The 84,306-nt window shown below is 55.8% G+C and carries 64 protein-coding genes, 3 tRNA genes and 1 pseudogene; 51 read left to right on the top strand and 17 right to left on the bottom strand.

The window, feature by feature from the left end:
- Positions 1–90: 90 nt before the first annotated feature.
- The 7 genes and pseudogenes from PSSD_RS05710 (at position 91) to PSSD_RS05680 (ending at position 5,301) form a co-directional block, all read left to right on the top strand.
- Positions 91–942 (top strand): MurR/RpiR family transcriptional regulator, encoded by an 852-nt coding sequence (locus PSSD_RS05710; RefSeq protein WP_039337245.1) that lies wholly within the window; start codon positions 91–93, stop codon positions 940–942.
- A 251-nt stretch (positions 943–1,193) separates the two neighbouring features.
- Positions 1,194–2,031 (top strand): annotated as a pseudogene (locus tag PSSD_RS28420) (transporter substrate-binding domain-containing protein).
- Between the two features lie 2 nt (positions 2,032–2,033).
- On the top strand, positions 2,034–2,666 hold the full coding sequence (locus PSSD_RS05700; protein WP_058969908.1) for a DUF1989 domain-containing protein: 633 nt from the start codon (positions 2,034–2,036) through the stop codon (positions 2,664–2,666).
- Positions 2,650–3,297 carry an urea carboxylase-associated family protein gene (locus PSSD_RS05695; RefSeq protein ID WP_058969907.1) on the top strand — a complete coding sequence of 216 codons (648 nt, stop codon included), beginning with the start codon at positions 2,650–2,652 and terminating at the stop codon, positions 3,295–3,297. The genes PSSD_RS05700 and PSSD_RS05695 overlap by 17 nt, the downstream gene beginning before the upstream one ends.
- A gap of 3 nt (positions 3,298–3,300) precedes the next feature.
- On the top strand, positions 3,301–3,951 hold the full coding sequence (locus PSSD_RS05690; protein ID WP_058969906.1) for an amino acid ABC transporter permease: 651 nt from the start codon (positions 3,301–3,303) through the stop codon (positions 3,949–3,951).
- Positions 3,951–4,616 (top strand): amino acid ABC transporter permease, encoded by a 666-nt coding sequence (locus PSSD_RS05685; RefSeq protein ID WP_039337235.1) that lies wholly within the window; start codon positions 3,951–3,953, stop codon positions 4,614–4,616. The genes PSSD_RS05690 and PSSD_RS05685 overlap by 1 nt, the downstream gene beginning before the upstream one ends.
- A gap of 13 nt (positions 4,617–4,629) precedes the next feature.
- On the top strand, positions 4,630–5,301 hold the full coding sequence (locus PSSD_RS05680) for a DUF1989 domain-containing protein (RefSeq protein ID WP_058969905.1): 672 nt from the start codon (positions 4,630–4,632) through the stop codon (positions 5,299–5,301).
- 584 nt (positions 5,302–5,885) lie between these two features.
- Here PSSD_RS05680 and PSSD_RS05675 read toward each other — a convergent pair.
- Positions 5,886–6,512 (bottom strand): hypothetical protein, encoded by a 627-nt coding sequence (locus PSSD_RS05675; RefSeq protein WP_058969904.1) that lies wholly within the window; start codon positions 6,510–6,512, stop codon positions 5,886–5,888.
- 364 nt (positions 6,513–6,876) lie between these two features.
- Here PSSD_RS05675 and PSSD_RS05670 point away from each other — a divergent pair, with 364 nt between their 5' ends.
- Entirely contained in the window at positions 6,877–8,040 is a 1,164-nt protein-coding gene (locus PSSD_RS05670) for an MFS transporter (RefSeq protein ID WP_058969903.1), read from the top strand.
- Here PSSD_RS05670 and PSSD_RS05665 read toward each other — a convergent pair.
- Positions 8,037–8,957 (bottom strand): LysR family transcriptional regulator, encoded by a 921-nt coding sequence (locus tag PSSD_RS05665; RefSeq protein ID WP_058969902.1) that lies wholly within the window; start codon positions 8,955–8,957, stop codon positions 8,037–8,039. The two genes, PSSD_RS05670 and PSSD_RS05665, sit on opposite strands and share 4 nt — an antisense overlap.
- Before the next feature lie 109 nt (positions 8,958–9,066).
- Between PSSD_RS05665 and lysA the strand changes: the two genes are divergently transcribed.
- Positions 9,067–10,320, top strand: a complete 1,254-nt coding sequence (gene lysA, locus PSSD_RS05660; RefSeq protein ID WP_058969901.1) for a diaminopimelate decarboxylase — start codon at positions 9,067–9,069, stop codon at positions 10,318–10,320.
- Positions 10,317–10,772: a GNAT family N-acetyltransferase gene (locus PSSD_RS05655; protein ID WP_058969900.1), complete on the top strand. Its 456-nt coding sequence runs from the start codon at positions 10,317–10,319 to the stop codon at positions 10,770–10,772. The genes lysA and PSSD_RS05655 overlap by 4 nt, the downstream gene beginning before the upstream one ends.
- Positions 10,773–10,873: 101 nt before the next feature.
- Here the strand turns inward: PSSD_RS05655 and galR are convergent, their stop codons facing one another.
- Positions 10,874–11,875 (bottom strand): HTH-type transcriptional regulator GalR, encoded by a 1,002-nt coding sequence (gene galR / locus PSSD_RS05650; protein ID WP_058969899.1) that lies wholly within the window; start codon positions 11,873–11,875, stop codon positions 10,874–10,876.
- Between the two features lie 195 nt (positions 11,876–12,070).
- On the opposite strand from galR, the gene PSSD_RS05645 reads away from it, so the two are divergent.
- The 12 genes from PSSD_RS05645 (at position 12,071) to lplT (ending at position 36,173) form a co-directional block, all read left to right on the top strand.
- A complete protein-coding gene (locus tag PSSD_RS05645) occupies positions 12,071–14,332 on the top strand; it encodes a molybdopterin-dependent oxidoreductase (RefSeq protein ID WP_058969898.1) in 2,262 nt (753 codons plus the stop codon).
- Positions 14,333–14,618: 286 nt separating this feature from the next.
- Entirely contained in the window at positions 14,619–16,349 is a 1,731-nt protein-coding gene (locus tag PSSD_RS05640; protein WP_058969897.1) for a penicillin-binding transpeptidase domain-containing protein, read from the top strand.
- 425 nt (positions 16,350–16,774) lie between these two features.
- Complete coding sequence (locus tag PSSD_RS05635) at positions 16,775–16,963, top strand: hypothetical protein (RefSeq protein WP_039329033.1); 189 nt, start codon at positions 16,775–16,777, stop codon at positions 16,961–16,963.
- Positions 16,964–17,240: 277 nt separating this feature from the next.
- Positions 17,241–18,377: an efflux RND transporter periplasmic adaptor subunit gene (locus PSSD_RS05630; RefSeq protein WP_039329035.1), complete on the top strand. Its 1,137-nt coding sequence runs from the start codon at positions 17,241–17,243 to the stop codon at positions 18,375–18,377.
- Positions 18,378–18,386: 9 nt separating this feature from the next.
- Entirely contained in the window at positions 18,387–21,521 is a 3,135-nt protein-coding gene (locus PSSD_RS05625) for an efflux RND transporter permease subunit (RefSeq protein ID WP_058969896.1), read from the top strand.
- Positions 21,511–22,917, top strand: coding sequence for an efflux transporter outer membrane subunit (locus tag PSSD_RS05620; protein ID WP_039329039.1), 1,407 nt, complete (start codon positions 21,511–21,513; stop codon positions 22,915–22,917). Before PSSD_RS05625 ends, PSSD_RS05620 begins: the two co-directional genes overlap by 11 nt.
- A 143-nt stretch (positions 22,918–23,060) precedes the next feature.
- Positions 23,061–24,320: an MdtA/MuxA family multidrug efflux RND transporter periplasmic adaptor subunit gene (locus PSSD_RS05615; RefSeq protein WP_058969895.1), complete on the top strand. Its 1,260-nt coding sequence runs from the start codon at positions 23,061–23,063 to the stop codon at positions 24,318–24,320.
- Positions 24,317–27,514 carry an efflux RND transporter permease subunit gene (locus PSSD_RS05610; protein ID WP_058969894.1) on the top strand — a complete coding sequence of 1,066 codons (3,198 nt, stop codon included), beginning with the start codon at positions 24,317–24,319 and terminating at the stop codon, positions 27,512–27,514. Before PSSD_RS05615 ends, PSSD_RS05610 begins: the two co-directional genes overlap by 4 nt.
- On the top strand, positions 27,511–30,612 hold the full coding sequence (locus PSSD_RS05605) for an efflux RND transporter permease subunit (protein ID WP_058969893.1): 3,102 nt from the start codon (positions 27,511–27,513) through the stop codon (positions 30,610–30,612). The genes PSSD_RS05610 and PSSD_RS05605 overlap by 4 nt, the downstream gene beginning before the upstream one ends.
- Positions 30,613–30,615: 3 nt before the next feature.
- A complete protein-coding gene (locus tag PSSD_RS05600; RefSeq protein WP_039329046.1) occupies positions 30,616–32,010 on the top strand; it encodes an efflux transporter outer membrane subunit in 1,395 nt (464 codons plus the stop codon).
- A gap of 825 nt (positions 32,011–32,835) precedes the next feature.
- Entirely contained in the window at positions 32,836–34,986 is a 2,151-nt protein-coding gene (gene aas, locus PSSD_RS05595) for a bifunctional acyl-ACP--phospholipid O-acyltransferase/long-chain-fatty-acid--ACP ligase (protein ID WP_058969892.1), read from the top strand.
- Positions 34,983–36,173, top strand: coding sequence for a lysophospholipid transporter LplT (gene lplT, locus PSSD_RS05590; RefSeq protein ID WP_058969891.1), 1,191 nt, complete (start codon positions 34,983–34,985; stop codon positions 36,171–36,173). Before aas ends, lplT begins: the two co-directional genes overlap by 4 nt.
- A 161-nt stretch (positions 36,174–36,334) precedes the next feature.
- On the opposite strand, the gene PSSD_RS05585 is transcribed toward lplT, so the two are convergent.
- From PSSD_RS05585 to mutH, 4 genes are all read right to left on the bottom strand, one after another.
- Positions 36,335–37,375 (bottom strand): NADP(H)-dependent aldo-keto reductase, encoded by a 1,041-nt coding sequence (locus PSSD_RS05585; protein WP_058969890.1) that lies wholly within the window; start codon positions 37,373–37,375, stop codon positions 36,335–36,337.
- 143 nt (positions 37,376–37,518) lie between these two features.
- On the bottom strand, positions 37,519–37,737 hold the full coding sequence (locus tag PSSD_RS05580; RefSeq protein ID WP_039333223.1) for a YgdI/YgdR family lipoprotein: 219 nt from the start codon (positions 37,735–37,737) through the stop codon (positions 37,519–37,521).
- 117 nt (positions 37,738–37,854) lie between these two features.
- Positions 37,855–38,565: a TerC family protein gene (locus PSSD_RS05575; RefSeq protein ID WP_039333225.1), complete on the bottom strand. Its 711-nt coding sequence runs from the start codon at positions 38,563–38,565 to the stop codon at positions 37,855–37,857.
- A 134-nt stretch (positions 38,566–38,699) separates the two neighbouring features.
- Complete coding sequence (gene mutH / locus PSSD_RS05570; protein ID WP_058969889.1) at positions 38,700–39,386, bottom strand: DNA mismatch repair endonuclease MutH; 687 nt, start codon at positions 39,384–39,386, stop codon at positions 38,700–38,702.
- 683 nt (positions 39,387–40,069) lie between these two features.
- Here mutH and rppH point away from each other — a divergent pair.
- From rppH to recD, 12 genes are all read left to right on the top strand, one after another.
- Positions 40,070–40,603 carry an RNA pyrophosphohydrolase gene (gene rppH, locus PSSD_RS05565; RefSeq protein WP_039333229.1) on the top strand — a complete coding sequence of 178 codons (534 nt, stop codon included), beginning with the start codon at positions 40,070–40,072 and terminating at the stop codon, positions 40,601–40,603.
- A gap of 12 nt (positions 40,604–40,615) precedes the next feature.
- On the top strand, positions 40,616–42,862 hold the full coding sequence (gene ptsP, locus PSSD_RS05560) for a phosphoenolpyruvate--protein phosphotransferase (protein WP_039333231.1): 2,247 nt from the start codon (positions 40,616–40,618) through the stop codon (positions 42,860–42,862).
- A gap of 116 nt (positions 42,863–42,978) precedes the next feature.
- Positions 42,979–43,860, top strand: coding sequence for a prolipoprotein diacylglyceryl transferase (lgt, locus tag PSSD_RS05555; RefSeq protein ID WP_039333234.1), 882 nt, complete (start codon positions 42,979–42,981; stop codon positions 43,858–43,860).
- Positions 43,857–44,651: a thymidylate synthase gene (gene thyA, locus PSSD_RS05550; RefSeq protein ID WP_058969888.1), complete on the top strand. Its 795-nt coding sequence runs from the start codon at positions 43,857–43,859 to the stop codon at positions 44,649–44,651. Before lgt ends, thyA begins: the two co-directional genes overlap by 4 nt.
- Positions 44,652–44,827: 176 nt before the next feature.
- The gene (locus tag PSSD_RS05545; protein WP_058969887.1) at positions 44,828–45,298 is read left to right on the top strand and encodes a prepilin-type N-terminal cleavage/methylation domain-containing protein; all 471 of its coding nucleotides are present in this window, start codon (positions 44,828–44,830) and stop codon (positions 45,296–45,298) included.
- Positions 45,289–45,822, top strand: a complete 534-nt coding sequence (locus PSSD_RS05540; protein ID WP_058969886.1) for a prepilin peptidase-dependent protein — start codon at positions 45,289–45,291, stop codon at positions 45,820–45,822. The genes PSSD_RS05545 and PSSD_RS05540 overlap by 10 nt, the downstream gene beginning before the upstream one ends.
- Complete coding sequence (locus tag PSSD_RS27940; protein WP_058969885.1) at positions 45,819–46,226, top strand: DUF2509 family protein; 408 nt, start codon at positions 45,819–45,821, stop codon at positions 46,224–46,226. The genes PSSD_RS05540 and PSSD_RS27940 overlap by 4 nt, the downstream gene beginning before the upstream one ends.
- Entirely contained in the window at positions 46,210–46,515 is a 306-nt protein-coding gene (locus PSSD_RS27935; protein ID WP_369404260.1) for a prepilin-type N-terminal cleavage/methylation domain-containing protein, read from the top strand. Before PSSD_RS27940 ends, PSSD_RS27935 begins: the two co-directional genes overlap by 17 nt.
- An 81-nt stretch (positions 46,516–46,596) precedes the next feature.
- Positions 46,597–49,977, top strand: coding sequence for an exodeoxyribonuclease V subunit gamma (recC, locus tag PSSD_RS05525; RefSeq protein ID WP_058969884.1), 3,381 nt, complete (start codon positions 46,597–46,599; stop codon positions 49,975–49,977).
- A gap of 107 nt (positions 49,978–50,084) precedes the next feature.
- Complete coding sequence (gene ptrA / locus PSSD_RS05520) at positions 50,085–52,982, top strand: pitrilysin (RefSeq protein WP_058969883.1); 2,898 nt, start codon at positions 50,085–50,087, stop codon at positions 52,980–52,982.
- Entirely contained in the window at positions 52,979–56,524 is a 3,546-nt protein-coding gene (recB, locus tag PSSD_RS05515) for an exodeoxyribonuclease V subunit beta (RefSeq protein WP_058969882.1), read from the top strand. The genes ptrA and recB overlap by 4 nt, the downstream gene beginning before the upstream one ends.
- Positions 56,521–58,359 carry an exodeoxyribonuclease V subunit alpha gene (gene recD / locus PSSD_RS05510; RefSeq protein ID WP_058969881.1) on the top strand — a complete coding sequence of 613 codons (1,839 nt, stop codon included), beginning with the start codon at positions 56,521–56,523 and terminating at the stop codon, positions 58,357–58,359. The genes recB and recD overlap by 4 nt, the downstream gene beginning before the upstream one ends.
- A gap of 93 nt (positions 58,360–58,452) precedes the next feature.
- Here recD and argA read toward each other — a convergent pair whose 3' ends face one another.
- Complete coding sequence (gene argA, locus PSSD_RS05505; protein ID WP_039333254.1) at positions 58,453–59,781, bottom strand: amino-acid N-acetyltransferase; 1,329 nt, start codon at positions 59,779–59,781, stop codon at positions 58,453–58,455.
- 232 nt (positions 59,782–60,013) lie between these two features.
- Here argA and amiC point away from each other — a divergent pair, with 232 nt between their 5' ends.
- Positions 60,014–61,249, top strand: a complete 1,236-nt coding sequence (gene amiC / locus PSSD_RS05500; RefSeq protein ID WP_058969880.1) for an N-acetylmuramoyl-L-alanine amidase AmiC — start codon at positions 60,014–60,016, stop codon at positions 61,247–61,249.
- Between the two features lie 229 nt (positions 61,250–61,478).
- On the opposite strand, the gene PSSD_RS05495 is transcribed toward amiC, so the two are convergent.
- The 3 genes from PSSD_RS05495 to PSSD_RS05485 all read right to left on the bottom strand — a co-directional run bounded on the left by PSSD_RS05495 (position 61,479) and on the right by PSSD_RS05485 (position 61,811).
- A tRNA-Met gene (locus tag PSSD_RS05495) sits at positions 61,479–61,555 on the bottom strand.
- Positions 61,556–61,605: 50 nt separating this feature from the next.
- Positions 61,606–61,682, bottom strand: a tRNA-Met gene (locus PSSD_RS05490).
- Between the two features lie 52 nt (positions 61,683–61,734).
- Positions 61,735–61,811: transfer RNA gene (locus PSSD_RS05485), tRNA-Met, on the bottom strand.
- A 204-nt stretch (positions 61,812–62,015) separates the two neighbouring features.
- Here PSSD_RS05485 and mltA point away from each other — a divergent pair.
- Both mltA and tcdA read left to right on the top strand, forming a co-directional pair.
- Complete coding sequence (gene mltA / locus PSSD_RS05480) at positions 62,016–63,164, top strand: murein transglycosylase A (RefSeq protein ID WP_058969879.1); 1,149 nt, start codon at positions 62,016–62,018, stop codon at positions 63,162–63,164.
- A gap of 175 nt (positions 63,165–63,339) precedes the next feature.
- Positions 63,340–64,146, top strand: a complete 807-nt coding sequence (gene tcdA, locus PSSD_RS05475) for a tRNA cyclic N6-threonylcarbamoyladenosine(37) synthase TcdA (protein ID WP_058969878.1) — start codon at positions 63,340–63,342, stop codon at positions 64,144–64,146.
- On the opposite strand, the gene csdE is transcribed toward tcdA, so the two are convergent.
- Together csdE and csdA are read right to left on the bottom strand one after the other, a co-directional pair.
- Entirely contained in the window at positions 64,134–64,583 is a 450-nt protein-coding gene (gene csdE / locus PSSD_RS05470; protein WP_058969877.1) for a cysteine desulfurase sulfur acceptor subunit CsdE, read from the bottom strand. The genes tcdA and csdE overlap by 13 nt on opposite strands.
- Positions 64,584–64,587: 4 nt before the next feature.
- A complete protein-coding gene (gene csdA, locus PSSD_RS05465; protein WP_058969876.1) occupies positions 64,588–65,793 on the bottom strand; it encodes a cysteine desulfurase CsdA in 1,206 nt (401 codons plus the stop codon).
- A gap of 204 nt (positions 65,794–65,997) precedes the next feature.
- On the opposite strand from csdA, the gene PSSD_RS05460 reads away from it, so the two are divergent.
- The 4 genes from PSSD_RS05460 to rlmM all read left to right on the top strand — a co-directional run bounded on the left by PSSD_RS05460 (position 65,998) and on the right by rlmM (position 69,014).
- Positions 65,998–66,222 carry a YgdI/YgdR family lipoprotein gene (locus PSSD_RS05460; protein ID WP_058969875.1) on the top strand — a complete coding sequence of 75 codons (225 nt, stop codon included), beginning with the start codon at positions 65,998–66,000 and terminating at the stop codon, positions 66,220–66,222.
- Between the two features lie 334 nt (positions 66,223–66,556).
- Positions 66,557–67,474, top strand: a complete 918-nt coding sequence (locus PSSD_RS05450) for a transcriptional regulator GcvA (RefSeq protein WP_058969873.1) — start codon at positions 66,557–66,559, stop codon at positions 67,472–67,474.
- 51 nt (positions 67,475–67,525) lie between these two features.
- Positions 67,526–67,921 carry a DUF423 domain-containing protein gene (locus PSSD_RS05445; protein ID WP_058969872.1) on the top strand — a complete coding sequence of 132 codons (396 nt, stop codon included), beginning with the start codon at positions 67,526–67,528 and terminating at the stop codon, positions 67,919–67,921.
- Positions 67,914–69,014 carry a 23S rRNA (cytidine(2498)-2'-O)-methyltransferase RlmM gene (gene rlmM / locus PSSD_RS05440; RefSeq protein ID WP_039330692.1) on the top strand — a complete coding sequence of 367 codons (1,101 nt, stop codon included), beginning with the start codon at positions 67,914–67,916 and terminating at the stop codon, positions 69,012–69,014. Before PSSD_RS05445 ends, rlmM begins: the two co-directional genes overlap by 8 nt.
- Before the next feature lie 214 nt (positions 69,015–69,228).
- On the opposite strand, the gene xni is transcribed toward rlmM, so the two are convergent.
- The 3 genes from xni to queF all read right to left on the bottom strand — a co-directional run bounded on the left by xni (position 69,229) and on the right by queF (position 72,410).
- Positions 69,229–69,984 carry a flap endonuclease Xni gene (gene xni, locus PSSD_RS05435; protein WP_058969871.1) on the bottom strand — a complete coding sequence of 252 codons (756 nt, stop codon included), beginning with the start codon at positions 69,982–69,984 and terminating at the stop codon, positions 69,229–69,231.
- Positions 69,985–70,022: 38 nt separating this feature from the next.
- Positions 70,023–71,378, bottom strand: coding sequence for a nucleotide 5'-monophosphate nucleosidase PpnN (gene ppnN, locus PSSD_RS05430; RefSeq protein WP_058969870.1), 1,356 nt, complete (start codon positions 71,376–71,378; stop codon positions 70,023–70,025).
- Positions 71,379–71,564: 186 nt separating this feature from the next.
- Complete coding sequence (gene queF, locus PSSD_RS05425; protein WP_058969909.1) at positions 71,565–72,410, bottom strand: NADPH-dependent 7-cyano-7-deazaguanine reductase QueF; 846 nt, start codon at positions 72,408–72,410, stop codon at positions 71,565–71,567.
- Between the two features lie 62 nt (positions 72,411–72,472).
- On the opposite strand from queF, the gene syd reads away from it, so the two are divergent.
- The 4 genes from syd to PSSD_RS05400 all read left to right on the top strand — a co-directional run bounded on the left by syd (position 72,473) and on the right by PSSD_RS05400 (position 75,174).
- Positions 72,473–73,021, top strand: a complete 549-nt coding sequence (gene syd, locus PSSD_RS05420) for a SecY-interacting protein (RefSeq protein ID WP_058969869.1) — start codon at positions 72,473–72,475, stop codon at positions 73,019–73,021.
- 588 nt (positions 73,022–73,609) lie between these two features.
- A complete protein-coding gene (locus PSSD_RS05410; protein WP_039330703.1) occupies positions 73,610–73,936 on the top strand; it encodes a YqcC family protein in 327 nt (108 codons plus the stop codon).
- Positions 73,936–74,715 (top strand): tRNA pseudouridine(65) synthase TruC, encoded by a 780-nt coding sequence (gene truC / locus PSSD_RS05405; RefSeq protein WP_058969868.1) that lies wholly within the window; start codon positions 73,936–73,938, stop codon positions 74,713–74,715. Before PSSD_RS05410 ends, truC begins: the two co-directional genes overlap by 1 nt.
- A 12-nt stretch (positions 74,716–74,727) precedes the next feature.
- A complete protein-coding gene (locus PSSD_RS05400; protein ID WP_058969867.1) occupies positions 74,728–75,174 on the top strand; it encodes a flavodoxin in 447 nt (148 codons plus the stop codon).
- A 62-nt stretch (positions 75,175–75,236) separates the two neighbouring features.
- On the opposite strand, the gene garD is transcribed toward PSSD_RS05400, so the two are convergent.
- Entirely contained in the window at positions 75,237–76,796 is a 1,560-nt protein-coding gene (gene garD / locus PSSD_RS05395; RefSeq protein WP_039330709.1) for a galactarate dehydratase, read from the bottom strand.
- Positions 76,797–77,303: 507 nt separating this feature from the next.
- Here garD and PSSD_RS05390 point away from each other — a divergent pair.
- The 6 genes from PSSD_RS05390 to PSSD_RS05365 all read left to right on the top strand — a co-directional run bounded on the left by PSSD_RS05390 (position 77,304) and on the right by PSSD_RS05365 (position 84,297).
- On the top strand, positions 77,304–78,650 hold the full coding sequence (locus PSSD_RS05390; RefSeq protein WP_039330711.1) for an MFS transporter: 1,347 nt from the start codon (positions 77,304–77,306) through the stop codon (positions 78,648–78,650).
- 9 nt (positions 78,651–78,659) lie between these two features.
- Positions 78,660–80,006 (top strand): enolase C-terminal domain-like protein, encoded by a 1,347-nt coding sequence (locus PSSD_RS05385; protein ID WP_039330713.1) that lies wholly within the window; start codon positions 78,660–78,662, stop codon positions 80,004–80,006.
- A 10-nt stretch (positions 80,007–80,016) separates the two neighbouring features.
- Positions 80,017–81,348 (top strand): glucarate dehydratase, encoded by a 1,332-nt coding sequence (gene gudD / locus PSSD_RS05380; RefSeq protein WP_039330715.1) that lies wholly within the window; start codon positions 80,017–80,019, stop codon positions 81,346–81,348.
- A gap of 52 nt (positions 81,349–81,400) precedes the next feature.
- On the top strand, positions 81,401–82,168 hold the full coding sequence (gene garL, locus PSSD_RS05375) for a 2-dehydro-3-deoxyglucarate aldolase (protein WP_058969866.1): 768 nt from the start codon (positions 81,401–81,403) through the stop codon (positions 82,166–82,168).
- Between the two features lie 19 nt (positions 82,169–82,187).
- Complete coding sequence (garR, locus tag PSSD_RS05370; protein ID WP_039330718.1) at positions 82,188–83,072, top strand: 2-hydroxy-3-oxopropionate reductase; 885 nt, start codon at positions 82,188–82,190, stop codon at positions 83,070–83,072.
- Between the two features lie 85 nt (positions 83,073–83,157).
- A complete protein-coding gene (locus PSSD_RS05365) occupies positions 83,158–84,297 on the top strand; it encodes a glycerate kinase (protein WP_039330720.1) in 1,140 nt (379 codons plus the stop codon).
- Positions 84,298–84,306: the final 9 nt, after the last annotated feature.

Below are 84,306 nucleotides of genomic sequence, written 5' to 3'. Positions count from 1 at the left end.
TACGCACCCTCCTCAACACCCCCAACAAAATTCCTGATGACAACCCGGCACGCTCTGTGCAGGATAGTTTTTTATTTTCAGGGAATCACCATGAGTGCAAAAGCGGCAACGTTAGAGGGCCGGATACAACAGCACTGGGATCAACTCTCCAGCCACGAGCAGCGACTGGCCGACGTGCTGCTGGCCGCACCGGGTCAGCTGGCGATGAACACCGCCACTGAACTGGCGCAGAGCGCGGGGGTCTCCAAGGCCACCACCACGCGTTTCTTCCGCCATCTGGGCTACGAAAGCTACGAAGCCGCACGCCGCCAGGCGCGTGAAATGCAGAGCAGCGGTTCGCCGCTTTATCTGCAAGCTGTACCCACCGCGTCACCGCTCGCCAGCATCATGCAGCAGCATCTGGAGCGAGAAATCGCCAATCTGGTCAACAGCTATCGCACGCTGGACAGCGAACAACTGCAACAGGCGGTGAGCGCGATTGCACAAGCACGCCGTGTGGTGGTGATGGGCTGGCGTCATAGCCAGACTATCGCACAGCTGATTTACCGCGATCTGGTGCATATCCATGCCGATGTGCGGCTGTTACCTCGACCCGGTGATTCGCTGGCTGAACACCTCGCCGCGCTCAACAAACAAGACGTGGTGATCTGTGTTGGCCTGCGCCGCCGCATGCCCGCGCTGGAAGCGGCGATGAATGCACTGGCTGAGCGTGACGTGCCGATGCTCTACATCGCGGATGTGCTCTCTGGCAAACCCGCGCGCCACGCGCAGTGGGTGGTACGCTGCCACACTGACAGCAGTTTAATCTTCGACAGCACCGCCGCGCTCTCTGGCGTGTGCAATCTACTCTGTTCACTGGTGGCCCGACAAATGGGCAAAACCAGCAATGATCACCTCGCACAAATCGAAGCGTTGCACCAATCCCTCGACGAACTCGAATAACGCCCCATTCTGGCGCACTTTGCGCCAGAGATTGCCCCAAAATCGTGCATGTACCCTGGCACTCGTTTCTCACATTCTCTCGCCAGTGAAACTGTAGAAACTAAAATTAAATACAAAGAAACATATGTTTCTCACTGATTTTATTCAATAAAGACTCAACTGGATTGAGTGCATTCCTGAATGGTGAAAAAACTGGCACAAAATATGCTCAGTAGAAAAAGACATTTCACCAACACCAGGGAAACACCATAATGAAAAAAACAGCACTGCTGATCGCCGCACTTCTCTCCGTTGGCACCATGGCACAGGCGCAAGCCGACACCCTGAGTGACATCAAAAGCAGCGGCAAAATCACCGTTGGGATCGATCCAACCTTTCCTCCATACGAATACACCGACGACAAAGGCGAGATCACCGGCTACAGCGTGGCGATCATGCAATCCTTCGCCAAAGATCTCGGTGTAAAAGTTGAGTTTCAAAAAACCGCTTTCAGCGGCATTTTGCCAGGCCTGATCTCCGGCTCGTTCAACGCGGAAGGCTCCTCTCTCAACCTGACGGCTGAACGCGCGAAGAAAGTGCTGTTCACCGTGCCTTACAGTAAAACGGTTAACGGCGTATTGATGCGTGACGATGCGGCGAAAGCGTTCAGCGGCAAAACCCTGACGCCAGAGAGCCTGTCGGGCCTGCGTGGTGCCGTGAAAACTTCCAGCGTGCCTGAGCAGTTGCTGAAAGGGTTCAATGAGCAGCTGAAGAAAGAGGGCAAAAAACCGATCACCATCATCAACGTGGATTCGCTGGACCAGACCGTCAGCACCCTGATGACCAAACGCGCTGACTTCGTCTATGACGATATCTCGGTGCTGGCGCCGGTAGCGAAAAAAATACAGCGGCAAAGTAGCACAGGTGGGCGAAGTCGGTCCTTCACAGTGGATGGGTTGGGCAACGCGCAAAGAAGATGGCAGCCTGAACAAAGCCATCAGCGACCATATTCTGGCGATGCAGAAAGACGGTGAGCTGACCAAACTGCAGCAGCAGTATCTCGGCACCACCTTTACCGTTCCCGCCAGCGATTTCATCCCTCAGGAGTAATTATGTGCCAGTGCAACCTGACGGTGCCTGCGGGCCATGGCAAAACCTTCCGCGTGCGTAAGGGCCAGTTTATTACCGTGATTGATAGTGAAGGGCAGCAGGCGGCCGATTTTGTCGCGGTGAACGCCGATGACCTGAACGAAAAGCTGTCGCCGGTGCATACCCGTCAGCATCTGCGTTCGCTGTTCTTCAAGCCGGGCGATGCGCTCTGGTCGAGTGAAAACCGTCCGATGCTGCGCATTCTGGCCGACAGCATCGGCATTCACGATGCCAACGTGCCTGCTTGCGATCGCACCCGTTTTAGCGTCGATTTCGGTGTCGAAGGGCACCGCAACTGCGTGGATAACCTGCTGGAAGGCATGAAAGAATTTGGCGTGACGTATTTCTCACTGCCAGAGCCGTTCAACCTGTTCCAGAACGGCCCGGTCACCGCCGATGGTCGTATGGAAGTGACCGATCCCAACAGCAAAGCCGGCGACAGTATTACTTTTGAAGCGCTGTGCGATCTGATCTGTTCTGTCTCGTCCTGCCCGCAGGACATTATTCCGGGCAACGGTTTGCAGGTTACGCCGATTGATATCGTGGTGAGTGACCATTTTCACGCTGAGGAGATGAATCATGCTGTTAATGCGTGAAAGTTTTGAAGAGACCGCCGAGCGTACGCTGGCACCGTCGGTCACGGTAAAGCCGGGAAGCGTCGGATCGATCAAGGTGCTGCGCGGCCAGCTGCTGCGTATCAGCGCACAGGGCGATGGCGCGGTGGCCTCACTGTTTGGTTTTAGTCTGGCCGATCCGGCGGTATGGCTGTCGGTACATCACACCCGCGTGTTCAGTAACAGCTATCTGTTGGGTTCTGGCATGCGTCTGGTCAACAACCGTCGCCGTCCGATGATGGTACTGGGTAAAGACAGCGTGAAACGTCATGACCTGCTGCTGCCAGCCTCAACCTCGGCGTTTCTTGCCGAGCGTGGCTATCAGGGCGAGGGTTGCCTCGACGCGGTCAGCGCGGAGCTGGCGCGACTGGGAATGGCGGTGCCGAAGCTACCGGACCCCATCAACCTGTTTATGCACGTCAAGCTGACGCGTGCGGGTGACCTGCTGCCTGAGCCGAACCTGACCAAAGCCGGTGACAGCATCACCTGCCGCGTGGTGATGGATACCCAGTTCATTGTCTCCGCCTGCAATACCGGCATTGAAGGCAACGATCGTCCGGCGCCGCTGCTGCTGTCGGTGGCGGAGAACCTGCACGACTTTAACGCGGAGTAACGCATGGGGCTGGATCAACAGGTAGTGGCCGCGCTGCCGGAACTCGGACACGGCCTGCTGATGACGCTGGTACTGACGGTACTGGCCTCATTAGTCAGCGTGGTGATGGGGCAGCTCGGCTGCTTCCTGCAACTGCGCCGAGCCTGGATCTGGCGTTTCATTGGTCGGTTATATGTCAGCCTGATGCGCGGGACACCAGCCATCGTGCAGCTGTTTGTGGTGTTTTTCACCTTGCCGCGTTTGGGCTTGGGCGGTCAGCCAATGCTGGCCGCGGTGATCGCCATCGGCCTCAACAGCGGTGCCTATGTGGCGGAGATTTTGCGTGTGAACCGCTCGTTAGTGACGCGAGGCCAGCTCGAAGCGGCGCGTACCTTGGGCTTAAGCCGCTTTATGACCTGGTGGTATGTTATCAATCCTCAGGTGATGCGGGCGAGTCTGCCGATGCTGGTCAATGAGTTCACTATTCTGCTGAAAACCACGCCGCTGGCCTCGGTGGTGGCACTCACTGAGTTGACCTATGCCGGGCAAATTGTCATTGCGCGCACCTATGAGGCTACGCAAGTGCTGTTGCTGGTGGCGGCAGGTTATTTGTTGATCGCCATGCCGTTGATAGCCGCTGCACGGCGTCTGGAAGTGAAACGGAGGAGTGCGTAATGGATTGGCAGGCAATTCTTTCATCACTTCCCTCGCTCGGCGATGGTCTGATCGCCACGCTGCAACTGTGTATCGTTGCAGCGCTCTGCTCACTGGCATGGGGCGGGCTGATGGCGCTGCTGCTGATGCGCGCTTCGCCGTTCTGGCTGCGTTTGCTCAATCTCTACAGTGGGTTAACGCTGGCGTTACCGCTGCTGGTGGTGATCTATCTGCTCTATTTTGTGCTGCCGGAATACGACATCACGCTGTCATCGCCGGTGGTGGGCGTGCTGGCGCTGACGCTCTATTACGCGCCTTATATCGCGCAGGTGATTCGTGCCGCGATTGAAGCCTTGCCGAAAGGGCAGTGGGAAGCGTGTCGGGTGCTGGGTTTGAGCCGCACGGAGCAGTTGCGCGATGTAGTGCTGCCGCAAACCCTGCCGCAGATGTTGTCGCCGCTGGTGGGGCTGATGATCGGGTTGATCAAAGACTCGGCGCTGCTCTCGATCGTCTCAGTGCAGGAGTTTATGTACGCCGCGAAGCAGGCGATTTCGGATACCTACGCACCGCTGGAGATCTATCTCACCGTGGCAGTGTGTTACTGGGTGCTCAACAGTCTGATCGACTGGCTGGCGCGCCGCCTTGAATCTCGCATGACGCGCTATCGTCGCGGCATGCAGCATTAATCAGGAGAATATTATGTCGGCTGAATTTCAGCATCGTGAAGTGATCACCATCCCCGCACGCTACGGTAAAGCGGTGCGTTTGAAAAAAGGCGAAGCGGTGCAGGTGATCAACACCCACGGCACCCAGGTGGTGGATTGCTGGGCTTACAACGCGCACGACGTCAGCGAATATATGTGTATGGAAGCCACGCGCGTGTGGAACCAACGGCTGAACCCCAAAGTCGGTGACAGCTTTATCACCAGCCAGCGCCACCCGATTCTGACCTTAGTGGCGGATACCTCACCCGGCGTGCACGACTCTTTTATGGCCGCATGCGATGCGCGTCGATATGAGCTGTTGGGCTGTACGGAGTATCACCGCAACTGCCACGATAACCTGTTCGAAGGCATGCGCGAATTGGGCGTGGATTTACCGCACGGCAATCTGGCGTCACTGAATATTTTCATGAATATTCAGGTGCAGCCGGATGGCATCACCCTGAAAACCTTGCCGGTGGTGACCAAGCCGGGCGACTACATCGTGCTGCGCGCCGAGATGGATTGCTTTGTGGCGTTTTCAGCCTGCCCGCAGGATATTGTGAGTATTCAGGGGCAGGGCGATAACACCCCGCGCGATGCCGAGTTGCGCATTCTGACCGCCGGTTTCCCACAGGTTCAGCTGCAAGGGGCGTGGGTGCCCGCGTAATGCTTGTCAGTTAATCGACTGACGATAACGCCGTCTGGGACCGCTCCGGGGCTGGCGGTCCTCGCGCCGCTACGCGGTACCTTCACTTCACTCGTCTGCCTTAACGGACCGGTGCCGATGGAACATCCATGTTCCAGCGCCACCTTTCGCCCGCGTCCTGCGGGCTCTCCTGGCATACTCGCTCAGCTCAGCGCTGCGGAATGCCAGCCCCGGAGCGGCCCCAGCCGGCTCATGAGCTTCAGTGCGTGTTGTCAAAAAGGGCACATTGCCTGAGGCGATGACGCCACTACTGCCCCCTCAGGGCTATCCGCAGCGCTGAGACTTTTACGTTGTGCCAGGAGCCCCACGCGGGGAGGCGTGGGGCAGTTCGCGGCCGACCATGGATGGTCATCCGCGAACGGTCCGTCCGGCACGACGTGGAAGTTGAAGGCACCGCGTTAGCGGCGCGAGGACGGCCCAGAGGGGGCAGTAGTGGCGGCAGAGCCCGCACAGAAAAGTCAGGCCACTTATCAATAAGCAGTCTAAGTTCTTAACTGACAATCATTACGCCATTTATGGCGACCTTGATAATGATCGCACCGAACTCAAGACTTCACCACCCCATCCAGCCACGCCTGAAAGCGCGCATAGGGCACATACAGCGCGACATCTTTGTACAACGTCTTACCCGTCTTATTGTCATCAATCTGGCTGCTGTAACCGACGATCACTCCCGCTAAGGTATCGTCGCTGGCGTTATATACCGCGCCGCCAGACATGCCTTTCACCACGCCCGCATTGGCGGCAACCACCACGCAACTTGGTTTATTCCAGTCATTCGCCAGTGTGGTATTAATCAAATTCTTGCCGCTGGAAGCTACCGGCATGGCAGAGATAAAGCTGTAACCGTAGAGATTCACGTTGTCGCCAATATGGCTGTTACGGAACGGCGGGGGCAGGTTAGTTTCGCTGTTTTTGTGGTACACCACGGCGATGTCACACTCCGGATGCCAGGCTTTCACCCGGTACATCGAGTATTTCGCCACATGAGCCGCCGTCAGGCTGTATTCGGGGGTCAGAGGGATGGTGGTGCCCAGCGCACCAATACCCAGCACGGTAGGAATGCCGGTCACGGTCATATCGACGCGTTTAGCCGCTTCCGAGCTGTATTCATAATGCCCAACCGAGCAGCCGCTTAAGCAACTTACTGTCAGTGCGATCAGCCATCGCATAGGTCTTTCCCCCTGCATTTTTGACACCACATTACCGGGCAATCCATTGGGGTATCGGCAATGCGCGCGCATCCTTTACTGATTGATTTCTCGCCAAAAGCTGAGCCGCTGTGACAGCGATCACATCTGTATCAAGCGTAGCGCGAAAAGTGCGATCTGTCTCAGTGGTCAGGTGAGGTCACTTTTTCACGCGGGGATTATTGCGTTGCAAGCAAAAATGCCTTGCAGCACACAGGCTGGTTGAGCCGCCAAGGCTGTGCTTTAATCGGAATGTGACGCAGTTCAAATATTATTAAGCGTCAGCTGTAACCGTCCTGCATTCGCAGTGCGGCCCGCCTGCATAATTATTTTAGGAGAGAGTGTTATGCCTGTTGCATTACTGGCGCTGGCGCTGAGTGCGTTTGCCATCGGCACCACGGAGTTCGTCATTATGGGATTGCTGCCAGAAGTGGCGGGCGATCTGCAGGTGTCGATTCCTTCAGCAGGATGGCTGATCAGCGGGTACGCGCTGGGTGTGGCCATCGGTGCACCGATCATGGCGCTGTTGACCGCCAAACTGCCGCGTAAACGCACGCTCATTCTGCTGATGATCATCTTCATCATCGGTAACGTACTCTGTGCGCTGGCTTACACCTACAACCTGTTAATGCTGGCGCGCGTGGTGACTGCACTCTGCCATGGAGCCTTCTTCGGTATCGGTTCGGTGGTGGCGGCGAGCCTGGTGGCACCCAGCCGTCAGGCCTCTGCGGTGGCGCTGATGTTCACCGGCTTAACCCTGGCAAACGTGCTGGGCGTGCCGCTTGGTACCTGGTTTGGTCAGCTGTTCGGCTGGCGCGCCACCTTCTGGGGCGTCGCGATTATCGGCATCCTCGCCTTTATCGCTTTAATCGTCAGTCTCCCGACCAATAAAGAAGAGAAACCGGTGCATCTGGCGAGTGAAGTGAGTGCCCTCGCTAACGGTAAACTGTGGCTTTCATTGCTGATGACGGTGTTCTTCGCGGCTGCGATGTTTGCCCTGTTCAGCTACATTGCGCCGCTGTTGTTGCAGGTGACGGGGATTACCGATCGTGGCGTGAGCTGGACGCTGTTCCTGATTGGTGCGGGCTTAACCGTAGGCAATATTCTGGGCGGTAAACTGGCCGACTGGAAAGTCTCCTTCAGCCTGATCCTGAGCTTTGTGCTGATTGCCGTCTTCTCGCTGCTGTTCAGCTGGACCAGCCATGCACTGTGGCTGGCCGAAATCACCCTGTTCCTGTGGGCGATGGCGACCTTTGCCACCGTGCCAGGCTTGCAGATTAACGTGGTACGCCACGGTAAAGAGGCACCGAACCTGGTCTCTACCCTGAACATCTCGGCGTTCAACGTCGGGAACGCGCTGGGTGCCTGGGTCGGTGGTGCGGTGATTGATAAAGGTTACGGCCTGACCGCCGTGCCAGTGGCGGCTGCGGCACTGGCGGTGGTTGGATTGGTCATCTGCCTGATCACCTTCCGCAAGTCGGGCGGGCAGAGCGAAGCGGTACGCGCTTAAACCAGACGATCGGCAATGCGTTGGGTAAAGGTGGCCACCTGCTGCTGCAGGTGGTCACAGAAGTGATCAACCAGTGCCGATGCGGGGCGATGTTGCGGCCGCACCAGGCTGACGGTGAACGGCACGGCAACGCTGAAACGACGCATCACTACTCCGCTGTCGGCGTAATCCAGCGCCGTCAGCGGGTTCACAATCGAAATTCCCACCCCCGCCCGCACCATGGCGCACACCGACGCGGCACTGTGCGTCTCCAGCACTAAACGTCGCTCAACCTCTTGCTCATGAAACAGCGAATCCAGTAGCTGACGATAGCTGTCACTGCGCGACAGGCTGACGTAATTTTCTCCGTGGAAATCCTGCGGCGTCAGGACGTCACGCTGGCACAACGGATGCTGCGGTGGCAACACGCACACTTCATCGCAGGTCAGCAGCGGCAGGCGCTCGGTGCCTGCGGGCGCGTGTTGGGTTTCGGTCAGGCCGAGATCGTAGCGCTGCGCCGACAGCCACTCTTCCAACAGCGGTGACTCCTGCGGAATGATGTTCAAACTCACCTGTGGATAGCGTTGCAGGAAAGGTTGCAGCAGCGGTGGCAGCAGTGACTGGGAAAACACCGGCAGACAGGCAATCGACAGTTCGCCCTGACGAAACTGGCGCAGCCCTTCTGCGGCATCCATGATGCGGTCCAGACCGTACCACGAACGCTGCACCTCTTCGTACAGCCGTAAGCCTTGTACTGTCGGTTGTAAACGCCCACGCACCCGTTCAAACAGCTGTAAGCCTAGCTGTTGTTCCAGCCTTGCAAGCTCGCGGCTGACTGTGGGCTGCGAGGTATGCAGCAGCGTAGCCGCCTGAGTCAGGTTGCCGCTGGTCATCACCGCATGGAAAATTTCGATATGTCGCCAGTTAATTTTTGCCATCAGTTCCTCCGCTCATCCATATCATATTTGTATAGATGTCACTAAAACAGATATTTTTATGAATCGATGTGCTGTGGCTAAATAGTCGCAAAGACACAGGAGAATTGAGATGCCACGTCCACTGAACAACACTGAAACGGCGCTGACTGCCGCCAACTTACTGCCGCTGGCCCAGCGTTACGCAGGTCCCTTCTGGGCTTACGATGCCGCGATTATCCAGCAGCGTATCGCGCAGCTCAGCGCTTTTGACGTGGTGCGTTTTGCGCAGAAAGCCTGCTCCAACATCCATATTCTGCGTTTGATGCGTGCTGCAGGTGTAAAGGTTGATTCAGTTTCGCTGGGTGAAATTGAGCGCGCGCTGGCCGCCGGCTTCCAGCCGGGTGGCGAGGATATCGTCTTCACCGCAGACGTACTGGATGAACCTACGCTGGCACGTATCGCCGAACTGAAAGTGCCGGTCAATGCCGGATCGGTGGATATGCTGCATCAGCTCGGTGCGGTGTCCGCAGGACACAAAGTGTGGCTGCGCATCAATCCGGGCTTCGGTCACGGTCACAGCCAGAAAACCAACACCGGCGGTGAGAACAGCAAGCACGGCATCTGGCACAGCGATCTGCCGCTGGCGCTGGCCGCGATTCAGCAGCACGGCTTGAAATTGGTTGGCCTGCATATGCATATCGGTTCCGGCGTGGATTATGGCCACTTGCAGCAGGTGTGTGACGCGATGGTCGATCAAGTAGTGGCCTTTGGTCAGGACCTGGAAGCAATTTCTGCCGGTGGTGGGTTATCGATTCCGTACCGTTTCGGCGAAGAAGCCATTGATACGCAGCACTATTTCGGTCTGTGGAACGGTGCGCGCGAACGTATTGCGGCGCATTTGGGCCATCCGGTGAAACTGGAAATCGAACCCGGCCGTTTCCTGGTCGCAGAGTCAGGTGTGCTGGTGTCACAGGTGCGTGCGGTGAAAGAGATGGGCAGCCGTCACTTTGTGCTGGTGGACGCGGGCTTCAGTGATTTGATGCGTCCGTCGATGTACGGCAGCTATCACCACATCTCCGTGCTGCCAACCGATGGCCGTGCGCTGAGCGATGCGACGGTAGATTCGGTAGTGGCGGGGCCGTTGTGTGAATCGGGTGATGTGTTTACCCAGTTGGAAGGCGGCAAAGTCGAGACACGCGCACTGCCTGCTACCCAGGTGGGAGATTACCTGGTGTTCCACGATACCGGCGCGTACGGTGCATCCATGTCATCCAACTACAACAGCCGCCCGTTGATCCCGGAAGTGCTGTTTGAGAATGGCGCACCGCGTGAAATCCGTCGTGCGCAGACCATTCAGGAGCTGCTGGCGCTGGAGCTGATGTGATCAAGATTGTCGCGCTCAGTGAGGTGCCACATCACGCCAGTCACATCACCGACTGGCTGTGGCAGGCGTTTGGCGAAGGGACCTCGCGCGAGTTTTATCACAGCATTGTGCTTAGTAGCCTGAACGGTGCCGACTATCCGGTGACCTTTGTGGCACTGGATGGTGATGTGCCTTTGGGCACGGTCGGGTTCTGGCGCTGCGATTTGATCAGCCGTCAGGATCTTTACCCTTGGGTTGCCGCACTGTATGTCGATGAACATGCGCGCGGTCAGGGATTGAGTGAAGCACTGCAACAGCATGTGATTGATTTTGCTCGCCAGCGCGGACATGAGAAGTTATGGCTGTGGTCAACTTTTGGCGGCTACTACGAACGCTTTGGCTGGGATTATCAGTGTGATGCGCTGGAGTTCCCGGACGTGCGGGTGAAGGTGTATTCGCAGGATTTGGCGTAGAGCGGTAGCGGCGCGATTTATCGCGCGTACTTGCGTTCATGCCGCTGCAGAAAGATGCGCAATAAATTGCGCCGCTACGGATCGTGCGGCGTTTTATCTCTTCAACCCGGCCCGCTCACCGAATGTCGTCTCACCAGCGTGGGGCTAAACATATTGGTCACTTCCGGCAATGCCGTGCCGTTGGCTAATGCCAGCGCCAGCTGCGCTGCCTGCTGCGCCATGGTGACAATCGGATAGCGCACCGTGGTCAAACGTGGGCGCACATAGCGTGATACCAGCACATCATCGAAACCAATCAACGACATCTCTTCCGGCACGCGCACGCCGTTGTCACTCAGTACCGCTAACGCGCCTGCCGCCATCGAATCGTTGTAGCAGGCCACGGCGGTAAATTGTTTACCGCGACCTAACAACTCGGTCATTGCCTGCTCACCGCCGACTTCATCCGGTTCTCCCCAGGCCACTAAACGATCGTTAGACGGCAAACCATGCTCTTTCAGTGCATCGTAATAGCCTTGCAGACGATCTTCAGAGTCCGAAATCGGGTGGGTGGAGCAGATAAAAGCGATCTGTGAGTGGCCTTGCTGAATCAGATGGCGTGTCGCCAGCCAGGCACCGTAACGGTCATCCAACGCGATACAGCGCGATTCAAAGCCTTTCAATAAACGGTTCAGCAGCACCATGCCCGGCACCTGCTTCATCAGCACTTCTAAATCTGCATCAGGGATTTTCTTGGCGTGCACCACTAAGGCATCACAGCGGTGACGCATCAGCTGCTCAATCGCCTGGCGCTCTTTTTGCTCGTTGTGGTAACCGTTACCAATCAGCAGGAAGTTGCCGGTGGCACCCGCCACTTCATCGACCGCTTTCACCATCGCGCCAAAAAAGGGATCGGAAACGTCACCCACCACTAACCCTAAGGTTTCGGTGGATTGCTGCGCCAGGGCGCGTGCGTTGGCGTTCGGGTGATACTGCAACTGCTCCATTGCCTGGGTCACGGCGAGGCGTGAACTCTCGCTGGCTTTGGGCGAATTATTGATGACGCGGGAAACGGTCGCGACCGACACCCCCGCCATGCGGGCAACATCCTTAATGGTAGCCATGCGGTTACTTGCATCCGGGAAAACGTTTACACATGCCACCAGTGTTACGGAAAACAGTACCTGTAGCAACCCGCGAGAATGCCAGCGCTGTCGCAAAAGCGCGGAAATTAAGGGGATTCAGCCAGGCTTTAGCCCGCAAGCACCCTCATGTTATGCTGCCACTATTATTCACACCTGCCTGCCGGACCCAAAACCATGAAATCACGCGTGCCGCACCTGGCGCACTGGGGCGCTTTTACTGCTGTCACCGAAAACGATCGCCTCATTGGCTGCGAACCTTTCTTTGCCGATGCCGATCCTTCGCCGATGCTCAATACCATCCCAGAGCTGGTCTATTCGGATAAACGTATTCGCCAGCCGATGGTGCGCCGTTCGTGGCTGAAATCGCGTGAAAACAGTGACCGTACCCTGCGCGGGCGGGAAGACTTTGTGGCGGTGGATTGGGACACCGCGCTGGATCTGGTGGCAGAAGAGAACCGTCGCGTGCGCGATCGCTATGGTGCATCCGGTATTTTCAACGGCTCTTACGGCTGGTCTTCCGCCGGGCGCGTTAACCACGCCCGTACCCTGATTCGTCGTTTCTATTTCCAGGGCGGCGGTGGGGTTGACCAGCAGGGCAACTACAGCTGGGGGGCCGCGCAGTTCTTCCTGCCCTATGTGATCGGCACATACATGCCGCTCACCGGCCGCGTGACAGACTGGCCTGACGTGGTGGAACATGCCGAGATCTTTATCGCCTTTGGTGGACTGGCGCTGAAAAATGCCCAGGTCGCGTCCGGCGGGGCAGGGCAACACAGCCTGAAACCGGCGCTGGAACAGCTGACCGCCAAGGGTACGCCGATTATCAACATCAGCCCGATGCGCGATGACTGCCCAGCCTTCGTTAATGCAGAGTGGATCCCGATTCGGCCTAACACCGACGTGGCGCTGATGCTGGCGCTCGGTTTCGAGATCACCCGTCGCCAGGCGGTGGATGAAAGCTTCCTTGCCAGCCACTGCACCGGTTGGCCACAGCTGCGTGCCTACTTACTTGGCGAAAGCGATGGCATCGCCAAAACCCCGGAATGGGCCAGCGATATCACCGGCATTCCGGCAGCACGTATTGCGTTGCTGGCGCAGCAGCTGATCGGTAAACGCAGCTTCATTACTTGCTCCTATTCAGTACAGCGCGCCCACCGTGGCGAGCAGCCGTACTGGATGATGATTGCGCTCTCCTCGATGCTCGGTCAGCCGGGTTTGCCAGGCGGCGGTTTCTCCTTTGGTCACGGCTCGATGAACAGCGTCGGCAATCCGCGTCAGGAAGGGCCGGCGCCAATGATGAGCACCGGACCCAATCCGGGCAATCACTCGATTCCGGTGGCGCGTATCAGCGACATGCTGCTCAATCCGGGACAGCCTTACTGCTTCCAGGGTGAGACCTTGCACTATCCGGATATCCATCTGGTGCACTGGGCGGGCGGCAATCCATTCCATCATCATCAGCAGCTCAACCGCTTAGTCGAAGGCTGGCAGCGCCCGGATACCGTCATCGTGCAGGATATCGTCTGGACGCCAGCGGCGCAGATGGCCGATATCGTGCTGCCCGCCACCACCACGCTGGAGCGCAACGATATTGGCGGTTCATCGCGTGACCGCTTCGTGTTTGCCATGCATCAGGCGGTCAAACCTCAGCATCAGGCGCGAAATGACTTCGACATCTTTGCCGATATCGCCGATCGCCTCGGCTATCGCGATGTCTTCACCGAAGGGCGCAATGAGATGCAGTGGATTGAGCACCTGTATCAGCAGTGTGCCGTGGCGCATGCGCGCAAAGACATCCACTTCCCGGAGTTTGGTGAGTTTTGGCAGCGTGGCTTTGTCGAGATCCCGGAAGGCGGCAAGCCCTACGTGTTTATGGACGATTTCCGCGCTAACCCGACTCAACACCCGATTCAAACCGCCAGCGGCAAAATTGAGCTGTTCTGCCAGACCATTGCCGACTATCAGCTGGATGATTTTGCCGGGCATCCCGAGTGGCGTGAGCCGCAGGAGTGGCTAGGCGCGCCCTTGAGTGAGAAATTCCCGCTGCATATGATCTCCATCCAGCCGTCGGATCGCCTGCACAGCCAGATGGATGCCACCGCCACGGTGCAGGCCAATAAAACCGCCGGACGCGAAACGTTGTATATGCATCCGCAGGATGCGCGTGCGCGGGATATTGCTGATGGTGATGAGATTGAAGTCACCAATACACGAGGACGCATGCTGGCAGGCGTTCGTATTACCGACGGCTTAACCCCAGGCGTGGTGATCATCGCCACCGGTGCCTGGTTCGATCCCGGCTTTGGCCAAGCGTGGCAGCCATGGGATCGCGCAGGCAACCCGAATGTGCTGACGCTGGACATCGGCACCTCGTCATTGACGCAGGGACCTAACGCCATGAGTTGCCTGGTGCAAATCAAAAAACATTTGATGTGAATGGTGCGCTAACAATCTCACTGCTGGTTACATTTTGCGGGTAACTGTTGCGTTTGAGAGATGGTCTCCTCATCAGCCACCTTGCTAAAGTCAGGGTCCCAGAGGTATTGATGGGTGAACATCAAAAAGTTTTCTTGATTACACCGACCTGCGCAGATGCGCAGGTTTTTTTTGCCCGCACGTTTCGCTAACGAACTGAAACACAGTTTTCCTGTTATCACTCTCAAGCTTTCTTTATAACTGCAGATAACAAGCTTAGATTCACCCTTTATCGCAGCGGAATGCTATGCCCCCGATTAAAAAATTTCTGGGAAAAGACCAGATTAAAGCCCCATTTAACCCTTTTCGCTTTCGCCTGATTTGTCTGGGTGTCCTTGGCTGCATGGTGCTGCTGCTGATTTTCGTCGGTGACCTGCAACTGATTAAACATCCGATGCTGGAGCATGAAGCCGACCAGCGCTCGCTGCGTACTGTCACGCTGCCGACGAACCGCGGTACCTTACTGGACCGTGATGGTCAGGCGCTGGCGCTGAGCGTACCCGCGCGCGATATCATTGCCGATCCGATGCGTGTGTTAGAAGCCAATCCTGATTTCACCAGCGCCAAATGGGCCTATCTGGCGGCCGCACTCAGCATGCGACCGGAAGAGATCCGTGCACAAATCACCGCCAACCCGAAAAAGCGCTTCCTCTATCTGGGGCGCAAGATTGAGCTGGGTATTGCCAAAGACATCGCTGAACTGCACCTGAAAGGGATCAGCTCGGTGTATAACGACAGTCGCTTCTACCCGATGAGTGAAGCGGCAGCGCCGTTAATCGGTATCGTGGGTGCGGACAGCAATGGTCTGAACGGACTGGAAAAAGGCTTTGATCACGTGTTGCAGGGGGAGCCAGGCAAAGAGGTTTATCGTCAGGATGGCGATGGAAATATCATTTCGATGATCGACTACGACCCGCCTAAGCAGCCGCCCACTGTGCAGCTGAGTATCGATAAATTTGACCAGTTCACGCTCTATAGCAAACTGCGCGATGGTGTGCTGTTGAACAAAGCTGACTCGGGTGCGGCGGTGTTGATCAAAATCGATACCGGAGAAATTTTAGGGATGGCGTCATACCCGTCGTTCAACCCTAACAACTACGAAAACGCCACGCCTGCGCAGATGCGCAACACGGCGATCAATGACAGCTATGAACCCGGATCAACGGTGAAACCGCTGGTGGTGCTGGAGGGACTGGAGCGTCATTTGATTCGCCCGGACTCGGTGTTGGATACCTCGCCTTATACGGTCAACGGCCACTTGATTCGTGACGTGGGCCACTGGCCGCGCCTCACAGTGACCGGCATCCTGCAGAAATCGAGTGATACCGGAGCGTCCCATATTGCGTTAGCGATGCCCGCTGATGCGCTGGTCAACACCTATCAGGCATTTGGTTTGGGTAAACCCACTGGATTAGGGCTGACTGGCGAAAGCGTGGGCTATTTCCCGGCGCATCGTCAGCGCTGGGCCGATATCGAACGCGCAACCTTTGCCTTTGGCTACGGATTGCGTGTTACGCCGCTGCAAATCGCACGTGAGTACGCCACGCTGGGCAGTTATGGCATCTATCGTCCGCTCTCGATTACCAAAGTGACGCCACCGGTGGTGGGCACGCAGGTGGCGAATCCGGTAACGGCGGAAATTGTTGTTCACATGATGGAGAGTGACGTGCTGCCCGGCGGTTCAGGATTGCGTGCTAACGTGCCGGGCTATCGTCTGGCGACCAAAACCGGTACCGCTGAAAAGATGGGGCCGAGTGGCAAATATGATGGCGGCTATGTCAACTACACCGCAGGCGTGGCTCCCGCCAGCCATCCGGAAGTAGCGCTGGTGGTGATCGTGAACCATCCCACTGCGGGTGACCACTTCGGGGGAACCGTGGCGGCACCGATTTTCGGCAATATCATGGGGCCGGTGCTGAAGCACATGAACATCGCACCTGATGCGATTTACAACAAGCCACCTTCGGATAAATCTTAGTAAAATCAGGATGTAACTGCACAGTTGTGCTTTTCACACCTCGTTGCATTTCGCCGAACTCGGTTGCGATTTGCGGCTGTTCTCTTTCACTGCTTTCGGCGACGATGAAAGTCCCAGAGGTATTGATGGGTGTGATGAGCGGCTGCTGCGGCAGCGATACCTGTCTTCAGGTATTCACCCTGTTCTGTTGCACCGACCCACGCAGATGCGTGGGTTTTTTTTGCCGAAAATTTACCAGTAAGCGCACTCGCTCACACCTCTTGTCTGAGTCTTAACACTTCCCCAGCAACATAAAAATATCTCGCCGTGTAACCTATATTCAACGCACCGCGATGCCGCATTCCATTTCGGTTCGCCAGCCCTGGGCCGTGTTGGTAGCACGGTGCTGGGGCGTATTAATTTGTTATTCGTTGAGGACATCAGTGATGCCAAAAACCAAAGACTGCACCCCGAAAGGGGAAGGCCGCTCCTCGGCGTTTCAGTTACGTATTCATCCTGAGTTGCACGAGCAACTGCGCGAAGTCACCGAAGATGACAACATCACCCTGTCATGCTGGCTGAAAGATCTGGCCCGGCGGGAATTGCGCCGTAGAGGGATTGAGCCGAAAGGTTAGTGGCGAGATTTATCACTTGAATGTAGCGGCGCGATTTATCGCGCGTTGTTCACCCAAGAGACGCGCCATTCATTGCGCCGCTACCCTTCCGCAATCATCATCAAAAAACCGCAAAAAGCTAAATTCCACAGCCATTTAAGGCACGAAAGGTTTACCATTTTCCTTTGGAAAATATATTTTACGCAACCTTAACAACCCCGCTCGCTTCCGCTCCCTACAATGCCATTTTGAGTCATTACATTCGTGACTATTTCCCTCCTATCGTTAGAGAAAAACTATGCGCCTGAAACTTCTTTCTGCCAGCGTGGTGTTTTTACTGGCAGCCTGCGACCAGGGCGGAGCTAAGCCCGCTGCAACGGCCACTCCCCAAGTGGGGGTGATCACCCTGAAATCTGAGCCTGTCACCTTAGTCACCCAGTTACCTGGCCGTACCACCGCCGTGCGAACCGCACAGGTGCGTCCTCAGGTCAGTGGCGTCATCCAAAAAATTCTTTTCACTGAAGGTGGAGAAGTGAAAGAGGGGCAGCCGCTGTATCAAATCGATCCGGCCACCTACAAAGCCACCTACGACAAAGCGATGGCAACCTGGCAAAACGATGCCATGGTAGCGAAGCGCTACCAACCCTTGGCGGCTGCCCATGCGATCAGTCAGCAAACCTACGATGATGCGGTAGCGGCAGAGCGCGAAGCCAAGGCCGATGTCGAAACCGCCAAAGTGAACCTCGACTACACGCTGGTGAAAGCGCCGATTTCGGGCCATATCAGCCGTTCGATTTACACCGCCGGTGCGCTGGTAACCAGTGGGCAGAGTGACTACCTTGCCACCATCACCCAGCTCAACCCGATGTATGTGGATGTCAGTGAGTCGGCTACCGATCTGTTGCGTATGCGCCGGGCGCTGGCGGAAGGCAAGATTGCCAAAGTGGATGACAACACCGCTGCGGTTCGTCTGTCGCTGGAAGATAACAGCCAATACGATCAGCAGGGCAAACTGGCGTTCTCCGAAGTGAACGTCGATACCACCACCGGCACTGTCGTGCTGCGTGCCGTGTTCCCGAATCCACAAAACGAATTGCTGCCGGGCATGTACGTTCACGCCAGCTTCCCACAGGGCATCCAGCAGCAGGGCATTTTACTGCCGCCGGAATCGCTGATGCATGACAGCAAAGGCCAGCCCTATGTCTACGTGGTGAAAAGCGATAACACCATCGACCAGCGCACCATCCAGACCGGTGAAATGGTCAAGGGTGAATGGCTGGTGACGGGCGGCCTGAAGGAAGGTGAAAATGTGGTGGTGAACAACTTACAGGGTGTGCGTAGCGGAGTGAAAGTCACCACTACCGCCGCGAACACCAATGACACCCCGCCAGCCAATGCCGTTAGTCTCTCGATGACTGACGCTGCGGCACAATAAGGGGGCGTCATGTCTAAGTTTTTCATTGAACGCCCAATATTCGCGTGGGTCATCGCGATTATTGTGATGCTGGTGGGGGCTATTGCGGCCATCAGCCTGCCCGTTAATCAGTATCCCAATATCTCTCCGCCAGCGGTGTCGATCTCCGTGACCTATCCAGGCGCGAGCGCTGAAACCACGCAAAATACCGTGGTGCAGGTCATCGAGCAGCAGTTAAACGGTCTGGATGGCCTGCGTTATCTGGAGTCGAGCAGTGCCTCGGACGGCAGTGCGCAGATCATTGCCACCTTTAACCAGGGGATTAACCCGGATATCGCGCAGGTGCAGGTGCAGGACCGCGTTTCACTGGCGGAATCACAGTTGCCCAGCACGGTAACCGATCAGGGTATCCGTATCCGTAAATACCAGAAAAACTTCATGATGGTTATCGGGCTGATCTCCAAAGATGGCAAGCTAACCAACGGCGATTTGGCCGACATGCTGGTATCAAAACTGGAAGACCCGATTTCGCGTACGCCTGGCGTTGGTGACTTCATGGTGCTCGGCTCGGAATACGCCATGCGTATCTGGCTCGATCCGGCCAAGTTGTATAAATACAACCTGATGCCGAGCGATGTCTCGACGGCGATTGATAATCAGAACGTGCAGGTCTCCTCCGGTTCACTCGGCGGTTTGCCAACCATTCAGGGCGCGAAAAGCCAGGCGACGATTCTCGGTAAAACCCGTTTCACCACGGTGAAACAGTTCGAGAACGTGCTGTTGAAGGTCAATACCGATGGTTCACAGGTGCGTCTGAAAGATGTCGCCAGCGTAGCGCTCGGGCCGCAGACCTACGGCATTGATGCCACCATGAACGGCAAACCGGCTGCGGGTATCGCCTTGCGTCTCGCCACCGGGGCGAATGAACTGGATACCGCGAAAGCGGTGCGCCAGACCATTGCCGATCTGAAAGATGCCCTGCCGGATAACGTTGAAATTCAGTATCCGTACGACACTTCTCCGGTGGTCAGTGCTTCGATTGAAGAAGTGGTGAAAACGCTGATCGAAGCGGTCATCCTGGTGTTCTTCGTGATGCTGATCTTCCTGCAGAACCTGCGTGCCACGCTGATCACCACTCTGGTGGTGCCGGTGGTACTGCTCGGTACCTTTGGCGTGCTGGCGGCATTCGGCTACAGCATCAACACCCTGACGATGTTCGGGATGGTGCTGGCGATAGGCTTGCTGGTGGATGATGCCATCGTGGTGGTGGAAAACGTCGAGCGTGTGATGCATGAAGAGCATCTCGACCCGAAAACTGCCACCATCAAATCGATGCAGCAGATTCAGGGCGCGCTCTTTGGTATTGCGCTGGTGCTGTCAGCGGTGCTGCTGCCGATGGCGTTCTTCTCCGGCTCTACCGGGGTGATCTACCGCCAGTTCTCTATCACCATTGTGTCGGCGATGGCGCTGTCGGTGATCATGGCCTTGATCTTCACCCCTGCGCTCTGCGCCACATTGCTGAAAGCCAGCTCGGCCGAGCATAAAACCACTGGCTTTGCGGGCTGGTTTAACCGCAAGTTTGATAGCGGCGCGATGCACTACACGCGCGGCGTCAGCAAGGTGATTTCCCGTCGCGGCCTGTTCCTGGTGATCTACCTGGTGATCGTCGGCGTGACGGGCTTTTTGTTCACCCGCGTACCCACCACCTTCCTGCCGGGCGAGGATCAGGGGCTAATGATGGTGCAGATGACGCTGCCGGTGAACTCTTCATCCCAGCGTACTCAGCAGGTGATCAACGACCTGAATGATTATCTGCAGAAGAACGAAGCCTCCGTGGTCACCACCACCTTTGGTGTGGCGGGCTTTAACTTTGCCGGTCGCGGTCAAAGTAACGCCATGGCCTTTGTGCGTCTGAAAGACTGGAGCGACCGTACCCACAGCGGGCAAAGCGTGCAGGATTTGGCAAATCGGGTGATGGCGCACTTTGCCAACTATAAGAACGCCAAAATCTTCGCCATGGTGCCGCCTGCGGTGATGGAGTTGGGTAACGCCACCGGTTTCGATCTCTATCTGCAGGATACCGGCGCGCATACCCATCAGCAGATGATGGATGCCACCCACCAGCTGGTGGATCTGGCCAACAAAGATCCGCATCTGACACAGGTGCGCATGAATGGTCTGGAAGATGAACCGCAGTATCAACTGGAAATTAATGACGAGCGCGCCAGTGCGCTTGGCCTCAGTATGACCGACATCAACAACACGCTCTCCGTGGCATGGGGATCGAGTTATATCGATCAGTTCATGTACGGCGGCCGTGTGAAAGAGGTCTATCTGATGGGTAAAGCGGACTCACGCGTGACACCATCCGATCTCAATAAATGGTACTTCCGCAATAGCAGCGGCACCATGGTGCCATTCTCAGCCTTTGCCTCAGGCAAATGGGTGTATGGCTCGCCGCACTTTGAACGCTTTAACGGCTTAACCTCGGAAGAGATCCTTGGATCCCCTGCACCTGGCCAGAGTACCGGCGAAGCGATGAAGGCGGTTGAGCAGTTAGCGAAACAGCTGCCAAAAGGCTTCCGCGTGCAGTGGTACGGCATCTCTTATGAGGAGCAGGCCTCCGGTAACCAGACCACCCAGCTGTACATCATTTCGATTCTGGTGGTGTTCCTGTGTCTGGCGGCGCTTTACGAGAGCTGGTCGATTCCGTTCTCGGTGATCATGGTGGTGCCGCTGGGCATCCTCGGCACCATCAGTGCGGTGCTGCTGCGTGGTTTGCAGAACGATGTGTTCTTCCAGGTGGGGCTGCTCACCACGGTGGGGCTGGCGGCGAAAAACGCCATCCTGATCGTCGAGTTCGCCAAAGAGCTGCACGAACGTGAAGGTAAAACGCTGGTCGAAGCGGCGGTGGAAGCGGCCAGGCTGCGTATCCGTCCGATTATCATGACCTCGATGGCGTTTATTCTCGGCGTGTTGCCGCTGACTATTTCCAACGGGGCAGGGGCGGGTAGCCAGCACTCGATTGGTACGGCGGTAGCGGGCGGGATGATCACCGCGACCTTCCTCGCCATCTTCTTTGTACCCATGTTCTATGTGGTGGTGTCGCAGTTCTTCTCCCGTAAGAAAAAAGCATCCGTAGAGGTGACAACTCATGAATCTTAATTCTTTCCGAATGGCGCTGTTACCGCTGGCGATGATGCTGGCGGGTTGTACGCTGGCTCCGCACTACCAGCGTCCGGCTATGCCAGCCGAAACCGTGGGGCACTACGATCAGCCCACGGCGGTGGGCAACGTGGCCGATTTGCCGTGGCAGAACTTCTTCACCGATGCCACGCTGCGTAACCTGATTCAGCTGTCACTCGACAACAACCGCGACCTGCGCGTCGCGGCGTTGAATGTGCAGGAAGCACAACAGAGCGTCACGGTGCAGCGCGCCGCCTTGATGCCATCGATCGATGCCACGGCGAGCCAGACCTCGGCGCATGAACCTGGCAACCTCTACAACACCAAAACCACGGGTCCGGTGACCTATCATGAGCTGAATGCTGGGCTTGGGGTGACATCCTGGGAGCTGGACTTCTTCGGCCGTCTACAAAGCTTGCGCGATCAGGCGCAAGAGCAGTATCTCTCCACCGCCGCCACCGAGCGCGCCACGCGCATCACGCTGATCTCCGAGGTGGCGACGGCCTGGTTGACGCTGGGCTCTGATAACGATCTGCTGCATTTGGCGCAAAACACCGCCAAAAGTCAGCAGGAGTCGTATCGCCTGACGAAACTCAGTTACGACGGCGGGGCCAGCAGCGATCAGGATCTGGCGCAAGCAGAAAGCACGGTACGCGCCGCACAAGCAGACGTCGCCAGCTATACGCGCCAGGTGCGTCAGGATGTGGATGCGCTGCGCCTGTTGGTGGGCACCGATTTGCCACCGACGCTGTTGTCGCACGCCACGCTGGATGCCAACTGGCAGTTCCCGGCCACGCCGGCTGGATTACCGTCGGATTTGTTAACGCGTCGTCCTGACATTATGGCGGCTGAACACACGCTGAAAGCGGCGAATGCCAACATTGGCGCTGCGCGCGCAGCGTTCTTCCCAAGCATCACGCTCACCGCATCGGGAGGATCGACCAGCAGCTCACTCGGTAATTTACTCAGTGGCGGCACCGGTGCCTGGTCATTCGTACCATCGATAAATCTGCCGATTTTTGACGGCGGCAAAAACGAGGCTAACCTCAATATCGCGCATATTGAGAAACGCATTGAAATTGCTGATTACGAGAAGGCGATCCAGACTGCGTTTAAAGAGGTGAATGATGCGCTGGCCGGGCAGGATACCTGGCAGGATCAGATGACGGCGCTGCAACAGGAAGTCGGCGCGAATCAGCGTGATTACGACTATTCCGAATTGCGCTTTAAGCAAGGCGTAGACAATTATCTCAATGTATTAGTGGCCCAACGATCGCTTTACAGTTCGCAACAGTCGCTGATTAGCGCGCATCTGGGCCAGTTGAGCCAGAAAATCACCTTGTATAAAGCACTGGGGGGCGGCTGGAAAGCCTGAGAGTCTTAACATTACCCTTACGGTTTCTCCATGGAAATTCCATGGCACTTCAGTCGATAATACAAGCAGTGATGATTTTCCTTTGAAATAATCCCCTGACTTAACAGGGGATTTTCCTTTTTCCTGTTTATCTGAAGAGTCCGATGACAATTAACTCCCCTCGCAAATCGCGTTTCCGCTGGCTTAAATGGCTGCTTATTTTGATTGTGCTTTTGATTGTCGCGGGCGTGATCTGGCGTGTGGTAGGCGGGCGAGGGGGCATGCCACCGGGAGGCATGCCGCCAGGCGGTGCGCCGGGTGGTAAACATGGTGGCCATCGCGGCGGTGCCGGTGGGCCGCCGGGCATGGCAATGATGATGGGCGGCGCAACCCTGGTGCACAGTGGTGTGGCCAGCACTGCCGATGTGCCGGTCTATCTCAACGCGCTCGGCACGGTGATCCCCAATGCCAGCGTCACCGTCACCAGCCGCGTGGCCGGTCAGCTGGAGAAAGTGTTCTTTACTGAAGGCCAGAAGGTTGCCGCTGGACAACTGCTGGCGCAGATCGATCCGCGTAGCTATCAGGCCACGCTGGCGCAGTATCAGGGCGATCTCAATCAAAATCAGGCGCTGCTGAAAAGCGCGGAACTGACGCTGGCGCGCTACAAAAAGCTGGCAGCACAGGACTCCTTGTCACGTCAGGATCTCGACACCCAAACCGCCACCGTCGGCCAGTACAAAGGGGCCGTGGCGGCGGACCAGGCGCAGGTCGCCAGCGCTAAGCTGGATATCGAATACGCACGTATCACTTCTCCAGTCAGCGGTCGCGTCGGTCTGCGTCTGGTCGATCCGGGCAATATGGTGCAAACCACCGATACCACCGGCATTGTGGTGGTGACTCAGATGCAGCCTGCCGCCGTGACCTTTAGCGTGCCGCAAAGCAATATCCCTCAGCTGACTAAAGCCCTGCACAACGGTCAGAGTCTGCCCGCTGTCGCCTTTGACCAAGACAACAGCACTCAACTGGCAGAGGGAGCGGTGCAGTTTATCAGCAACCAAATTGATACCAGCACCGGCACCATTGAGCTGAAAGCGTCATTCCCTAACGAGGATGAGTCGCTGTTTGCTAACCAGTTCGTCAACCTGCGCCTGCAAACCAACGTGCTGAAAAATGCCACGGTGATCCCGGCTCAGGCGCTGCAACTCAGCAGCGATGGCAGCTTTGTGTTTGTGATTGGCAAAGACAACACCGTGACACGCAAAGCGGTCACCACCGGCCCTGCGTTTGGCGAAGACCAGCAGGCGATTCTTAAAGGCGTAGAGCCGGGCGATCGTCTGGTGACTGAGGGCATCGATCGTCTGACCAACGGCAGTAAAGTCTCTCTGGCCGATGACAGCAAAACTGCCACAGCGGCCAAAAAATGAATCCGTCTCGTCTCTTTATTCAGCGTCCCGTTGCCACCATTCTGCTGATGGTTGGCGTGCTGATCTCCGGGATCTTTGCCTACAAATTCCTCTCCACCTCGGCACTGCCGCAGGTGGACTATCCAACCATTCAGGTCACCACGCTCTATCCCGGTGCCAGTCCCGATGTGATGGCGTCTTCCGTCACCTCACCACTGGAGCGCCAACTCGGCCAGATGGCCGGGTTAAGCCAGATGACCTCCACCAGTTCGGGTGGCTCGTCGATCATCACCCTCAAGTTCAGCCTCGATTTGTCGCTGGACGTTGCCGAGCAGGAAGTGCAGGCGGCGATCAACGCGGCCAATAACCTGCTGCCGAGTGACTTGCCGAACCCGCCGACCTACAAGAAGGTCAATCCGGCGGACACGGCAGTGATCACGCTGGCGGCCAGCTCTGACAATCTGCCGCTGACGCAGGTGCAGGATCTGGTCAATACCCGCGTGGCGCTCAAGCTGTCGCAAATTAACGGCGTAGGCATGGTGACGCTGGCGGGTGGGCATCAACCGGCGATTCGTGTGCAGATGGACCCCAAAGCGCTGGCAGCACACAACCTGACGCTGGAAGACGTCAATACGTTGATCAGCAACAGCAACGTCAACGGCTCGAAAGGTGGCTTTGATGGTAAATACCATTCGGTCACCATTGATGCCAACGATCAGCTGCGCACCGCCGACGAGTACGGCAATCTGATCATCACTTATCAGAACGGTGCCGCACTGCGCCTGAAAGATATCGCGCATATCGAACAGGGCCCGGAAAACACCTTCCAGTCTGCATGGGCGAACAACAGCCCGGCGATTGTCATCAGCGTACAGCGTCAGCCTGGTGCCAACGTGATTCAGGTGGTGGATGGCATCAAAGCGCAACTGCCAACCTTGCAGGCGGCACTGCCCGATGGCGTGAAGATGACGATTTTGTCGGACCGCACCCAAACCATTCGCGCCTCGATCAGTGACGTGCAGTTTGAGCTGATGCTGTCGGTGGCGCTGGTGGTGATGGTGACCTTCCTGTTCCTGCGTAACGTGGCGGCGACGCTAATCCCCAGCGTGGCGGTGCCGCTGTCGCTGATTGGAACTTTCGGCGTGATGTATCTGGCCGATTTCAGCCTGAATAACCTGTCACTGATGGCCCTGACCATCGCCACCGGCTTTGTTATCGACGATGCCATCGTGGTGGTGGAAAACATCTCACGGCGGCTGGAGGAGGGCGAAACGCCGATGCAGGCGGCGCTGAAAGGCTCGCAGCAGATTGGCTTTACTATCATCTCGCTGACGTTCTCGCTGATTGCCGTACTGATCCCGCTGCTGTTTATGGGCGATGTGGTGGGGCGCTTATTCCGCGAGTTTGCCATTACCCTGGCGGTATCGATTTTGGTGTCGATGGTGGTGTCACTGACGCTGACGCCGATGCTGTGTGCCTATTTGTTGCAGCACATCCCGGAAGAGAAGCAGTCACGCTTCTCACGTAAAGGCGGGGAGGTGTTCGATAAGCTGGTGCGCGGTTACGATCGCCTGCTCACGGTGGTGTTGAACCACCAAAAGCTGACGCTGCTGGTAGCGCTGGCGACCTTTGCACTGACGGCGCTGCTGTATATCGCTATCCCGAAGGGCTTCTTCCCGACACAGGACACCGGCCTGATTCAGGGCGTGACCGTGGCGTCACAGGATGTCTCGTTCAGCGAGATGTCAAAGCGCCAGCAAGCGCTGGCAAAAGTGATTTTGCAGAACCCGTCGGTGGACAGCTTGTCCTCAACCATTGGTATCGACGGTAGTAATACCAGCCTCAACAGCGGGCGCATCCAGATCAACCTTAAGTCGTTTGATGAGCGTGATGATAAAGCCGATGTGGTGATCAAGCAGCTACAGCAGGCGGCAGAGCAGGTGGCAGGCATTCAGCTTTATCTGCAACCGGCACAGGATTTGACGGTGAACGATCAGGTCACCCCGAGCCAGTATCAGTTCACCCTCGATGATGCCGACAGTGAAAATCTGGTGAGCTGGACGCCGAAGATGATCTCCGCACTGCAGAAGCGCCCGGAGTTTAACGGTGTGGTCAGCAACCTGCAGGATCAGGGCCGCGTGGCCTATGTGGAACTCAATCGCGACAAAGCCGCACGCTACGGCATTACGGCATCAGACGTGGATACCGCGCTGTATAACAGCTTCGGTCAGCGTCTGGTCTCCACCATCTTCACCCAGGCTAACCAGTATCGCGTGGTGCTGGAAGTGGCACCACAGTATCAGCAGTCACCGGCTTCGTTTGATGATGTGTATTTGCCAGTGACCAGCAGTTCATCAACCAGCAGCACCACCAGCAGTTCGTCGAGCAGCAGCTCATCCTCTTCATCGGATAGCAGTACCACGTCGGACACCACCACAACGGGCATGGTGAAACTCACCTCGATCGCCACCATCCACGAACGCACCGGATCGCTGATGCATATGCGCCTGAACCAGTTCCCGGCGGTGATGGTGTCGTTCAATCTCAACAAGGGTTATTCGCTGGAAGATGGGCAGAAAGCCATTGCCGAGGTGACGCAGCAGCTCAATTTGCCATCCAGCATTACGCTGCGCTACCAAGGGGAAACCTCGGCGTTCCAGAGCGCGACGGGCAACACCCTGTGGCTGATTCTGGCGGCGTTGATCACCATGTATGTGGTGTTGGGCATCCTGTATGAGAGCTTTATTCATCCGGTGACGATTCTTTCCACGCTGCCTTCAGCGGCGGTGGGGGCGCTGCTCACGCTGTTGCTGGCGGGTAGCGAATTCAGCCTGATTGCGTTAATCGGGGTGATTCTGCTAATCGGTATCGTGAAAAAGAACGCGATTATGATGATCGACTTCGCGCTGGAGGCCGAAAACAAACAGGGCATGAGCGCGCGTGATGCGATTCATCAGGCCTGTTTACTGCGTTTCCGTCCGATTCTGATGACCACCATGGCGGCATTATTAGGTGCGCTGCCATTGATGCTGGCGTCGGGTTCCGGTGCCGAGTTGCGTCAGCCGCTGGGCCTGGTGATTGTCGGCGGGCTGATTGTCAGCCAGGTGCTGACGCTGTTCTCTACGCCGGTGATCTACCTGTGGTTTGATGGTATTGCGCAGCGTGGCAAGCGTTATATGCAACGCAAGCAGCAGCAGGTGCGAGACGAGCAATGAATTTAACCCGGTTGTTTATCTTCCGCCCGGTCGCCACGCTGCTGCTGACACTGGCGATCATGCTGCTCGGCGCATTGGGCTATCGGCTGCTGCCGGTGGCGCCGCTGCCGCAGGTGGATTTCCCCACCATCATGGTCAGCGCCAGTTTAGCGGGTGCCAGCCCGGAAACCATGGCGGCCACGGTCGCCACCCCGCTGGAACGTTCGCTGGGGCAGATTGCCGGCGTCACGGAGATGACCTCAAGCAGTTCGCAGGGCTCCACCACGGTGATTTTGCAGTTTGACCTCGACCGCGATATTAATGGCGCGGCGCGCGATGTGCAGGCGGCGATCAATGCCGCACGCAGCCTGCTGCCGAGTTCGATGGAATCACTGCCGACCTACCGCAAAGCCAACCCGTCCGATGCGCCGATTGTGATGCTGGCGCTGACGTCGGCCACGCGCACGCCGGGTGAACTCTACGACCTCGCCGAAAGTAAAATCGAGCAGGCGATGGGGCAGGTCAAAGGCGTGGGTGAAGTGTCGCTGATGGGCAGTGCCTTGCCAGCGGTGCGCATCGATCTGCAACCGCTCAAGCTGACGCAATACGGTATTTCACTGGATACAGTGCGCGAAGCGATTGCCAACAGCACCACCAACAAACCCAAGGGCATTCTGCAAGGCAGCAGTCAGTCATGGGTGGTGGACAGCAATGGTCAGTTAGACAAAGCGGCACAGTATCAGAACCTAATCGTCAGCTATAAAGATGGCAAAGCGGTGCGTTTGCATGATGTCGCCACCGTCTACGACTCAGTCGAGGATCAGTATCAGGCGGGCTTCCTGAACTCAATGCCGTCGGTGATGGTGGGGATTAAGCGCCAGGCCGGTGCCAATATGCTCGACACCATTGATGCCATCAAAGCGCAGTTACCGGCGCTGGAGAAGGATCTGCCGGCCGATACCCAACTGAAAGTGGTGGTGGACCGCTCGCCCACGGTACGTGAATCCCTTTACGACACCGAAGAAACCTTGCTGATTGCCATGCTGCTGGTGATTGCCGTGGTGTTCGTGTTCCTGCGCAACGTGCAGGCGGTGGTGATCCCGGCGCTGGCGTTGCCGGTGTCGTTGATTGGTACCTGCGCCTTTATGTATCTGCTGGGCTACAGCCTCGATAACCTGTCATTGATGGCGCTGATCATTGCCACTGGCTTTGTGGTGGATGACGCCATCGTGGTGCTGGAGAACATTACTCGCCATATCGAAGAGGGCTTGAGTCCACTGCGCGCGGCGCTGAAGGGGGCGCAGGAGGTGAGTTTCACCGTGCTCTCGATGACCATGTCATTAGTGGCGGTGTTTATTCCGATCCTGCTGATGGGCAGTATTGTTGGGCGGTTGTTCCGCGAATTTGCCGTGACGCTGACCATCTCGCTGCTGATCTCGATGTTCGTCTCGCTGAGTTTGACGCCGATGCTGTGCGCACGTCTGCTGAAGCCCAAACCGAAAGTCAGTAAACGCCCGCATCCGCTGTATCAGTTTATTGAAAACCAGTTGAACGCCTTACTGGCGGCCTATTCGCGCGGTCTGGCGTGGGTGATGGCACACCAGAAGATCACCATGTTCAGCCTGGTGCTGACCGTGTTGCTCAATCTGTTCCTGTTCTCTGTGGTGCAGAAAGGTTTCTTCCCCAACCAGGATACCGGGCTACTGATGGGCGCTCTGCGTGCCGATCAGAATATCTCGTTCCAGGCGATGAAACCGAAGATGCTGGAGTTTACCAAAATCATCCAGTCCGATCCGGCGGTCGAGAGTGTGATGTCGTCGATGGGCAGCGGTATGTTTGGCTCGCGCAACAGCGCCAACTTCTTTGTGCGCCTGAAAGATTTCAGCGACCGTGATGCCACCGCCACCGAAGTGGCTAACCGCCTGAGTATGAAGACCAGTCATATTGCCGGTGCGCAGATGTTCCTGATGGCCGCGCAAGATTTGCATATCGGTGGACGCAGCGCCAACGCCACCTATCAATACAGCTTGCAGGCGGACGATCTGGATGTGCTGCGTGAGTGGACGCCTAAAGTGCAGGCGGCGCTGGCGGCGATCCCACAGCTCAACAGCGTGGATTCCGACTCACAAACCGGTGGGCAGGAAGTGGTGATCAATATCGATCGCGACCGCGCCAAACGTCTGGGGGTGAATGTGCAGATGCTGGATACCATGCTCAACAACGCCTTTAGCCAGCGTCAGGTGGCCACGCTCTACCACACGCTGAATCAGTATCACGTGGTGATGTCACTACAGAGCAGCTACACGCGCGATCCGGAGATACTCAAAGAGCTTTACGTGATCAATGACAGCGGCGATCGCGTGCCGCTCTCCGCGTTTGCCAGCTTTGTGGGCGGTAATGCACCGCTGTCGGTGGCGCATCAGGGCCAGTCGGCGACCAGCACGGTGGCGTTTAACCTCAACGATGGCGTGTCACTGGAGCAGGCGCAGGCACTGATCAAACAGGCGATGGCGCAACTCGGTCTGCCGTCCACCATTCAGGCTGGCTTCGCGGGTACGGCGGCGGCCTTCGCCCAGCTCACCGCCACCATGCCTTGGCTGATTCTGGCGGCGCTGGCAGCGGTGTATATCGTGCTGGGCGTGCTATATGAGAGCTATATCCACCCGATTACCATTCTCTCGACGCTGCCGTCGGCGGGGGTGGGCGCACTGCTGCTGCTGTTGCTCACCAACACCCAACTGACGGTGATCGCGCTGATTGGCATTATTCTGCTGATCGGTATCGTGAAGAAGAACGCCATCATGATGATCGACTTTGCGATCCACGCTGAGCGCACTAAAGGCATGTCGCCGCAGCAGGCGATCACTCAGGCCTGTTTAATGCGCTTCCGCCCGATCATGATGACCACGCTGGCCGCTTTTTTTGGTGCCTTGCCATTGGCGTTGGGCAGCGGCGGCGATGCCGATTTACGCAGCCCGCTCGGGCTGGCGATTGCCGGCGGTTTGGCGTTGAGCCAGCTGCTGACGCTGTTTACTACGCCAGTGGTTTATCTCTGGCTTGATCGTTTAAGCCGTGCCACCAAACGTCAGTGGCAGCGGATGCGCCATGTGGAATCCTGATAGATGAAAATGTCTCTAAAATTGACGCCAATCGTGATGGCGCTGCTGTTGGCGGGTTGTGCTGTTGGCCCTGATTATCAACGCCCCACGATGGCGATGCCAACCCACTTTAAAGAGGCCAAAGGCTGGCAGCAGGCCACGCCGCAGGATGCGCAAAGCAAGGGGGAATGGTGGCTGGTGTATCACGACGATACCCTTAGCAGTCTGCTGAGCCAGGTGAGCATCTCCAACCAAAACGTGGCCAGCTATGCGGCACAGTACCGTGAAGCCCAGGCGCTGACGTCGCAGTCACGCGCCGCGCTGTTCCCTTCGGTGAGTTACGATGCCAGCAGCACACGCAGCGGCAGCCGTTCCAGCGCCACCGGGCAGCGCAGCGTCAGCAACGCGCACGCCGCCGATCTCAGCGCCAGCTGGGAACTGGATTTGTGGGGCAAGCTGCGCCGTACGCTGGAAGAGAACAAAGCCAGTGCTCAGGCGAGTAAGGCCGAGCTGGCGAACATTACGCTCAGCGCTCAATCTGAGCTGGCGCAGGACTACTTCCAGCTGCGTATTCTCGACGAAAAAATTGCCTTGTATCAGCGCAGCATCGACGCCTACCAGCGTTATCTGACGGTGATTCAGAATAAGTATTCAGCGGGCAGTGAATCACGTGCCACGCTGGCACAGGCGCAGATGCAGTTGGAGAGCGCGCGTGCCACGGCGCAGGATTACCAATGGCAGCGCGCGCAGTCGGAGCACGCCATTGCGCTGCTGCTGGGGCGTGCGCCTGCTGATTTCTCCCTGCCGGTGGCGAAGCTGAATGCCACGCTGCCTGCGATTCCTAACAGCCTGCCTTCGGCACTGCTGCAGCGTCGGCCTGATATTGCCTATGCCGAGCGTAACGTTGCGGCCGCCAATGCTGCTGTCGGCGTGGCGATTGCCGGTTACTACCCGGACCTGACGTTAAGTGCCAGCGGCGGTGTCAGTTCGTCGGCGATCAACAGCCTGTTCTCGCTGCCGAATCGCGTCTGGTCGTTGGGGCCAGAACTGAGTGGCACGCTGCTGGACTTCGGGGCTACTTCCGCCAAGGTGGAGCAGGCGCGCGCCGCCTATGACGCCAGCGTAGCGGATTACCGCCAGTCGGTGCTCACCGCGATGGGCGAAGTGGAAGATTATCTGGTGCAGCTGAATACGCTGCAGGGCGAGATCGCGTCACAGCAGTTAGCCACCACCGCCGCGCAAGAGTCGGCGCGGGTCACGCGCAATCAGTATGATGCCGGGATGATTGATTATCTCGACGTCGCGACCACCGAAAACAGCAGCCTGACCGAGCAGCAGAGCCTGTTATCGTTGCAGAGCACGCAGTGGGTGAGCAGCGTGGAGCTGATTGCCGCGCTGGGCGGCGGCTGGCAGGGGTAATTTTTTTAGAACGGCGTAATCATTCGGCAGGTCGCTATCAATGGCGTCATGCTTGTCTGTTAAGGACTGACGATAACGCCATCAATGGCGTCATGCTTGTCTGTTAAGGACTGACGATAACGCCATCAATGGCGTCATGCTTGTCTGCTAAGCGACCGACTATAACGCCGTCTGGGGCCGCACCGGGGCCGGCGGTCCTCGCGCCGCTACGCGGTACCTTCACTTCACTCGTCTGCCTTACGGACCGGTGCCGATGGAACATCCATGTTCCAGCGCCACCTTTCGCCCGCGTCCTGCGGGCTCTCCTGGCATACTCACTCCGTTCAGCGCTGCGGATGCCTGCCCCGGTGCGGCCCCAGACGGCTCATTAGCTTCAGTGCGTGTTGTTAAAAAGGGCACATTGCCTGAGGCCATGACGCCTCTGCTGCCCCCTTAGGGTTATCCGCAGCGCTGAGACTTTTACGTTGGGCCAGGAGCCCCACGCGGGGAGGCGTGGGGCAGTTCGCGGCCGACCATGGATGGTCATCCGCGAACGGTCCGTCCGGCACGACGTGGAAGTCGAAGGTACCGCTTTAGCGGCGCGAGGACGGCCCAGAGGGGGCAGTAGTGGCGGCAGAGCCCGCACTGAAAAGACAGGCCACTTATTAATAAGCAGCCTGAGTGCTTAACTGACGAGCATGGCGGCATAAATGGCGGCTCTACAAAGCCCTGGGGAGCGCATTGATGCGCACCTGAATTCATCACGATAAATCACCGCGCTACTTGTCGAAAATCGCCAGATCCTGCAAGGTAAGAGCCATTTTTTACCGCTGCTAAGGAGTTGGCATGCTATTCACTGTTCTGCGTTTCCTCTTCCGCCTGTTATGGCGGGTAGAACTGCGTGGCGATCTCACCGCTCTGCATAAAGAAAAAGTGCTGATCACCCCCAACCACATGTCATTCCTGGATGGCGTGCTGGTGGCCCTGTTCCTGCCGATCAAACCGGTGTTCGCCGTCTATTCGTCGATCAGCGATCAGTGGTTTATGCGCCTCCTCAAGCCGATCATCGATTTTGTGCCCCTCGATCCCACCAAACCGATGTCGATCAAACATCTGGTGCGCATGATCAACGAAGGCCGTCCGGTGGTAATCTTCCCGGAAGGGCGTATCACCGTCACCGGCTCACTGATGAAAATCTACAGCGGTGCGGGCTTTGTGGCGGCGAAATCCGGCGCCACCGTGGTGCCGATGCGCATTGAGGGCGCGGAATACACTCCGTTTGGTCGCCTGGCGGGCGTGTTCAAGCGTCGCCTGTTCCCGCGCATCACCTTAAGCGTATTGCCCGCCACCATTATCCCGATGCCTGAAGCCAAACGCGCGCGCGATCGTCGCCAGCTGGCGGGTGAGCATTTACATCATGTGATGATGGAAGCGCGTATGGCGGTGCGTCCTCGTGAAACACTGTTTGAGGCGTTTCTCAATGCACGTCAGCGCTATGGCCTGACCAAGTCGTGCATCGAAGACATCAATTTCAAGCCGGACAGCTACACCGGACTGCTGAAAAAGTCGCTGGGTGTGGGGCGTATACTTGAGCGTTACAGCCAGCAGGGCGAATATGTTGGCTTGCTGCTGCCGAATGCCACCGTGACAGCGGCGGCGATTCTGGGTGCCTCGCTGCGCGGACGCATTCCGGCGATGCTCAACTACACCGCAGGCGTGAACGGCATGCGTGCAGCGCTGACCGCTTCACAGGTGAAAACCGTCTTCACCTCACGTCAGTTCCTCGAAAAGGGCAACTTGTGGCATCTGCCGCAGGGGCTCACGGAAGTGCAGTGGATCTACCTGGAAGACCTGAAAGACACCGTCACCCTCAAAGACAAGCTGTGGATTGTGGCGCACCTGCTGATGCCACGCCGTGCGCAGGTCCCGCAGCAGCCGGAAGACGCCGCGATGGTGCTGTTCACCTCGGGATCGGAAGGCAATCCTAAAGGCGTGGTGCACTCGCATAAAAGCCTGCTGGCCAACGTTGAACAGATCCGTACCGTGGCGGACTTCACCCCGCGTGACCGCTTTATGTCGGCGTTGCCGCTGTTCCATGCCTTTGGCCTGACGGTTGGCCTGTTCACGCCGCTGCTGACCGGCGCACAGGTGTTTCTCTATCCGAGTCCGCTGCATTACCGCATCGTGCCGGAGCTGGTGTATGACCGTAACTGCACCGTGCTGTTTGGTACCTCGACCTTCCTCGGCAACTATGCGCGCTTTGCCAACCCGTATGATTTTGCGCGACTGCGCTACGTGGTGGCGGGAGCTGAAAAGCTGCAGGAAGGCACGCGCCAGATCTATATGGAGAAGTACGGCATTCGCATCCTTGAAGGTTATGGCGTCACCGAGTGCGCACCCGTGGTGGCAATCAACGTACCGATGGCGGCGAAAACGCACACCGTGGGGCGAATCCTGCCGGGTATGGATTCGCGCCTGATTTCGGTGCCGGGCATTGAGCAGGGCGGTCGCCTGCAACTGCGCGGGCCAAACGTGATGAACGGCTACCTACGCGTCGAGAATCCGGGCGTGCTGGAGAAGCCAGTGGCGGATAACGGCGAAGGCGAGATGGAGCCGGGTTGGTACGATACCGGCGATATCGTCAGCTTCGATGAGGGCGGTTTCTGCCAGATTCAGGGCCGAGCTAAGCGCTTTGCTAAAATCGCCGGTGAGATGGTGTCACTGGAGAGCGTCGAGCAGATTGCCCTGAAAGCCTCCGGCGACAAACAGCATGCAGCTTCGTTGCGTCCGGACGGTCATCGCGGTGAAGCCTTGGTGCTGTTTACTACTGACACCGAGTTGAGCCGCGATCGGCTGCTCAAAGCCGCACGTGACATTGGCGCGCCAGAACTCGCGGTGCCGCGTGACATCCGCTTTATGAAACAGCTGCCGCAGCTCGGCAGTGGCAAACCAGACTACGTCAGCCTGAAACAGCTGGCCGGAGAGGAACAGGCATGAGCCAGGCAGTTAACCCGGATTCACCTTTGCTGTCACGCAACATGATGGCGGTGATTGTGGCACAGTTTTTCTCGGCCTTTGGCGACAATGCGCTGCTGTTTGCCACCCTGGCGGTACTGAAAAGCCAGCTCTATCCCGACTGGAGCCAGCCAATATTACAGATGATGTTTGTGGCCACTTACATCGTGCTCGCGCCTTTTGTCGGCCAGATGGCAGACAGCTTTGCCAAAGGGCGGGTGATGATGTTCGCCAACAGCTTAAAGCTGCTGGGGGCACTGATTATCTGTTTTGGGTTTAACCCGTTCCTCGGCTACACGCTGGTGGGCATCGGCGCGGCGTCCTATTCGCCAGCCAAATACGGCATCCTGACCGAGATCACCAGCGGTGAGCGACTGGTCAAGGCCAATGGGCTGATGGAGTCATCGACCATTGCGGCCATCCTGCTCGGTTCAGTGGCGGGCGGGATTCTCGCTGACTGGAATCTGCTGGCGGCACTGATTGTGTGTGCACTCACTTACGCGCTGGCGGTTGTGGCGAATATCTTTATTCCTAAGCTGCTGGCGGCGCGACCCGGGCAAAGCTGGCACTTCGCTGCGATGCTGCGCAGCTTCGCGGATTCGGGTTTGCTGCTGTGGCGCAACGGAGAAACACGTTTCTCGCTGCTCGGCACCAGTATGTTCTGGGGGGCAGGGGTAACGCTGCGTTTTCTGCTGGTGCTGTGGGTGCCGGTGGCGCTCGGCATCACCGACAATAAAACGCCGACAACCCTCAATGCCATGGTGGCGATTGGTATCGTGATCGGGGCGGCCGCAGCGGCAAAACTGGTCACGCTGCAGACCGTGCGCCGCTGTATGCCCGCAGGGATATTGATCGGCGTGATGGTGGTGGTGTTCTCACTGCAAGCCAGCCTGCTCAACGCCTACCTGGTGCTGATGGTGATTGGTGCGCTGGGCGGTTTCTTCGTGGTGCCACTCAATGCATTGCTGCAGGAGCGCGGCAAAGATTCTGTCGGCGCGGGAAATGCCATAGCGGTGCAGAATTTCGGTGAAAACATCGCGATGTTGGTGATGCTGGGACTGTATACCATCGCCATTAAGCTGGGCACGCCAGCCGTGGCAACCGGTGTCGGTTTCGGCGCGATTTTTGCGGTGGCAATTGCGCTGCTGTGGTGGAAATCGCGGCGTTAACCGGTGCGGAATTCAATCAGGTCGCCATCAATGGCGACCCTACAATATCGATCGCGTTAATGCGCAAACCGGGCACATGGGTAACAGAAAACGCCAGTCAGTTGTAGGGTGCGCATTTATGCGCACCAGGTCAAAAAACGCAACCAATATGCAAATAGAAATTAAGGTGCAGGGTACGTATATTGGCGATGAATCGCTTCCAGTTCCTCTAACACTTCGGCGCTCAGCGTCAGATTGAAACTCTCCACGTTAATCTTCAGCTGTTCCATCGTCGTTGCGCCCAACAGGGTGCTGGCGACAAACGGCTGTTGACGCACATAAGCCAGTGCCATCTGCGAAGGATCCAGATTGTGCTTTTTGGCTAATTCCACGTAAGCGGCAATCGCCTGGTTCGACTGCTCACCGCTGTAGCGGGTAAAGCGGCTGAACAGGGTGTTACGCGCGCCTGCAGGTTTTGCACCATTGAGATACTTGCCGCTTAAGGTACCAAACGCCAGGCTGGAGTAGGCCAGCAGCTCAACACCTTCATGCTGACTAATCTCAGCCAGGCCAACTTCAAAGCTGCGGTTCAACAAGCTGTACGGGTTCTGGATGGTGACAATACGCGGTAGCTCATGCTTTTCCGCCAGTTGCAGATAGCGCATCACGCCCCAGGCGGTTTCATTTGAGACGCCAATGTAGCGGATCTTACCGGCGCGTACTTGCTCGGTCAGCGCTTCCAGCGTCTCCAGCAGAGTGACAGGCACCGAATTCTCGGTGTACTGATAACCCAGCTTGCCGAAGAAGTTGGTCTGGCGTTGCGGCCAGTGCAGCTGATAGAGGTCGAGGTAATCGGTATTGAGACGTTTGAGGCTGGCATCCAAAGCTTCACGGATGTTTTTGCGATCCAGTGCCTGATGTGGGCGGATCGACGCATCTGCGCCGCGCACCGGCCCAGCCACTTTGCTCGCCAGAATGATTTTGTCGCGGCTGCCGCGCTTTTTGAGCCAGCTGCCGATGTACTGTTCAGTTAATCCCTGAGTTTCCGGGCGCGGCGGCACCGGATACATTTCAGCAGTATCAATCAGGTTGATACCGCTGCTAATCGCGTAATCCAGTTGCGCGTGGGCGTCGGCTTCGCTGTTTTGCTCACCAAACGTCATGGTTCCTAATCCCAGTTGGCTGACTTCCAGCGTACTGTGGGGGATGCGGTGATAATGCATTGCCGGCTTCCTTTTTTCATTATGAAATGGAATGTTGTGTCCTCTGGGACTATAGCCTGTGAAGCAGCGCGGAAGGAAGGGGGGAAAGTTCGGGAAATCGCCTGCACAGGGGGAAAAGTTGTGCAGGCGATGGAATTTGGCACTTAACGCTCAATGATGGTGGAAACCTCGTCACCATTGATCTGCATTTCATGACCTTGCTCATCGGTGTACTGCACCAGACCGGTCTCTTTATCGATGGACGGCTTACCATCGGTCTGAATCATGCGACCATCTTTGGTCGCCATCACATAATTACTGCTGCAACCGCTTAACGTCAGCGCGACCAGCATCAATCCAACTGCACTTACCAACCCTTTCATTCTTATCTCCCTCAACCTACTTCAACTGCAAAAGTGTAGTAATAAATGCTTTTGCTGGCTGACGTAATCGCATCATTCCTAAAATTAAAGGGCGAGATGCGCTCGCCCTTGACAACGCTAAGCCGCGCTCTTCTTGCTGCGCATGAGGTTCAGGCACTCCACCGCCATTGAGAAGAACATGGCAAAATAAATGTAACCTTTTGGTACATGAATGCCAAAACTCTCCAGAATCAGGGTAAAGCCGACCAGAATCAGGAAGGCTAACGCCAACATTTTGACCGATGGGTGGCGTTCCACAAACTCGCCGATAGTGCGCGCCGCGAACATCATCATCAATACGGCAATCACCACCGCCGCCATCATAATGAACAGATGATCCGATAAGCCCACGGCGGTTATCACCGAATCAAGGCTGAAGATGATATCCAGCAGCATGATCTGCACGATGGCACCCAGGAAGGAGTGGACGTTGGTTTTGTGTTCCCCTTCACCGCCTTCGATGGTCTCATGGATCTCCATGCTGGATTTCCACAGCAGGAACAGACCACCAAACAACAGAATCAAATCGCGCGCGGAAAAAGCATGATCCATCAGGGAAAACAGCGGGTTAGTCAGACGTACAACCCAAGCGATGGAGGCCAGCAAGCCAAGGCGCATCAGCATGGCACCCATTAAGCCGAGACGACGCGCTTTGTTTTGTTGATGTTTGGGGAGTTTCGCCACTACCAGAGAGAGGAAGATAATGTTGTCGATACCCAGAACCACTTCCAGAATGGTTAATGTTCCCAGTGCCAGCCAGGCATTGGGATCAGCAATCCAGTCAAACATGTGACCTTTAATCCTAATCTAAACGAATATTAAACGGCGATTATACACGTCCTGGTTCAGCCTGCACCTGCGTTGACTGCTCACGCTTGTCGCCTTGCTACAAGCGGAGCCCGTCGTATATCTGTTTCAGAAAATCACAGTAAAAAATGGCGCGCCAGCAGCGGGCCGGTGAAGCTTTTCTTGAGATAAAAACCGCGTGGTAGCGTCATTATAGGCTCTCCGTGCTCACCGATAGCTTCCGTCAGCGCTTTGCTGTTGGCCGCCTTCGGGCGGATTTGCAGCCAGGCGCCGTGGCGCGCGGTAATACGCTCGACCTGACCGAGTACGATCATATCCATCAACTCTTCCCAGTCTTCGCGCAACTGTTGATCTTCTTCTTCACTCGGATGCCACAGCAGCGGTGAGCCGACGCGGCGCTCCGCCAACGGCAGGGCGCGATCGCCCTCAATCGGGATCCACAGGACGCGAGAAAGTTTATGGCGTACATGACTGGTTTCCCAGGTGACCCCGCTGTTGCCGGTGAGGGGTGCCACACAGACAAAGGTCGTTTCCAACGGCTTGCCCTGCGCGTCCACAGGAATGGTCTTGAGTTCGATACCCAGATGCGCGAAATCCTGTTCTGCTTTACTCCCGGCACTGGCACCGAGATGTAACTCGATCAGCATGCCGACCCAGCCTTTGTCGCGCTTCAAGTTCGCGGGCACGGGTAAACCCAGCTGTGCGGCCAGAGCCGCAAAGGTTTGGCCTGCCAGCTGTTGTGCGCGTTGCAGCAATTCCACTTCATCTTGAGGCGGTGTCGGCAATAAAGCAGGGGAATTCATGGCAAAACTCATATTGGTTAAAGGATGAACAGCTTGCGTGACTATGGGTTTTCCACATGTCTACAGATTGAATAACCGTGATAATAGCATGATTCAGCATGCTTTTTTATGGCGATTGTCCCGCAGTCTTTAGTGCTATGACAAGGTTATCCCAGCTTGTTATCGACAATGAACAGGATCTTAAACCTAGTTATCCACAGAAAAGTGGGATAAGCCCCTTCAGAACAACCCCTGTTTCGATTTACAGCCTTGACTTTAGCGATTTGAACGCTTTTTTTCCTTTATTTGACCAGGTTTAGGGCATTCTCTGTGGATAAATGCGTCGCTGGTGGATCTTTGAGCAGATGATAAAACCTCTCTGTTATTTACTCTGGATCCTTATCAATATTGAGTCGCGATTTTTTCCTATCAATATGATTAATAGCGTTTTTAGTGCTATGCATGGCTGCCTTAATGAGATTTTTCTGAAGCGGTTATTCAACTCATTCCCGTGTTCTGCACAAAGCTATCCACAGAAAAGGTGCATAAGATCGCCCTTAAAAGTGCCTGGCTGTTCATAACTTGGCTAAACTCTGTGAGTTATCCTGTTTTTATTCTGCTATCTCCCCGGATATCCAGTGGTTTACCGCCTGTAAGGAGTGTGAAACAATCAGGCTATTCAAATTTAGCTTTGAGGTAGTCCAGTGATCGATGATGATGGCTACCGCCCGAATGTTGGTATCGTAATCTGTAACAGGCAAGGACAAGTGTTATGGGCCAGGCGCTTTGGACAGCACTCCTGGCAATTTCCTCAGGGAGGCATCAATCCGGGTGAAACTGCTGAACAGGCGATGTATCGCGAACTGTTCGAAGAAGTGGGTTTACACCGCAAAGATGTTCGAATACTTGCTTCAACCCGTAACTGGTTACGTTACAAGTTGCCAAAACGTTTGGTGCGTTGGGACACAAAGCCGGTGTGTATCGGCCAGAAACAAAAGTGGTTTCTTCTGCAGTTGATGTGTAGTGACGCGGAGATCAATGTGCAGCACAGCAGCACGCCGGAATTCGACGGCTGGCGCTGGGTCAGCTTCTGGTATCCGGTGCGCCAGGTGGTCTCTTTCAAACGCGACGTTTATCGTCGGGTCATGAAAGAATTTGCGGGCGTAGTGATGTCTATGCAGGAGAGTGCGGGGCAGCGTAGTAACAACAACGCCGCCCATCGACGTAAAAGAGGATAGGCCACGCCCTTTATGCTCACTCAGTTGCGCGAAATTGTAGAAAAAGTGGCGAGTGCTCCGCGTCTGAATGAAGCACTCGACATCTTGGTAAATGAAATCTGCCTTGCGATGGAAACCGAGGTTTGCTCGGTGTATCTCGCCGATCACGACAGGCGTTGCTATTACCTGATGGCGACGCGCGGGCTTAAAAAGCCGCGCGGTCGCACCATCACGCTGGCGTTTGATGAAGGTATTGTCGGGCTGGTTGGGCGCTTAGCCGAGCCGATTAACCTTGCCGACGCGCAGAGCCATCCCAGCTTCAAATACATTCCCTCAGTAAAAGAAGAGCGTTATCGCTCCTTCCTCGGTGTGCCGATCATCAGCCGACGCCAGTTGCTTGGCGTGCTGGTGGTGCAGCAGCGTGAACATCGCCAGTTTGATGAAAGCGAAGAGTCTTTCCTGGTCACGCTGGCGACGCAAATGGCCGGACTCCTGTCGCAATCCCAACTGGGCCAGCTGTTTGGTCAGTTCCGTCAGACGCGCGTTAAAGCGATTGCAGCAGCGCCAGGCGTGGCCGTGGCGCCGGGTTGGGTTGATGAAACCCAGCCGCTGCTCGATCAGGTCTCTGCGGCTTCCACGCTGGATGTCCAGCGCGAACGTGAACGTTTAAGCGTCGCGATGAGTGAAGCCAGCAATGAGTTTCGCCGCTTCAGTAAGCGCTTTGCTGCCAGCGTGCAGAAAGAGAGTGCGGCGATCTTCGATCTTTACTCACACCTGTTAACCGATGCGCGTCTGAAAAAGGATCTCTTTGCTGAGATCGATCGCGGATCGGTCGCCGAGTGGGCGGTTAAAACGGTGATCGAGAAATTCGCTGAACAGTTTGCCAATTTGCAGGATCAATACCTGCGCGAACGTGCGGGCGATCTACGCGTGCTCGGTCAGCGCTTGCTCTTCCATCTCGATGATACGCTGGTCGGCACTAACGCGTGGCCAGAACGCTTTGTGCTGGTCGCCGACGAACTCACCGCAACCACCCTGGCAGAGCTGCCACAAGAGCGTTTAGCGGGTGTGGTAGTGCGCGATGGCGCGGCTAACTCTCACGCGGCGATATTGACGCGCGCCATGGGAATTCCCACCGTGATGGGCGCGGATATCATCCCTGCGCATCTCAATAAACGCCTGTTAATCGTTGATGGCTATCGCGGCGAAGTGCTGATCGATCCTGAACCGGTGCTGGTACAGGAGTATCAACGCTTAATCAGCGAAGAGAACGCGCTGAGTAAGATGGCCGAAGGCGTGGTGGAACAGCCCGGCGAGCTGAAAAGCGGCGAACGTGTGCAGGTGATGCTCAACGCCGGCCTGAGCCCAGAGCATGAACAGGCGCTGGATAGCTGGGTGGATGGCATCGGCCTCTACCGCACCGAAATTCCGTTTATGCTGCAAAACGGCTTCCCTTCTGAAGAGGAGCAGGTGGCGCAGTATCAGGGCATGTTGCAGCTGTTCTACGACAAGCCGGTGACGCTGCGTACGCTGGATATCGGCGCAGATAAACAGCTGCCATATATGCCGATCAGTGAAGAAAACCCGTGTCTGGGCTGGCGGGGTATCCGTCTGACGCTCGACCAGCCGGAAATCTTCCTGGTGCAGGTGCGTGCGATGCTGCGCGCCAACGTGGCGTCAGGCAACCTCAGCATTTTGCTACCGATGATCAGCCACATCGATGAGATCGATGATGCGCGTCGCCTGATCGATCGTGCCGGTCGTGAAGTGGAAGAGATGCTGGGTTATGTGATCCCCAAACCGCGTATTGGCGTGATGATCGAAGTGCCTTCGATGCTGTTCTTGATCCCGCATCTGGCCGATCGCGTGGACTTTGTGTCCGTGGGGACCAACGATCTCACTCAATATTTGCTCGCGGTGGATCGCAACAATACCCGCGTGGCGAATCTCTACGATCCGCTGCATCCGGCGATGCTGCGCGCGTTGCAAACCATTGCTCACGAAGCCCATCAGGCCAAGCTGGAACTCTGCCTGTGTGGTGAAATGGCTGGCGATCCGATGTGTGTCGCTCTGTTGGTGGGGTTGGGTTATCACCACCTCAGCATGAACGGGAAAAACATACCGCGCGTGAAATACCTTCTGCGCCATCTCGACCACGAAGAAACGCAGAAGCTGAGCGAGCAGGGTGTGGCGGCGCACACCGCTTCAGAAGTGCGGCATCTGGTTTCCGCCTTTATGGAACGCCGTGGTTTAGGTGGTTTGATTCGCGGCGGCCGTTAACGGCGTTTACATTTCCACGCCATTTGTGAAAAGCGGCTGTGCTATCATGCGCAGCCTTTTATTGTATGACCCCTTAGCCAGACCCGTTTTCAGGGCAGAAAAATCGATGGTGAAAGATGACTAACGGCTACATTTCGTTTCCCCAATTCGATCCGGTAATTTTCTCTATCGGACCGATTTCGCTTCACTGGTACGGCTTGATGTATCTGGTGGGCTTTGTATTTGCTATGTGGCTGGCGGTGCGCCGGGCCAATAAACCTGGCAGCGGCTGGAAAAAAGAGGAAGTGGAAAATCTGCTGTATGCGGGCTTCCTCGGCGTGTTCCTCGGTGGCCGTATCGGCTACGTGCTGTTCTATAACTTGCCGTTGTTCCTCGACAATCCACTGTATCTGTTCAAAGTCTGGGATGGCGGCATGTCGTTCCATGGCGGTCTGATTGGGGTGATTGTGGTAATGCTGGTGTTTGCGCACCGCACCAAGCGTACTTTCTTCCAGGTGTCAGACTTTATTGCACCGCTGATTCCCTTTGGTTTGGGTGCCGGTCGTCTCGGTAACTTCATCAATGGTGAGCTGTGGGGCCGTGTCGACCCGAACTTCAAATTTGCCATGCTGTTTCCTGGTTCCCGCAGCGAAGACATTGCGCTGGCGGCCAACAACCCACAATATCAGCAACTGCTGAGCACCTACGGTGTGCTGCCGCGTCATCCTTCGCAGCTGTATGAGTTGTTCCTGGAAGGCATCATCCTGTTCATCATTCTCAACCTGTTTATTCGTAAACCGCGTCCGATGGGCAGCGTCTCCGGACTGTTCCTGATTGGCTACGGCGCATTCCGCATTATTGTGGAGTTCTTCCGCCAGCCGGATGCGCAGTTGGGTCTGTTCGAAGGCGGCATCAGCATGGGGCAGATCCTCTCAATCCCAATGATTGTGGCCGGTGTGGTTATGATGATTTGGGCGTACCGTCGTCGTCCGCAGCAACAAACTCGTGAGGTAAAATGAAACAGTATCTGGACTTAATGCAACATGTGCTGAATGAAGGCGCAGAGAAAGCCGACCGTACCGGTACCGGCACGCTGTCTATTTTCGGCCACCAGATGCGTTTCAATTTGCAGGAAGGTTTTCCGCTGGTCACCACCAAGAAGGTGCACCTGCGTTCAATCATTCATGAACTGTTGTGGTTCCTCAAAGGCGAAACCAATATTGCTTATCTGAAAGATAACAAGGTGACAATTTGGGATGAGTGGGCCGATGAGAATGGCGATCTGGGGCCAGTTTACGGTAAGCAGTGGCGCAGCTGGGGCAGTGCTTCAGGTGAAGAGATTGACCAGATCAGCAAAGTGATTGAGCAGTTAAAACGTGATCCTGATTCACGCCGCATTATTGTGTCGGCATGGAACGTGGGTGAGCTGGACCAAATGGCATTGGCACCTTGCCATGCGTTCTTCCAGTTCTACGTGGCGAACGGCAAGCTCTCTTGTCAGCTGTATCAGCGTTCGTGCGATATCTTCCTCGGCCTGCCGTTCAATATCGCCAGCTATGCGCTGCTGGTGCATATGGTGGCTCAGCAGTGCGATCTGGAAGTGGGTGATTTTGTCTGGACCGGCGGCGACACGCATCTGTACAGCAACCATCTGGAGCAGGCGCAGCTGCAGCTAACGCGCGAACCACGCCCGTTACCGAAGTTGGTGATCAAGCGTAAACCTGCCTCTATCTTCGATTACAACTTCGAGGATTTCGAGATCGAAGGTTACGACCCGCATCCAGCGATCAAAGCGCCAGTGGCGGTCTAACGCTCCTGCATCAAGCTGAAACCCTGCCATCGTGCAGGGTTTTTTTATGCGTATTTTGCATCTGTCTCGCATAAATTTGTCTCTGCCTGCATCGTGCAAAACTCTCCTGCGCGATAAATTCCATCCTGCCGCTTCGATGCTTGTCGTCGCTCTGACTTAAGCACAGAGTGAGCGCCATGAACAAATACCCGAACGCCGGTTTTACCTTGCCTGAGCTGCTCATCGTTATGGTTATCGCCGGCATACTTAGCCTTGGTGCAATGCACAGCTGGCAGCGCTGGCAGCAGCATCAACAGTTACGTGACAGCGTGCAGCAGTTACAAGGGTTCCTGACCCGGCTGCGTGCGCACGCGAACTGGCATAACAATGATTTCACGCTGTGGTTTATCCCTGGCGGCAACGGCTGCATCGGCGTCGGTACTCAACCCTCACAGGGTTGTGCGTTACCTTCGCGTTGGTGGTTCACCCCACCGCATAACGGGGTACGTATTACCGGACTGGTGGGTGAACCGGGCTTTTACGGACGCCGTGATGTGGCGCGGCCAGGCAGCATCAATATGGAAAGTGAAGCCGGACAGTGGCGGCTGATTATTTCCGCCCGCGCCCGCATTCGCGCCTGCCACATGGTAGACAAAGGGTGCGAATAAGTCAGGAAGGCTTCAGCCTACTGGAGATGCTGATCGCCATGGCGGTAGGTGCCATTTTGATGGTCAGCGTGGGTCGATTTTTACCTCTGTTATTAGCGGAAAATCTGCAATTGCAGCAGCGTGTTCAGCTGCAACAGGAGCTACAGCAGGTCGCTCACACGCTGCAAAAAGCCCTCCAGCGTGCGGGCTATTGTCGCGGCCAGTGCAGCGGGCCGGCACTCACCATCGCCAGCAACTGTGTTTTGTTGCGCTGGGACGAGAACAGCAATGGGCGCTGGGAAGGGGTCGGCAGCAGTGAGAGTGACTACTACGGCTACCGTCTGCGCAATGGGCAGATGGAAATGCAGCGCGGCGTGGAACACTGCAATGGCAGCGGTTGGGAGCGCATGACCGATCCTGCGTTTCTTGCCATCGACAAATTTCGGCTGGAGCGCCAAGGGACACGACTGATACTGCAACTGGCAGGGCGCGCGGGTAGTCAGCGTGTGCAACAGGAAAGCTGGATTGAAGGCTGGAATCTATGAATCAGCGCGGTAACAGCACATTGGGCATGGTGCTGATGCTGTTACTGCTGGGCGGAGTGACCTTGCACGCGACGCGCACCCAGCTCGAAAAGGACGTGGTTCTGGTGGCCGACGAGCAGCAGCATCATAAAGATTTCTGGCAAGCACAAGCTGCACTGGAATGGGGGCTGGCGCAGAGTTGGCCTCCGGTCTCGGGCTGGCAATGTCAAACATTGCCGTCACAGCGGTGGCAAAGCTGTTTACTCAGCATGGAGGAGGGGAATGCACTGTTATCAGGACAAGAAGAAGGCCGTGAACTTCGGCTCTGGCAATGGGTCTCGCGGCAAAGTCACTCACTGCAGCCGCAAGCGCAAGGGAGAATCGACTACTGCCCGCTTCCAAAGGCAGATCAATGCCAGCCGTAATCAGCAGGGTTTTAGCCTGGCGGAAACCTTAGTGGCGATGCTGTTGCTGGCAATGACCATCAGCACCTTATTGCAATACCACCGCGCCTTGGCGCTGGGTTTCAGTCAGCAATGGCAACAGCGCCAGGCGTGGCGGGTTGCCGGCCAAGCCCTGCTGGGCCGTGATGTTGAAGGCTGGCAGATTCAGCGCCAGCAGCAAACTATCGCGCTGGGCTGTGTGTTGGAAAGCGTCACCGTAGTGGGTCCACAACAACGAAGTGCCAGCCTGGCGCGGCTCAATTGTCGCTGAGGTGACCTCCGCGATAGGCATCCCCGGCGATACAGGGTAGAGTGACCAGGCTGCGCTGTTTTACCTCTCACAAGGAGACTTATGTTCCGGGTTTATCACTCCAATCAGCTCGATCTGTTGAAGAATCTGGCCGGTATTTTGATTGAAAATCAACCGCTGACGGATGTGCTCGCGGCTGAGCAGGTGCTGGTGCAAAGCCCCGGTATGGCGCAATGGTTACAGATGGAGCTGGCAAACAGCTTTGGTATTGCTGCGAACATCGATTTCCCACTGCCCGCCACGTTTATCTGGAACATGTTCGTCAAGGTGCTGCCCGGCATTCCTGAAGAGAGTGCTTTCACCAAAGCCAGCATGAGTTGGAAGCTGATGCACCGCCTACCGACGCTACTGGAGCAGGAGGCTTTTCAACCGCTGCGCCACTATCTCAGTGATGATGATGACAAACGTAAGCTGTATCAGCTTAGCGCTCGCGTCGCCGATTTGTTTGACCAGTATCTGGTGTATCGCTCTGACTGGCTCAACAGCTGGGAACGCGGCGAGCTGATTGAAGAGTTAAGTGATGCGCAACAGTGGCAGGCGCCGCTGTGGCGCGACCTGGTCGAGTTCACGCAGCAGCTCGGCCAGCCGATGTGGCACCGTGCCAACCTCTACGCACGTTTTATCCAGGCACTGGAGCAGGCAGAGACGCCGCCAGCAGGCTTACCGCAACGTGTCTTTATCTGTGGCATCTCTGCGTTGCCTCCGGTTTACCTTCAGGCGCTGGAAGCACTCGGGCGCCATATTGATATCCATCTGCTGTTCACCAATCCCTGTCGGCACTACTGGGGCGATATCCAGGATTATGCGTTTCTGGCGAAGCTACAGAGCCGCCAGCGTCGTCGGGTGCAGTCTGAAGAGCGACAACCGCTGTTCCGTGATCCAGAGGCGGCTCCTGCGCTGTTTAACGAGGCAGGCGAACAGCAACTCACGAACCCGCTGCTGGCATCGTGGGGAAAATTAGGCCGCGATAACCTGTTTTTGCTCAGCCAGATGGAGTCTGCTGCTAACGATATTGATGCCTTTGTCGAGATGCCGTATGACAACCTGCTGCACAGCTTGCAGGCCGATCTGCTTAATCTTGATGACCGGGCGGTGATCGGAGTCAATGCCGATGAACTGGGAAACAGCAGCAAAAAACGTCTGCTCGATCCTGAGGATCGCTCTATTACCCTGCAGGTGTGCCATAGTCCGCAGCGCGAAGTCGAAGTCTTGCAGGATCACTTGCTGGCGCTGATGGAGGCCGATCCAGATCTGAAACCACGTGACATCATCGTGATGGTGGCGGATATCGACAGCTATGCGCCTTTTATTCAGGCGGCCTTCGCCAGCGCACCGAGCGAACGCTATCTGCCCTTTGCCATCTCCGATCGCCGTGCCAGCCAGGCGCACCCCGCGATTCTGGCGTTGCTCAGCTTGCTGTCACTGCCGGAAAGCCGCTTTGCTTCTGAAGAAGTATTGGCACTGTTGGAAGTGCCCGCACTGGCGCAGCGTTTCTCGGTGGATGAGAGCGGCCTGCGTTTGCTGCGTCGCTGGGTGATGGAATCCGGTATTCGCTGGGGACTGGATGATGCCAGCGTCGAAGCACTGGCTCTGCCGGTCACCGGGCAACATACCTGGCGCTTTGGCCTGCAACGTATGCTGTTGGGCTACGCGCTGGAGAGCCGTAACGGAGACTGGCAGGGGATACTGCCGTACGACGAATCCAGCGGTTTAATTGCCGAACTCGCCGGACATCTGGCCGAATTATTGTCGCTGCTCGATGCATGGCGTAAGCGCCTCGCGGAAGAGCGCACACTATCAGCGTGGCAGCCTCTGTGTCGTGAACTGATCGACAGCTTCTTTGCCGGCGATGCCGAAAGTGAGGCGGCGCTGTTGCTGGTTGAAACGCAGTGGAAGCAGATAATTGAGCAAGGCATGCAGGCGGCTTATCAGCAGCCGATTCCCGTGACGTTATTACGTGATGAACTGCACTCGCGGCTGGATCAACAACGCATCAGCCAGCGGTTCCTGGCAGGGCCCATCAACTTCTGTACCCTGATGCCGATGCGTTCAATCCCGTTCAAAGTGGTCTGCTTGTTGGGCATGAACGATGGCGTTTATCCCCGCACACTGGCTCCTTTAGGCTTTGATTTGATGCAACAGCGGGCGCGCAAAGGCGACCGTAGCCGTCGGGATGATGACCGTTATTTGTTCCTCGAAGCGCTGATTTCTGCTCAGCAACAGCTCTATATCAGTTATATCGGGCGCGCGATTCAGGACAACACCGAGCGCTATCCCTCGGTACTGGTTACCGAACTGGTGGATTATCTCGGACAGAGTTTCTGTTTGCCGGGGGATGAATCCTGTGAGCCAGATGTCAGCGAGCAACGGGTGCGTGATCATTTGCAAATACTGCACAGCCGTATGCCGTTTGCCGCAGAAAATTTCCAGCCGGGGGCCTATGGCCAAAGCTTTGCCGCAGAATGGCTGCCTGCCGCCACTGGCACCGGCGTGGCGCAACCTGACTTCGTACAGCCGCTGGAGCCCATGACGCTGGAGACGCTGTCTCTGGAACAACTGCTGCGCTTCTGGCGCCATCCGGTGCGCGCCTGGTTCCAGCAGCGTTTGGGCGTCGCATTTTGGATGGAAGAGAGTGAATTACCCGATAGCGAGCCGTTCGCGCCGGACAGTCTGGAGCGTTACCAAATCAATGCACAGCTACTGAATACGCTGGTTGATGGCGACGATCCCGCGCAGCTTTATGCGCGTCATCGTGCGGCCGGTAATCTCCCTTATGGCGCTTTTGGGGAACTTTTCTGGCACAGCCAGACCGAAGAGATGCAGGAAGTGGCTGCTGAAGTCAGTGGGCAGCGTCAGATGGCTGAAAGCTGGGAGATCAATCTAGCGCTTAATGATGTGCAGTTGACCGGCTGGCTGACACAGGTGCAAGCTGATGGACTGCTGCGCTGGCGACCGGGCGTGCTGAACATGAATGATGGGCTGCTACTGTGGCTGGAGCATCTGGTTTATTGCGCGCTGGGTGGGACCGGGGAAAGCCGCATGTATGGCCGTAAACAGAGTCACTGGCGTTTCAAAGCGGTCAGCGCCGATCAGGCCCAATCATTGCTAAGTGATTACATCAGCGCCTGGCAAATGGGCATGACGGAGCCACTGATGTTGCTCAATAAATCGGGTGGCGCCTGGTTGGATGCCAGCTTCGACGGTAAATCACGTCAGCTTCTGGATGATGAAGCTACCCAGAAAAAGGCACTTAACAAACTGCTGCAAGCCTGGCAAGGTGGCTTCCAGGTCGAGGGAGAGGGCAGCGATCCCTATCTGCAGCGTTTGTGCCGTGCGCTGGATGACGAAGCTGTACAGGCTATCGTCACCGCCGCGCGTCAGTGGTATTTACCAGTGCGCCTCGCGCACCAAGATGATGAATAGCAATCGGGTAACGACAGCCTTTGCTGTTGTTCTCAAAATCATAAAAAAGTCTGTTTTTTCTCCGCTGGGCACACAGCCAGCGGTATAGGGTAACGAAAGGGGTTTAAATGCGGATTAACGCACGCTGGATAGGAGCGCTGCTGCTGAGCATGCTGGCGCTGAGTGCCTTTGCCGATACCGATCGCGGCTGGCAGCCCATCAATGAAACCATTCGCAAAAGCGATCACGATCCACGCAGTTATCAGGCGATTACGCTCACCAACGGCATGACAGTGCTGCTGGTGTCGGATGCCGCAGCACCTAAATCTCTCGCGGCAATCACCCTGCCGATTGGATCGCTTGACGATCCTAATCAGCAATTGGGATTAGCGCACTACACCGAACATATGGTGTTGATGGGATCCAAGCTTTATCCACAGCCGGACAATCTGGCGGAGTTTCTAAAAAAACATGGTGGCAGCCACAACGCCAGCACCGCCTCCTATCGCACCGCATTCTATCTGGAGGTGGAGAACGATGCGTTGCAGCCCGCTGTGGATCGTCTTGCCGATGCCATTGCAGAACCCTTGCTTGATCCGGTCAATGCCGATCGCGAACGGCATGCGGTCAATGCGGAACTCACCATGGCGCGCTCGCGTGATGGTTTGCGTATGGCGCAAGTGGGAGCGGAGACTCTCAATCCGGCGCACCCTGGCTCGCGCTATTCCGGCGGTAACCTCGACACGCTGCGTGATAAACCCGACAGCAATTTGCACCAGGCTCTGACGGATTTCTATCACAGCCATTATTCCGCCAACCTGATGAAAGCGGTAATTTACAGCAACAAATCCCTGCCGGAGATGGCGGATATTGCCGCCCAGACCTTTGGTCGCGTCAGCAACCATCAGGCGATCGTACCGAAGATTGAAGTGCCGGTGGTGACCGATGCGCAGAAAGGTATCATCATTCACTATGTGCCTGCCCAGCCGCGCAAGCAGCTGAAAATTGAATTCCGCATTGCTAACAACAGCGATCAGTTCCGCAGCAAAACCGACACCTTGATCAGCTACATTCTTGGCAACCGCAGTAAAAACACCCTTAACGACTGGCTGCAAAAACAGGGGCTGGCTGACGGTGTCAATGCGGGGGCTGACCCGATGACCGACCGTAACAGCGGCGTGTTTGCCATCACGGTTTCGCTGACGGATAAAGGTCTGGCGCAGCGCGATGAAGTGGTGGCTGCGGTATTCAGTTACCTTGATATGCTGCGTAACAAGGGAATCGATAAAGGCTATTTTGACGAAGTGTCACATGTGCTGGCGCTGGACTTCCGTTACCCTTCCATTACGCGTGACATGGATTACATCGAATGGCTGGTGGACACCATGCTGCGCGTGCCGATCGATCATGCGCTGGATGCTCCTTACCTGGCGGACAACTTCGACCCGGCGGCCATCAAATCTCGCCTTGATGAGATGACGCCGCAAAATGCACGCATCTGGTACATCAGTCCTGGTGAACCGCATAACAAAGAAGCCTACTTCGTCAACGCACCTTATCAGGTGGATAAAATCAGTGCTGCACAGTTCAGCGACTGGCAGCAGCGTGGGGCGCAGATTCAGCTCTCAATGCCGACGCTCAATCCTTACATTCCATCCGATTTTTCGCTGATTCCCTCAGATGGCAAAACCTACACTCACCCGGTAGCGCTTACCGATGCTGATAGCATGCGTATTTACTGGATGCCAAGCCAGTATTATGCCAGTGAACCGAAAGCGGCGATTACGCTGGCGCTGCGTAATAAAGCCGCTATCAGTGATGCGCGCCAGCAAGTGCTGTTTGGTCTGAATGATTATCTCTCCAGCGTGGCGCTGGACGAGTTGAATTCGCAGGCCTCCGTCAGCGGCATCAGCTTCTCGACGGGTGAAGATGACGGCATTGTGTTCAATGCCAGCGGTTTTACCCAGCGCTTGCCGGAGTTGCTGAAAAAACTGGTTGAGGGGTATGCCACTTTCCAACCGGATGCACAGCAGTTGGAGCAGGCTAAATCCTGGTATCTGGATCGACTGGAAGCCGCAGAGAAGGGCAAAGCGTTTGAGCAGGCGATACAGCCGATGCAGATGTTGTCGCAACTGCCGTACACCCAGCGTGAAACGCGCCGTAAGCTGGTGAAAGACCTCACGCTGAAAGATGTCACTGAATATCGTGATGCTCTGTTACGCCAGGCTACGCCAGAAATGATGGTGGTGGGGAACCTCTCAGCCGATCGTGTGAAGCAACTGGGCGCTGATTTGCAGCAGCAGTTGCACAGTGATGGCAAGGGGTACTGGCACAGCAATTACGTGGCGATCGACAAAGCCATGAAGGCGAATCTGCAAACCGCAGGAAGCAGCACCGATTCGGCGCTGGCAGCACTCTACGTCCCGCTCGGCTATGACGAGTACCAAAGCATGGCCAACAGCACCATGCTGAGCCAGATTGTGCAGCCGTGGTTCTACAACCAGTTGCGCACCCAGGAACAGTTGGGCTATGCGGTGTTCTCCTATCAAATGCCGATTGGTCGTCAGTGGGGGATTGGTTTCCTGCTGCAGAGTAACAGTAAGCAACCGGCTTATCTGATGCAGCGTTTCGAGGCGTTCTATCCGCAGGCAGAACAACGCTTGCGTGACATGAAACCGGAAGATTTCGCTCAATATCAGCAGGCATTAATCAATGATTTGAAACAGCGCCCACAAACGCTGGATGAAGAAGCCAATCGTTATAACCGCGATTTCAATCGTCAGAATTTTGCCTTTGATACGCGAGAGAAAGCCATTGAGCAAATTCAGAAACTCACGCCTGCAGGGTTGGCTGATTTCTTCCACAAGGCGGTGATAGCCCAGCAAGGTATGGCGATGGTGTCACAAATCGGCGGTAGCCACGATGGCGCAACCAAAGACGATTATGCGCCACTCCCCGGCTTCACCACCTGGGATCAGGTTGAGAAATTACAGCAATCCTTGCCGGTTAAGAGTGATGCGCAATGAGTCAGCTGCAACTGCCAGAATCGCTTAATCCGCTGACGCTGCCTTTACGCGGTGAACGGCTGATTGAGGCTTCTGCTGGCACCGGAAAAACCTTCACTATCGGACTGCTCTATCTGCGTTTATTGCTGGGGCTGGGCGGGGCGAATGCTTATTCCCGCCCGCTATCAGTGGAAGAGATTCTGGTGGTGACTTTCACCGAGGCGGCCACCGCAGAGCTGCGTGGACGTATCCGCGCCAACATTCATGAATTGCGGCTGGCCTGTATTCGCGGTGCCAGCAGCAATCCCATGCTGATGCAGTTGTTGCACGAAATTCCACAGCCAGCGGATGCCGCCTCATTGCTGTTGGCCGCCGAACGCCAGATGGATGAGGCGGCCATCTTTACTATCCACGGCTTCTGCCAGCGCATGCTCAATCTCAACGCCTTTGAGTCTGGCATGCTGTTTGAACAGCAGCTGATCGAAGATGAACATCAACTGTTGCGGCAGGCTACTGCGGATTTCTGGCGTCGCCATTGCTACCCGCTGACGCTGGATATCGCCCGGGTAATTGTCAGTGAATGGAATGGACCAGAGCAACTGCTGGCGACGTTACGCCCGTGGTTGCAGGGCGAATCCCCCAGCCTGCGTCAACCGCCGGGTGACGCGGAAACCATCACCTCTCGCCATCATGAAAATCTGGCGCGTATTGAAGCGATGAAAGCGCAGTGGCGCGCGGTGGGCGATGAGGTACTGACGATCGTCGGTCAGTCGGATGTGGATAAGCGCAGCTACAGCAGCAAAAATCTCCCAGTTTGGGTGAATAAAGTCAGCTTTTGGGCGCAGAGTGAAACCTGCGATTATCAGGTGCCTGCTGAACTGACTCGCTTTACACAACAGGTGCTTGATGAGAAAACCAAAAAGGGCAATCCTCCTCAGCATACGTTGTTCTCAGCCATCGAGACGTTCCTCTCGCAGCCCGTTTCACTGCGCGATGTGGTGATTGCCCGGGCGCTAGTCGAAGTGCGCGTGGCAGTGCGCAAAGAGAAGCGGCAACAAGCGCTACTCGGCTTTGATGACCTGCTAAGCCGACTGGATGATGCGCTACAACAGCCCGGTGGTGAGCAATTGGCACAAGCGATCCGTCAGCGTTATCCGGTGGCACTGATTGACGAATTTCAGGATACCGATCCCCTGCAATACCGTATTTTCCGCACACTCTATATTCAGCAGCCGGAACATGCGTTATTGCTGATTGGCGATCCTAAACAGGCTATCTATGCGTTTCGTGGTGCGGATATTTTTACCTATATTCGTGCGCGCAGTGAAGTCAGTGCCCACTACACGCTCGATACCAACTGGCGCTCTTCTCCTGCCATGGTGGAAAGCGTCAATCAGCTGTTTGCACGGCTTGATTCTCCCTTCCTGTTTGAGGCAATTCCGTTTCTGCCGGTGCAGTTTGCGCCGCCGAATCAAACACTTTCACTCAGTATCGACCAACAGGAGCAGGCAGCCTTACGCCTCTGGCTGCAACCGGGTGAGGGATGCAGTGTGGGCGATTATCAGCAAGCGATGGCGCGGCAATGTGCCGCGGATATCAGCCGCTGGTTGCAGGCCGGGCAGCAACAGCGCGCCATGCTGGGTAAAGCCCCGGCGCAGCGTGCGGTCCAGGCATCCGATATCACGGTGTTAGTGCGCAGCCGCAACGAAGCCAACCTGATTCGTGAGGCGCTGAATCAGCTGGGGATTCCCTCGGTTTACCTCTCAAACCGTGACAGTGTTTACACCACGCCAGAGGCGCGCGAGCTGTTATGGTTGCTCCAGGCGGTGCTGGCACCGGAACAGGAGCGTATGTTGCGTACGGCGCTGGCTACCTCGCTGTTTGCGTTTGATGCGGCACAACTGGACAGGTTGGATCAGGATGCGCGCGGCTGGGATACGCTGGTGGAGACTTTCGCACGTTGGCAGCTGTTGTGGCAGCAGCGGGGCGTGTTGCCGATGCTGCGCCAGCTGATGCTGGAGCGCCAGTTGGCGGAGAACCTGTTGGCCTCGGAAAACGGTGAGCGTCGTCTGACGGATCTGTTGCATCTCGGCGAGCTACTGCAGGAAGCCGCTGCGCAACTCGACAGCCCCCATGCGCTGGTGCGTTATCTGGCGCAGCAGATCGATAGCCCGGACAGCCAGTCATCCAGCCAGCAACTTCGTCTGGAAAGCGATCGCCATCTGGTGCAAATCGTCACCATTCATAAATCGAAAGGACTGCAGTATCCGTTGGTGTGGCTGCCTTTTGCCGCCGGTTTCCGCGAAGCCGATACCGCGCTTTATCACGATCGTGAAAGTTTCGCAGCGGTGCTGGATCTGCAAGCTGATGATGAAAGCCTGGCGCTGGCCGAACAGGAACGCCTGGCGGAAGATTTGCGCTTGCTGTACGTGGCGCTGACGCGCTCGGTGTATCACTGCAGCGTGGGGGTTGCGCCGCTGTTTCGCGGTACGCGCAAGAAAGAGGGCGCGAGCGATCTGCATAAAAGTGCACTGGGATATCTGTTACAACGCGGCGAGGCGGCGACAGCTGAGCAGCTGGCCGTGCTGCTGAGTGAGATGAACGCAGCGGGCACTGAAGTGGTGTCAGTACAAGATGACGATGCCGAACGCTGGCAGGAAGCGACTATCGCGGATAGCCAGCTAAATGCACGCTCAGTCACGCGTCCATTGGTTGAATCCTGGCGCGTGACCAGCTACTCCGGTTTGCAGCAGCATGGTAACCAACGGCTGCTTGATGTTATGCCGAACTTTGATATTGAGGCGGCCGGTGAAGATCTTCAGGAAGATGGCAGTGAAACCACACTGACGCCCCATCATTTCCCACGCGGTGCGGCGCCAGGAACCTTCCTGCACGAACTGTTTGAATCGCTGGATTTCCCGCACCCCCCCACCGCTGAAAAGCTGGAGCAACATCTGCAGCAAAATGGCTATCCGCTGCACTGGCAGCCGATGCTCAGCGACTGGATTGCGCGAGTGGTGAGTACGCCACTTAACGCGCAGGGCATTAAGCTTGCCGAGGTGCAGGCCAGCGATTGTTTAGTGGAGATGGGTTTCTATTTGCCGATTGACGGCCTGCTGACGGCGGAAGCGCTGGATAGCTTGATACGCCAGGATGCCTTGTCATCGAATGCGCCATCGCTTGAATTTCGCCAGGTACAGGGCATGCTGAAGGGCTTTATCGATCTGGTGTTCCGCTGGCAGGGCAAATATTACCTGCTGGATTACAAATCCAACTGGCTGGGTGACAGCCGTGAAGCTTACACGCCGGAAGCGATGAAACAGGCGATGATCGACCACCGCTACGACTTGCAGTACCAACTCTATACGCTGGCGTTGCATCGCTATCTTAAACATCGCCTGGCGGATTACGATTATGATCAGCACTTTGGCGGCGTATTTTACCTGTTCTTGCGTGGGCTGGATGGCAGTTCGCCTGACAATGGCGTATTCCACACTCGCCCGACTCAGGAATTTGTTTCACAGTTAGATAGCCTGTTTCGCGGGCCAGGAGCCACAGTATGAGCGGCATGACAGCACTGCTTGCGCAGGCGGCTGAGCTGCGCTTATTGCGCCCGTTGGATATCCAGTTTGCACTGCTTTTAGCCGACGACAGCCAACCGGCACGGTTATTGGCCGCCGCTTGCCTCAGCGCGGAAGCGGGGGAAGGGCACGTCTGTTTACCGCTGTCTCAACTGAGCCAAGAGAACTTGTTTAAGGGACGTCACGCGGAGTTGGCGCAGGCTATTTGGCTGGCGGCGGGTGAGCCACAGGATTGGCCATCGATCCTGGCAAACTGGTCTGCACTGAGCAGCAGCGAGCAGGCAGCGCCTATAGTGCTCTGTGATGATCGTCTCTATCTGCATCGTTTCTGGCACAACGAGGGTCAGGTGGCCCGCTTCTTCCAGACGCAGTCAGCACCGCAGCCATTCGCTAACGAAACGGTGCGTGAGGTGCTGGATAGCCTGTTTGGTACCCAGCCGGATGACTGGCAAAAAATCGCCGCCGCAGTGGCCCTCACGCAGAAAACCGCGGTGATATCGGGTGGGCCCGGCACCGGGAAAACCACCACCGTGGCAAAACTGCTGGCGGCGCTGATTCGCTTGAGTGACGGGGCGCTGCGTATTCAGCTCGCTGCCCCGACAGGTAAAGCGGCAGCACGACTCACCGAATCCCTCAGCAAAGCGCTGCAGAAGCTGCCGGTCAGTGAGGCTGAACGCCAGCGCTTTCCCGCTGAAGCCACGACCTTACACCGTTTACTGGGTGCGCAGCCTGAGACACAACGCTTACGCTATCACGCGGGCAATTTGCTGCATCTGGATGTGCTGGTGGTGGATGAGGCTTCAATGGTCGATCTTGGCATGATGGCCAATCTGATTGCCGCATTACCGCCGCAGGCGCGCGTGATATTCCTCGGCGACCGTGACCAGCTTGCCTCAGTAGAAGCGGGTGCGGTACTGGGGGATATTTGTCGCTGTGCGGAAGCGGGTTACAGCACGGCGCGTGCGGCTCAGCTGCATGCCTTAACCGGCTGTGAGGTTGACGGCAATGATGACAGCCGCGCCCCAGCGGTGCGTGACGCAATCTGTCTGCTGCGTAAAAGCTACCGTTTCGATGCGCATTCAGGAATCGGTCAACTGGCAGCCGCAGTGAATGCCGGTGAGTCTAAAGCCGTTGAAGCGGCATTTCAGGCTGGTTTTAGCGATATCGCTCGCCAGCCGCTGAATGACGGCGAAGCCTATCAGGCGATGCTGTCGGAAATCGCTGAAGGGTATCGGCCGTTTCTGCGGTTAGTCAGTCAGCGCGCGCAGCCGAGCGAGATCCTGGCGGCATTCGGACGTTATCAACTGCTGTGCGCCCTGCGCGAAGGTCCGTTTGGTGTGCAGGGGTTGAATCAGCGTATTGAACAGAAGTTGCTGCAGATGCAGTTGATTCGTCGACCCACCGGCGGCAGCCGCTGGTATCAGGGGCGCCCGGTGATGGTGACGCGCAACGACAATGCCCTTGGGTTGTTCAATGGCGATATCGGCATCACGCTGTTCGATGACGAGGGGCTGCTCAAAGTGTTCTTCCCCTTGCCCGATGGCAGTATCAAAGCCGTTCAGCCGAGCCGCTTGCCTGCGCATGACACCGCGTGGGCGATGACAGTGCATAAGTCACAGGGTTCGGAGTTTGACCACACGGCCTTAGTGATGCCCGCCCAGTTCTTGCCGGTGCTGACGCGCGAATTGATCTATACCGCGATTACCCGCGCCCGCAAGCAGCTCACGTTATACAGCGATGACGGCGTATTCCGCCGGGCGGTGCAGTTGCGTACTCAGCGCCGCAGTGGATTGCTGGAGAGGTTAGGTGGGGAATAGGGAGGGGTCGGCAAAAATGCCGACCTTACATACCCGGGGTCATTTTTGTAGAGTGCGCATTTATGTGCACTGAAAATTCACGCGATGCGTTAATTAACCCAAATCCGCCATCAGCACTTTTGAACGGCGCTGATAGTTATACATCTGCTTCTTGCTCTCGGGCAGAGACTCAATATCCACCGGCGTAAAGCCGCGTTCCTGGAACCAGTGAATACTGCGTGTGGTGAGCACGAACAACTTCTTCAGCCCCATCTGACGCGCTTGCAGTGCCACGCGCTCCAGCAACAGCTCGCCGCGTGAAGAGCTGCGATAATCAGGATGTACCGCCACACAGGCCATTTCACCAATCTGCTCATCCGGGAACGGATAGAGAGCCGCACAAGCGATAGTCAGGTTATCACGCTGAATAATGGTGAATTTGTCGATCTCCATCTCCAACTGCTCGCGTGAACGCCGCACCAAAATGCCTTGCTGCTCCAGCGGGCGAATCAACTCCAGAATGCCACCGATATCATTGATGGTCGCACGACGAATCTGCTCAGCAGACTCCATCACAATCTGCGTACCGATACCGTCACGTGAGAATAACTCTTGCAGCAGAGCACCGTCTTCCTGATAGCTAATCAGGTGGCTGCGACGAACGCCGCTGCGGCAGGCTTTGACAGCGCCGCGCAGGAAACGCACGGTGCCAGACAGGAAATCACCGTCACTTTCCATCTCATCGATACGCGCTTGCGCTTCATTCGGGAACAGTTCGGAAATGATGGTGCCTTCACGGTTGGTGACACCCTGCTCGGAGCAGAAGCCAATCATCTTTTCGGCTTTGAGTTTGATGGCTAGCTGTGTCGCCACCTCTTCCGAGGTGAGGTTAAAGCTCTCACCGGTCACGGAGACCGCGACTGGACCGAGCAACACAATGGCGTCGTTGTCCAACTGACGGTGGATTGCTTCTTCATCTATACGACGAATACGACCACTGTGGCAGTAATCGACACCATCATCGACGCCCAACGGCTGCGCGATAATAAAGTTGCCGCTGACCACGTTGATATGTGCACCTTGCAGCGGAGTGTTGTTCAGGCTCATCGACAGGCGAGCCGTGATATCCAGCTGTAAACGCCCGGCAGCCTGTTTCACCAGCTCCAGTGATTGCGCATCGGTGACGCGTGTATGTTTGTGATAAATCGGTTCCAGCTGCTGCTGTGCCATGCTGGCGTCAATCTGCGGTCGGGCACCATAGACAACCACCAGGCGAATGCCGAGACTATGCAACAGGCCAATGTCATTAACGATACTGGAAAAGTTCTCATGCTCGATGGCCTCGCCACCCAGCATAATGACAAAGGTCTTGTCACGATGGGTATTTATATAGGGAACGGTATGGCGAAAACCCTGAACCAGTTCAGTACTACGTTCCTTCACGGCAAACCCTCTGTGAATGTTTATTCGAAATTTCTGTATTTTTATGCTCTTTTGCCTGCTATTGCAAGCGCCGGGCCTGACGTTACTTTACGATTTTCCTGATGCAACCCTCGCTAACAGACTGCATTATCTGGTTTTTCTGGCAAAACATGACACGGATAGCCCAACAAAGTTTTCGCCTTCTCATCGTCAATTGACGATATTTTAGACACTACACAGCAGTTGGAGCGGCATGTCTGAAGCTTTCACACGACGACGATTATTACAGGGCGCAGGCGCGCTATTTCTTTTAAGCGTGACGCGTACCGGCCTTGCGGCCAGCCAGCATATTGTGGCGGTGCGTATTTGGCCTTCTTCGACTTACTCCCGCGTGACGCTGGAGTCGAATGTTCCGCTTAAGTATAAACAGTTCACTTTAAGCAACCCCGATCGCCTGGTGATCGACATCGATAACCTGCATATCAATCCGGTCCTGAAAGGGGTGGATAAGCAAGTGCGCGTTGACGATCCCTATATCAAAAATGCCCGTGTCGGTCAGTTCGATACCAACACGGTGCGCGTGGTGCTGGAACTCAAGCGTAACGTCGCACCGAAGATTTTCACGCTGGCACCGGTGGCCGGTATTAAGCACCGCTTAGTGGTTGATCTCTACCCGAGCCAGCCGTCGCCGGAAGAGGATCCGCTACTGGCGTTACTGAACGATTACAATCAGGGTGAACTCGATCGCGATCAGCCCGCGCAGGCACCGTTGCCGGGTAAAGCGGGGCGTGATCGTCCGATCATTATCATGATTGACCCAGGACACGGTGGGGAAGATCCCGGCGCGCATGGTAAATACAAGACGCGGGAAAAAGATATCGTGTTGAAGATTGGTCGATATCTTAAGGCGCTGATCGATAAAGAACGCAATATGAAAGCCTACATGACACGCAACGAGGATGTGTTTATTCCCTTGCGGGTGCGCGTGGCAAAGGCGCGTAAGCAGCGCGCCGACTTGTTTGTGTCGATACACGCAGATGCTTTCACCAGCCGCGCGGCCAGAGGTTCCTCAGTGTTTGCTCTTTCCACCAGTGGGGCAACGTCCACGGCGGCGCGCTACCTGGCACAAACCCAGAACGAATCGGATTTGATCGGCGGGGTAAGCATGAGCGGCGATCGCTATCTCGACCACACCATGTTCGATATGGTGCAGCGTCAGACCATCAGCGACAGCCTGAAGTTTGGCAAAGAAGTGTTGTCACGTATGGGGCACATCAATCACCTGCATAAACGCACGGTTGATCAGGCTGGCTTTGCGGTGCTGAAAGCGCCGGACATCCCCTCAATTTTGGTGGAAACGGCCTTTATCAGTAACGTGGAGGAGGAGCGTAAATTGCGCACAGCACGTTATCAGCATCAGGTCGCTGAGGCGATTTTGCATGGTATCAAGGCATATTTCGAGAAAGGGGCGGTGCTGGCACATCGCTGATATACCCTTCATACTTCAAGTCCCCTCATGGGGCCTACTTTTGGTTCAGGTGCGTTGGCTACGTGCATTCACCTCAGTCACTTACTTCAGTAAGCTCCTGAGGATTCATGCACTTGCCGCCTTCCTGAAACTCGAATTATTTTGGGTATAAAAGGGCGGCGGCAATGCCGCCTTATTTTGGCCAAACGCCAAAAACAAAAAAACACCCGTTAAGGTGCTTATCTGTAATTGGTTGCGGGGGCCGGATTCGAACCGACGACCTTCGGGTTATGAGCCCGACGAGCTACCAGGCTGCTCCACCCCGCGTCCGTCTGCCGCGTTAGCGACTTTTCACATTGTATTCTTCTTAAGACAATTGGTTGCGGGGGCCGGATTCGAACCGACGACCTTCGGGTTATGAGCCCGACGAGCTACCAGGCTGCTCCACCCCGCGTCCGTCTGACGCGTTACACGACTTTCAAATTGTCTCTTCACTTAAGAAGAATTGGTTGCGGGGGCCGGATTCGAACCGACGACCTTCGGGTTATGAGCCCGACGAGCTACCAGGCTGCTCCACCCCGCGTCCGTGGATGCGCACTATACTCCTGGCGCGCCGCGATGCAACCTCTTTTTGCCATAAGGTCCTAAATTTACAGCCAGTTGATGAATAAAAGCGCCATCGGGCGATTAATTGTACAGATGTGAGCGCGGTAACCTGTGGCGGATTTCATTCTTTCCGTCCGTTTGCTATCGTCGCGGGGCCAACAAGCGATAAAAAGAGAAAGTGATGAAAGGACATTGGGCGAAGTATGCACTGACTGGCGCGTTTCTCGCGCTGTTAGCAGGTTGTAGTTCTAAACCAACCGATCGGGGTCAGCAATATATAGATGGCAAGCTGGAGCAGCCACTCGGGCTGGTCAATGAACCCAATGCCAAAGGGCGTCCGGTCAACGGCAGAGACTTTGGCGTGCAAATTCAGCAGATTCAGAGCGCATCATCAGGTCTCTACAGCCGCAATACCGGAACCTATAGCGCGATTCAAAACTGGCTGCTTTCCGGTGCCGACACCCGTCAGCTCAGCCAGTTCGGTTTAAATGCCTATCAAATGGAAGGCACCGATAATTATGGCAACGTGCAGTTCACCGGTTACTACACGCCGGTGGTAGAAGCGCGTTATACCCGTCAGGGCGAATTCCAGTATCCGATTTATCGCATGCCGCCGCGTCCGCGTGGGCAGAAATTGCCAAGCCGCGCTTCTATATATAGTGGAGCACTTGATGAGCGCTATGTGATTGCCTGGAGCAACTCGCTGATCGATAACTTCATGATGGATGTGCAGGGCAGCGGCTATGTCGATTTCGGCGACGGTCGTCCACTGCGTTTCTTTGGCTACGGCGGCAAAAACGGCTGGGCGTATCATAGCGTGGGTAAAGAGCTGATCGATCGCGGTGAAGTGAAGCGTGAAGATATGTCGATGCAGGCGATTCGCCAGTGGGCGCAGGAGCACTCTCCTGAGGAGGTGCGTAATGTGCTGGAAACCAACCAATCCTTCGTGTTCTTCAAGCCAGAAGATTACGTGCCGGTGCGTGGGGCCAGTGCGGTACCACTGATTGCTAAGGCGTCTGTGGCATCGGATCGTTCACTGATCCCGGCAGGTACCGCGCTGTTGGCGGAAGTGCCGCAGTTGAACGAGAAAGGCAAGTTCAATGGCAAATATGAAATGCGCCTGATGGTGGCGCTGGATGTGGGCGGGGCGATCAAAGGCCAGCACTTCGATATCTATCAGGGTGTGGGGCCTGATGCCGCGCACCTTGCTGGTTTTTATAACCACTATGGCCGTGTCTGGGTGTTAAAAGCTGCGCCTGGTGCAGGACAGCCGCTGTTTAGCAATCCGCAGAATGGCAATAATGGTTCACTGATTATCGGTGCAAATTGATATTGTTGCGTTCGGTGAATCTGTCGAAAAGTGCAACATCACTATTTTTGGTCGCCATAAATGGCGACCCTACATGTTCCATGATTTTTTTGTAGGGTGCGCATTTATGCGCACCACAGTACCGTCATTGTTTTCCAGGGTGTGCAATCCTGCGTACCGCAATTAAAGGTTTGATATGAAAGTAGTCAGCGACGCCTGGCGGCAGCGTTTTGGTGGCACGGGACGTTTGTACGGGCAGGATGCACTGCAGCGTTTTGCCGATGCCCATTTCTGTGTCATTGGCATTGGCGGCGTCGGGTCGTGGTCGGCTGAGGCGCTGGCACGCACGGGCATTGGTAAAATCACCCTGATCGATATGGACGATGTCTGTATCACCAACACCAACCGTCAGATCCATGCGCTGCAGGGTAAAGTCGGGCAGGCAAAAACTGAAGTGATGGCCGAGCGTATCCGGGCGATCAATCCCGAATGCGAAGTGATCTGCATTGATGATTTCATCACGCCAGAGAATACCGCTGAACTGTTGTCGGCTGGTTTCGACTATGTGATCGATGCCATCGACAGCATACGCCCCAAAGCTGCGCTGATTGCGTGGTGTCGCCGTAATAAAATCCCGCTCATCACCACAGGTGGTGCGGGCGGTCAAATCGATCCTACGCAGATCCAGGTCAGCGATCTGGCGAAAACCATCCAGGACCCTTTAGCGGCGAAGCTGCGCGAGCGGCTGAAAAGCGACTTCAAGATTGTGAAGAACAGCAAAGGCAAGTTAGGGATTGATTGCGTCTTCTCGACCGAAGCATTGGTGTATCCGCAGCTGGATGGCAGCGTCTGTACCTCGAAAAGTACCGCTGAAGGTCCAAAACGCATGGATTGTGCGGCGGGGTTCGGTGCGGCTACGATGGTAACCGCGACCTTTGGTTTTATTGCCGTTTCACATGCGCTGAAAAAATTCCTCGCCCGTGCGGCGCGTCAGGCAGCCTGATGAGTGCGTGCGGCACGCAGAACGGCGTCCGCCAGCGCTTGTAAACCGCTGCTGCGTGAGGCACTGAGCTGTGCGCGCAAGCCTAAGGTATCAAACAACGCCAGCGGATCCTGTGCTAACAGATCCGTTGGCATTTTGCCCTCCACTGCGGTCAGCAGAACGGCGAGTAAACCGCGCACGATACGGCCTTCACTGTCACCATAAAAGTGCAGGGTGCCGTTGGGCAGCAACTGGCTGCTGAGCCACACGCGGTTTTCACATCCACTAAGTTCAATTTCGGCGGTTTTCACCTCTTCCGGCAGCGCGGGCAACTGACGGCTGAGTTGAATCAATTGACGGTAGCGGTCTTCCCACTGGTGAAAATGAGAAAACTTTTCGGTCAGGCTGGTTGCGGTAATCACGTCGCCAAAAGGATGTGAGCCAGTCAGGGTTGTCATAGCGTTATTCACTCAGCAATTCCACGGTATGAAGCATAGCGCGCACCAGCGCATCCACGTCCTGCGAATTATTATAGGGGGCAAAGGAGACGCGTAATGTGCCGCTGACACCCAGCGCGGTCATTAAGGGTTGCGCACAATGCTGTCCTGCACGCAGCGCGATGCCCTGTTCCGCCAACAGCGTCACAATATCGCTGTGATGGATGTCCTCAATATCAAACGACAGTAGGCTGGCATGACCACAACGGAAACTGCGGAAACCGGGGATCTCGCTCAACTGCTCTTCAGCCAGACTGGCAAGCTGCTGGCTCCACATCTCGGCCTTCTCCGCGTGATGCTGAGAAAGCCACTCTAACGCGGCACTCAGCCCGACAACGCCGGCAACATTGGGTGTACCTGCCTCAAAGCGCCAGGGGACCGGTTGTGGGGTGAAGCCATTGAAGTCGACCTGAGTTAACATCTTGCCGCCACCTTGCCAGGCATCCATCTCTTCCAACAGATCTGCTTTGCCGTACAACACGCCAATACCCATCGGGCCGTAAAGCTTGTGTGCGGAAAAAGCGTAGAAGTCGATATCCAGTGCCTGAACATCTGGCGGGGCATGTACCACGCCCTGTGCGCCATCCACCATCACTTTTGCGCCAACGGCATGTGCCAGCGAAATGGCCTGCGCTAAATCGGGACAGCCGCCGGTCACGTTCGACATCTGCCCAATGGCCAGGAGTTTGGTGCGTGGGTTAAGTAGCTCGGGCAGCAGATTAATGTCCGGGAGACGATCTTCGCCAATCGGCCACTTCACCACTCTTGCCCCTTTGGCCTGCGCCAGCATTATCCACGGCACCAGGTTCGCGTGATGCTCAGCTTCACTCACGACTATTTCATCACCCGGTTGCAGGCGGGGAGCCAGCCAGCTGTTGGCCACCAGATTGATGGCTTCTGTGGTGCCACGCGTCCAGACAATCTGGCGGTCGTCGGCGGCATGGATCCAGCGGGCGACCAGACCACGTGCGTGTTCATACTGTTCTGTCAGTACGCGAGCCGCTTTAAACTGGCTACGATGCACGGTGCCTGCACTGAGCGAATAGAACTGCGAGGTGGCGTCAATCACCGCTTGTGGCTTCAGGGCGGTCGCGGCGCTGTCGAGATAGACACCGGCATCACTCAGCGCGGGAAACTGCTGGCGAAAGGCGGTTGGAGAAAAAATGGTCATACTCAGCCCACTGTATTGAATGTTAGGACCAGGCTGAAAGCCGGTCTGTTACCTGGCAAAGCTGGAAAAGCGCGTTATGCTAATTATTGCAAGGTTTGAACCGAAACCCGCATAAAGAATTGACCTTAACCAGTCGATTTCACTTTGGCGCCTGTGGTCAGCGCGCGGGTGGTTTAATGCAATCAATCTGCAAGGAGATAGAAGATGAAAAAACTTACCGCAGTGCTTGCCGTGTGTACTCTGGCCTTTACCCTGGCTGCCTGTTCCAGCAATTATGTCATGCATACCAACGATGGTCGCACCATTGTAGCGGACGGGAAACCGAAAGTTGACGATGAAACCGGTATGATTAGCTATAAAGATGCCAATGGCAATGAGCAGCAGATCAATCGTACGGATGTGAAAGAGATGGTTGAGATGGGTCAGTAAGCTTCAGATAAAAAAAGCACCGCAATTTGCGGTGCTACTTACAATCACTTGGACAGACAGGGTAAATCTACAGGAATTAAAAGCTTGATCTGCAATCGTCAGATCAAAATGCAAACACAACATCACGACCACAAGCCAAAAGCTCTCCAAAAGTCTGCGATCTCTCGCACGTTTCCAGAAATCTTTTCGTTCCGGCTCAGGAAGTGCGGCAACTATAGGTATTTGCTGGAGCTTCCTCAACGGACAAATTATAATGTCTCGGATTAAAAAAACTAATACGTAGCGACTTTGTATAAGTTGGACTATTACCTTGTAAATCCGTAGACGGAAAACCATGTCAAAACGTCTTCCCCCGCTCAATGCATTGCGTGTTTTCGACGCAGCTGCGCGTCATCTGAGCTTTACTAAAGCGGCTGAAGAGCTGTTTGTTACCCAGGCAGCTGTTAGCCATCAGATTAAATCTCTGGAAGATTTCCTCGGTCTTAAGCTATTTCGGCGGAGGAATCGTTCGCTTTTACTGACTGAAGATGGGCAAAGCTACTATCTGGATATCAAAGAGATTTTCTCTGCCATCAATGATGCCACGCGTAAGCTTCAGGCGCGCAGTGCGAAGGGGGCATTGACCGTTAGCCTGCTGCCCAGTTTCGCTATTCAGTGGCTGGTTCCGCGTCTTTCAAGCTTTAATATGGCTTATCCGGGCATTGATGTACGTATTCAGGCTGTGGACCGGGATGAAGAGAAACTGGCCGACGATGTCGACGTCGCTATTTTCTACGGTCGTGGCAACTGGCCGGGACTGCGGGTAGAAAAACTGTATGCCGAATATTTGTTGCCGGTCTGTTCCCCAATGCTGCTGACGGGTGAGCATCCGCTTAAAACCCCCGCAGATTTGGCCCATTTTACGCTGCTGCATGATGCCTCACGCCGTGACTGGCAATCCTACATTCGCCAGCTAGGCTTGCAGCACATCAATGTGCAGCAGGGCCCGATTTTCAGCCACAGCGCCATGGTATTGCAGGCGGCGATCCACGGTCAGGGCGTGGCGCTGGCCAACAACGTGATGGCACAGAGTGAGATTGAGGCTGGGCGTTTGGTCTGCCCATTTAATGACGTGTTAGTGAGTAAAAACGCTTTTTATCTGGTTTGTCATGACAGTCAGGCAGAACTGGGTAAAATAGCCGCCTTTCGTCAGTGGATTCTGGAAAAAGCGGCCCATGAACAAGAAAAATTCCGCTTTCGCTACGATCACTAATACGTTGATTACTGCACAGTGATGTGCGGTTTCACCTTTGAGGATTACTGAATGTCCAGTCGTGCCATGTTTGTATTTGCGGCCATCAGCGGGTTTCTGTTGGTGGCATTTGGTGCTTTTGGGGCGCATGTGCTGAGCAAGTCGCTTGGCCCAGCCGAAATGGCGTGGATTCATACCGGTCTTGAATATCAGGCGTACCATACGCTGGCGGTGATTGGTCTGGGGGCGGCGATGCTGCGTCGCGCCAATATCTGGTTCTACTGGAGCAGCGCCATGTTGGCGCTCGGCACCGTGTTGTTCAGTGGTAGTCTCTACTGTTTAGCGCTGTCGCATATGAAGTTTTGGGTTTTTGTCACGCCAGTGGGAGGCTTGTGCTTCCTGATTGGTTGGTTCTTGATGTTGATTGGCGCGCTGCGTCTGAAACGAAAGGCAGATCGCCATGAATAAAGTTTTACTCTATTGCCGTCCAGGATTTGAAAAAGAGTGTGCGGCGGAAATCAGTGCCAAAGCCGCAGAGCGTGAGATTTACGGTTTCCCACGCGTAAAGGATGACTCCGGCTATGTGCTGTTTGAATGTTACCAGCAAGAAGATGCGGAAAAGCTGATTAAAAACTTGCCGTTTGCCGAGCTGATTTTTGCGCGTCAAATGTTAGTGGTCGGTGAGCTGCTGCGTGACTTACCACCGGAAGATCGCATTACGCCGATTGTCGGCATGCTGACCGGTGTGGTGGAGAAGGGCGGCGAGCTGCGTGTTGAAGTGCCGGACACCAACGAAGCCAAAGAACTCACCAAATTTTGCCGTAAGTTGACCGTGCCACTGCGCGCCAGCCTGCGTGAGAGCAAAATTCTGCTTAATTACGAATCGCCGAAACGCCCGGTAGTGCACGTGTTCTTTATTGCGCCGGGCACCTGCTATGTCGGTTATTCGCTGTCTGACAACAACTCACCGTTCTATATGGGTATTCCGCGCCTCAAGTTCCCATCCGATGCGCCAAGCCGATCAACCCTGAAGCTGGAAGAGGCGTTTCATGTGTTTATCCCGGCTGATGAGTGGGATGAGCGCCTGGCGAGTGGGATGTATGCGGTGGATCTCGGGGCTTGCCCAGGTGGCTGGACCTATCAGTTAGTGAAGCGCAGCATGTGGGTTTATTCTGTCGATAACGGTCCGATGGCGCCAAGCCTGATGGATACCGGACAGGTTACGCATTGCCGTGAAGATGGCTTCAAATACCGTCCGACGCGCAACAACATCAGCTGGTTGGTGTGCGATATGGTAGAAAAACCGGTGCGTGTCGCGAGTTTGATGACCGAGTGGTTGGTCAACGGCTGGTGCCGTGAGGCGATCTTCAACCTCAAGCTGCCGATGAAAAAGCGTTATGAGGAAGTGACGCAGAACCTGGCGATGATCGATGCCGCGCTGAAAGAGAAGGGCGTGAATGCGCAAATTCAGGCGCGCCAGCTGTATCACGACCGCGAAGAGATTACCGTTCACGTAAGAAGGTTGTGGGCTGCGGTCGGTGGCCGTCGCGACGAACGCTAATTTCCCGTCATACTTCGCGCTGCAGGTGCGTTGGCTGCGCCTGCTCGCCCCGGTTACATACTTGTGTATGCTCCCGGGGACTCACAGGCTTACCGCCTTCCTGCAACACGAATTATTTAGGGAAATTCGGTTCTTCTACTTTGCATTGAAAGTCCCGTCATACTTCGCGCTGCAGCTGCGTTGGCAGCGCCTGCTCGCCACTACAATTCTGTACCTACGCCTTATACCGCAACGTATTCAAATTACCCTGCAACACCAAATCGCGTTTCAACGTCGAGACCTGGCGGCAAATGTCGGCCATGTCTTGATGATCCCGCAACTTCTTCTGCCACTTATAGGGCACCTGATCGAGCTGCTGATAGAGGGCTTCCAGCGTGCCGAACTGCACCAGCAACTCACGGGCGCTTTTGGGGCCTATGCCTGTCACGCCGGGAATTTTACTGCTACTGATGCCGCATAATCCCCAGTAATCAGGCAACTGAAGGGGGGAAACACCAAACTCCTGCTCAATGAAAGGCACATCTAACCAGCGTTTTTGGAAATAATCGCGGATACGGATATTCGGCGCCAGCAACTGACAATAACCTTTGTCGGTAGACACGATGGTGGCCTGATGTCCGGCATCGGCCATTTTCACTGCCAGGGTGGCGGCGAGATCGTCTGCTTCATCCAGATCGGCCACCCAACAACTGACGCCCACGGCCTCAAACGCTTGCTGAATGGCGGGCATCTCCAGCTGCAAATCGTCGGGCATCGGTGGGCGACCTGCTTTGTAATCGGGCAACAGCTGATGCCGCCAGCCGGGATGGCGGTCCTGGCTATCAAAAACTGCCACCACATGTGTCGGCTGTGTGTGGCCCAATAGCTGATGCAGTGCCGCAACGCAGGCATCGCGGCAAGGCGTGCCTTGCACGGCATGCAGGCGGCGGATCAGGTTGAGCGCATCAATAATAAGAAGATGAAACGACATAATGATAGCGGCAGCCCGCAGGCTGCCTTCCTGATGGGTTATTTAATGATTTCGTAGCACGGGATGTAGGCACTGCCTGGCAGCTTCATACGCTGCTGGGCCACGAAGCCCTGCAACAGTTCGTCCATGCGATGCATCAAATCGGCATCCCCGTGCAGTTTGTACGGACCTTTCTCGCGAATTTCACGGATGCCCACTTCTTTAACGTTTCCGGCGACGATGCCAGAGAAGGCACGACGCAGGTCAGCAGCCAGTTTCTCTGCTGGCTGGTTCGGGAACAGTTTCAGATTGGCCATGTTTTCATGGGTTGGCATGAAAGGAACCTGCAGCTCAGGGGCGATGCGAATCGACCAGTTAAAGCTGTAAGCATCACCGGTTTCACGACGGTACTCTTTCACCTGCGGCATGGCTTTCTTCATCAGACGCGCCACTTCTGCTGCGTCATCAATGATGATTTTGTAGTGCTTGCGCGCGGTTTCGCCCAGGGTGTTAACGATGAAATCATCCAGTACACGGAAGTAATCTGCGCTCTCTTTTGGCCCGGTCAGGATTAAAGGCAATACCTGATCGCTGTTGTGCGGGTTCATCAAAATGCCCAGCAGATACAGTAGCTCTTCCGCAGTACCGACCCCGCCTGGGAAGATCACGATGCCATGTGCAATGCGCACAAAGGCTTCGAGGCGTTTTTCGATATCCGGCATGATGATCAGTTCATTGACCAACGGGTTCGGGGGCTCTGCCGCAATGATGGATGGCTCTGTCAGGCCGATAAAACGGCTGTCGTGGTAGCGTTGCTGTGCATGGCCGACGGCTGCCCCTTTCATTGGCGCTTCCATCACGCCAGGCCCGCAACCGGTGCAAATGTTCAGTTCACGCAGACCCATTTGGGTGCCCACATTACGACAGTATTGGTATTCCAACGCATTAATGGAGTGGCCGCCCCAACACACCACGGTGTTGGGATACTCGCCGATGTGCAGTGCGCGGGCATTACGCAGAATAGAAAACACCTGGTTGGTGATGTGCGCGGAATCATCGGCATTTTGTTGATCGCTGCGCTCAAGTTGGCCATTCACAAACAGAATGTCGCGCAGCACGGCAAACAGGTTGGCTTGCAGCGAGCGGATAATTCGCCCATCAACAAACGCCTCTTCCGGCGGATTAATCAGCTCAAGTTTTACCCCACGCTCACGGCGTAACACATTGATATCAAAGTTTTCAAAGCGGGAAAGCAGTTCCTGACTACTGTCGGTCTGGCTGCCGGAATTCAGCACCGCCAGCGAGCAGTTACGAAACAGTTGGTAAAGGTCGCTGCTGGCGGTTTGCTTCAGCATGTCGACTTCCAACTGGGAGAGCAGATCCATCGAGCCAAGAGGGCTAATATGTGTAATCAAGAGAACTCCTTTACACGCAAAGGCGTGACTGATGACGCTGCGCTTAACTGACTGAACGCAGTGACGAAAATCCTTTGGAACGCAGGTTTGACTCCTCGCGCCTTTGACAGAGTAACGTTGTCCGCGGTGAATGCTCAAGTGGATCCGCGCATCCGTGCAGCGGCCTGCGAGGTGCCTCGCAATCTGTTACTGGCGAACCAAGCGGGAGAAAGTGGGAGAGAAGGGCACATTGCTACGCCAGGGATTGATATCCAACCCACCGCGACGCGTGTAACGTGCGTAAACAGTGAGGCATTCTGGCTGGCAAAAGCGCTGAATGTCGTTGAAAATGCGCTCAACGCACTGCTCATGGAATTCATTGTGTTGACGGAATGAGATCAAATAGCGCAGCAGAGCTTCACGATCAATGCGTGGGCCTTTGTAGCGAATCATCACTGACCCCCAATCGGGCTGATGTGTAATCAGGCAGTTCGATTTCAGCAAATGGCTCACCAGCGTTTCTTCAACCACTTCGCTTCCCGCTGCCCGCGCTAAATAGTCGGCATTGAACGCATAGTCATGGATTTCGATATCCTGCTCGTCAATCACTTCGCCGTTGAAATGGCCAATCGGCTGGCCTTCGACTTCACTCAGACGGAAAAGCGCGACGCCGACTTCACCGTTGGCGCAGGCGCGTAAGTCGCGTTCCAGCGTTTGGCGCACTTCACCCCAGTCGGCGAAAACCGTTTGGTTAAAACTGTTAAGATAAAGCTTGAAGCTCTTGGACTCGATCAGGTTTTCGCTATCGGCGCGGAGTACGACTTCGCCCACAGCGACCTGCGGCACGCCTTTGCTGTTCAGCCATGAGAGTTCGTACAGTGTCCAGATATCGGCACCCTGGAATGGCAAATTATCCGGGTAAAGCCCAAGCGGTTCACGATTCAGGCTGCGCGGCACGGATTGCAACAGCGTGTTATCGTAGCGATCAACATAAGCCGTAGGCTTACCTAAGGTCAGGCCGCTTAATGCCTGATCGCGGTTTTCAGAAGACATATCGGTTACCACTAGATTCCATCAAAGTGGCTAAGTGTAACCGATCATAAGCGAGAAGATGAATGATGCAGCAAACCGCAGACGCCCTGCGTGAATTTACCGCCCGTTATGTTCAGCTCTGGCAACAACAATCTGGGCATCTGCCTGCTAGTGCCGATCTGTTAGGTGTGCCTTCCCCCTGCATTGTGAGCACGCTGGAAGATTGTGTGTTATGGCAGCCACAACCCTTTACGCTGCCCGCGACGCTGGAAGCGGTTGAGCGCGCGCTGGACATTCAGTTGCAACCAGAGATCACTGCCTTCTACACGTCCCAATTTGCCGGTGATATGACGGCCAGCTTTGAGCAGCAGCCAATTACGCTATTACAGGTGTGGAGTGAATCAGACTTTACCCGCTTGCAGGAAAACCTGATTGGGCATTTGGTGATGAAGCGCCGCCTGAAACAGAGTCCAACATTGTTTATTGCCACAACTGAATCAGAACAGGATGTGATTGCCGTCTGCAACTTAACCGGCGAAGTTATTCTGGAGCAGCCTGGTAGTAAAAATCGTCAGGTTCTGGCGGCGGATGTTCAGATATTTCTTAATGCTTTACAACCGCTTACTGCTTGATTGGCAGAGTTAAGATATCTGTTTTGTAAGAGATCTCTCACATCGTGTGTGAGAGATCGCTAGATCATTTTGCAGCCTTCTGGAAGGCTTCGATGTAAAAATATTGTGAATCATGAGCTTATAGCGTTTCTCCTAAAGAGATAATCTGACTCAATCTATTAACGCCTCTTACTAGCTTGTTATTGCGATGGTTTCTGACAGAATAGTCACCACTGGCAGGAAGCCAGGGATGAAGAGACGTTCAGGAGAATGTCAGCCAGGCGGCAGGAACGTAACGGAGCTTACGACACACGGAAGGCTTCAGGATGAAGCAGGACACTCAGGATTGAGTTAAGGACACCTCCAGGATGGAGAATGAGAGCCACGTTGGATGTGGTGGGCCAGGATGCTAAGGACAAATGTCATGATGACAGGCAATGGAAAGCGCAGGAACAGTTGTCATGGATGAGCAGGGAGCACAGCGGTGGCGGGAATGCTGCAAACGAAACCGGGAGCACTGTAATCACAGTGCTCCCTTTTTTTATGGCTTTTTTGCGCATTGACTGACTAGTGATATGCTTGCCGCCCAATTTTCTCTGGAGGTGGCGTATGTCGTCGCAAATGATTATTCAACGGCTGCAGCAGGTCGAAGCGGTGATGCGCGAACATGACCACTGGCAGACCCAGCCCCCTGAAGCGGAAGCCTTCGCCAGCAGCGAGCCTTTTTGTCTCGATACACTTGAGCCGCTGGAATGGCTGCAGTGGGTGCTTATCCCTCGTTTTCACGCCTTGATTGAAGCGGGTGCACCGCTGCCACAAAATTTCGCCGTCACGCCTTATTATGAAGTTTCACTGGCAGACAGCACGCCAGGTCACGCTGCGCTGCTACTGGCACTGGGCCAGTTTGACGCACTGTTTCAGGACCCGACTGCCTGATGCTGGAAATCCTCTACCAAGATGAATGGCTGGTTGCCGTCAATAAACCGTCCGGTTGGCTGGTGCACCGCAGTTGGCTGGATCGCGACGAAAAAGTGGTGGTGATGCAAACGGTACGCGATCAAATTGGTCAGCACGTTTTCACCGTTCATCGTCTCGATCGCCCGACCTCAGGTGTGTTGTTGATGGCCTTGTCCAGCGAAGTGGCCCATCTGTTGTCACAGCAGTTCGAGCAGCATCAAATGCAGAAAACCTATCACGCGGTGCTGCGCGGCTGGCTCGACGGCAGCGCGACACTCGATTATCCGCTGATGGAAGAGCTGGATAAGATAGCCGATAAGTTTGCTAACCAAGAGCGCACTGCACAGGATGCCGTGACGGAGTATCGCTCATTGGCGCAGGTGGAGATGCCCGTCGCCATTAGCCGCTACAACAGCGCCCGCTACACTCTGGTAGAGATGTCTCCGCATACCGGTCGTAAACATCAGCTGCGTCGCCATATGGTGCATCTGCGCCATCCCATTATTGGCGACAGTGCTCACGGCGATCTGCGTCAAAATCGCGGTGCGGCAGAGCATTTTGGGATGAATCGTTTGATGTTGCACGCCAGCAGCCTCAGCCTTACTCATCCGGTTACCGGTGAACCGCTGGTGATCCGTGCCGGCCTGGATCGCGTCTGGCAGCAAATGCTGCAACACTTTGGCTGGCAGGATCAGATCCCTGAGGTTCCCAGGGTTGAGTTTGCCGACGAGGCAGTCCAGGATAAGCCAACAGAATAAAGGAGCGGCAAGATGGCAAAGATTGGCATTTTTACAGGTACGGTTTACGGCAACGCGCTGCTGGTGGCTGAAGAGTCTCAGCCGGTGCTGGAAGAGCAAGGCCATGAAGTGAAGGTGTTTGAAGATGCAACGCTGGCCGACTGGCAGGCTTACAGCAAAGACGTGATTCTCATCGTGACCTCAACCACCGGTCAGGGGGATTTCCCCGACAATATCGCGCGTTTATATGTGAAAGTTCGCGATGAGTTGGGCTATCAGCCAGAGCTGCGCTATGGCGTGATCGCGCTGGGTGACAGCAGCTATGACAATTTCTGCGGCGCGGGTAAAACCTTCGATGCCACCTTGCAAGAGCAGAGCGCGCAACGTATTGGCGAAGTGCTGCTGGTGGATGCAACAGAAGATCCAGAGCCAGAATCGGTGACCACACCTTGGGTGGCGAGCTGGGGTAAGTTGTTGTAATTGAAGTCGCCATAAATGGTGACCCTACATTTGTAGGGCCACGTTTATGGCGGTCGTCACTATCACGTCACCGGCGCCGGATTAAACACCGCCAGCTGATTACGAATCCCCCAGCGATCGGACCATGTCTGCTTACGGCCGCTGGCGATCTCCAGAATCAACTCAAACAACCGCCAGCCGACCTGTTCAATACTCTCTTCACCGGTCGCTATGGTGCCAGCATTAATATCCATCAAATCATGCCAACGCTCAGCCAGCGCGTTACGCGTGGCCATCTTGATCACCGGAATAGCGGCTAAACCATAGGGCGTGCCGCGACCTGTGGTAAACACCTGCAAGGTGATACCGGATGCCATCTGTTGGGTGCCGCATACAAAGTCACTGGCTGGCGTGGCGGCATAGATCAAGCCACGTTGGGTCGGACGCTGACCGGGTGACAGCACTTCCACAATCGGGCTGCGACCTGACTTGGCAATCGAACCCAGCGCTTTTTCCACCACGTTAGCCAGGCCGCCTTTTTTATTGCCCGGTGAAGGGTTAGCGCTGCGATCAGTCTGCCCCTGGCTGAGGTAGTCGTCATACCACGCCATCTCTTCCAGCAGGCGTTTGCCCACGCTTTCATCTACTACTCGGGGTGTCAGCAGATGAATGGCATCACGCACTTCGGTAACCTCGGAAAACATCACCGTTGCCCCACAGCGCACCAGCAAATCCGAGGCGAAACCCACGGCGGGATTGGCAGTCACACCTGAGAAGGCGTCACTGCCACCGCACTGAGTGCCGATCACTAACGCTGACGCCGGGCAGGTTTCACGCTGGCGCTGGTTCAGCTTTTTCAAATGGCGCTCGGCCACCTGTAGAATTTCATCCACCATCGCGCCGAAGCCGACATGCCGTTCGTCTTGCAAACGCACAATGTCATGGTCATCCAGCGAAATTGCCTGCACGTCGGGTGTGCCGGTGAGCAATCGCTCGGGTTGCAGCTTCTCGCAACCGAGGCTGACGATCATCACTTCGCCACCGAAATTAGGATTGAGCGCAAGGTTATGAATGGTGCGGATCGGCACCACAGCCGCAGGGGCGTTGATCGCCACACCACAACCATAGAGATGATTTAAGGCGACAACGCCATCAACGTTGGGATAGCGCGGCAGTAAATCGCGTTCAATCATCTGCACAACGTAATCCACAACCCCAGCGACGCAGTGCACGCTGGTGGTGATGCCTAACAGATTGCGGGTGCCGACACTGCCATCAGCGTTGCGATAGCCTTCAAAAGTGTAGCCTTCCAGCGGGGGCAGTGCCGGAGGCACATTGTTGGCCAATGGCAGGCTGTTAAGCGGTGGCGCTTCGGGTAACGCCACCAGAGATTCTTCAATCCAGCTGCCTTGGGCGATGGGGCGCAGGGCGGTGCCAATCACTTCGCCATAGCGCAGAATCGCACCGTTTTCAGGGATATCAACCAGCGCCACTTTATGCCCTTGCGGGACATGCTCTGTGAGCTGCAGGCCATCGTCAAAGCGCGTGCCAGCAGGTAGACCCTGATTATTAACCACGATCGCCACGTTATCGGCGTCATGTACTTTTATATAAAGCGGTTTTTCTGTAAGCGGTCGGTTCATTGCTCACCTTCCAGTTCGTCGCACTGTACATGGCAGCGCGGTGTAAATGCTTTCATCACGACATCATTTTTTGCCAGCCTCAGTATATGCAGGGGTATTGGGCGGCGCATTGTGCAACTGACTGGCATTACGCACTTTTATTGGCTGAGTTTGGGACGTTTTGCCAAACGCAAGTGAAGAGACTCACAAAGTGCGCACCCATAGTCTGCTTTTTAATCAATTTGACCATGCGTGATGTGGTTCCGTGAGCCATGCCGCAGCGTTATGTGCAGATGCCATAAATTCTTTGCTAATTGACCTGCATTGTAGGGCGTCCTTCCAGTGTTTCGCCTCCATGCTGTTCCTATACTGATTCTCGTTCTTCAAACGTTTGGTTATTTGTCACGACGCATCATCGTTTTGCCACAACAACAATCGCCGTGTTTAACCCGACATCATTCTGATACCCAACGCGATGTGTATGCAGTCAGAGTGAATGTAGCGTTCGCTATATTTCAGGAGTGCAGCATGAATAGTTTCAGCCAGACAGCGGAAGCCGTGCAAAAACGCACCAATGCCCGTTACTGGATTGTGGTGATGTTATTTATCGTCACGTCGTTCAACTACGGTGACCGCGCAACCATCTCGATTGCCGGTTCTGCCATGTCTAAAGATATCGGCCTCGACTCGGTCGGTCTCGGATATATCTTCTCCGCCTTCTCATGGGCTTACGTGATTGGGCAAATTCCTGGCGGCTGGCTGCTCGACCGCTTTGGTTCAAAACGCGTCTACTTCTGGAGCATTTTCCTGTGGTCGCTGTTTACTTTGCTGCAAGGTTTCGTTGACCTGTTCAGTGGCTTTGGCATCGTCATTTCACTGTTCCTGTTGCGCTTCCTGGTTGGCCTGGCGGAGGCACCTTCGTTCCCCGGCAACAGCCGCATTGTGGCAGCCTGGTTCCCGGCACAAGAGCGCGGCACTGCCGTGGCGATATTCAACTCGGCACAGTATTTCGCCACGGTGATTTTCGCCCCAATCATGGGCTGGCTGGTGGCGGAAGTGGGTTGGGCGCATGTGTTCTGGTTCATGGGCGGACTGGGCATCATCCTCAGCTTCGTCTGGCTGAAGTTTATGCATGATCCGAATAACCACCCTGGTGTGAACAAAGCCGAGTTGGAGTACATGGAGCAAGGCGGCGCACTGATCAATATGGATGCCAAAAAATCAGAGCGCAAAGTGAGCTGGGATGAAAAATGGTATCAAATCAAACAGCTGCTCTCGACCCGCATGATGTGGGGCATCTATCTCGGCCAGTATTGCGTTAACGCACTGACCTACTTTTTTATCACCTGGTTCCCGGTGTATCTGGTGCAGGCACGCGGCATGTCAATCCTGAAAGCAGGCATGATCGCCTCGATTCCGGCTATCTGTGGCTTCCTGGGCGGGGTGTTGGGCGGTGTGATTTCCGACTACCTGATGCGTAAAACCGGTTCACTGAATATTGCGCGTAAAACCCCGATTGTGGTTGGCATGCTGCTCTCTATCAGCATGGTGATGTGTAACTACACCGAAACAGAGTGGGTCGTGGTGCTGTTTATGGCGCTGGCCTTCTTCGGTAAAGGCATTGGTGCGTTGGGCTGGGCGGTGATGGCGGATACCGCACCGAAAGAGATCAGCGGGTTAAGCGGCGGTTTGTTCAACATGTTTGGCAACTTCTCCGGCATCGTCACGCCGATTGCCATTGGCTACATCATCGCGGCATCCGGTTCTTTCGAGGGTGCGCTGATTTACGTCGGCATTCACGCCTTTGTTGCTGCGTTTAGCTTCCTGTTCATTACGGGCGATATCAAACGCATCGAACTCAAACATCGGGCATAAGGACTGAGTATGAACACGCAAAGTACCCCGGTGATCACCGATATGCAGGTGATCCCGGTTGCCGGTTACGACAGCATGCTGCTGAACATTGGCGGCGCACACAGCGCCTGTTTTACCCGCAATATCGTGGTGTTAACCGATAGCGCTGGCCATACCGGTGTGGGTGAAGCGCCAGGTGGTGAGACCATCTATCAAACGCTGGTCGAAGCGATTCCACAGGTTAAAGGCCAGCAGGTGGCTCGCATGAATCGCCTGGTACAGCAGGTGCACAAAGGCAACCAGTCTGCGGATTTCGACACCTTTGGCAAAGGTGCCTGGACGTTTGAACTGCGCGTTAATGCCGTGGCTGCGCTGGAAGCAGCACTGCTCGACCTGTTGGGGCAGTGTCTTGGCGTGCCGGTGGCAGAATTGCTTGGCCCCGGTCAACAGCGCGATGAAGTCACGGTGCTGGGCTATCTGTTTTACCTTGGCGATCGTCGCAAAACCGATTTGCCGTATCTGACCGGCGAAGGCGCCAGTCACGACTGGTATCACCTGCGTCATCAGGAAGCGTTGACACCGGAGGCGGTGGTTCGTCTGGCAGAAGCGGCACAGGACAAATACGGCTTCAAAGATTTCAAACTCAAGGGCGGTGTATTGCCGGGCGAGCAGGAAATTGAATCGGCGGCCGCGCTGAAGAAGCGCTTCCCGGATGCTCGTATCACAGTCGATCCCAACGGAGCCTGGACACTCGATGAAGCGATTCGCTTGTGCAAAGGCATGGGTGATGTGCTGACTTACGCCGAAGATCCGTGCGGTGCTGAACAAGGTTATTCCGGGCGTGAAGTGATGGCCGAATTCCGTCGCGCCACCGGGTTGCCGGTCGCCACCAATATGATCGCCACCAACTGGCGTGAGATGAATCATGCGGTGATGCTCAACTCCGTGGATATCCCACTGGCGGATCCACATTTCTGGACGCTAAGTGGCGCGGTGCGAGTCGCGCAGCTGTGTGACGACTGGGGCCTGACCTGGGGTTGCCACTCTAACAACCACTTCGACATTTCTCTGGCAATGTTTACCCACGTTGGCGCTGCTGCACCGGGTAAACCCACGGCGATTGATACCCACTGGATTTGGCAGGAGGGCGATCAGCGCCTGACCAAAGAGCCACTGCAAATCCGCAACGGCAAAATTGCCGTGCCGGACAAACCAGGGCTGGGTGTTGAGCTGGATTGGGACCGCATCCACCAAGCCAATGCCCTCTACAAATCCCTGCCGGCGGGCGCACGTAATGACGCCACGGCAATGCAGTATCTGGTTCCCGGTTGGTCATTCGACCGCAAGCGCCCGGCCTTCGGTCGCAGTCATGCATAAGGAGCAGGAAATGAGTCAGACCCCGAAAATTACCTCGTTGCAGGTCATTCCAGTGGCCGGTCACGACAGTATGTTGCTCAACCTGAGTGGCGCCCATTCGCCGTTCTTCACCCGCAACATCGTCATCATCAAAGATAACGCCGGCCACACCGGCGTGGGTGAAATTCCTGGCGGCGAGAAGATTCGTCAGACGCTGGAAGACGCGGCGGCGCTGGTGGTGCAGAAAACCGTCGGTGAATATAAAAATATCCTCAATCTGGTGCGCAGTACCTTTGCCGATCGCGACTCTGCCGGACGCGGCAACCAGACTTTTGACCTGCGTACCACCATTCATGTGGTCACCGGCATCGAAGCGGCGTTGCTGGATCTGCTCGGCCAGCATCTTGGTGTCAATGTGGCGTCACTGCTCGGTGATGGTCAGCAGCGTGACCGCGTCGAAATGCTCGGTTACCTGTTCTACGTTGGCGATCGGAAGAAAACCTCGCTGGCGTATCAGAGCCAGGAAAATGATAAATGCGACTGGTATCGCCTGCGCCATGAAGAAGCACTGACGCCGGAAACCGTGGTGCGTCTGGCGGAAGCGGCGTATGAGAAATACGGTTTCAACGACTTCAAACTCAAAGGCGGTGTGCTGCGCGGCGGTGAAGAAGCGGAAGCGGTCACGGCGCTGGCGAAGCGTTTCCCGCAGGCGCGAGTGACACTCGATCCCAACGGCGCATGGTCTTTGAATGAGGCAATTCTGCTCGGTAAGCAACTGAAAGGTGTGCTGGCGTATGCGGAAGATCCTTGTGGTGCAGAGCAGGGCTATTCCGGTCGTGAAGTGATGGCGGAATTCCGTCGTGCTACCGGCCTGCCGACGGCGACAAACATGATCGCCACCGACTGGCGTCAAATGGGCCACACGCTGTCACTGCAATCCGTGGACATCCCGCTGGCCGATCCTCACTTCTGGACCATGCAAGGTTCGGTGCGGGTGGCGCAGATGTGTCACGACTTTGGCCTGACCTGGGGTTCACACTCTAACAACCACTTCGACATTTCACTGGCGATGTTCACCCATGTTGCCGCTGCCGCACCGGGCGCCATCACCGCCATCGATACCCACTGGATCTGGCAGGAAGGCAATCAGCGTCTGACCAAAGAGCCGTTCCAGATCAAAGGCGGCATGGTGCAGGTCCCACAAAAACCGGGGCTGGGCGTGGAGCTGGATATGGATCAGGTGATGCAAGCCAACGCGCTGTATCAGAAACACGGTTTAGGTGCGCGCGATGATGCGCAGGCTATGCAGTTCCTCGTACCGAACTGGACCTTTGATAACAAACGTCCGTGCCTGGTGCGCTAACGATTCCGGCACCCCGTGCGGGTGCCTGCTGTAACCGACAGGAGTAACGACAATGAGCAATGCCTGGCCGAACCATTTTCGTCGCCGTTTACTGGCAGGGGAAACTCTGATTGGTAGCTGGTGTGCACTTGCCAGCCCGATTTCAACTGAAGTATTGGGACTGGCGGGCTTTGACTGGCTGGTACTGGATGGTGAACATGCGCCAAACGACATTACCACTTTCATTCCGCAGTTGATGGCGTTGAAAGGCAGCCACAGTGCGCCGGTGGTGCGTCCGCCATGCAATGAACCGATCATTATTAAGCGTTTGCTGGATATCGGTTTCTACAACTTCCTGGTGCCGTTTGTGGAAACCGAGGAAGAGGCGATTCGCGCCGTGGCATCTACACGCTATCCGCCGGTGGGGATCCGCGGCGTATCCGTTTCGCATCGTAGCAATATGTACGGCACGCTGCCGGAATACAACGCTACCATCAATGACAACATCACGGTGCTGGTGCAGATCGAAACGCAGCAGGCAGTCGACAACATCGATGCGATTGCCGCAGTTGAAGGCGTGGATGGCATTTTTGTCGGTCCGGGTGACTTGTCTGCCGCGCTCGGCTATCTCGGCCAGCCTGCGCATCCTGAAGTATTGAAAGTGATTAAGCACATCTTTGAGCGTGCCAAAGCCGCGGGCAAACCGAGCGGCATTCTTGCCCCGGTGGAAGCGGACGCGCGCCGTTATCTGGAGTGGGGTGCCACTTTTGTTGCGGTGGGCAGCGATTTGGGTGTGTTCCGTAACGCCACGCAGGCGTTGTGCGACAAATTTAAGAAATAACTGACATAGGGGAAAGGCAATGAAAATTGGATTTATCGGCCTCGGTATTATGGGCAAACCGATGAGTAAAAACCTGGTGAAAGCTGGTTATTCACTGGTAGTACGTGACCACAATGTCAGCAATGAAGCCGAACTGGTGGAGCTGGGTGCAACCGTGGCGAAAACGCCAAAAGAAGTGGCCGAACAGGTGGATGTGGTGATCACCATGGTGCCCAATTCACCACAGGTTAAAGAAGTCTGCCTGGGCACCAATGGCATTATCGAAGGGGCCAAACCGGGGCTGATCGTCATCGATATGAGTTCCATCGCGCCATTAGCCAGCCGCGAAGTGCACGATGCGTTGGCAGAAAAAGGCATCAAGATGCTTGATGCGCCGGTGAGCGGTGGCGAGCCTAAAGCGATTGAAGGCACCTTGTCAGTGATGGTCGGTGGCGATAAAGCGGTGTTTGACCAGTGCTACGACATCATGAAAGCGATGGCGGGTTCGGTGGTGCATACCGGAGATATCGGTGCAGGCAACGTCACTAAGCTGGCAAACCAGGTAATTGTGGCGCTGAACATCGCTGCCATGTCAGAAGCCTTGTCGCTGGCGACCAAAGCGGGCGTGAATCCTGAACTGGTTTATCAGGCCATTCGCGGCGGACTGGCGGGCAGCACGGTGCTGGACGCCAAAGCGCCAATGGTGCTGGATCGTAACTTCAAGCCTGGTTTCCGCATCGACCTGCATATCAAAGACTTAGCCAATGCACTGGATACTTCACATGGCATTGGTGCCCATCTGCCATTGACCGCCGCGGTCATGGAGATGATGCAGGCGCTGAAGGTCGATGGCAAAGGCACTTCCGACCATAGCGCCCTGGCTTGCTATTATGAAAAATTAGCTCAGGTAGAGATCACCCGGTAGTTTGCACGTCCGGTGTCTGAGGATGCCGGACCGCTTACTGCATTAGCCGGACGGAAAACCGTCTTTCACCGCGCTCGGATTGCCTATGAAAATTGTCATCGCACCGGATTCATATAAAGAGAGTTTGTCTGCCCTGGAAGTGGCTTCGGCAATAGAAGCGGGATTTAGCGAAATCTTTCCCGAAGCCGAATACGTAAAAATACCGGTCGCCGACGGGGGGGAAGGCACGGTAGAAGCGATGGTGGCCGCCACACAAGGTAGCCTTGTCAGGTTGAATGTGACTGGACCGTTGGGCGCGCCAGTGGAGGCCTTTTATGGCTTATCCGGCGATGCACGCACGGCATTTATCGAAATGGCTGCCGCGAGTGGATTGGAGTTGGTGCCGCCCGCACAGCGCGATCCGCTGATGACCAACTCTTTCGGTACCGGCGAGTTGATTAAAAACGCACTCGACCGTGGCGTGGACCATATCATCATCGGCATTGGTGGCAGCGCCACCAACGATGGCGGATCCGGCATGATGCAGGCGCTCGGCGCGCGCTTGCTGGATAAGCAGGGCAATGAGATTGCTTTCGGCGGTGGAGCATTACCGCAGCTGGCACGGATTGAGATCGATCAGCTGGATGCCCGCCTGCAGCAGTGTCGCATTGAAGTCGCCTGCGATGTGACCAACCCCTTAACCGGTGAAGATGGCGCTTCGGCGATTTTCGGCCCGCAAAAGGGCGCCACGCCGGAACTGGTGAAGCAGTTGGATCAGGCGCTGGAACATTACGCGGGCATTATTCATCGCGATCTGGATATTGATGTGCTGCACATTGCTGGTGGTGGTGCCGCCGGTGGCATGGGTGCGGCGCTGCATGCATTTTGCCAGGCTGAGTTGCGCCGAGGCATTGAAATTGTCACCGAAGCGTTGGGGTTAGCCGAGCAGGTGAAAGATGCAGATTTGGTGATCACTGGCGAAGGACGGATTGATAGCCAGACGATTAACGGCAAAGTGCCGATTGGCGTGGCAAAGGTCGCCAAACAATTCAATAAGCCGGTGATTGGCATTGCGGGCAGCTTGACGGCGGACGTCGGCGTGGTGCATCAGCACGGGCTGGATGCGGTGTTCAGCGTGCTGTTCAGTATTGGCTCACTGGAAGATGCGCTGGCCAATGCGGCACAGAATGTGCGGCTCACGGCGCGCAATGTCGCCGCGACCATTAAGGCAGGGCAAGGGTTGTAATGAATGTTG

Source organism: Type-D symbiont of Plautia stali (assembly GCF_001485335.1).
GTDB lineage: Bacteria > Pseudomonadota > Gammaproteobacteria > Enterobacterales > Enterobacteriaceae > Pantoea > Pantoea vagans_C.
Note: the sequence above shows the minus strand (reverse complement) of the source record. Positions and strands in the feature narration are given on the sequence as shown.

Excerpts from the sequence above, each read along its gene's own strand:
- PSSD_RS05710 (WP_039337245.1), top strand. The coding sequence starts at position 91 with ATGAGTGCAAAAGCGGCAACGTTAGAGGGCCGGATACAACAGCACTGG.
- PSSD_RS05700 (WP_058969908.1), top strand. The coding sequence starts at position 2,034 with ATGTGCCAGTGCAACCTGACGGTGCCTGCGGGCCATGGCAAAACCTTC.
- PSSD_RS05695 (WP_058969907.1), top strand. The coding sequence starts at position 2,650 with ATGCTGTTAATGCGTGAAAGTTTTGAAGAGACCGCCGAGCGTACGCTG.
- PSSD_RS05690 (WP_058969906.1), top strand. The coding sequence starts at position 3,301 with ATGGGGCTGGATCAACAGGTAGTGGCCGCGCTGCCGGAACTCGGACAC.
- PSSD_RS05685 (WP_039337235.1), top strand. The coding sequence starts at position 3,951 with ATGGATTGGCAGGCAATTCTTTCATCACTTCCCTCGCTCGGCGATGGT.
- PSSD_RS05680 (WP_058969905.1), top strand. The coding sequence starts at position 4,630 with ATGTCGGCTGAATTTCAGCATCGTGAAGTGATCACCATCCCCGCACGC.
- PSSD_RS05675 (WP_058969904.1), bottom strand. The coding sequence starts at position 6,512 with ATGCGATGGCTGATCGCACTGACAGTAAGTTGCTTAAGCGGCTGCTCG.
- PSSD_RS05670 (WP_058969903.1), top strand. The coding sequence starts at position 6,877 with ATGCCTGTTGCATTACTGGCGCTGGCGCTGAGTGCGTTTGCCATCGGC.
- PSSD_RS05665 (WP_058969902.1), bottom strand. The coding sequence starts at position 8,957 with ATGGCAAAAATTAACTGGCGACATATCGAAATTTTCCATGCGGTGATG.
- lysA (WP_058969901.1), top strand. The coding sequence starts at position 9,067 with ATGCCACGTCCACTGAACAACACTGAAACGGCGCTGACTGCCGCCAAC.
- galR (WP_058969899.1), bottom strand. The coding sequence starts at position 11,875 with ATGGCTACCATTAAGGATGTTGCCCGCATGGCGGGGGTGTCGGTCGCG.
- PSSD_RS05645 (WP_058969898.1), top strand. The coding sequence starts at position 12,071 with ATGAAATCACGCGTGCCGCACCTGGCGCACTGGGGCGCTTTTACTGCT.
- PSSD_RS05640 (WP_058969897.1), top strand. The coding sequence starts at position 14,619 with ATGCCCCCGATTAAAAAATTTCTGGGAAAAGACCAGATTAAAGCCCCA.
- PSSD_RS05635 (WP_039329033.1), top strand. The coding sequence starts at position 16,775 with ATGCCAAAAACCAAAGACTGCACCCCGAAAGGGGAAGGCCGCTCCTCG.
- PSSD_RS05630 (WP_039329035.1), top strand. The coding sequence starts at position 17,241 with ATGCGCCTGAAACTTCTTTCTGCCAGCGTGGTGTTTTTACTGGCAGCC.
- PSSD_RS05625 (WP_058969896.1), top strand. The coding sequence starts at position 18,387 with ATGTCTAAGTTTTTCATTGAACGCCCAATATTCGCGTGGGTCATCGCG.
- PSSD_RS05620 (WP_039329039.1), top strand. The coding sequence starts at position 21,511 with ATGAATCTTAATTCTTTCCGAATGGCGCTGTTACCGCTGGCGATGATG.
- PSSD_RS05615 (WP_058969895.1), top strand. The coding sequence starts at position 23,061 with ATGACAATTAACTCCCCTCGCAAATCGCGTTTCCGCTGGCTTAAATGG.
- PSSD_RS05610 (WP_058969894.1), top strand. The coding sequence starts at position 24,317 with ATGAATCCGTCTCGTCTCTTTATTCAGCGTCCCGTTGCCACCATTCTG.
- PSSD_RS05605 (WP_058969893.1), top strand. The coding sequence starts at position 27,511 with ATGAATTTAACCCGGTTGTTTATCTTCCGCCCGGTCGCCACGCTGCTG.
- PSSD_RS05600 (WP_039329046.1), top strand. The coding sequence starts at position 30,616 with ATGAAAATGTCTCTAAAATTGACGCCAATCGTGATGGCGCTGCTGTTG.
- aas (WP_058969892.1), top strand. The coding sequence starts at position 32,836 with ATGCTATTCACTGTTCTGCGTTTCCTCTTCCGCCTGTTATGGCGGGTA.
- lplT (WP_058969891.1), top strand. The coding sequence starts at position 34,983 with ATGAGCCAGGCAGTTAACCCGGATTCACCTTTGCTGTCACGCAACATG.
- PSSD_RS05585 (WP_058969890.1), bottom strand. The coding sequence starts at position 37,375 with ATGCATTATCACCGCATCCCCCACAGTACGCTGGAAGTCAGCCAACTG.
- PSSD_RS05580 (WP_039333223.1), bottom strand. The coding sequence starts at position 37,737 with ATGAAAGGGTTGGTAAGTGCAGTTGGATTGATGCTGGTCGCGCTGACG.
- PSSD_RS05575 (WP_039333225.1), bottom strand. The coding sequence starts at position 38,565 with ATGTTTGACTGGATTGCTGATCCCAATGCCTGGCTGGCACTGGGAACA.
- mutH (WP_058969889.1), bottom strand. The coding sequence starts at position 39,386 with ATGAATTCCCCTGCTTTATTGCCGACACCGCCTCAAGATGAAGTGGAA.
- ptsP (WP_039333231.1), top strand. The coding sequence starts at position 40,616 with ATGCTCACTCAGTTGCGCGAAATTGTAGAAAAAGTGGCGAGTGCTCCG.
- lgt (WP_039333234.1), top strand. The coding sequence starts at position 42,979 with ATGACTAACGGCTACATTTCGTTTCCCCAATTCGATCCGGTAATTTTC.
- thyA (WP_058969888.1), top strand. The coding sequence starts at position 43,857 with ATGAAACAGTATCTGGACTTAATGCAACATGTGCTGAATGAAGGCGCA.
- PSSD_RS05545 (WP_058969887.1), top strand. The coding sequence starts at position 44,828 with ATGAACAAATACCCGAACGCCGGTTTTACCTTGCCTGAGCTGCTCATC.
- PSSD_RS27940 (WP_058969885.1), top strand. The coding sequence starts at position 45,819 with ATGAATCAGCGCGGTAACAGCACATTGGGCATGGTGCTGATGCTGTTA.
- recC (WP_058969884.1), top strand. The coding sequence starts at position 46,597 with ATGTTCCGGGTTTATCACTCCAATCAGCTCGATCTGTTGAAGAATCTG.
- ptrA (WP_058969883.1), top strand. The coding sequence starts at position 50,085 with ATGCGGATTAACGCACGCTGGATAGGAGCGCTGCTGCTGAGCATGCTG.
- recB (WP_058969882.1), top strand. The coding sequence starts at position 52,979 with ATGAGTCAGCTGCAACTGCCAGAATCGCTTAATCCGCTGACGCTGCCT.
- recD (WP_058969881.1), top strand. The coding sequence starts at position 56,521 with ATGAGCGGCATGACAGCACTGCTTGCGCAGGCGGCTGAGCTGCGCTTA.
- amiC (WP_058969880.1), top strand. The coding sequence starts at position 60,014 with ATGTCTGAAGCTTTCACACGACGACGATTATTACAGGGCGCAGGCGCG.
- mltA (WP_058969879.1), top strand. The coding sequence starts at position 62,016 with ATGAAAGGACATTGGGCGAAGTATGCACTGACTGGCGCGTTTCTCGCG.
- tcdA (WP_058969878.1), top strand. The coding sequence starts at position 63,340 with ATGAAAGTAGTCAGCGACGCCTGGCGGCAGCGTTTTGGTGGCACGGGA.
- csdE (WP_058969877.1), bottom strand. The coding sequence starts at position 64,583 with ATGACAACCCTGACTGGCTCACATCCTTTTGGCGACGTGATTACCGCA.
- csdA (WP_058969876.1), bottom strand. The coding sequence starts at position 65,793 with ATGACCATTTTTTCTCCAACCGCCTTTCGCCAGCAGTTTCCCGCGCTG.
- PSSD_RS05460 (WP_058969875.1), top strand. The coding sequence starts at position 65,998 with ATGAAAAAACTTACCGCAGTGCTTGCCGTGTGTACTCTGGCCTTTACC.
- PSSD_RS05450 (WP_058969873.1), top strand. The coding sequence starts at position 66,557 with ATGTCAAAACGTCTTCCCCCGCTCAATGCATTGCGTGTTTTCGACGCA.
- PSSD_RS05445 (WP_058969872.1), top strand. The coding sequence starts at position 67,526 with ATGTCCAGTCGTGCCATGTTTGTATTTGCGGCCATCAGCGGGTTTCTG.
- rlmM (WP_039330692.1), top strand. The coding sequence starts at position 67,914 with ATGAATAAAGTTTTACTCTATTGCCGTCCAGGATTTGAAAAAGAGTGT.
- xni (WP_058969871.1), bottom strand. The coding sequence starts at position 69,984 with ATGTCGTTTCATCTTCTTATTATTGATGCGCTCAACCTGATCCGCCGC.
- queF (WP_058969909.1), bottom strand. The coding sequence starts at position 72,410 with ATGTCTTCTGAAAACCGCGATCAGGCATTAAGCGGCCTGACCTTAGGT.
- syd (WP_058969869.1), top strand. The coding sequence starts at position 72,473 with ATGATGCAGCAAACCGCAGACGCCCTGCGTGAATTTACCGCCCGTTAT.
- PSSD_RS05410 (WP_039330703.1), top strand. The coding sequence starts at position 73,610 with ATGTCGTCGCAAATGATTATTCAACGGCTGCAGCAGGTCGAAGCGGTG.
- truC (WP_058969868.1), top strand. The coding sequence starts at position 73,936 with ATGCTGGAAATCCTCTACCAAGATGAATGGCTGGTTGCCGTCAATAAA.
- PSSD_RS05400 (WP_058969867.1), top strand. The coding sequence starts at position 74,728 with ATGGCAAAGATTGGCATTTTTACAGGTACGGTTTACGGCAACGCGCTG.
- garD (WP_039330709.1), bottom strand. The coding sequence starts at position 76,796 with ATGAACCGACCGCTTACAGAAAAACCGCTTTATATAAAAGTACATGAC.
- PSSD_RS05390 (WP_039330711.1), top strand. The coding sequence starts at position 77,304 with ATGAATAGTTTCAGCCAGACAGCGGAAGCCGTGCAAAAACGCACCAAT.
- PSSD_RS05385 (WP_039330713.1), top strand. The coding sequence starts at position 78,660 with ATGAACACGCAAAGTACCCCGGTGATCACCGATATGCAGGTGATCCCG.
- gudD (WP_039330715.1), top strand. The coding sequence starts at position 80,017 with ATGAGTCAGACCCCGAAAATTACCTCGTTGCAGGTCATTCCAGTGGCC.
- garL (WP_058969866.1), top strand. The coding sequence starts at position 81,401 with ATGAGCAATGCCTGGCCGAACCATTTTCGTCGCCGTTTACTGGCAGGG.
- garR (WP_039330718.1), top strand. The coding sequence starts at position 82,188 with ATGAAAATTGGATTTATCGGCCTCGGTATTATGGGCAAACCGATGAGT.
- PSSD_RS05365 (WP_039330720.1), top strand. The coding sequence starts at position 83,158 with ATGAAAATTGTCATCGCACCGGATTCATATAAAGAGAGTTTGTCTGCC.